97 protein-coding genes and 2 tRNA genes (2 of these 99 only partly in view) are annotated in these 115,343 nt (G+C 38.7%); 23 read left to right on the top strand and 76 right to left on the bottom strand.

All coding sequences use genetic code 11. From position 1 onward, the window contains the following. On the bottom strand, positions 1-904 hold the 5' portion of the coding sequence (locus tag FH971_RS05850) for an EAL domain-containing protein (protein WP_140233695.1). 2,168 nt of this gene lie to the left of the window's left edge; only the first 904 of its 3,072 coding nucleotides appear in the window; it begins with the start codon at positions 902-904; its stop codon lies beyond the left edge, outside the window. A 403-nt stretch (positions 905-1,307) separates the two neighbouring features. On the opposite strand from FH971_RS05850, the gene yiaY reads away from it, so the two are divergent. Next, positions 1,308-2,456 (top strand): L-threonine dehydrogenase, encoded by a 1,149-nt coding sequence (yiaY, locus tag FH971_RS05845; protein ID WP_140233694.1) that lies wholly within the window; start codon positions 1,308-1,310, stop codon positions 2,454-2,456. Positions 2,457-2,665: 209 nt separating this feature from the next. Further along, the gene (locus FH971_RS05840; RefSeq protein ID WP_140233693.1) at positions 2,666-3,031 is read left to right on the top strand and encodes a cytoplasmic protein; all 366 of its coding nucleotides are present in this window, start codon (positions 2,666-2,668) and stop codon (positions 3,029-3,031) included. A 159-nt stretch (positions 3,032-3,190) separates the two neighbouring features. Here FH971_RS05840 and FH971_RS05835 read toward each other — a convergent pair whose 3' ends face one another. The 5 genes from FH971_RS05835 to FH971_RS05815 all read right to left on the bottom strand — a co-directional run bounded on the left by FH971_RS05835 (position 3,191) and on the right by FH971_RS05815 (position 7,006). Further along, on the bottom strand, positions 3,191-3,559 hold the full coding sequence (locus FH971_RS05835; RefSeq protein ID WP_137221965.1) for an acyl-CoA thioesterase: 369 nt from the start codon (positions 3,557-3,559) through the stop codon (positions 3,191-3,193). 224 nt (positions 3,560-3,783) lie between these two features. Beyond that, on the bottom strand, positions 3,784-4,794 hold the full coding sequence (ltaE, locus tag FH971_RS05830; RefSeq protein WP_140233692.1) for a low-specificity L-threonine aldolase: 1,011 nt from the start codon (positions 4,792-4,794) through the stop codon (positions 3,784-3,786). Between the two features lie 46 nt (positions 4,795-4,840). Further along, positions 4,841-5,434 carry a thiol peroxidase gene (gene tpx / locus FH971_RS05825; RefSeq protein WP_140233691.1) on the bottom strand — a complete coding sequence of 198 codons (594 nt, stop codon included), beginning with the start codon at positions 5,432-5,434 and terminating at the stop codon, positions 4,841-4,843. Between the two features lie 66 nt (positions 5,435-5,500). Beyond that, complete coding sequence (locus FH971_RS05820; RefSeq protein WP_137221973.1) at positions 5,501-6,334, bottom strand: mechanosensitive ion channel family protein; 834 nt, start codon at positions 6,332-6,334, stop codon at positions 5,501-5,503. 24 nt (positions 6,335-6,358) lie between these two features. After that, positions 6,359-7,006, bottom strand: a complete 648-nt coding sequence (locus FH971_RS05815) for an OmpA family protein (RefSeq protein WP_140233690.1) — start codon at positions 7,004-7,006, stop codon at positions 6,359-6,361. Between the two features lie 530 nt (positions 7,007-7,536). Between FH971_RS05815 and FH971_RS05810 the strand changes: the two genes are divergently transcribed. Then, on the top strand, positions 7,537-9,045 hold the full coding sequence (locus FH971_RS05810) for a peptide MFS transporter (RefSeq protein ID WP_140233689.1): 1,509 nt from the start codon (positions 7,537-7,539) through the stop codon (positions 9,043-9,045). A gap of 119 nt (positions 9,046-9,164) precedes the next feature. Here the strand turns inward: FH971_RS05810 and FH971_RS05805 are convergent, their stop codons facing one another. Both FH971_RS05805 and FH971_RS05800 read right to left on the bottom strand, forming a co-directional pair. Then, the gene (locus tag FH971_RS05805) at positions 9,165-10,286 is read right to left on the bottom strand and encodes a response regulator (protein ID WP_140233688.1); all 1,122 of its coding nucleotides are present in this window, start codon (positions 10,284-10,286) and stop codon (positions 9,165-9,167) included. 47 nt (positions 10,287-10,333) lie between these two features. Then, positions 10,334-11,110, bottom strand: coding sequence for an MlaA family lipoprotein (locus FH971_RS05800; RefSeq protein WP_140233687.1), 777 nt, complete (start codon positions 11,108-11,110; stop codon positions 10,334-10,336). 331 nt (positions 11,111-11,441) lie between these two features. On the opposite strand from FH971_RS05800, the gene FH971_RS05795 reads away from it, so the two are divergent. The 3 genes from FH971_RS05795 to FH971_RS05780 all read left to right on the top strand — a co-directional run bounded on the left by FH971_RS05795 (position 11,442) and on the right by FH971_RS05780 (position 15,400). Beyond that, the gene (locus tag FH971_RS05795) at positions 11,442-13,520 is read left to right on the top strand and encodes a flagellar hook-length control protein FliK (protein WP_140233686.1); all 2,079 of its coding nucleotides are present in this window, start codon (positions 11,442-11,444) and stop codon (positions 13,518-13,520) included. 273 nt (positions 13,521-13,793) lie between these two features. Beyond that, entirely contained in the window at positions 13,794-14,108 is a 315-nt protein-coding gene (locus FH971_RS05785; RefSeq protein WP_206194447.1) for an EscU/YscU/HrcU family type III secretion system export apparatus switch protein, read from the top strand. A 323-nt stretch (positions 14,109-14,431) separates the two neighbouring features. After that, complete coding sequence (locus FH971_RS05780) at positions 14,432-15,400, top strand: DUF3187 family protein (protein WP_140233685.1); 969 nt, start codon at positions 14,432-14,434, stop codon at positions 15,398-15,400. Between the two features lie 220 nt (positions 15,401-15,620). On the opposite strand, the gene FH971_RS05775 is transcribed toward FH971_RS05780, so the two are convergent. Continuing rightward, positions 15,621-16,577 carry a GGDEF domain-containing response regulator gene (locus tag FH971_RS05775; RefSeq protein WP_140233684.1) on the bottom strand — a complete coding sequence of 319 codons (957 nt, stop codon included), beginning with the start codon at positions 16,575-16,577 and terminating at the stop codon, positions 15,621-15,623. 3 nt (positions 16,578-16,580) lie between these two features. Then, positions 16,581-21,476, bottom strand: coding sequence for a PAS domain S-box protein (locus tag FH971_RS05770; RefSeq protein ID WP_338055590.1), 4,896 nt, complete (start codon positions 21,474-21,476; stop codon positions 16,581-16,583). A 358-nt stretch (positions 21,477-21,834) separates the two neighbouring features. Between FH971_RS05770 and FH971_RS05765 the strand changes: the two genes are divergently transcribed. After that, positions 21,835-22,395, top strand: coding sequence for a TetR/AcrR family transcriptional regulator (locus tag FH971_RS05765; protein WP_137221991.1), 561 nt, complete (start codon positions 21,835-21,837; stop codon positions 22,393-22,395). 278 nt (positions 22,396-22,673) lie between these two features. On the opposite strand, the gene FH971_RS05760 is transcribed toward FH971_RS05765, so the two are convergent. The 7 genes from FH971_RS05760 to FH971_RS05725 form a co-directional block, all read right to left on the bottom strand. Continuing rightward, complete coding sequence (locus tag FH971_RS05760; RefSeq protein ID WP_140233682.1) at positions 22,674-24,056, bottom strand: NAD-dependent succinate-semialdehyde dehydrogenase; 1,383 nt, start codon at positions 24,054-24,056, stop codon at positions 22,674-22,676. 138 nt (positions 24,057-24,194) lie between these two features. Continuing rightward, positions 24,195-25,238 carry an NADP-dependent oxidoreductase gene (locus FH971_RS05755; RefSeq protein WP_140233681.1) on the bottom strand — a complete coding sequence of 348 codons (1,044 nt, stop codon included), beginning with the start codon at positions 25,236-25,238 and terminating at the stop codon, positions 24,195-24,197. A 12-nt stretch (positions 25,239-25,250) separates the two neighbouring features. Further along, positions 25,251-26,408 (bottom strand): iron-containing alcohol dehydrogenase, encoded by a 1,158-nt coding sequence (locus tag FH971_RS05750; protein ID WP_140233680.1) that lies wholly within the window; start codon positions 26,406-26,408, stop codon positions 25,251-25,253. 871 nt (positions 26,409-27,279) lie between these two features. Then, positions 27,280-27,885, bottom strand: a complete 606-nt coding sequence (locus tag FH971_RS05745; RefSeq protein ID WP_140233679.1) for a TetR/AcrR family transcriptional regulator — start codon at positions 27,883-27,885, stop codon at positions 27,280-27,282. A gap of 672 nt (positions 27,886-28,557) precedes the next feature. Next, positions 28,558-31,959 carry an EAL domain-containing protein gene (locus FH971_RS05735; protein ID WP_140233678.1) on the bottom strand — a complete coding sequence of 1,134 codons (3,402 nt, stop codon included), beginning with the start codon at positions 31,957-31,959 and terminating at the stop codon, positions 28,558-28,560. 622 nt (positions 31,960-32,581) lie between these two features. Continuing rightward, complete coding sequence (locus FH971_RS05730) at positions 32,582-35,053, bottom strand: alpha/beta hydrolase family protein (protein ID WP_140233677.1); 2,472 nt, start codon at positions 35,051-35,053, stop codon at positions 32,582-32,584. Positions 35,054-35,300: 247 nt separating this feature from the next. Further along, complete coding sequence (locus tag FH971_RS05725) at positions 35,301-37,370, bottom strand: TonB-dependent receptor plug domain-containing protein (RefSeq protein WP_140233676.1); 2,070 nt, start codon at positions 37,368-37,370, stop codon at positions 35,301-35,303. A 76-nt stretch (positions 37,371-37,446) separates the two neighbouring features. On the opposite strand from FH971_RS05725, the gene FH971_RS05720 reads away from it, so the two are divergent. Together FH971_RS05720 and FH971_RS05715 are read left to right on the top strand one after the other, a co-directional pair. Continuing rightward, positions 37,447-37,836 (top strand): MerR family transcriptional regulator, encoded by a 390-nt coding sequence (locus tag FH971_RS05720; RefSeq protein ID WP_140233675.1) that lies wholly within the window; start codon positions 37,447-37,449, stop codon positions 37,834-37,836. Between the two features lie 327 nt (positions 37,837-38,163). Then, positions 38,164-39,594, top strand: a complete 1,431-nt coding sequence (locus FH971_RS05715; RefSeq protein WP_140233674.1) for an MBL fold metallo-hydrolase RNA specificity domain-containing protein — start codon at positions 38,164-38,166, stop codon at positions 39,592-39,594. A 579-nt stretch (positions 39,595-40,173) separates the two neighbouring features. Here FH971_RS05715 and rfbC read toward each other — a convergent pair. The 41 genes from rfbC to FH971_RS05510 form a co-directional block, all read right to left on the bottom strand. Then, positions 40,174-40,722: a dTDP-4-dehydrorhamnose 3,5-epimerase gene (rfbC, locus tag FH971_RS05710; RefSeq protein ID WP_140233673.1), complete on the bottom strand. Its 549-nt coding sequence runs from the start codon at positions 40,720-40,722 to the stop codon at positions 40,174-40,176. After that, on the bottom strand, positions 40,719-41,597 hold the full coding sequence (gene rfbD, locus FH971_RS05705; RefSeq protein WP_140233672.1) for a dTDP-4-dehydrorhamnose reductase: 879 nt from the start codon (positions 41,595-41,597) through the stop codon (positions 40,719-40,721). The genes rfbC and rfbD overlap by 4 nt, the downstream gene beginning before the upstream one ends. 2 nt (positions 41,598-41,599) lie before the next feature. Beyond that, positions 41,600-42,469 (bottom strand): glucose-1-phosphate thymidylyltransferase RfbA, encoded by an 870-nt coding sequence (gene rfbA, locus FH971_RS05700; protein ID WP_140233671.1) that lies wholly within the window; start codon positions 42,467-42,469, stop codon positions 41,600-41,602. 62 nt (positions 42,470-42,531) lie between these two features. Beyond that, complete coding sequence (rfbB, locus tag FH971_RS05695) at positions 42,532-43,602, bottom strand: dTDP-glucose 4,6-dehydratase (protein ID WP_140233670.1); 1,071 nt, start codon at positions 43,600-43,602, stop codon at positions 42,532-42,534. A gap of 266 nt (positions 43,603-43,868) precedes the next feature. Next, positions 43,869-45,218 (bottom strand): phosphoglucosamine mutase, encoded by a 1,350-nt coding sequence (gene glmM / locus FH971_RS05690; protein WP_140233669.1) that lies wholly within the window; start codon positions 45,216-45,218, stop codon positions 43,869-43,871. Between the two features lie 280 nt (positions 45,219-45,498). After that, positions 45,499-46,386, bottom strand: a complete 888-nt coding sequence (gene galU, locus FH971_RS05685) for a UTP--glucose-1-phosphate uridylyltransferase GalU (RefSeq protein WP_140233668.1) — start codon at positions 46,384-46,386, stop codon at positions 45,499-45,501. Between the two features lie 12 nt (positions 46,387-46,398). Beyond that, positions 46,399-47,394: a sugar transferase gene (locus tag FH971_RS05680; protein WP_140233667.1), complete on the bottom strand. Its 996-nt coding sequence runs from the start codon at positions 47,392-47,394 to the stop codon at positions 46,399-46,401. A gap of 359 nt (positions 47,395-47,753) precedes the next feature. Further along, positions 47,754-48,920: a nucleotide sugar dehydrogenase gene (locus FH971_RS05675; RefSeq protein WP_140233666.1), complete on the bottom strand. Its 1,167-nt coding sequence runs from the start codon at positions 48,918-48,920 to the stop codon at positions 47,754-47,756. A 529-nt stretch (positions 48,921-49,449) separates the two neighbouring features. Beyond that, complete coding sequence (locus FH971_RS05670) at positions 49,450-50,184, bottom strand: glycosyltransferase family 2 protein (RefSeq protein ID WP_140233665.1); 735 nt, start codon at positions 50,182-50,184, stop codon at positions 49,450-49,452. Between the two features lie 10 nt (positions 50,185-50,194). Then, a complete protein-coding gene (locus FH971_RS05665) occupies positions 50,195-51,385 on the bottom strand; it encodes a glycosyltransferase (RefSeq protein ID WP_140233664.1) in 1,191 nt (396 codons plus the stop codon). Beyond that, entirely contained in the window at positions 51,382-52,647 is a 1,266-nt protein-coding gene (locus tag FH971_RS05660; RefSeq protein WP_140233663.1) for a hypothetical protein, read from the bottom strand. Before FH971_RS05660 ends, FH971_RS05665 begins: the two co-directional genes overlap by 4 nt. Positions 52,648-52,665: 18 nt before the next feature. Further along, positions 52,666-53,181: an acyltransferase gene (locus tag FH971_RS05655; RefSeq protein ID WP_140233662.1), complete on the bottom strand. Its 516-nt coding sequence runs from the start codon at positions 53,179-53,181 to the stop codon at positions 52,666-52,668. A 263-nt stretch (positions 53,182-53,444) separates the two neighbouring features. Continuing rightward, positions 53,445-54,863, bottom strand: a complete 1,419-nt coding sequence (locus FH971_RS05650; protein WP_140233661.1) for a hypothetical protein — start codon at positions 54,861-54,863, stop codon at positions 53,445-53,447. Between the two features lie 187 nt (positions 54,864-55,050). Further along, positions 55,051-55,728: a glycosyltransferase family 2 protein gene (locus FH971_RS05645; RefSeq protein WP_140233660.1), complete on the bottom strand. Its 678-nt coding sequence runs from the start codon at positions 55,726-55,728 to the stop codon at positions 55,051-55,053. Further along, the gene (locus FH971_RS05640; protein WP_140233659.1) at positions 55,710-56,798 is read right to left on the bottom strand and encodes an N-acetylneuraminate synthase family protein; all 1,089 of its coding nucleotides are present in this window, start codon (positions 56,796-56,798) and stop codon (positions 55,710-55,712) included. Before FH971_RS05640 ends, FH971_RS05645 begins: the two co-directional genes overlap by 19 nt. Next, positions 56,770-57,642, bottom strand: coding sequence for a dTDP-4-dehydrorhamnose reductase family protein (locus tag FH971_RS05635; protein ID WP_140233658.1), 873 nt, complete (start codon positions 57,640-57,642; stop codon positions 56,770-56,772). Before FH971_RS05635 ends, FH971_RS05640 begins: the two co-directional genes overlap by 29 nt. Next, positions 57,639-58,334 carry a pseudaminic acid cytidylyltransferase gene (gene pseF, locus FH971_RS05630; protein WP_140233657.1) on the bottom strand — a complete coding sequence of 232 codons (696 nt, stop codon included), beginning with the start codon at positions 58,332-58,334 and terminating at the stop codon, positions 57,639-57,641. Before pseF ends, FH971_RS05635 begins: the two co-directional genes overlap by 4 nt. Before the next feature lie 12 nt (positions 58,335-58,346). Continuing rightward, positions 58,347-59,360, bottom strand: coding sequence for a UDP-N-acetylglucosamine 4,6-dehydratase (inverting) (pseB, locus tag FH971_RS05625; RefSeq protein ID WP_140233656.1), 1,014 nt, complete (start codon positions 59,358-59,360; stop codon positions 58,347-58,349). A 536-nt stretch (positions 59,361-59,896) separates the two neighbouring features. Further along, entirely contained in the window at positions 59,897-60,841 is a 945-nt protein-coding gene (locus tag FH971_RS05620) for a glycosyltransferase family 2 protein (RefSeq protein ID WP_140233655.1), read from the bottom strand. Then, positions 60,838-62,286, bottom strand: a complete 1,449-nt coding sequence (locus tag FH971_RS05615) for an oligosaccharide flippase family protein (RefSeq protein WP_140233654.1) — start codon at positions 62,284-62,286, stop codon at positions 60,838-60,840. Before FH971_RS05615 ends, FH971_RS05620 begins: the two co-directional genes overlap by 4 nt. Further along, positions 62,279-63,103, bottom strand: a complete 825-nt coding sequence (locus FH971_RS05610) for an NAD-dependent epimerase/dehydratase family protein (RefSeq protein WP_140233653.1) — start codon at positions 63,101-63,103, stop codon at positions 62,279-62,281. The genes FH971_RS05615 and FH971_RS05610 overlap by 8 nt, the downstream gene beginning before the upstream one ends. Before the next feature lie 37 nt (positions 63,104-63,140). Further along, entirely contained in the window at positions 63,141-64,454 is a 1,314-nt protein-coding gene (rfbH, locus tag FH971_RS05605; RefSeq protein ID WP_140233652.1) for a lipopolysaccharide biosynthesis protein RfbH, read from the bottom strand. A 1-nt stretch (position 64,455) separates the two neighbouring features. Further along, on the bottom strand, positions 64,456-65,535 hold the full coding sequence (gene rfbG, locus FH971_RS05600) for a CDP-glucose 4,6-dehydratase (protein ID WP_140233651.1): 1,080 nt from the start codon (positions 65,533-65,535) through the stop codon (positions 64,456-64,458). A gap of 3 nt (positions 65,536-65,538) precedes the next feature. Beyond that, on the bottom strand, positions 65,539-66,312 hold the full coding sequence (gene rfbF / locus FH971_RS05595; RefSeq protein WP_140233650.1) for a glucose-1-phosphate cytidylyltransferase: 774 nt from the start codon (positions 66,310-66,312) through the stop codon (positions 65,539-65,541). Positions 66,313-66,331: 19 nt separating this feature from the next. Continuing rightward, complete coding sequence (locus FH971_RS05590) at positions 66,332-67,303, bottom strand: FAD-binding oxidoreductase (RefSeq protein ID WP_140233649.1); 972 nt, start codon at positions 67,301-67,303, stop codon at positions 66,332-66,334. Positions 67,304-67,518: 215 nt separating this feature from the next. After that, positions 67,519-68,484, bottom strand: coding sequence for a Wzz/FepE/Etk N-terminal domain-containing protein (locus FH971_RS05585; protein WP_140233648.1), 966 nt, complete (start codon positions 68,482-68,484; stop codon positions 67,519-67,521). 336 nt (positions 68,485-68,820) lie between these two features. Beyond that, complete coding sequence (locus FH971_RS05580) at positions 68,821-69,177, bottom strand: four helix bundle protein (protein ID WP_140233647.1); 357 nt, start codon at positions 69,175-69,177, stop codon at positions 68,821-68,823. Positions 69,178-69,307: 130 nt separating this feature from the next. Then, entirely contained in the window at positions 69,308-72,055 is a 2,748-nt protein-coding gene (locus FH971_RS05575) for an SLBB domain-containing protein (protein WP_140233646.1), read from the bottom strand. Positions 72,056-72,820: 765 nt separating this feature from the next. Beyond that, positions 72,821-73,333 carry a transcription/translation regulatory transformer protein RfaH gene (rfaH, locus tag FH971_RS05570; protein WP_140233645.1) on the bottom strand — a complete coding sequence of 171 codons (513 nt, stop codon included), beginning with the start codon at positions 73,331-73,333 and terminating at the stop codon, positions 72,821-72,823. Positions 73,334-73,731: 398 nt separating this feature from the next. Continuing rightward, entirely contained in the window at positions 73,732-74,289 is a 558-nt protein-coding gene (locus FH971_RS05565) for a DUF4136 domain-containing protein (RefSeq protein ID WP_140233644.1), read from the bottom strand. 286 nt (positions 74,290-74,575) lie between these two features. Then, positions 74,576-76,312, bottom strand: a complete 1,737-nt coding sequence (locus FH971_RS05560; RefSeq protein ID WP_140233643.1) for a sugar phosphorylase — start codon at positions 76,310-76,312, stop codon at positions 74,576-74,578. Between the two features lie 27 nt (positions 76,313-76,339). Continuing rightward, complete coding sequence (locus FH971_RS05555) at positions 76,340-77,560, bottom strand: glycosyltransferase family protein (protein ID WP_137222156.1); 1,221 nt, start codon at positions 77,558-77,560, stop codon at positions 76,340-76,342. 1 nt (position 77,561) lies between these two features. Further along, entirely contained in the window at positions 77,562-78,422 is an 861-nt protein-coding gene (locus FH971_RS05550; RefSeq protein ID WP_140233642.1) for an HAD-IIB family hydrolase, read from the bottom strand. A gap of 469 nt (positions 78,423-78,891) precedes the next feature. Beyond that, positions 78,892-79,311 (bottom strand): Holliday junction resolvase RuvX, encoded by a 420-nt coding sequence (ruvX, locus tag FH971_RS05545; RefSeq protein WP_137222160.1) that lies wholly within the window; start codon positions 79,309-79,311, stop codon positions 78,892-78,894. 138 nt (positions 79,312-79,449) lie between these two features. Continuing rightward, positions 79,450-80,010 carry a YqgE/AlgH family protein gene (locus FH971_RS05540; protein ID WP_137222162.1) on the bottom strand — a complete coding sequence of 187 codons (561 nt, stop codon included), beginning with the start codon at positions 80,008-80,010 and terminating at the stop codon, positions 79,450-79,452. A 33-nt stretch (positions 80,011-80,043) separates the two neighbouring features. Beyond that, positions 80,044-80,373: a stress response translation initiation inhibitor YciH gene (gene yciH, locus FH971_RS05535; RefSeq protein WP_137222164.1), complete on the bottom strand. Its 330-nt coding sequence runs from the start codon at positions 80,371-80,373 to the stop codon at positions 80,044-80,046. A 243-nt stretch (positions 80,374-80,616) separates the two neighbouring features. Continuing rightward, positions 80,617-81,630, bottom strand: coding sequence for a ferrochelatase (hemH, locus tag FH971_RS05530; protein WP_140233641.1), 1,014 nt, complete (start codon positions 81,628-81,630; stop codon positions 80,617-80,619). 220 nt (positions 81,631-81,850) lie between these two features. Next, positions 81,851-82,387 carry a glutathione peroxidase gene (locus FH971_RS05525; protein WP_140233640.1) on the bottom strand — a complete coding sequence of 179 codons (537 nt, stop codon included), beginning with the start codon at positions 82,385-82,387 and terminating at the stop codon, positions 81,851-81,853. Between the two features lie 109 nt (positions 82,388-82,496). Beyond that, the gene (locus tag FH971_RS05520) at positions 82,497-83,600 is read right to left on the bottom strand and encodes a hypothetical protein (protein ID WP_140233639.1); all 1,104 of its coding nucleotides are present in this window, start codon (positions 83,598-83,600) and stop codon (positions 82,497-82,499) included. A gap of 248 nt (positions 83,601-83,848) precedes the next feature. Beyond that, positions 83,849-84,961: a PilT/PilU family type 4a pilus ATPase gene (locus FH971_RS05515; RefSeq protein WP_140233638.1), complete on the bottom strand. Its 1,113-nt coding sequence runs from the start codon at positions 84,959-84,961 to the stop codon at positions 83,849-83,851. Between the two features lie 11 nt (positions 84,962-84,972). Then, entirely contained in the window at positions 84,973-86,010 is a 1,038-nt protein-coding gene (locus FH971_RS05510; protein ID WP_140233637.1) for a type IV pilus twitching motility protein PilT, read from the bottom strand. A 27-nt stretch (positions 86,011-86,037) separates the two neighbouring features. On the opposite strand from FH971_RS05510, the gene FH971_RS05505 reads away from it, so the two are divergent. The 8 genes from FH971_RS05505 to FH971_RS05470 all read left to right on the top strand — a co-directional run bounded on the left by FH971_RS05505 (position 86,038) and on the right by FH971_RS05470 (position 93,864). Beyond that, complete coding sequence (locus FH971_RS05505) at positions 86,038-86,724, top strand: YggS family pyridoxal phosphate-dependent enzyme (protein WP_140233636.1); 687 nt, start codon at positions 86,038-86,040, stop codon at positions 86,722-86,724. A 242-nt stretch (positions 86,725-86,966) separates the two neighbouring features. Then, on the top strand, positions 86,967-87,785 hold the full coding sequence (gene proC / locus FH971_RS05500; protein WP_140233635.1) for a pyrroline-5-carboxylate reductase: 819 nt from the start codon (positions 86,967-86,969) through the stop codon (positions 87,783-87,785). A gap of 194 nt (positions 87,786-87,979) precedes the next feature. Next, positions 87,980-88,528, top strand: a complete 549-nt coding sequence (locus tag FH971_RS05495; RefSeq protein ID WP_137222180.1) for a YggT family protein — start codon at positions 87,980-87,982, stop codon at positions 88,526-88,528. A gap of 20 nt (positions 88,529-88,548) precedes the next feature. After that, on the top strand, positions 88,549-88,848 hold the full coding sequence (yggU, locus tag FH971_RS05490; RefSeq protein ID WP_137222182.1) for a DUF167 family protein YggU: 300 nt from the start codon (positions 88,549-88,551) through the stop codon (positions 88,846-88,848). 85 nt (positions 88,849-88,933) lie between these two features. Then, on the top strand, positions 88,934-89,395 hold the full coding sequence (locus FH971_RS05485) for a DUF4426 domain-containing protein (RefSeq protein ID WP_140233634.1): 462 nt from the start codon (positions 88,934-88,936) through the stop codon (positions 89,393-89,395). A 226-nt stretch (positions 89,396-89,621) separates the two neighbouring features. After that, complete coding sequence (gene rdgB, locus FH971_RS05480; RefSeq protein ID WP_140233633.1) at positions 89,622-90,275, top strand: RdgB/HAM1 family non-canonical purine NTP pyrophosphatase; 654 nt, start codon at positions 89,622-89,624, stop codon at positions 90,273-90,275. Then, a complete protein-coding gene (gene hemW / locus FH971_RS05475) occupies positions 90,276-91,415 on the top strand; it encodes a radical SAM family heme chaperone HemW (protein ID WP_140233632.1) in 1,140 nt (379 codons plus the stop codon). It begins immediately after the preceding gene. Between the two features lie 592 nt (positions 91,416-92,007). Next, positions 92,008-93,864, top strand: coding sequence for a DUF885 domain-containing protein (locus FH971_RS05470; protein ID WP_140233631.1), 1,857 nt, complete (start codon positions 92,008-92,010; stop codon positions 93,862-93,864). Between the two features lie 444 nt (positions 93,865-94,308). On the opposite strand, the gene FH971_RS05465 is transcribed toward FH971_RS05470, so the two are convergent. The 5 genes from FH971_RS05465 to trmB all read right to left on the bottom strand — a co-directional run bounded on the left by FH971_RS05465 (position 94,309) and on the right by trmB (position 98,991). Next, the gene (locus tag FH971_RS05465; RefSeq protein WP_137222192.1) at positions 94,309-95,250 is read right to left on the bottom strand and encodes a LysR family transcriptional regulator; all 942 of its coding nucleotides are present in this window, start codon (positions 95,248-95,250) and stop codon (positions 94,309-94,311) included. Positions 95,251-95,668: 418 nt separating this feature from the next. After that, entirely contained in the window at positions 95,669-96,481 is an 813-nt protein-coding gene (locus FH971_RS05460; protein ID WP_137222194.1) for a YggN family protein, read from the bottom strand. A gap of 510 nt (positions 96,482-96,991) precedes the next feature. Further along, positions 96,992-97,906, bottom strand: a complete 915-nt coding sequence (glsB, locus tag FH971_RS05455) for a glutaminase B (RefSeq protein WP_137222196.1) — start codon at positions 97,904-97,906, stop codon at positions 96,992-96,994. 6 nt (positions 97,907-97,912) lie between these two features. Continuing rightward, positions 97,913-98,239 carry a YggL family protein gene (locus tag FH971_RS05450; RefSeq protein WP_140233630.1) on the bottom strand — a complete coding sequence of 109 codons (327 nt, stop codon included), beginning with the start codon at positions 98,237-98,239 and terminating at the stop codon, positions 97,913-97,915. A gap of 35 nt (positions 98,240-98,274) precedes the next feature. Further along, positions 98,275-98,991 carry a tRNA (guanosine(46)-N7)-methyltransferase TrmB gene (gene trmB / locus FH971_RS05445; RefSeq protein ID WP_140233629.1) on the bottom strand — a complete coding sequence of 239 codons (717 nt, stop codon included), beginning with the start codon at positions 98,989-98,991 and terminating at the stop codon, positions 98,275-98,277. 249 nt (positions 98,992-99,240) lie between these two features. On the opposite strand from trmB, the gene mutY reads away from it, so the two are divergent. From mutY to FH971_RS05425, 4 genes are all read left to right on the top strand, one after another. Next, positions 99,241-100,314: an A/G-specific adenine glycosylase gene (gene mutY / locus FH971_RS05440; protein WP_140233628.1), complete on the top strand. Its 1,074-nt coding sequence runs from the start codon at positions 99,241-99,243 to the stop codon at positions 100,312-100,314. A 25-nt stretch (positions 100,315-100,339) separates the two neighbouring features. Beyond that, on the top strand, positions 100,340-100,618 hold the full coding sequence (locus FH971_RS05435) for an oxidative damage protection protein (RefSeq protein WP_140233627.1): 279 nt from the start codon (positions 100,340-100,342) through the stop codon (positions 100,616-100,618). Positions 100,619-101,246: 628 nt separating this feature from the next. After that, positions 101,247-101,322, top strand: a tRNA-Phe gene (locus tag FH971_RS05430). A 7-nt stretch (positions 101,323-101,329) separates the two neighbouring features. After that, positions 101,330-101,405 (top strand) — tRNA-Thr (locus tag FH971_RS05425). A 128-nt stretch (positions 101,406-101,533) separates the two neighbouring features. Here FH971_RS05425 and FH971_RS05420 read toward each other — a convergent pair. The 3 genes from FH971_RS05420 to FH971_RS05410 all read right to left on the bottom strand — a co-directional run bounded on the left by FH971_RS05420 (position 101,534) and on the right by FH971_RS05410 (position 104,178). Next, entirely contained in the window at positions 101,534-102,235 is a 702-nt protein-coding gene (locus FH971_RS05420; protein ID WP_140233626.1) for a SapC family protein, read from the bottom strand. Positions 102,236-102,461: 226 nt separating this feature from the next. Then, a complete protein-coding gene (locus FH971_RS05415) occupies positions 102,462-103,748 on the bottom strand; it encodes an NAD(P)/FAD-dependent oxidoreductase (RefSeq protein ID WP_140233625.1) in 1,287 nt (428 codons plus the stop codon). Between the two features lie 91 nt (positions 103,749-103,839). Then, positions 103,840-104,178 (bottom strand): P-II family nitrogen regulator, encoded by a 339-nt coding sequence (locus FH971_RS05410; protein WP_137222209.1) that lies wholly within the window; start codon positions 104,176-104,178, stop codon positions 103,840-103,842. Between the two features lie 225 nt (positions 104,179-104,403). Between FH971_RS05410 and FH971_RS05405 the strand changes: the two genes are divergently transcribed. Then, the gene (locus tag FH971_RS05405) at positions 104,404-104,925 is read left to right on the top strand and encodes a GspH/FimT family pseudopilin (RefSeq protein ID WP_140233624.1); all 522 of its coding nucleotides are present in this window, start codon (positions 104,404-104,406) and stop codon (positions 104,923-104,925) included. A gap of 130 nt (positions 104,926-105,055) precedes the next feature. Beyond that, entirely contained in the window at positions 105,056-105,580 is a 525-nt protein-coding gene (locus tag FH971_RS05400; protein ID WP_140233623.1) for a GspH/FimT family pseudopilin, read from the top strand. 47 nt (positions 105,581-105,627) lie between these two features. Here the strand turns inward: FH971_RS05400 and FH971_RS05395 are convergent, their stop codons facing one another. The 10 genes from FH971_RS05395 to ileS form a co-directional block, all read right to left on the bottom strand. Further along, a complete protein-coding gene (locus tag FH971_RS05395; protein WP_140233622.1) occupies positions 105,628-105,933 on the bottom strand; it encodes a TapY2 family type IVa secretion system protein in 306 nt (101 codons plus the stop codon). Then, a complete protein-coding gene (locus tag FH971_RS05390; protein ID WP_140233621.1) occupies positions 105,930-106,322 on the bottom strand; it encodes a type IV pilin protein in 393 nt (130 codons plus the stop codon). The genes FH971_RS05395 and FH971_RS05390 overlap by 4 nt, the downstream gene beginning before the upstream one ends. A gap of 18 nt (positions 106,323-106,340) precedes the next feature. After that, complete coding sequence (locus FH971_RS05385) at positions 106,341-109,889, bottom strand: pilus assembly protein (protein ID WP_140233620.1); 3,549 nt, start codon at positions 109,887-109,889, stop codon at positions 106,341-106,343. Positions 109,890-109,891: 2 nt separating this feature from the next. Next, the gene (locus tag FH971_RS05380; RefSeq protein WP_240778447.1) at positions 109,892-110,329 is read right to left on the bottom strand and encodes a pilus assembly PilX family protein; all 438 of its coding nucleotides are present in this window, start codon (positions 110,327-110,329) and stop codon (positions 109,892-109,894) included. An 84-nt stretch (positions 110,330-110,413) separates the two neighbouring features. Beyond that, positions 110,414-111,376, bottom strand: a complete 963-nt coding sequence (locus FH971_RS05375) for a PilW family protein (protein WP_140233619.1) — start codon at positions 111,374-111,376, stop codon at positions 110,414-110,416. After that, entirely contained in the window at positions 111,373-111,927 is a 555-nt protein-coding gene (pilV, locus tag FH971_RS05370; RefSeq protein ID WP_140233618.1) for a type IV pilus modification protein PilV, read from the bottom strand. The genes FH971_RS05375 and pilV overlap by 4 nt, the downstream gene beginning before the upstream one ends. A gap of 275 nt (positions 111,928-112,202) precedes the next feature. Next, positions 112,203-113,132, bottom strand: coding sequence for a 4-hydroxy-3-methylbut-2-enyl diphosphate reductase (gene ispH, locus FH971_RS05365; protein WP_206194457.1), 930 nt, complete (start codon positions 113,130-113,132; stop codon positions 112,203-112,205). Between the two features lie 40 nt (positions 113,133-113,172). Beyond that, a complete protein-coding gene (gene fkpB / locus FH971_RS05360) occupies positions 113,173-113,616 on the bottom strand; it encodes an FKBP-type peptidyl-prolyl cis-trans isomerase (protein WP_140233616.1) in 444 nt (147 codons plus the stop codon). Positions 113,617-113,618: 2 nt separating this feature from the next. After that, entirely contained in the window at positions 113,619-114,131 is a 513-nt protein-coding gene (lspA, locus tag FH971_RS05355; protein WP_140233615.1) for a signal peptidase II, read from the bottom strand. Positions 114,132-114,144: 13 nt separating this feature from the next. Next, positions 114,145-115,343, bottom strand: partial view of an isoleucine--tRNA ligase gene (ileS, locus tag FH971_RS05350; RefSeq protein WP_140233614.1) — the 3' portion only. The gene runs 1,624 nt beyond the window's last position; 1,199 of the gene's 2,823 nt are visible here — the last part of the coding sequence; the start codon falls outside the window, past its right edge — the gene reads right to left on this strand; the stop codon is at positions 114,145-114,147.

Genomic DNA, 115,343 nt, shown 5'->3' with positions numbered 1-115,343 from the left:
GACGACGGCATGCAACGGTCATATGGGTGTAAACAATCGATCCATCTTTGGCAATAAAACGCTTATCCGTTTCATACTCATCAAGTTCGCCGTTGGCCATCTTATCGAACAATAATAAATCTTTATTGAGATCATCTGGGTGAGTTAATTCTGGCCAGGTTAATGATGTTAATTCTTTTTCTGTGTAACCGAACATCCGGCATAAGTAAGGATTTACTTTCAGCCAATATTTCGTTTTAGTCGTAATTGCAATCCCTATATTGCCAATATCAAATTGATTTTTAAAAAGAAAATCCTCTTGCAATTTGACTTGAATATTGCGGTCATAAAATTCTATTTTGACAAGTAAATGGCCAATAACCATGGTGAATAAGGGTAAAATAACTAATATAGGAAATAACACATTACTTATGGCTTGTAAGGCTTGTTCATAGGGCAATAAGAATAACCACAACAGCGAAATGACATGTACAACAATGCCAAAAATGAAGAATTCTCGATAACTAATTTGATCTAATTTGTTATGCCTAAATTGACGCCAAACCAACCCTATCAGCCCACTACTTACCAACATGAATATTCCAATCCACACAGCTACGCCGCCTAAATGGAAACGATAAAGTGCCATGATAATTGTTGCAAGCAGGGTTGGAATGGCACCAAAGAACAATCCACTTAAACAAAGCACCACAGAGCGAGCATCAAACAATGCTTCTTGTTGGTTTACCAAGGGATCTATCATGATCACGACACCAATGGTGCCAATCAGTCCACCCATTAAAAATTGCCATAGAAAAGACGCCACCTTGCGTTGATGGGTGGACGATAGCGAATACACATAAACCAGCGCCAGTAATAACGCTGCATTTTCTAAAATTGAGAAAAAAATATTTAGATTAAACACCTATACATTTCCCTTATCCATCCATAACAAACACAGTAGCATCCAAGCTATCTCTATTTAGTGTAGTAGAAGCAAACCAACTGAAAGGTATTTTTAACTTTATACCGTAACTCATCCCATATAAAGAACATAATATTTATGTATCATTTTTATACTACATTCTATCGTTACCGCATCACAAACAAACTTAATGCACGTGTTAAAGAGCTACTCAATATTCCGGTTATGCCAAAAACGCCATCATCTCAGATCACAGTTACGCGTAAAGTGTCGTACTTGTTATAAAATCACTTAATTATTGTTACTTATTGGATACAAACTGGCTCCATGTCACATAATAACCAGCCTAATATAGATATGTTTGCTGTAGAGAATATTTAATTTTATACAAAGGACAATCAATATGGCGACTAAATTTTTTATCCCCAGCGTCAACATTCTTGGTCAAGGCGGCGTAGATGAAGCAATTAAAGACATTAACGCATTTGGCTTTAGCAAAGCATTAATTGTCACCGACAAACCATTGGTAAAAATTGGTTTAGTTAAAAAAGTGGCTGATAAACTTAATGCCAATGGCATTGAAGTGGTTATATTTGATGGCGTACAGCCTAATCCAACAACAGGTAACGTGACAGCGGGACTTGAACTATTAAAAATCAATCAGTGTGATGTGATTATTTCTTTAGGTGGCGGTTCACCACATGATTGCGCCAAAGGCATTGCACTTGTTGCCACTAATGGCGGCAAGATTAAAGATTATGAAGGTGTGGATGTATCAACTAAACCACAAATGCCGCTAGTTGCCATAAACACCACTGCAGGAACTGCGAGTGAAATGACTCGTTTTTGTATTATTACCGATGAGGCAAGGCACATTAAAATGGCCATTGTCGATAAAAATACGACCCCAATTCTTTCTGTGAACGATCCTGAATTGATGCTTGAAAAGCCTGCATCACTTACAGCCGCTACAGGTATGGATGCATTAACACATGCTATTGAGGCTTATGTTTCTATTGCCGCTAACCCCATTACAGATGCCTGTGCAATCACAGCTATTGAGCTCATTCAGGCCAATTTAATTAACGCCGTTAAGCAGGGTGATAACATTCAAGCCAGAGAACAGATGGCTTATGCACAGTTTCTAGCTGGCATGGCTTTTAATAATGCCAGTCTAGGCTATGTACATGCGATGGCACATCAGCTTGGCGGTTTTTATGATTTACCACACGGTGTATGTAACGCATTATTGCTACCTCATGTACAAACCTACAATGCCCAAGTTGTACCTGCTCGTCTCGCGGACGTAGCAAAAGCAATGGGAGTAGACACTACAGCAATGTCTGATCAACAAGGAGCCAATGCGGCAATAGAAGCCATTAAGCAATTGTCGAAAGCCGTTAATATTCCTGAAAATTTAACTCTGCTCGGTGTAAAAGCAGAGGATATTCCAACATTAGCAGACAACGCACTCAAAGATGCATGCGGTTTTACTAACCCTAAGCAAGCAACACATCAAGAGATTTGCCAAATTTTCACTAACGCACTATAACCAGTTCGGCAAACTAATACTCAAGCTCACATTAAATTGTGAGCTTTTTTTAACCGATCATTTAATGTAAAAAACTAGCAATGACAACAACTTATTTTTAATTTAGTAAAAAGTGATGCTTAGATCTAAGTTCTTAAAATAAGGATTGACCAAAATAAAAAATAAGGTCTATAGTAAAACCACTTAGATAGCGAATAGGTAGGTAAGCAATGACAGCAATTACTCATGTATACAATTACACAGTTAGATGCCCGCATTATCAAGATAATGAACAACCTCCAACATGGCTAAACCACATCGAAGTAAACCAGTCTTGTGAAATTGCACTCGACCGTATCACTAAATGGCACAACATCTCCGGCACTAAATCATTCGAGCTTGAAGATTTTGTGGTTAGAAAAGCCGATAATGAAGAAGCTTTTTTTGCCATGCAAAGTAGCCGACTTAAGAACGATGGCCATGCCCTTGTCACCTTTAAAATCTTTTTAGACAATTGTTGCCAAGATGCTTCTCCAAATCAAATAATGGAGCATTTAATCGATGACTATCAACAACGTATTGCTAAAATTGAATAATAAACTCAACCTATTTCACATTCATATTAAGGAGCTATTATAGCTCCTTAATTTTTATTGTTTATTCTTTGCTTTAGTATTAATCCATCACCCACATCACAACTTATCTTTATGGCCAACGCTCATAATGCTCGCAAATAATACACATCATTAAAGCAATTAAGCCGCGTTAGCACGCATACCATGTGGAATAGGTAAGCCATTTTCATTCACATTTACAAATACCATTTTATCGATAAAGGCTATCGGCGCATGATTGACTTTATTGCGTATTTTACAACGTACCGTCACAGAGCTCTGGCCCAAGCTTACTAGCTCAAATCCAAATTCAATGATGTCGCTAGTTTGTGCTGGTGCCATAAAGTTAATTTCAGATATAACCTTGGCAATATGAAATTGGCTGCGCATTTGGCAACTGGCAAAAATACTAGCTTCTTCATTTACCCAACTTAATAGTTGGCCACAGCATAAACTTTTAGTGCTATTAAGATGAATTGGCATGACGATATGACGTGAGAAATATTTCATGATGACCCCATTATTTGCTTAATTAATTTTGCGCCAAGCGACGCATACCTCAAAATAAGTAGCAATGTTCAAGCCAATTATTTTAATCATTAAAAACAGACAGATAAAACCATCATACGTTTTTCATGAGGTCGTAATGCCCTCAAAAAATACATTACCGCACCAAAAAAGACAAAGGCCACACTCAGTGTGACCTTTAATGAAGCAATTTATTTACAAGAAGATTAACCCATAAGTTGTTTTAAGGTATTCACAAACACCTTGATGTCGTTCGCACTAATATCTTTATGAGTGACCAAGCGTAACTGCCTACTTGGGCTAATAATGATACCTTTATCTGCCAATGAAGCGGCAAGCATCTTGGGGTTGATATCATCTGCTAATGTCGCGAATACCATATTAGTTTGTACCAAATTAGCATCAACAGTAAATTCTGGCATTTCAGCCAGCAATAAAGCCAAAGCCTTAGCATTATGGTGATCATCCACTAAGCGGTCTACCTGATCTGTTAATGCTAACTTTGCCGCTGCAGCAATAATCCCCGCTTGTCGCATGCCACCACCCAACATTTTTCGCCATCGAGTGGCTTTACCAATTAGCCTCTCATCGCCTAACAGAATAGAACCTATCGGCGCACACAAGCCTTTTGATAAACAAATCGATACTGAGTCAAAATATTGAGTAATATCAGCTATGGCAATATCTTGAGCTACCGCAGCATTAGCGACACGAGCACCGTCTAAGTGAATTTTAAGGTCACGATTAAACGCAAGGCTTTGGGCTTGAGCTAAATAATCTTGGCGTAATACCTTACCGCCGATGGTATTTTCTAAACTCAATAACCGTGTTCGAGCAAAATGCACATCATCAGGCTTAATAGCCGCTTCAATATCACTCAGCAAAATGCTGCCATCAGTTTGATTATTCAGTGGTTGAGGTTGAATACTGCCTAATACTGCAGCCCCACCGCCTTCAAACTTATAGTTATGTGCTTGTTGGCCACAAAGGTATTCATCGCCCCGTTCACAATGCGACATGAGTGCCAGCAAGTTAGCTTGAGTCCCCGAACTGACAAACAAGGCGGCATCAAAACCAAACATATCTGCAGCCATATCTTGTAAATTGTTTACTGTGGGGTCGTCCCCATAAACATCATCTCCGACCTCAGCTCTAGACATAGCTAAACGCATTGCTTCAGTTGGTTGGGTAACCGTATCACTTCGAAAATCAATCATCCTGAACTCTATCCTCATTCACACAATAATTGCAGAAACAACACCATTACTTCGCAGCAGCTGATATTTCAGTTAATGCCGCTAATGCTGCATCATAATTGGGGTGTTCACTGACTTCAGTTACTAATTCTTGATATTTCAATAATCCTTGAGTATCAATAATAAAAATAGATCGTGCTAACAAACCGTGATCTTTAATCAACAAACCATATTTTTCACCAAAATCACGCCATACAGAGTCTGATAATACGATAATGTTATCTACGTCTTCAGTTTGGCAAAAACGTTTCTGGGCAAACGGTAAGTCTTCACTAATAGTCAGCATCACCACATCAGTATCAAATTGAGTAAATTCTTTATTAAACCGTTTAGTCTGTAACGCACATACTCCAGTATCTAAACTGGGAACGGCACTAATCAATACGGTTTTACCTTTGAAATCACTTAAACTGACAGGATTGAATTTTTCATCCACTACAGTAAACACTGGTGCAATTGTATTTAAACTCGGTATTTTACCTTCTAAAGCGACAGGGTTGCCGCCCATGGTAATCATGGTTTTTTCGCCAGCAAAACTCGGAGTACTAATAACCGATGTGGATAGTAATGTAATCGCTGCAAAGGTAGAAAATAGCTTCATGGAAAACTCCTGGTATAAAAAAACCAGCAAATGCTGGTTTTTATCAATATTAAGTTGGCAGCAATATTATTTTGCTGGAACTTCTTTAACATGTAAATCCATTTGTGGAAATGGAATTTCAATATTTGCTGCATCTAATGCATTCTTGATTTGCTCAAGTAATTCAAAGCGTGCAGGCCAATAATCACCTGTTTTAACCCATGGGCGAACCACGAAGTTAATTGAGCAATCAGCAAGTTCTGCTAAACCGATAGTGTAACCAGGATCTTTTAATACAGACTGGTTGTTATCAAGGATCTCAGCGATAACTTTCTTCGTTGTTGCAATGTCAGCAGAATAAGACACACCAATCACTAAATCGATACGACGCTTTTCTAACGCAGAATAGTTAGTAATAGTACCGTTCATAATCGCTGAGTTAGGCGCGATAATTATTTTATTGTCACCCGTACGAAGACGAGTTGAGAAAATAGTAATTTCATCCACTACGCCAGCAACACCTGCGGCTTCAATAAAGTCACCAACGCGGCATGGACGGAAAAGCACCATCAACACACCAGATGCAAAGTTAGAAAGCGAACCTTGTAACGCTAAACCAACAGCTAAACCTGCAGCACCTATCACAGCAACTAATGATGCTGTTTGCACACCAACTTGACCAAGTGTGGCGACAATAGTAAATACAAATACTAAGGCCCAAGCTAAGTTAGCCACAAATGAAACTACAGTTGCATCTACTTTTCGATTAGTAAGTAATTTGCTTGTTATGCGTTTTGCTACACCGGAAAAATATTTACCGATAAGAAAAATAACAATTGCAGCTAAGGCTTTAAGACCATAAGTCATAAAAAACTCAGGCGCCTGCTCGATTAAAGCGTCTAAACCTTCTAGGTGTTCCATTTTTTGTCTCCCTTTATAGCAGAATTACTCTGCCGAAATAATAAACTCTACGCGCCGATTACGCTGCCGCCCTTCTATTGTGGCGTTATCCGCCACCGGCATATTGCTACTCATTCCAACGACCTCAATAGAAGATGGTTGGAATTGGTATTCATTTACAAGTAAATCTTTAATTGTAACTGCTCGTCTTAACGACAACACCCTGTTAAAGGCATCACTACCAATACTATCGGTATGCCCTTCTAAACGAACAACCACTTGTGGGTTTTGCTCAATATATTGTTGTACTCTAATGAGAGTGGGTCTCTGAGTTAACAACACTTCTGATTTATCAAAATCAAAATACACAGGTTGAAGAATAGACCCAAAACAATCTACCGCTAGTAAAATATCTCGTTGTTGACGACATTGTTCAGCAATAAGTGCAGCATTATTGGTAATTGTTGCACCTAATTCTGCTTCATCAAACTCATCATCAACTTCGTCATCTTCATCGACAATGAGTATTTCAGTATCAATACAACCATTTGCCATAACAACACTATTTGCAGGAGTATCATTACAAGCGTCTTTCTTATCAGGCACTCCATCAAAGTCAGTATCAACCCAAGCATAAGCATTACAGATAAAAAAACCAAACAAGATCAATGTCACAGTTCGAATGATAGCCATACATACCCCTTCGACATGACATCGAAATTTGTTAACGAGTCGTATTTTAACTGTTTATGGCTTAAATTAAAAGACAACTCCTTATAATCAATATCTTGCGAAAAATATTTACAAAAGTGCCAGATAAGCCCAGCCATAGCTATCGGCCTCACTCCCAAAAACATTACCCAGTTCAGCCCTATTCAGTAACAAAAGACAAACAAGATATTAACCAATATAAACAGAACTTGTTGCTTTGACACAATTTATAACAAGCTTAATATCTCTGTTCCCCGCATTAACATTGACTTTGCCGCATTGAAAAGGGTATATAAGGTTAGCTTTTTGATGTTTGATTTATATTTAGCACCAAACTGATATTATTTATTATAAAAAATAAACAATAAAGTTGCTCAGAACTGCTTAATTGCCTTCAAATACCCGATATATCAGGTGTTAATTGCATAAGCAGTCATAGACAACTCTGCAAACAATTATTTCTGTGACAATATTTTATCACAGGCAATCACAAGCTTAAGGTGGAAGACTTAATGAGTGACGCAAAACCTCAAGGAACACTGTTTGGACACCCTAAGGGGCTGTTCTTACTTTTTACAACAGAACTATGGGAACGCTTTAGTTACTACGCTATGCGTGCCATTTTGGTACTTTATCTTGTTGATAAAGTTAAAAGTGGTGAAGGTGGTGGTGGTCTAGGCTGGAGCCAAGCAGATGCATTATCACTATATGGTACTTTTACTGGCTTAGTATATTTGACTCCACTTATTGGTGGTTGGTTAGCCGATAACGTATTGGGTCAACGTAAGTCCATTTATATTGGTGGCTTCTTAATGGCAGCAGGTCAATTTACCCTTGCTGCACCACATAGCTGGATGATAGGTTTCGAAACCACAATATTTTATATTGGCTTAGGAACCTTAATCATAGGTAATGGTCTATTTAAGCCAAATATTTCAACCATGGTTGGTGATTTATATCCTGCTGGAGATCACCGTCGCGACGGTGCATTTACTATTTTCTATATGGGTATCAACTTAGGCGCTGCACTGTCAGGCTTTATCGTTGCTTGGGCTTATACTTCATTTGGTCATGAAGCGGTTATCGATGGTAAAGACGTATTTATCAACAACTGGCAAGCAGGTTTCTTCTGTGCAGGTGTCGGTATGATCGTATCCTTGATTATTCAATTCTTCTTTGCGCAAAAATTACTTGGCGACATCGGTACCGAACCGGCCGCTAAAGTTGAACAAAGAAAAAATGAAGCTAAAGGTGAAACCAGAAGTGAGCCACTAACGAAGGTTGAACGAGATCGTATTAAAGTCATTATGGTAATGGGACTATTCACCATTATTTTCTGGGCTGGCTTCGAGCAAGCCGGTGGTTTAATGAACTTGTTCACGAACAATTTCACCGATCGCATGATTGGTTCATGGGAAGTGCCTACCACTTATTTCCAATCACTCAATGCTATTTTCATTGTTGTGTTTGCACCTGTGATAGCTTCTATTTGGATCCGCCTAGGTAAAAATGAACCCAACTCACCGATTAAATTTGCTTTAGGCTTATTCTTATTGGCTATTGGTTTCTTATTCATGATGGGTGCAGTGTTCGAGATGGGCGGCGATGCTTCTGTTAAATCAAGCATGTGGTGGTTAGTAGGAGCTTACTTCTTCCATACCATGGGTGAATTATGTTTATCTCCTATTGGCTTATCAATGGTGACTAAACTTGCTCCACTGCGTATAGCCTCATTAATGATGGGTGCATGGTTCCTCTTTATTGCTGCGGCAAACAAAATTGGTGGCCTAGTAGGTTCATTAATTGGTCACGGTGGAGATGTCGAAACACAACTTGAAAATGCAATGGCTATTTTTGCCGGTATTGGTATTACCGCTGTTGTTTCAGGGATCATTTTATATTTAATGTCTGATAAGTTAGTTGATTGGATGCATGGTGCAGAAAGCAAGCATGACACTGAAGAACAAGCTTTAGAAGATGAGTTATCAGTAACAGCAGACCACGAAGCAATTAAACGTTAATTTGGTTTAAATTCACGGTAATAACGTTACAATAAAAATCCCCTCCAAGTTAACTTGTGAGGGGATTTTTTATTTCGCCTTGGCATTGTTCATCTGCAACAATTAATAAGTGCCCTAATTTACCGACAAGCTAACTGCATAAAACCACCAGCCTTAATATCAGATTGATAAACCAAACCCGTAAAGCGATTTTCAAGCAATTGCTGCTTATGCTCATAAAAATGGGTGCCAATACAAATCTGTTCATCTCGCAATAAAATTCTAGTTTGTAAACTCGGTTTACTCCATTGAGTACAGCCAAGGGATGGAGACTCTGGTAACACCAAAGGAGTCAGGTCATTACCATGACGTAAATAGCACCTTAGGCCTTTTCCTGACTGTCCAATAGAGACGCGGTATTGGGGCAAATCGATGCATACATAAATAATATCGGTATTGATACGCAACCCAGATTTCACCATGCGTTCATTAAGATAAGCCAACAAATTATCTGGTTCGATTAAGGTGTTACTTAAGCCATTTCTAAACAGCTTTAGTTTCTGATTAATAAAACTGCGCAATAATATACAACCGAAAGCAGCGCTGTTGTCCTCTGGCGAAAAATGGGCCATATACATGACTAAATGGTCTTCACCCACCATAGTTGAATCAATAAAGTAAGCACTCACATCATTGTTTTTAAACAAACTATAATTGATATCCGCAGTGGGATAAGAAATATGGGAAGCTGGAAATAACTGTTGTTGAACACTTTTGGCGGCTTGGGAGTTTTGCTCGAGTAAAAATAAATTGTCCGTGAGTTCTTGATAAGACAACTCATTCATTTCTTGCAAATGTGACAGTCCAGAAACATTCATTGGCGTAGCAGCAGACATCATTGCCTGTATAATCGCCTGTTCAATCATGAATAAATCAGCAATAGGTTTAGTCAAATAGTCGCTGGCACCGAGACGCAATGCTTCCACAACATCAGCCATCACATCATTACCAGAAATGACAATCGCAGGTATCGCAGGATTAATATCTTGCATTTGCTTAAGCATCGACAGACCATCAAGGCCTGGCATAGTTAAGTCAGCAATAACAATATCGAAAATGGCATGTGAAAAAAACGAAATACCTTCATGGCCATTACAGGCTTGTTGAACTCGAGCACCTTGGCACTGCAAAAACTCAGTAACCACATGGCGAAATATTGGGTCATCTTCAACAAAGAGTATCTCAACATCAGTTAGTGCCATAAAACAACCTCATAGACCTACATTATCGAGGTTGTTTTATACCTCGACTAATCTAGTTCATCTAAATATTCGTCAAGTAAATCATCATCTACCTGAGTTGATGGTACATCACCATCAAAAACCTTGTAATCCATATGCTGCAAATAAGCATTTTTTACAAAAGCATAAGGGTCAAGAGCATTGTCTAGTAATCTTTCTTGATCAATGGCTTTAGTACGAGCGTCTAAGCCTTTTAAACCCCATTTGAGTACAGACTGCCACATCGTTAACTCAGATAAAGGAAAGTATAGACCATCCACCCAATCAGAGGCGATTTCTCTCGTCACAATTGGTCCATAGAATGGTGCCATAAAATAAGGACCATTTGGGGTTCCGTAATAACCTAAAACTTCGTTGAAATCGTCTTGTTTGCGGCGCATTCCCATCATGTCAGCAACATCTACCAAGCCCAGTAAACCTACGGTAGTATTGATGGTAAAACGGCCACCAGCATTGGCTGCCCACCCCCACTTTCCTTGAAGGGTATTATTTATCATCGAACTAGGCTCTTCTAAGTTATAAACAAAATTATTGACCCCCGTTCTTACTGGGTTAGGAACATAATCTTTATAACTATGTGCCACAGGACGGATAAAGTATCTGTCTAAAAACAGATAATTAAAATCCCACATGGTGCGGTTAATTGCTTCAAATGGATCACGATGATCATTGTATTTGATTTCAACTGCGGGTAATGATGCGACAACTTGAGGTGCTTCGCCTTTGGCATACACGGGCATGCTAACTGCAACAACCACCTGAAGTAATATCCATTTATACTTCATATAATTCTCTTTAAAATGACAAAAGGTACTACTCAACAAACTGCTCTTTCTGTCTTTTTATTAAAGCAATTTTTGTTCAAGTCGATATAATTTAGCTGGCAGTGTTAGGCTATACCTTACAATGTTTAACCATCAAGCCTTGATAGTATGTCTTTGTTTCCAGCATTATCCACTAAATCTATAGTGAGTTACCCTGTTCAAAGGTAACGGAGGGCTAAGGATACTGAGCCTGTTGACAATATCAATCAAAAATTTGTAAATGAGGTTAATATTCTTCATTGACATCCTGGTTGATTTCAATAAATAAGCATGTTTATTTGATAGGATTTCTATGGCTGTACCCACAACATTTCCCGCTAAAACGGTCAATACCGTCATATCAAAGCCTGCAGATGCAAGTCAACAAACCGTGCCAGAAAAAAAACAAACACAAGCTAATAACCCCCCCTTACCAACGCAAACTTCAAGCGATAAATCAGTGGTATCCACTTCAGCAGCCGCTAAATCTGATTTAGCAGCAGTATTACTGCCAGTCAAGGTCGTACAACCGCCAGCAAGTGCACAACTCGATGTCACCATTGAAAATAAACAGTATCAACTTAATAAGACCGCTGAACTGCAAAAATTATTACAACAAACAGCACAAGTTGTTATTGCAAGCGATCAAGCTAAACTGGTAGCCCGAGCAGAGGCTAATGCAAACCAAGCTCAGATCCAAGCACAAGTGCTTAATAACCAAGCCAGTGGCATATCCCCCCTTCAAACCACACCGACAAGCTCAACGACGCCACAACCAACCCAAACGCTTGCTACTCAAATAATTCTTCTAGCGCAGCCCATTCAGCTTGCGCTACCACCAGCACTTGAAGAACTGGCAAAACAAAATGGAGTATCAACACAACAGCTAGCTACATTAGCAGCAAGGGTACAAGGTTACCCACTGCCAACGGCCGTGCTCTCTCAGGGGCAATTGACATTTTCAAGCGGTACAAGCATACAATTACCTAGCAATATATCACTCAATGCAGGGCAGTATTTAGCAAAGGTGGTAGTGCAAAATCAACAATTACAGCTATCTCTTACACCAGTGATAGCAGAAGTGAATGTTGATTTAACTAAAGTAGTAAAAATGCCTCAAACAGCACAATCTTACTCAGCAGAAAGTATCGTTATAACCAAAAATGAACCAGCCCAAATTCTTAGCCAATTTCTAAAAAAACTCGAAGCGACCTCATTACCGCCAACCGATAATGCGGTAAAGGCAAATGACATTCCACAGAAAAATGCTCCTGCATCAACGACATCAATTACAACTCCGACTCAAGATAACAATGCCACTAAAGTGACCTCTGCCGCCATTAACCCGTCGGCAAAACTCGGTGGTTTAGATAGCAATCCTACAGTGTTAAATAACGTATCAACATCATCAACAAAGCAAACCGGTCAAGCCACACCGCCGTCAGAAGCCAATCTAAGTAAAACGACTACAACAACATTAGGCTTAGACAATAGCGCTACAAAAGATATGCTCGGCAAAGTGAATAAAGACCCTGCCCCCATTGAAGTATTGAATAAAGCCTTATCAAAAGCGGGAGCAATGCCAATAAAACAACAATTGACTCAGCAGACCCCGCATAATTTGGCGACAGAATTATTTAAACATTTACCCCAAATGAGCCCACACCCTTTAAGTGCATTGAGCGATCCAGCATTACTCAGCAGCGAACTATACAGTTTAGCGGCACTTAACCTTGCTCAAACACAACTTGGACATTCAACTAACTTACAGCCCTCACCACTATTTTCTGGGAGCGCAATAACCACCTTATTCCAGTTATTATTGGGTGTAAAAACAAAATCAACAGGTTCAGGGATCAGCGATAAACTTCAAGCACATCTAGCACAATTACAACAACGGACACTCAGTAAACTCAGTGCAAATTCGGGATTATTTGCAGCATTGGATAAACTAGGTGGAGCAGACTCTCTGGCACAATTGGCCAGCAGTATTTCGTTATACCAACACGCCAGTACCGATCCTAATCAAGCCATGACATGGTATTTTGCCCTACCCTACTCAATTAACCAACGCGATGAACAATTTGAAGGTAAATTTGAGCAAGAGCAGGATCAAGATAATAACAAAAAAGCAGGATGGAAACTCCAACTCAAATTTAACTTAGCGCAAGGTTCATTATTAATTTGCGCACATAAACACGCTGAAGTGCTTGATATTCAATTTAAAGGCAATAATCAAATGTTACTCAGTAAAGTCGATCGCTTTAATCAAGCATTAGCAGATAAAATAACTCAAATAGGGTTTACACCAGGCAAGCTTACAACACAGTTAGCCCAAATCCCGGCAACCTTATTACCTGGTGATCATTATTTAGTTAAAACTCGAGCCTAGGGTCTGTTGATCTTTGCAGGTTAAATTTTGTTCGAGATAAAAACGTTTTAATAGAGGCGAATAGATTGATGCCTAGTCATCTAAGCAAAATCCATTCAACAAAGAGTAAAACGTTTTTAGCAGAACCCTTCGGGCAGCGTTTGTTGGTCATTTTTACTGCGTTATCGACTTTTTATGTAGAATAACTACACCACAAAGTCTCTGCCTTGTACAAATGACCAACAATTCGCTGCAAAAACAACCTTGAAAGATCAACAGGCCCTAATAGAGAACATGATGACAGACGATCCTAAAAAAATATCACAGGCTGTTGCACTTAGTTTTGATGGTAAAAGTGCACCTAAAATTACCGCAACGGGTAAAGATTTAGTGGCCGAAGAAATCATATCAATCGCCAAAGAGGCCGGGATCCATATCCATCAAGACCCGCATTTAAGTGAATTTTTGCAACTGCTAGAATTAGGTGATGAAGTGCCTAAAGAACTGTATTTGTTGATTGCTGAACTCATTGCGTTTGTATACATGCTAGATGGTAAATTCCCGGAACAATGGAATAACCTCCACCAGAAAATTGTAGTTCAAGTGTAAACGATGACACAATGCTAGAGGCATCAGAACTCACACAAAGTAAAATGAGAAATATACGCTATAAGTCAATGAATTAAGATATCATTCAGTGCGTCCGTCATCATAGGGGCTAGTACACATCAATTCAAAATATAATAATGTAGTGATATAACTTAACCTCATAATGTGTTCCTTTTTAGGCATTTAAATAATGTTGCTATACCTTCATAATGTACGCTACCTCGTCACCTCACAATGTGGATTATAAAGATAAAATACAATCAACATTCGAAGTCGGCACACACTTAAATTAAGCAACTGAAGAGTTAAATCGACAAATGTTTATGAAAACCAGCCTTAAACTGATATCCGTACTGAGTCTTACCTCTATCTTGCCAGTCTATGCACAAGTGGTAAATTTTAATGATTACGGGCCGTTACAGGTCTATGCTCAATCACCAATGCAATCGATCAATCTTAGCCCACTGTTACGCTCAGGTTTTTCGTTGCCAGAAGGGCAAAAGGAATGGTATATCACAGCGAATGCGGCTAGTGTCTGGTCAGAGTCTGACGTGCTATTAGCTGATTATTATCAAAATGCAATTAGCAGTGGTCTAAAATGGCAAATCACCGAAGATTTACTGTTTGATGCCAATTACACTTGGCAATTTAGCGGTGATAACCATCTGGACTCATTAACAATGTGGTTTCATGATGCTTTTGGTTTTGATCAAAATGGCCGTAAACAACAAGCTAAACATCAAAACCAAATCCACTCAAAAAAATACGGTATCAATATTGATAGTTTTACAGAGGACTCCCTCAATAATTCTTTCAGTGCCTATTTAGGCTATCAATTATTGCATAATGAACATCACGGCTTATCAGTCGGTGGAACGTTATATTACAAGTATGTCGATTCCGGTCCATTTGCTGACGAAAGTTTCCAACAGAGCGTGCAAATTAACTACGGTTATCACAATGGTAACCACCATGTTAATTCAACTCTTGGAGTCAGCTTTTTAAACGATAAGGAACCTTTGTCACAAAGGGATTTTGAACCCTATTACTTAATGCTGGGGTTGGGTTATGAATACCGTACAGGCCGACATGGTTGGTTAGCTGAATATCATCGCTACGATGGCATGGTAGACTGGGATAAAAATTTCTCACAAGCATCTAACGAAGCCCTGTTGGGCTATCGCTATTACTTCAACACTAGTGCCATAGAGTTAACCATGATCGAGAATTTTTTGAATATGGATAACAGTGCAGATATTGCCTATACCTTAGGTTATCGCCATAAATTTTAATATGAACCCGGTATCGCCTATTAATTAATGTCATCAGTGATGGGTAATACATAAGTATCTGTATAAATGACGTATTAATAGATTGATAATCTACCTTATACTCGAAAGGGGTTGCAGCGTTAATACACTCAAGTTAGCGTTACGTCGCTTGGGTGTATTAGCATTGATAATACTAAATTTAAAAGTATTAGCGTACTAGACCGTTTAATTAAAAAATGAATTATACCGCTACGGTGTCGTCTGTAATATCACAACCTATCACTCTGTTCCTGCCTCGGTCCTTCGATAAATACAGCTGTTTATCCGCCGCCTTAACAAGGTCTTGGTAAGATGAATCACCACGAGGCGTAATCGTTGCTACTCCTGCGCTAATAGTCACAAAATCTGATACATCAGAATTTTCATGAGTGATTTTAAGTGACAAAATACTGTCGACGATTTGCTGTGCCACATAAGTGCCGCCAATAGCGTCAGTATTGGGTAAAATACAGATAAACTCTTCACCACCATAACGCGCCACTAAATCATAAGGTCGATTAACTGTATCTTGTATTTTCTGGGCCACTATACGTAAACATCGATCACCTTCGGCATGACCATAGTTATCATTGAAGTGCTTAAAAAAATCAATATCGAGCATAATAATGGTCAACGGATGCTTATCTCGCGCACATTGCAACCAACAAATAGGCAAAGTTTGTTCAAACTTACGTCGATTGGCTACCCCAGTTAATGCATCGAGTAGTGCAATAGTGCGTAATAAATCAGTCTGTGATTTTAACATGATCTGATTTTTAACTCGTGTTTTGGTGATCACCGGATTAATGGGTTTGTGAATAAAATCCACAGCCCCTAACTGAAAGCCCTTCACCTCTTTCTCTTCATCAAAATGACCTGACACAAAAATAATGGCAATATCTTCAGTATCAGGATCATTCTTTAAATGCGCGCACACATCAAATCCGTTCATCATCGGCATTTCAATGTCTAACAACACAATATCAGGATTGACTTTTTTACACATATCAATAGCCTGTTGGCCATCACGAGCCATAAAAATATCATAATCATCCTGCAATAGTTGATGTAATATTTTGATATTCACAACCTGATCATCAACTAATAGTATTTTCCCTTTAACTGGTGCTACGCCAGAAATATACTCATCTATGAACACGCATCACTCCTTTATTATCGATTTCAGGGTATCGATAGCATCCAAAAACTCAAGTTGATTCACTTGTTTCTTCAACTTTAACACTTGGTCATCAAGCTCTACATTACTTAATAAAAGCTCAAGATACTCTATGGCATCTAAATTTTGTTCCACTAACAACGCCATTAATTGATCCATTTTATTCAAATCTACGCTCTTTATCGGCAATAGTATTTTTTTCTCTAGAGAATTTACGGTTAATTCAACACTTTCGTCTGGAAATAACATCTCTAACATATGCAAACTATCATTAATTTGGCCTTGCATTTGGCTTAAATAAGCCGCGGGATCGACATCAACAGCATGCTTCATATTTTGCTCTAGTGTAGCGGCAAAAGCGGCAAGTCGCTTAGCACCAATATTACTCGCAGTGCCTTTAATCGTATGAGCAACTAGACTGATAGCATTGTCATCTTGTTGCTCAAAAGCCTGAGTAAGTAATGATAATTGCTCATGCATTTCAGTTGCAAAATGATGTATCACATCAATGATAAATGCGCGCTCGCCACCAAAACGACGTAAAATAGAATCTGAATTTTCTATAATGGTATCATCATCGTTATACGCATCAGCTAATGCTATCGGCACGTTATTAACTGCCGGAACAGAATAAGTATTATCTTCAAGGCCCAAGAGATTAAGCATACAAGGTAATAAACTCGTCATGTCTATTGGCTTAGCAATATGATCATCCATACCCGCCTCAAGACATAATGTTTTATCAGCAAGGGATGCGTTAGCCGTCATAGCCAAAATCGATAACTCATTAAATCTGCCATCAGCACGAATAAGGCGAGTTGCCTCAAGCCCATCCATAACCGGCATCTGCATATCCATGATCACAATATCAAATTGATTATTCGACTTAGTGACCCAATCGACCCCCTCAATACCATCTTTAGCCAAGGTCACTATCGCACCTTGTAAGCGTAGTAACTCATCAATTACTTGACGGTTAAGCTGATTATCTTCAACCACCAGCACCCTGACTCCTTTTAATGCTAAATGGGTTATTTTTTTAGCAGGTAACGGTTGTGCTACCCCATTAATGGCTTGAAAAACGGCTTCAAGCATTAAATTGGCTGTCACAGGTTTAGTGAGCATATTCACAAAAGGCGGTTGAAGGTATTGTTTGGTTTGTTCCATCACCTCGGCGCCATAAGCAGTTAACATAATAATCGCAGGTGCTTTGCCTACAGGAAACATCGTTTGGATATGATTAGCGGTTTCCAAACCATTCTTATCAGGCATACGCCAATCCATAACAATCACATCATAATGATTACTGGCTTGTAAACTTTGCTCAATAAGATCAATTGCCTGTTTACTATTATGTGCTTCACTAACAAGTGCGCCGTGGGTCGTTAAGGTTTTTGATAAAATTTTACGGCTCATCTCACTGTCATCAACAATCAGAATATTCTTATCTTGTAAATCAATATTACAATCGTTGTTGGTTACTTCGATAATCTTAAATATTAAATTAAACTCAAAACGGCTCCCCTCGCCAACCTGACTTGTTAAGGTTAATTCGCCCCCCATCAATTCAACCAGACGTTTGGTAATCGCTAAGCCCAATCCAGTACCGCCAAATCGTCTTGAGGTTGAAGATTCTGCTTGAACAAAACCTTGGAAAATTTTATCGCCCTGTTCTTGACTAATTCCGATGCCAGTATCTGTAATCGACATGGTTAAACTCACTTGGTTTGCAGTCAATTCATTACACACAACACTGACAATTACGTGACCTTCAGCGGTAAATTTAATCGCATTACCCGCAAGGTTTAACAATACTTGACGCAAACGAAGCTCATCACCTTCAATCAAGTAAGGAATAGCCGGATCTAAATCAAAAATAACTTCTACATTTTTACTGTGTCCATTAGTCGCCAACATCACCGCTAATTCGCGCATTAAGGTTTCGAGTTGAAGCGGATGCAAATCAAGTTCTAATTTACCCGCATCAATTTTAGAAAAGTCTAAAATATCATTTAACAGTCCTAGTAATGATTTCGCGGCACTCTCGGCTTTAGTCACATAATCAGCTTGTTGAAGGCTCATATCAGAATGTTGAATAAGTTGAAGCATACCTAGTACGGCATTCATTGGGGTACGAATTTCATGGCTCATATTGGCTAAAAATGCAGATTTAGCGGCACTAGCGGCATCAGCAGCTTGCTTAGCGAATCGCAATGTTTGTTCTAGTTCGTGTTGCTCAGTGATGTCACGGTTAACCCCAACAAAACGCACGGGTTTATCCGATTTGTCGTAATATATTTGGGCTCCTGCATGAATATAACGAATTTGATTTGAGCGGGTAATAATCCTAAATGTCGTCTCGTAAGTGGTTTTTAAAGAATCAACGGCTTGTTGTAAAGCCCGTTCAGCCATAGCGATGTCATCTGGGTGGATCCGTTGTTGCCAATGTTGATAACTTAACCCTGTTTCACCGAGCGTTAATGGATAATCGTACATGGCAAACATACGATCATTCCACTGCAAATTATCAGCGACTAAATCTAAATCATAAATGCCTAATTCTGCTACTTCAGCCGCTTTGATCAGTTGATTACTGGCCGACACTAACTCTTCTTGTTGTTTGAGCATTTGATCGATGTTTAAAGCTACACCCAGAAAACCAATAATGTCCCCATTGTGGTCACGCATAGCCGATAACGATAACGACACTTGACATTGTGAGCAATCTTTACGCACGTATGTCCAAGTACGCGTTTCGGGACCGACATTTTTCGGACCATATACAAAAACATCAGCGACACCAATATCTTCACCAAATTCTTCACTTAACTCTTTGCTGCGTTGACGAACTTCAGCGGGAAGGTGCCATATTGCAGGGCTTTTTATGCCCACAACCTCTTCAGCCTGGTAGCCAAGTAATAACTCTGCACCGCGGTTAAAAATATTAATAATACCGTCATCATCGGTCGAAATAATGGCGACTTCCGATGCTGCGGCAAGCACATTGGTAAGTAAAGCCGCGAGTTCATTATTTTCAAGTTGGGTATTTTTACGTTCAGTAATATCTATTCGGAGTGCAATACAACGTTCAAGATCACCGTTATCATTCATTACAGGAGCTATAACAGTATCAAACCATTTCACATTGCCTTGCTTATCAATGTTACAAATTTCACCTTGCCAAGTCTTACCAGAGGTAATCGTTTGCCACATGTTTGCCCAAAAAATATCATCATGTTCGTTAGACTTTAAAATAGAATGTTTTTGGCCGATCATTTGCTCGCGGGTAAAGCCTGATGCAATGCAGAAATAATCGTTAACAGCAAGGATAACCCCATCACTGTCGGTTTCTGAGTAAAGTAATTGCTGGTTAATATTATCCAGCAAGGTTTTATTTTCTAATAATGCTTGTTGTAAAGCATGAGTCCTTTCTGTCACTTTTCGTTCAAGTCGAGCATTATGGTTTAAAATTTGTTTTTCAGCTTTTTGCTGCAGCGTAATATCACGAATAGTCTGACTCACACCGGTGATCACGCCTAATTCATTATAAATAGCCATTGACGTCATCGAAGTAGAGAGTAACTCGCTATCTTTACGCTTGTGCTGGCACACATAATTTAATATCGGCTTCCCCTTCAGCACTTGAGCAAAGTGTAATATCTCTCGTTCACTATCACCTTCAGGAATAATAAAATCAGTACTTTTAGAGCCAAGCACTTCTTGTTCTTTATAGTCAAATAGGTTTTCAGCACCTTGATTCCATCCAGTAATAATGCCATCACAATCATAACTAATAATGGCATCAAGAGAATGTTCAAGAATATTAGCGCGTCTTGCTGTATCGGCTAACAGTATCCGTTTACGGCGCTGATTAAACGCATATAATCCAACTACCCCAGCAAGTAATAAGCTTAAAACCGAGCCATAAAGAAACACAACAGTAGGATTAGTTAAATGTAACTCACTAATAAAATTAGGATAAGCGCTTAACGACACTCGCCACTTGCGGCCAAAAATATCTCGTTCTAACGATGAATCATATCCAGAGAGTATATTTGTATCCTCAGCATGAGTTTGATAAAAAATAACGGTATTTTTATCATCAGTAATATCAATTAAGGTCAACTTTGCTGAATTTCTTGATAGGTCTATATTGGCAAACACTTCATTAGCGGCTAATGGCGCATAACTCCAACCAAATGCTTGTTTTTCTCTTTCTTCAAGGGTTACGGGTGTAAAACCTGTATGGTAAATCGGCATTAAAATGAGAAATGATTGTAACGGAAGACCTGTGGCTTGTATTAAGGTAATCGGCCCAGTTAAGCGAACTTCACCGCTCAAATATGAATTCTTTGCCGCAATCCTGCGGTTATCTTCCGAAGCAATATCTAACCCTACAGCCAAATAATTCGATTCAATGGGGTCAACATATTCAATATATTGAACGAGATAGCGTTCACCATCATGAGCATTTAGTTGCTTAATGGTAAAATTAGGCCAATCATTTAATTTCTGCTTTTCGACAAAACGGGCTTCATCAGCTACAGGTACTCGGCGAATATAGCCAAACCCTCGAGCCCCAGGAAACTCACTGCCAATATCTCGAGTTGAGCTATATTTTTTAAAAATTTCGCGGGTAATTTTATCTTCACCAATCGTAGAAACAGCACCTCTCGCACCGCGTAAACCATATTGATACAGTACGATACGATCAATAATATTATTGGTAACCTGCTCGGTTACAGATTCAAGTGATTGGTTAATAATGATGTTATTTTGATTCTTAACACTGACAGCAATAGCAAAACTGACCACTAAACCTAAGGTCAACACTCCTAAACCCCATTTTAGTGCATTTTTATAGCTAGATAGTTTGGTCATTTTAATCATTAATTAAGAGTCATTGCGATTAACTGTGGACGAGAACAACAAATTTTACAAGCTAGACATTGAAAAATATAGTTTTTTAAACCGTGCCAATGTCATATTATCAGGGTGGCAATTTAAAGAGATGCTGATAGATAAAAAGCGCTGGCAAGAAAAAGCTGACAAGTGGTCAAGATGATCTCAAAATAGTCTCCAGCACACTTTGTGTCGTTTTGAATCACTATAAATATTAAATTCAAACCATTTTTGAACAGTCATTCAAATAGTGTTATTATAGCTATTATTGCTTTATCGATAACAATTCGGTTTAATCAGCTAATCCATATATAAAGTACGATGAGGATGAGATGTCATGGCAAAAAAGAATTACCAAAGAGAAGACGTGTTAGATAACGTCATCAAGTTGTTTTGGCAGCAAGGCTATGCAGCATCAAGCATTCAACAAATCACTAAAGCCACTGGTTTAAAGCCTGGTAGCATTTACCATGAGTTTGAAAGTAAAGAAGGGCTTTTCCAAGCCGCGTTAGCACGCTACGCCGAATTTTCAATTAACGCGGTTCACCAGAAGATGGCCAATGCACCAAGTGTTAATGCGGCGATTAAACAAATTTTACAAGATTTGGTTGAGCAATCTAAAGCTTGCGATTACTGCGGTTGCTTTTTAATTAAAACGCAACTTGAATTGGCATCACAAGGCAATAAACTGTATCAGTTTGCCTCAGCCCAATTGGCCAACATTGAGCTAATTTATGTCGATTACTTACGTAAAAGCCACACCGAAGAACAAGCCAAAGCTTATGCGGCACAGTTAATGACCGTTATTTTTGGTATTCGTATATACGGCTACCAAGCTGACTCCGCAAACACAATCACTCAGACTATTAATGCACTACTACCTTGGTTAAGTGCTTAAATCACGCTTTACGAGAATAGTATTTTACTCATATTAGGGCTTGTAGATTTGGACGCGTAACATTGCTGATATTATTAATGACAGGTGAATGATATGAGCCAATTCGATGGCCTTTGTGACACCCATGATTAGCACCTAAACACCAACATTAAGTGTTGGTGTTTTTATATTTAGCGGTTTTTGGTTTAGCGGGATGAATGTATAACGATTAACAGTTTACCGTTATAAACTTATGTTGAATAAGCCAATCCGACCAATGATCGGATTGGCAATGAGTATTAGAACGGTGCGTCTATATCAACCACTGAGATCAACTTGTGATTGACGAACTCCTTGATGCCGATACCAACAAGTTCGCGGCCATACCCTGAACGTCTTATACCACCAAAGGGCAAGTCTGCTTTAGCCATTGTAGGGTGATTAACGAAAACCATACCTGTGGATATTCGCTTAGCGACTTCTGCTCCGTGCTTTGCATTGGCGGTAAAAACTGACCCACCCAAACCAAACGGTGAATCATTTGCAATATGCACAGCGTCATCTTCATCCTTTGCACGAAACAACATCGATACCGGACCAAAAAACTCCCAGTTGCGCGCTGGGTTATCTTGTGAAATATCAGTCAGAATGGTCGGTTGCACAAAATTGCCCGAATCAGGAACACTTGGCCCTACTTCAGTTGCCGTGGCACCATAAGAAACCGCTTGGCGTATCTTGTCTTTAATGTCATCTGCGGCAGCCCTAGAAGAAAGTGGCGCCAAGGTAGTGGATGGCTCAAATGGATCACCCGCTTTCAGTTTTGCAACACCGGCGATATAACCCTCAAGAAACCGATCATACACCTCATCAACAATGATCATGCGCTTTGAGGACACACATACTTGACCACCATTCCAGTGGCGGCCAAAGACCGCCCAGTTGATGGTTTTTTCCATCTCAGCATCGGCTAGAACAACAAATGCATCCGCACCGCCAAGTTCAAGCGTCGATTTCTTCAAAGCCTTACCTGCCTGAGCGGCAACAACTGCACCAGCCCTTTCCGACCCTGTTAATGCTACCCCATGAACTCGTGGATCATTAATGATGGTTTCGAGTTGCGACCGTGTTGCATAGAGATTTTTGAACACACCCTGAGGCAAACCAGCCTCCAACATTAATTTTTCAAATGCAGCAGCAGCCTGCGGAACATTAGACGCATGCTTAAGCAACAGGGTATTACCTGCAGATATTTGTGGTGCCGCAATTCGGACCACCTGATAAAACGGAAAATTCCATGGCTCAATCGCCAACAATACCCCTAGCGGCTCGGCGATAATCTCGGCCTCGTAATCGGTAACGGGCAGCTTTTGCGGTGCCAGCAGCGTTTGGGCATTAGTTGCATAGTAATCAAAAATATCTGCCGACAGAGCAACTTCGGCTTTAGCTTCGGATACAAGTTTCCCCATCTCGATAGTCAGCAGATTGGCGAAATAATCAACCTCACGGCGTAATATCTCTGCCGCGGCGTGCATCACGCGTGCGCGTTCTGTAAACCCTGTTTCTTTCCATGATAAAAATGCAACATGCGCATTTTCAATCGCTTGATTAACCTCGAAGTCGGTTGAATCCGGGAAAGTGACCAGAAGAGCACCCGTATAAGGATTACGTGTTTCATAAGTCATAATAGTTACCTTTGTTGGATAATGTACCAACGGGGGACTGATGTTTCAAAACCGTCCCCGGTCCAATGTTGCAAAAGCTTGTGCCAGTGCGGCGTTACTCGTCCTAGGGCCAAGTCAGTACATCATGATTGTTATGAGTTAGACTTTGATTTGTTGGCCCACGTGGATCACGCGCTTGCCGAAATTCTCACCGTTAAGCAGACCGATGAATGCATGAAGAGCATTTTCCAATCCCTCAATATTCTCTTCACGGTATTTGATCTTGCCACTTTCAACCCAGCCCCCCATCTCCTTGGCAAAGTCGGGGTAGAGATAGCCAAAATCATCAAAAATGATAAAGCCTTGCAGCTTGATCTTCTTGCGTAGGATCTGCCCCATCAGCCAATTCATCCGATCCGGCCCAGCTGGCAATCCGGTTGCGTTGTATTGCGACACAAGTCCACAGAGCGGGATCCGAGCTTTCGGATTCAATAGCGGGATGACCGCATCAAAAACCTTGCCACCGACACTCTCAAAATAGACATCTATGCCATCTGGGCTCGCCTTGGCAAGTTGATCAGCAAAGTCTCCGGCCTTGTGGTCAATACAGGCGTCAAAGCCCAGCTCGTCTACCGCATAAGCGCATTTTTCAGCGCCGCCTGCAATCCCGACAACACGACAGCCCATCAATTTTCCGATCTGGCCAACGGTAGCACCAACCGGACCTGTAGCTGCGGCCACTGCGATGGTTTCGCCGGCCTTTGGCTCACCAATCTGTTTCAGGCCAGCCCAAGCGGTAAAGCCCGGCATGCCCAAAATCCCAAGCGCCCAAGAAGGATGCAAAGGTGACTTACCGAGGTTGGTCAACCCTGCTCCATCTGACAGAGCATAATCTTGCCAACCATTAAAACTGAGCACGTAGTCGCCAGGGGTAAAACCATCGATATTCGAATCGACGACCTGCGCAACCGTACTCCCAACCATCACTTCACCGATCTCGACGGGGACAGCATAAGATGGCGCATCGCTCATCCGCCCGCGCATATAAGGGTCGAGCGAAAGAAACTCAGTCCGCAGTAGCATCTGATTGCCAGATGCTACTGGAATTGCTTCCTCAATTAAGTTCAACGTGTCTTTAGTGGGTTCACCTTTAGGTCGTTCGGCTAGAACCCATTGTCGATTTGTTTTGTTTGTCTGTGTCATGTTCAGTGTCCCCTATAGTGACGCTTCAAGAATACGACGAACATCAGTTGGGCTGATGTCATGGCGTTCACCGAGGGCAGTCATGCCATGGGCCTTCAAGTCGGTGATAATACGCTCAATCTCGGGCGCACCAATATCGTAGTCACTTAACCTTGTTTTAATACCTAATTTCTCGAAGAATGCCCGTGTCGCCATAATCGCAGCGTCAATTCTTACATCATCGGAGCCTTCGTTGATCCCCCAAACATTGCTGGCATATTGCAGCAGTTTGTCGTGTTTATGCTCGCGTTGATCGTTCATCAAAGATGGCAATACAACCGCAAGTGTACGTGCATGATCAGTATTATTAAGCGCGGTGATCTCATGTCCGATCATATGAGAAGCCCAATCTTGTGGCACACCCGCACCAATTAATCCGTTCAAGGCCAATGTTGCAATCCACATCAGATTAGCGCGAATATCATAATCTTCAGGTGTTTCAAGTGCTTTTGGACCAAGCTTGATCAGAGTTCGCAACATAGATTCGGCAAAACCATCCTGAACATATGCAGCACTAGGGTAAGTCAGATACTGTTCGACAATGTGGACAAAAGAATCTACCACCCCGTTGGCAACCTGACGAGCAGGCAGTGTATAAGTAATCTCGGGATCGAGTACGGAAAATAGCGGGTAACAATATGGGCTTCTGAAAGCAAGTTTCGCTACTTTATCTGGATCAGTTATTACTGCACCAGAGTTCATTTCAGATCCTGTAGCGGGCAACGTCAACACGGTACCAAATGGCATCGCCGCCTTAATATTCGAACCGCCGGAAGTAAGGATCTCCCACGGATCACCATCATACAAAGCTGCTGCTGCAATAAATTTGGTGGCATCGATGACAGACCCACCGCCAACGGCAAGTAAGAAAGTGATGTCATTATCGTTGATGACTTGGATGGCATTTAACGTAGTAGCATAATGCGGGTTCGGTTCTATGCCGCCAAACTCAACCAATGTACGGCCTGTAAGTGCAGCGCGAACTTGACCTAGAACGCCGGTTCTTTCCGCACTACCACCACCATAGATAATCAATACTTTTGCATCAACTGGAACATGCTCATTCAGATCCGCGATACGGCCTTTACCAAAGAGAATGTGTGTTGGGTTGTGAAAATCAAAGTTTTTCATGATCTAAATTTCCTTCTGTTTCAATGTGAAGGTGTACGTCTATGTGGGCGTACATCGATTTTTCTGCGCGTAGCATTTGAATGTGGGTAGATGTGATGAGTGGCTTTAGCTAGCTGCCGCGCGCTCTCTTCAATCATTTCCTAATGGCAGGCGGTGATAACGAGTTTAAGCAGATTGGCCATCTAGTCTGTCTACTGTCTGAGTAGTCAGTTATTGCCAAGCGTAAACCGCTATTGGAGAGGGGTGGTATGTTTGCTGCGACAGATTCTTGCCTAACAACGAACAATGGCTCATTCATGAGGTCATTGGCGGGTCGTTTGTAACTATCACAGCGTCCATTGGCGATAGCCTTAATGCCATACAACTTATTGTTCGTACTCGCTTGCTTCATACCTGCTCACATATAGTTTACTATATAGTCAACTATTAAAATGAATTGATGTTAGCTAAATAACGGCAATAAACTAGCCTGAATAAGACTTAAACTGCCATGGGTAAATTAATGGTTAACACGCAAAAGACACCATATATTACTAACCCATCAACATAATATGCATCCCCCAGAACACAAAATCAATGATAACCAACAAAGGTTAATACAACGCTAAGTGAATGACTCCAACAGTGAATACCAACGTAAAAAATCTGCCATTTAAAGAAGCAACAACATTCATAGTCGCATCATAGCAGAGCCTATTTTCAGTATCGCAACGACGATTAAGGTGAACATATAAGTCGGTGGCATAATCTCTGCCAGTTCAGAATTAAACCAGTCATTGTCGAGAGTAGAAAATAATCAGAAACCATCAATATGGTGGTGATATAGCTAGCTTGTTTAAAAATAATTAATCACAGTTCACGTTTTTACCTGCTAAGTCCCATCCCATGTAACACCTAGCATTTGTAACGTCCCCGGCCAAATATCATCTAATAAAGTAGGATCGTTGCAGACCTGAGCATGGGTCAAAACCCCTTCAAAAAAGCCAAGCACACAGCGGGCACTCATAGCAGGATCGGCGACATTAATTATCCCTTCCAACTGGGCATCTCGGATTGCTGATTCAATATATTTGAGCAAATCACTAAACGTACGCTGTAACTTTTTATCCAGTTCGGGCGCGAGACCACTGATCTCGGCACCCACATTGAAATTGGGACAACCGAGGATCCGGCCATGCTTCTCGAGCGCCTCATACTGTGTTTGTCGTATATCGTCAAAATAGGATCTCAGTCGCTCTAAAGGGGGTCGAGTAGCAGAAAAGAACGTATTCATTTTCGGTTTCTTTGCTTCCCATCCCTCGCGGATCGACTCAGCAGCAAGCTCGGACTTGGAGTTGAAAAAATAGTAGAAACTGCCCTTCTTCACACCCGCGCGTTCACAAATAACATCAATAGTGAGAGTGCCATAACTGCTCTCCCACATCAGGTCTGATATTGCCCGTAGCAGACGTTCTCTACCATCACTTTTTCGACCCATTTGCTGATACCTATCATCGGTTTTAATTTATTTTAGTTGACTGTTTATCTATGTCAATACTTCGAATTATTCTGGCCTCAACGTTATTTCCTTAAATCAATAGTGTTGATTACAAAATGAAATCAACATGGGAATTTGAGGTAAAAAATCCATCTCATACAATATTTATAAAATTTGTTTTTTTAAGCTATAACGATCCACTGCTCAGTAACCGCTTACACTTATTGTGACTTAACAAAAAGCCCCGCAATGCGAGGCCTCTAGAAATATAAAGCAGCTTATTGCTCTGTAGTCTCAGGGTAAAGACTATTCCACTGATTAAAGCGCACTTTACGGAAGTTGGTGTAATGGTCTTGACCGTTAGACCCGACAAGGACAAGTTATGGTGTTATGCCTTGGAATACCAGCTTCAAAAGTAGCGTGTTTATTAACCAATCAAGTTTAAGGTGGTAAAAATAATAAATATCCTCCCAACATTCAGCTCAAGACAAAACAGCGTTGAAGACAAGTAAAAGGATATCAATGAGTTAATGCTTTTTACACTGTTCAATACGGAGATCTGTAATCGAATTAAAATGTGTCAGAAAAGCAGTGCTCATAGTCATTTATCAAAGAAATTATTATCCCTTGATCTGATCACTCCTTTCACAATTCGTAGTGCGAAATACCAACCTACAAAAAATTCTGTTCAGCTAACAACTGTTCGAATTCCTTTTGGGGCAACGGCTTACTAAATAAGTAGCCTTGACCATAATCACAGTTAAGCTCATTAAGCAGATGATATTGCTCTTCTGTTTCTATGCCTTCAGCAACTACCGTTAAATTCAATGCATGTCCCATGGCGACAGCTGCACCAACAAGTTCTAAATCGGCTGGGTCAACGGTGATATCATTAACAAAGCTTTTATCCACTTTTAAGGTGTCAAAAGGGTAACTACGTAGATAACTGAGTGATGAGTATCCGGTACCAAAATCATCCATTGCGATATTGACACCGATATCGTGAATACTCCTTAAGTTCGTTTCAATGATGTCATCACCACTGAGTAATACCCCTTCGGTAATTTCTAGTTCAACTGAGGTTGGATGAATTTGGTATTGCTCTAATTTGATGTTCAGCACCTCAACAAAATTGTTTTCCCTAAATTGTTTGGGCGACACATTGATAGCAATTTTAAACTGAAGATTATATGTTTGTTGCCATTTTTGTGCCGCAGAAAATGCATTCTCTATAACATATTCACCGATAGAAACAATGAGACTGGTTTGCTCTGCAATAGGAATAAACTCATCAGGGGATACTTGACCGAGTATACTGTTTTTCCAACGTAGAAGTGCTTCCGCGCCAACAATCTTACGGGTTCGAATCTCGATTACAGGTTGAAAATAAACTTCTAGCTCTCCGAGTTTCAGAGCGTTACGTAATTGCTCTTCAATTTTCAACCGTCGATTCATATCGTGGTTCATTTGTTCTGTATAAAAATGATAAATATTTCTACCACGATCTTTTGAATGATACATTGCAGAATCCGCTTGCCTTAGCAGCTCTTTAGGATCTTCACTGTCAAACGGATATAAAGCGATCCCTATACTGATAGTAGACACGACCTCACGGGATTTAAGTATAAAGGGTGTATAGAATTGTTTAAGCAGTTTATTGGCAATAATTTCAGCTTCTTCAGGCTCATGTATATTAAGCATAATGATAAACTCATCCCCGCCCAGTCTGCCGACGACATCATTGTCCCTAATAGTGCTTTTTAGCCGTGTAGCCGCTTGAATCAACAAATCATCACCGACTGAATGACCCATCGTATCGTTAACTTTTTTAAAGTCGTCTAAATCTAAAAATAATACTGCGATTTTATTTTTTACTCTATGCGCATCTTTAAGCATTTGTGACAATCGATCAAGAGAGAGTAATCTGTTCGGTAAGCCCGTTAAGCTGTCGTAATGAGCTTGTTGGAGAATTTTTTCTTCTTGTTGTTTAAAAAGGGTCACATCTTGCTTGAGAGCCAAATAATGTTTTGTGATGCCAGCTTTGTCAAAAATAGGGGCTATGTGGGTTTGTTCCCAAAACAGTTCACCATTTTTCTTTCTATTTTGCAGATCGCCCTGCCATGTGCGGCCTTGAGTGATTGCCCCCCATAGCTCTCTATAAGTCGATTTAGCGGTTAAACCTGACTGTAACATGCTCGTTGGTCGGCCAATAACCTCATTAGAGGTATAACCGGTGATTTTTTCAAATGCACTATTTACATATTCAATGCTGCTATCGACACCAGTTAATATTATTGAAATTGGACTTTGTTCTATGGCTTGTGACAAGGTAGAGGCATGTTCTTCGGCTTTTTTCTGAGCACTTAAATCAATATCGATACAGTATATCTCGGCTTCGTTATCGCTGTTGTAAATTAAGGTATGAGATGAATAAACGGGTACATGAGTGCCATCTGCACGCTTAAGAGACTGTTCCTCTGCTTGCATAGGCACACCATCATTAATCCATGCATTTACGTTGTTAACGACTTTGTTTTTGTATGACAATGGAATAATAAGGTCTTCCATTCTTTTGCCTACAGCCTGTTCTTTTGAATACCCATAAAGGTTTTCACTGGCTTGATTCCAAAAAATCACGTTACGATTTTTGTCATAACCTTGAACAGAAACTGAAGGGATTTTTTCAAAAATCTGCCTAAATTTTGATTCACTGAAGAGTAATCTCTGTTCTACTTTAATACGCTCTGAAATGTCTTTAACAAAACAGAAAAACATCCCCCCATTATCATCATCCCAAAAACTAACATTTACCTCAACGTGCAATAGCTGTCCCTGTTTATGTTTGTACATAGAGGTATAGTGAATCGCTTTGGCTTGCTTGGCTTTAATAATATTTTCTGTTGATAATTGATATCGTTCATTAACTTCGATATGGTCAATATGCTTATTTAACAACTCATCGAGATGATAACCAGTAATCTTAGCAAAACTTTGATTCGACTCAATAATAAAACCATCAACAGAGACAATAACAAAACCATCTTGTGCTGTACTAATAATATTACGGTATGTTGTTTCACTACGTTGTAATTGTGCTTTGATGTGTTTCTCATCGATCAGATCACGACTGACACCAACAACGCCTTGCACTTCTCCTGATGAATTCAGAATTGGCGTTTTATGGGTTCTCAAAATATAGGCCGCGCCATCCGATGTATTGAGCCATTCTTCATCCATCCAGGGCTGGTTTTGCTCCATGACTAATTTATCTGCTTTGATAAACATTTCCGCTTGTTGGCGATCAAATAAGTCATAGTCATCGCGATGCTTAATATCTTCTGGATTGAGTTTTAGTGCATCCGAAAATGCTTTATTACACCCTAAATAGATCCCTTCCTTCGATTTATAAAAGATCAGATCAGGAATACCATCAATAATACTTTGTAAGAGATTTCTTTCCGTTTCGAGGAGATTTTTATGTTGTTGTAATTCTTGCGCAAGTTGTTGTCTTTTTTGATGATGCTTAAGCAGTAATCCGAGCAGTACGGAGCCACAGATGTAGACTGTGAGTAAGGTAGAACTAATATTAAGGATAATGTCATACTTATCTGCCACAGGCATGAGTAATAAACTCAATAAAACAACCAATTCAACAACAATACTCAAAGCCAATAAATGTTGCCAATTTAGTGATTGATTTGAACGCTGTATCCAATACCGCCAACCAAGGCCAATGGCTGAACTAACAAAAATAACCAAGACCCCTACGTATATACCAACCCCACCGAGAAAAATGCGAAAGCAAGCGGCAAATACTGCAGCTATCAGTGTAGGAATAAATCCAAAAAATAGACCGCTTAAACTGAGTAATACCCAACGAGTATCGAAGTGGATCCCCAAACGCAGTACCCAGGGGGCGTTCATCACACTGATAGCAATCATGCCGATAAAGATGCCACTTAACACCTTTTCATATTTCTTAGGTGCAATTTTTTGTATCGTAATGGCATCATAAATAACAACAAGTGCCAGTAACAATACGGCATTACTCATCAAACTGAAAAAACTATCCATTTCTTCTCCGTGCAAATAATATCGTCAAACATAACCTCAAAACGGATGACAACAACAACTTATTACCACAACAACATAAATTATATCAATTATATCAATTATTAAGGTAAAGCTTTCACTATATTTTACTCAATATAAAAGTATCCTTAAACAAACTCAGTAAAACGCCAGTCAATAAACTGCAATGAATATATTAATAGCGATAAAATATAAAAATTAGAGAATAACGGTAGACAGTCCCTGTAAAAAATAGCATTCCAACACAAGCAAAGGCATATGAGAATACATATTTATACGTTTGATTTTTAATACAATATCTTTAAAACTTAGCATTAATGGCAGATAATAATTAACAAAAAATGAACTTAAGGGCCGTCTTTTGCCATAAATGATATGGAGATCAAACTTCTCATAAATATTCTAAATATGGTTTCAAAGAAAAATGAATGCACTGGCATGCATAATATTCCACTACTCCTCATCAATCTCCTCTTTAAATCGATTAATACTGAGTGAATTTTAATCATAATAGTAACGACAAATCCCTCTTCAATTAACCATATACTCTTAATGCAGAACAGCCCCGTTTTACGGGGCTGTTTAACGTAGTTATTTACTATTGCTATTTTGTCTCAGGGTAAAGGCTATTCCACCATTCAGGCTGATCTTTTAACTTCAAGTCAAACCAGGCCATAGTGGTATTCCACCAATCAAAGCGCGCTTGACGGCTGTTGATGTGATGGTTTTGGCCATTAAACTCAACCAATTCTACCTCTTTGCCTAACAGCTTTAGTGCGGTGTACATGTAATGGCTTTCACCCACTGGCACATTCGTATCAGCATTACCGTGTATCAGCAATAACGGCGTAGTGATTTTATCTGCATGATATAACGGACTTTGCTCAACGTAGAGCTCAGGGTTATTCCACGGAAAACTGCCACGACTCGCCACACCAGAATAACCATAACCCCACCAGCCATGGCCCCAATAAGATGATAAATTACTGATCCCAGCATGAGACATTGACGCAGCAAAAATATCGGTTTTGGTGGCTAAATACATGGTCATAAAGCCGCCGTATGACGCGCCCATGTTGCCCACTCGTTTAGGGTCTACAAAACTATGCGCGTTTAAGAAGGCTTTAGTCCCTTCAATAATGTCATCTGCACTGTATTTACCCCATGCATTCACATGGCGGCCACTGAATGCTTGGCCATAACCTGTTGCTCCATTGGGTTGCAGCACATACACCACATAACCTTCGGCAGCCCATAAGTTAAACGGCCAGCGACCAGTAAAGTGACGCCCAACAGGAGAAGTACCGCCATAGTAATACACTAATGCCGGATACTTTTTATTGGCATCAAAGTCAGCCGGTAAATACACCCTACCATCGATATTTTGGCCAAGCTTATTGGTAAAATCGAAATCTTGAATCTCACCCAAACGGGTATTGGCATAACTGAGTTTTTGGCTGTCGAACAACAACTCTTTACGACTAGCATTCAATGCCATTTTATACGCTTTTTGTGGCACGGTGGCCGACGTACCCGCAAACACTATAGTTGGGGTAGATTGTTCAACGGCGACACTAAAGTTAGTCACCATATCAATGCCGGTGTCGATTTTACTAAAACGACTTTTACTTTTATCAAATAAATACAGCGGTGAGCGGTCGCCTTCGGTTACCGTTAATACCACATCATCATTTTCAAGCTTAGTCATGCTGCCGATAGCAGGGTCAAAGTCTTTGCTTAATGCACTCACATTGCCCTTGTCATCACGCCAATATAATTGACCATCATAATCATTCACTTCAATGGATTTGTCTTGGATACCGACACCGTCCATAAAGCGAGGACCTGCGGTGATGTACATACCATCATCAGCGTATAACGCACCGCTAAAGCTACGATATTCACCAATCATGGTTTCAGTTAAATCTTTTAGATTCAATTCAATTAACTGAGTTAATCCATGGGCAGGCTCAGCATAATCAACCGGCGAGCGAGTCAATAACAGCGTATTTTTATCGAGATTGCTGTCGACAAAATCGGTGCTAATCTTGTTATCAGTTAACTGACGAATAAAGCCTGAAGCCACATCTAGTTGGTAAAGTTGGGTATTGTCACGCCAATAACTCCAGCGATCTTCTAATGCCCTAAAACGCTTTGAGGTCGCTTTTTCATCAGCTTTAAAGGGGTTTTGCCAATTAAATAACAGGCTGTCACCATACCAATGCAACCCCGATACATTCTCAATATCGGTTGCGACGACTTCAATAACTAAGTCCGCCATATTGAGTAACTGAATTTGTTTATTGACCACAAACGCCAATTGTTGACTATCACTTGACCATACTGCGCTACTTGGGCGGTTATCTTGCCAACGATACACCACACTGTTATCCGACACCTTGTGTAACTCAGTCACTTGAATGGGGGTATCGCCTTGGCTTGGCTGGTATTCAATAGTCGATTGCAATAAGTATTTACCATTAGGTGATAAGGTTAAGTCGCTAATCACTTGGGCATCAAATAGCTGCTCTGCAGAGACTCGTTGCGTTTTTTGCTCAGAAAAATCGAGCTCGTCAATATCGCTTTTGCCCTGCCAATCAAGACTAAATGGCGTGTCTTGTTGCTGACCATCGGCCAATATTACAATGTTGTAGTCACCATTGAGCAAATCTAACGAGACTTCATTCGCTGACTTCACTAATTGGCCATTTAAATACACCTGCGGATTATCAAGCCCTTTTACCGTTAACGTACCTTGGGTAAAACGCTGGGTAGAAACTGGCAATTGATAGGCTAACCAGCCCTCACCTTGTGCTTTTGATGATGCCGTCTGCCAAGTCAGTTGTTGATTAAACACTTGAACAGTTTCAGGTTTTTTATCACTTGATTGATCAATCAAGTTGGCAACCAAATTGGCTCGCAGCGCATCTGCATGAGCACTTTTTGATAAAGGTACTACTGCCAGTTGATTAACAGGGCCTAAGCGCTGAATGTGGTTGAGATCAATTTCAGCCCCGTGAGCGATGCCAGAAATAACTATTGTTAAGCTGGTCAATACCAGAGAAAAAGCTTTCATTACATGTCCTTATTGCTGCTATTTTTATTTATTCTTCATGCGCCTTAGTGTGACAAAATTGACTGATAAATGCATATTTTTTGTGTATCAATAATTGTCGCCCTTTATATATGCGAATAATTGATTAACGAGGATAAGTGAATTAGAGAAAAGATAGAGTGAAAATGGAAATGAAATAGGAACCGCCAGCATTAGACTGCCGGTTCACCTGTTTTGTGACGGGTCAACTTACACTAGCAGAACACGATTAATGACCAAATTTGATTCTGACACCTGCGTTAGCAATAAAGCCATCGTTACGTGACCAAATATCTGTGGTCCATTGGCCGCTAGGCGCTCTGTTAGGCAGTAACATTGGATGTTCATCGGTTTGTTTTACATCGAGTAAGTTTTCTAAATTAATAAACCAACTGACTCTGCCCACTGTAATTTCGCCCATTAAACCGAGATGCCAATATGGATTGGTTTCTTCAATATAAGGGTTATCATTAACACGTTGAGTGCCAGTATAATAGGCTTCAAAACCAGCTCTAAAGTTACCATGTTGCTCCCACATGGCAACAAAACCACCAGAATGACGCGGCGTCAATGCAATATCCCTTCGGCCTTGTCCATCAGGAGATTCCTCACTGGCATCTAAATATAAGTAGCTTGCCGTGAGCTTTACATCGCCTAAATAATAACGCAATAACACTTCAGAGCCACGGATCTGACTTTCACCTGGTGCATTTATTAATCTAACAGCGTCTAAGGTGCCGTCGTTATTTACAGAGAAAGCCTCTAACGCTGTCACGTTATCCACATTAGAGCCAAACAAAGTCAAACTCGTTTCTGCATCTTCAAAGGTATAAGTAAAATCAAGCGATGCTGTTTTAGCATGCTCTTCTTGTAAGCTGTCAATTGGTGCTAGCCTTGATAACCCTGCAGCCTCAATCTCTTCAACAAACGGTGTGGAGGCAAAGTACCCCTGCCCATAAGATCCTCTTATAGTTAAGTCACTTGGATTATATAGCACTGATACTCTTGGGCTAAATTGAGTACCATATTCACTGTGTTCATCTATACGAGCACTGTAAGAGGTTGTAATTTGGTCAGTCAACTCATAATCAAGTTGTGCAAACGCTCCGGGTACGTCATATGAATAATCAAACTCAGGGTAAGTGTCAGAGGCAAAGATTTCAGACTGATACGCTAAACCAACAACCCAATCACTGTTATCGGTATAACCCGCAATGCTATTTTCAAGCAAATAACTCTGGTGTTGATCGTCTTCTACATCGGCACCATAAACATGTACATGATCTTGCACCATCGCCGATGCTCGAGCATTAAACGTCAGTGTCTCCAATAGCGACATACTAAACACAAGGCCACCGTCAAGCCTATCGGAATCTTGTGATTGTTCAAACGAAGTGCCATCTGCCACCGTGTTATCACCTAAAGTACCGCCAGTGCGTTGCTCAGTCATAAACCCGCTAGTCACATACAGTGTTTGTCCTTCTTGCCCTTCCCAAAATAATCGAGGACGCACCGTGTATCGCTCATAACCGGCCAGATCGATCCAGCCGTCACCATCAATATCTTGTTCGTCCTGATAGTGAGCTCCCGCCGTCATCGAACCTTTTATATTCTCACTCAGTGGCGACTCAAAGTACGTAGTCACATCCTGACCATCTCGCGTGGTTGAATTTAGTAACACTTCACCACTAAGCTCATCACCAGGAGTACGAGAAACAAGGTTAATCACCCCACCGAGTGCAGACCCACCATAAAGTGATGACGCTGAACCTTTAATAATTTCAACTCGACTCAAATCGGTCGGCGGAACTTGCAACAAACCAATCGACCCTGCTTGGTTACCGTAGAGCGGCAAACCATCGGCCAGTAATTGGGTATAGCGACCATACAGACCTTGCAGGCGAATATTGGCACTGCCTAACGCCGGCGAAGTTGTTTGTAATCTTACCCCACCCGTTTCAGCCACCAACATAGAAATATTACCCGGCCTCATCGCCGCTTTTTCTTCAATCTCTTCGCGATTTATCACCTCTACACGAATAGGTTGTTCATCGGCAATCCGCCCAGAACGTGTGGCTTGTATGACAATGGTTTCCATTTCTTCTTCGTGCTCATGCTCGTGTTCATCAACATCCGCTTTTGGGTCATCATGCTCAGAATGTTCATGATTTTCACTGTGACTTTCACTGTAATTTGCACTCTGCCCAGACGTATTTGTCGAGTCGCCCACCGCACTGGCTTCACTCCCCCCAACAACACTCAATGACAAAATTAATGACACCGCGGAATAACTCAACATATAACTTCCTTTTAACAACACATTATCGAAAAATGATATGCTTAAGCTTAAAGGTTACAGTCACTGGAAGGTCAATATGAAAATAAGTGAATTTGCATTAATTGCTCAAGTATCGGTTAAAACCATCCGATATTATGAGCAAATTGATTTACTCTCCCAGCCTATCCGGACCAGTAATGGTTATCGTCATTATCAAGAAAAAGACATAGAGACATTAGTGTTCATAAGAAGATGCAGAGAATTAAACATCGGACTCGATGACATTAAGCGCTTGGTTGAAACACAAAAAGACCCAAAATCATCGTGTTTATTAGTAGACAACATCATTGCAGAGCAACTCGCACACATTCAACAAACCCAACGAGAACTGGCATTACTAGAACAATCATTAGCTGCATTAGCTTCTTGCTGTAAAAGCCATCAAATTAAGGATTGCAGTATTTTACAGACACTGAAATCAGCTTAGGTAAAGCGGTGAAAAGCGATAAAGATGGTAACAAGCGATAGCAGGCGATAACAAGCCTTACTGCTAGAATCTAGTTCGCTTGATATCGCTTTTAATCTCTTTTAATCTCTTTTAATCGCTTGATACCGCTTGTTATCTATTTCCTCGCTTGTTACCGCTTGTTATCTATTTTCTTAGCAGGACGCAGTCCGCCCTAGAAGCGCAGCGCACTATCCGCGTAGCGGCCTAGAGCTTAGAACCTAGAACCTCGCAAAATCTCACAACCACTGCTAAGTTAACTAATCGTACTAGATACAATTAACACTTGATTCAATTAAAGGACTAATCATGCAGATCATTCACCATGGAGCGGTAAACGGAGTAACAGGTTCATGTCATCAACTGGATGTGAATAATCACACCAATAATATCAGCAGTTATCTTATCGATTGTGGCCTGTTTCAAGGCGCTGAAACAGCCGGAAAAAGCTCAGCAGAACAGCTGCAAATAGACTTTTCTATCGACAACATCAAAGCACTCATTGTTACCCATTGTCATATCGATCATGTGGGGCGAATACCTTATCTGCTCGCAGCAGGTTTTAATCAACCCATTTATGCCACCACGGCAACCGCAGCACTATTACCTTTGGTGATTGAAGATGCATTAAAGGTTGGGGTCACCCGCGATCAAACATTAATTCAAGCCTGTCTGAGTCGACTTAAAAAACTACTTGTGCCAATTGACTATAATCAATGGTTTTTGTTACCGATAAACCCTGTTCCCAAAAACAGTGTAATTAACGGAGACACATTTACAAAAGCCAAACTCAAATTTAAACCTGCTGGGCATATACTCGGCTCTGCCTATGTAGAAATAGACTTAACAGGCCCTAAAAACCACCATCGAGTGGTATTCTCCGGTGATTTAGGGGCAACCTATGCGCCGTTACTGGCTAGCCCCAAAAGCCCATATAGAGCAGATACCTTGGTGATTGAATCAACCTATGGTGATAAAAATCATCAAGGACGAAAAGATCGCAGCAAACAGCTCAAAAATATCATCGAAAGTGCCGTAAAGGATAATGGTGTGGTACTGATCCCAGCATTTAGCATCGGCAGAACTCAAGAACTACTCTACGAATTTGAACACATCATTTACCGCAATAAAAATAACCCCATGTGGCAGAACATCGATATTATTGTCGACTCCCCCATGGCAGCAAATTTCACTCAACAATATCGTCAATTCAAAACACTGTGGGACAACGAAGCCAAAAACAAACTCGCTCAAGGACGTCATCCACTGGACTTTAACCAGCTCACCACCATCGACAGCCATCAAGACCATCTTGCCGTTATCAACTATTTAGACTCAGTCAATAAACCCGCCATTATCATCGCCGCATCCGGCATGTGTACCGGTGGACGGATCAGCAATTACCTCGCCCGATTTTTACCTAAATCCACCACAGACGTATTATTTGTCGGTTATCAAGCTCAGGGCACCACAGGCCGAGACATACAAAATTATGGCCCCCAAGGCGGATACGTTTATATCAACGATCAAAAAATTGACATCAAAGCCGTCATCCACACTATCAGCGGCTACTCCGCCCATGCTGATCAACACAACCTCATCAATTTCGTCAAACGCATGCACCACAAACCCAGCCATATCAGAATTGTCCACGGCGACGACGAAGCAAAACAAGCACTGGCAAAAGAATATAGGAAACTAATACCTACGGCAGAAATCGTTATCGGTAAGGAATGTTAGAGCCTAGATCGCTACGCTGCTAGGACGCTACGCTGCTAGAGGCTATAAAAGCAAATCGCACAGCGAAGCTGTCCCTATAAGGACGGTTAGTCCGTCCTAGAAAATAGAAAGATGGAGAACACATGAGATTTGAACAGTTAGATGTATGGAAAAGAGCATCCAGATTATCTTGTGAAATTTATAAACTCGCTGAGAAATTTATAATTTTTTGAGGGGAAAAAGAGCAGATGACCTATTCAGGCTTACCTGTTTGATCAAATATTGAAGTTAGGGAAATGAGTGAAGAGAGGGATGACACTAAAGGGAGGCATTATATTGTTAATATTATTTAAAAAAACAATTAACTATTCATTTGATATATAACAATTAAATATAATTTTAGAAGGTAAAGCCACACTAATAATAATCATTAAGGCATCAGTTTATAAGGTAGTAAGAATAACAAATATCGACAGAATGTAATGCTCAAAAGAAACGATTAAAACATGAAGATGCTAGGCGGAAAAAGCACTTCCTTACGAAGGGAACCTTATTAGCATGATGTATTGTCAATCTAACCAAAGTGATTAATTATAAATGTTATAAATATTGCGCGTGCTTGAGCAATACACTTTGTTGAGCATCTCTATTTGATAATAAAGGCGAGTTATCTAACGGCCATTTAATCCCTATATCAGGGTCATTCCAAAAAATGCTCACTTCAGATTGAGGGTTATAATAATCAGTACATTTGTAAACAATCTCGGCTTCTTCACTTGTCACATAAAAACCATGAGCAAAACCTTCCGGTACCCATGATTGACGTTTATTTTCTGCAGATAAATAAATACCAACCCATTGACCAAAAGTAGGTGAATTTTTACGAATATCAACAGCAACATCAAACACTTCACCACTAATAACGCGTACAAGCTTTCCTTGCACATGCTCAGATTGATAATGTAAACCTCGTAAAACACCCTTCTTTGACTTTGAGTGATTATCTTGAACAAAAGCAGTTGGTTTGCCTGTGACAAGTTGCTCAAATTGTTGTTGGTTCCAGGTTTCCATGAAAAAACCACGATCATCACCAAACACGGTTGGCTCAATTATTTTAACCTCGGGGATATTAGTATCGATTATTTTCATGATAAATAGTCTTTAACTCTTGTTAACGCTGCTTGCCAATCACTTTGTTGAATACCAAAAGCACGCTCAATTTTATGGCAATTTAATCGTGAGTTTGCAGGGCGTTTAGCTGCTGTAGGATAGTCTTGAGTCGTTATGGGATTAACTTGAATTGAGTGTGTCAGTACACCTTGCTCTAATGCAACGTCAACTATCTGCAGCGCAAAAGCATGCCAGCTAATATAAGGGAAACCAGAAAAATGATATAGCCCATAGGCCTGATTACCGTTAACGATCTGTTTCGAGATTGTCACTATCGCTGTTGCAATATCACCCGCATAGGTTGGGCCACCAAATTGATCAGCAACCACATCTAAAGCATCTCTAGTTTTAGCAAGGCGTAGCATGGTTTTAACAAAATTATTGCCATGTTCACCAAATACCCAAGCCGTTCTTAATATAATATGCCGTGAACACGCGCTAATAACGGCTTGTTCACCAGCCAGTTTACTACGGCCATACCCAGTTTGAGGTTCGGTATTATCCGTTTCGACATAACACTCTGCACTATCCCCAGCAAAAACATAATCGGTTGATATATGGATAATGGCTGCATTGATTTGGTTAGCGGCAATGGCAAGGTTATAAGGGCCATCACGATTAACTGCATAAGCCAATTCAGGTTGTTGCTCAGCCTTATCAACCCCAGTATAAGCAGCGGCATTAATAATAATATTCGGGTTGAACTCTGCGACAATTTTATTGACGTTAATAGAGTCGGTAATATCAAGTTGGTCACGATCTAATGCTAACAGAGTGACATCAGGCATAGTGTTGAGTTGCGCAACCAAGCTACTGCCAATTTGGCCATTTTTACCGGTAACCAATATTTTCATATTTAAGCCTGGCTAATTAAACGATCTAAATATTGACCATAATGATTATTCATTATCGGTATCGCTATTTCAGCAAGCTGCGCTGAATTTAACCAACCATTTCGCCAAGCTATTTCTTCTAAACAAGCAACTTTAAGCCCTTGCACATTCTCAATAGTCTGCACAAAAGAAGATGCCTCGAGTAAACTTTCATGGGTACCTGTATCTAACCAAGCAAAGCCACGGCCGAGTATCTCAACATTCAAATTACCTTGTTTTAAATACATTTCGTTTAGCGTTGTTATTTCTAACTCCCCACGGAGTGATGGCTTAACTTGCTTTGCCATTTCAACGACCTTGTTGTCATAGAAATATAAGCCTGTAACGGCATAATTTGATTTAGGCTTAGTAGGTTTTTCCTCTATAGATATGGCTTTCATGTCATCATCAAATTCAACCACACCAAATCGTTCGGGATCTTTGACTTGATAGCCAAAAATGGTTGCACCGTGTGTCTTATTTGCCGCATCTTTGAGTGTTTTACTAAAAGATTGACCATAGAAAATATTGTCACCCAGCACTAAACAGACACTATCATTATCAATAAACGCTTCACCTATTAGAAAAGCTTGAGCTAAACCATCTGGTGATGCTTGTACTGCATAACCTAGATTAATACCAAAGTCAGAACCATCACCGAGCAAACGTTTAAAATTTTCGCTGTCTTCTGGCGTGGTAATAATCAATATGTCTCTTATTCCTGCCAGCATTAACGTTGACAGTGGATAATAGATCATAGGTTTATCGTAAACTGGCAATAACTGTTTTGATACACCTCGCGTAAGTGGGTATAAACGACTCCCAGAACCGCCAGCTAAAATAATTCCTTTCATAACCCCTCAAATACTAACGTTACACACATATCAAAATATTCAACACACTAAGAAGAATGATATTACCCCTCACGTTGATAGCTACCATCCTGTACATGTTGGCACCAAGATTGGTTAACTAAATACCACTCAATGGTTTTACGTAAGCCTGTCTCAAAGGTTTCTTGTGGTTCCCAGTTCAATTCCTTGCTCATTTTGCTAGCATCAATGGCATAACGACGGTCATGACCGGGTCTGTCTGCGACAAAAGTAATCTGCTCCGCATAAAGCACTTCTTTTGGCACTAATACGTCTAAAATACTGCAAATGGTCTTTACCACGTCAATATTTCGTTTCTCATTGTGACCGCCTATATTATAGGTTTCACCTACTTTTCCTGCAGTGAGCACTTTGTAGAGTGCCCGAGCATGGTCTTCGACAAACAGCCAATCACGAATTTGATCACCTCTACCATAAATGGGCAATAATTTACCTTCTAACGCATTCAGAATAACTAATGGGATCAACTTTTCTGGAAAGTGGTATGGGCCGTAGTTATTTGAGCAGTTAGTCACTAACGTAGGCAATCCAAAAGTCCGTAACCAAGCTCTAACCAAATGATCACTTGCGGCTTTTGATGCAGAATAAGGGCTACTTGGCGCATAACATGTGGTTTCAGTAAATAAGGGTAAGGCTTCATTTGAGCTGTGCTCATCTTGCTCATCTGGATGAGGTAAATCACCATAGACTTCGTCAGTAGAAATATGCTGGAAACGAAATGCTTGCTTAGCATCTACTGGCAATGTGTTCCAATACGCTAAAGTGGCCTCAAGAAGCGTATAAGTGCCAACAATATTGGTTTGAATAAAGTCTGATGGAGCAGCAATAGAGCGATCAACGTGAGATTCTGCCGCTAAGTGCATCACTACATCAGGCTTATGTTGTTTAAACACTCGGTTTAATTCAACACGATCGCAAATATCAACTTGCTCGAAAACATATCGATCACTTGACGCTATACTCGCTAGCGATTCAAGATTACCCGCATAGGTCAACTTATCAACATTGATAACACTATCTTGAGTATTATTGATGATATGACGCACCACTGCAGAACCGATAAAGCCTGCACCACCGGTGACTAAAATGTTCATTTTTATACTGGTGCTTCCAAATATCTGAAATTGTTTAAAAGTAAGTTCTACAGACTTAATGATGAATAACGGCAATTATTGCTTTCCGTCTTATGAAAGCATTTAGAGTAATGGTGATCTATTTTTAGGCAGTTTTATCTTCGCTGTACCAAGTAAGTATTAGATTTACTGCTTTAATACAGTTCAACATATCCATTATATAAATCAACGTTCGCCACTTTTTTGAGAGTGGCGAACGAGTCAGACTTCAAACCATAATTTACATGTTATGCACGAACCGCTTTTGCTATGTGCTCTGCTTGTGCTTGTGACATTTCAGGGTCAATAGATTCAACCATCACGCGAATCAGAGGCTCTGTACCCGACTTTCGAAGTAACACGCGGCCTTTATCGGCAAGTACCGCTTCAGCTTCAATCACGGCTTGTTTTACTGCTTCTGATGCTAATATCTCATTAGCATTGTTAGCGGTTAGGCGAACATTGAGCAGCACCTGCGGTAATTTGTTCATACCAGACACGATATCAGCCAATGATTGCCCAGATTGTAATATCGCTTGTAGTACTAATAACGATGCAACCACACCATCACCAGTTGATGCATGGTCTAGGTGTAAAATGTGCCCAGAACCTTCGCCACCAATGCGCCATCCGGTCGCTTTTAATTGCTCAACAACATAACGGTCACCCACTTTGGCGCGTTTAAATGGAATATCCATTTCTTTTAATGCCATCTCAAGGCCAAGGTTTGACATCAATGTACCAACAACACCGCCACTTAATGTACCTTGTTGCTTAGCCGTTTTAGCCAAAATATATAAAATTTGGTCGCCATCTACAACATGACCATTATGGTCAACAAACATCACTCGATCTGCATCACCGTCTAGTGCAATGCCTAAATCAGCTTCATGTACCATTACCGCTGTTTGCAAGCTGTCTAAATGTGTTGCACCACAATGGTCGTTAATATTGGTGCCATTAGGTTTGTCATTAATGCTAATCACCTCAGCACCTAATTCACGATACACATTCGGCGCAATATGGTAAGCAGCACCATTAGCGCTATCGATCACAATTTTAAGCCCAGCTAAGGTTAAGTCTTTAGCAAATACGCCTTTACAAAACTCAATATAACGACCCGCGGCATCATTAATTCGGCGTACCTTGCCCAAATCTTCAGAGGCGACACATTCCATCGCATTATGATTCAAGGCTTGATCTAACAAGGCTTCAATATCTAGCTCTTGTTCGTCATTAAGCTTAGTGCCGGAATTAGAGAAAAACTTAATGCCATTATCATAAAAAGGATTATGTGAAGCACTGATCACTACACCGGCATCCGCTCTAAAAGTCGATGCTAAATACGCCACCGCAGGTGTTGGCATTGGGCCAACTAACGCTACGTTCACTCCTGCAGCCGAAAGTCCAGCCTGCATAGCCGATTCCAACATATAGCCACTGCTACGTGTATCTTTGCCAACTAACACCTCTTGAGTACCAGATGACGCTAAGACTTTGCCTGCAGCCCACCCCAGTTTCATTGCAAAATCAGGCGTAATAGGAAAGGTCCCCACCTTTCCACGCACACCATCGGTGCCAAAATACTTACGAGACATAAAAACTCCAAAAATAAAAAAATGCGCATGCGCAGGTTCTAGGAACTCGCAGGCGCGCCTTAGGGCGGACTGCGTCCTTCTAGATTCTATCAGCGAAGCGTCCTAGCAGTGACGAAGTCACGTCCTAGCAGCCGCAGGCGCCCTATTCTTAACATCTAGCAGCAAAGCGTCCTCGAAGACCGAAGGTCGTCCTAGCAGCCGCTGGTGCTCTAGGCTCTTGCTAAAGCAAAAAAACCAACTACAAAAGAGTTGGTTTTAGTGTTAACGAATAAATCAATGTTTACTGTTCAAGCATAATTTTTTCAATGCTTTTTTTGAAATCTTCACCCAGTTTAGCATCACGTAAGCCGTATTCAACAAAAGCATTCATATAGCCTAACTTATCACCACAATCGTGTGACTTTCCTGTCATATTAAAAGCTTCAACAGTATCTTGTTCAATCAGCATATCAATAGCGTCAGTTAACTGAATTTCATCACCTGCGCCAGCAGGCGTTTTTGCGAGCAATCGCCAAATTTTTTCAGATAACACATAACGACCGACAACCGCTAAATTAGACGGTGCTTCACCAACAGCAGGTTTTTCAACCATGGCTTTAATCTTAGCGGAATCACCAGGTGCTATTTCTACACCATTACAATCGGCAATTCCGTATTTATTAACTTCATTTTCAGGTACTGGAGCAACCATAATTTGGCTAGCAAATGAGGTTTGATAACGGGCAATCATCGCAGCTAAGTTTTCAGTTTTTTGATTTGCAGTGTATTCATCTAAAATAACATCGGGTAGCACTACTGCAAAGGGGCTATTACCAATACAAGGATAAGCACACAATACCGCATGCCCCAAGCCTTTTGCTTCACCTTGACGCACATGCATAATCGTTACGTCTTTAGGACAAATAGCCTGTACTTCATCAAGTAATTGACGTTTTACTCGCTTTTCTAAAGTAGATTCGAGCTCGTACGATTTATCAAAGTGGTTTTCAATGGCATTTTTACTGGCATGAGTCACTAATACAATTTCTTTTACTCCTGCAGCCACACACTCATTAACAATGTATTGAATTAATGGTTTATCAACTAACGGCAACATCTCTTTGGGAATGGCTTTTGTCGCCGGCAACATGCGAGTACCGAGACCTGCAACGGGAATAACAACTTTCATAATAATACCTGCTTATCTACCCATACCAAATAAAACAACTTTAATAGTTTTAATAAGAATTTTGAAGTCTAAAAGTGCACTATGATGTTTAATATAATAAATATCATATTTGTGTTTCCAAATGGCATCTTCTACTGATGCACCATATGGATAACTAACTTGGGCGAGACCAGTAACGCCAGGCTTAACAGCATGTCTAAACCTATAATATGGAATTTGTTTTTCTAAATCCTCGATAAAAAACTCTCGTTCTGGACGAGGTCCAACAATTGACATTTCGCCCTTAATAATATTTATAATTTGAGGCAACTCATCTATACGAGTTTTTCTTATGATATTCCCAACGCGGGTTACTCGAGCATCATTTTTACTAGCCCATTGTGCACCATCTTTTTCTGCATCAGATCTCATCGAACGAAATTTATAAACGTCAAACTCAATATTATATTGACCAGTTCTTTTTTGTTTGAAAAAAATAGGGCCAGGACTTTCTAACTTTATAACAATCGCCGTCAATAAAAAAATAGGTGATGTAATTAATCCTAATATTATTGACGAAAAAACATCAATGATCCTCTTTGCAAGTTGAGTTCTTTTTGTTGACAAAATAGAAAAAGCTTTTTGATGAAGAAAATAACCATTTTGTAGTAACTTAACCTCAGTGTAGCCAAATCTTGAATCAAGATAACTAACTAGTGGTTCAACCCAAGCGCCTAATTCAGTCGCTTCAACAAGAAATTGTTGTTTTTCTAAACTAAGTCTAGAACTTTCAAAGTGACAAATAACTTTGCTATCTAAATTTTCAATGTCATAATTATTAACAATTATATCAAATGAATAATCATCAATAATTGCTCCAATTTCAAGTTCACGTTCATCAGGACAATAAACATAAATAAGTTTTTGTTTTAACACTTGAGATTTAGATTTAAAACGGCTGATACGAACTTCGCCAGATCTTTTATTTGTAATGTTTTTTTGAGAAAAAGCTTTTTTTTGAGTAACCATAACAGACTCATAAATGTTAATTTAATTATAGTTTGAACAAATAACGCAACTAAAATATGTTTATATTATATGCACAAAATGTATTTACCAACAAGGTATTATATCAATCGATTTTAGGGATATTATGAGCATATGTTCCATTTGTACAAGTAAAAGAGATAAGACTAAGTGGAAATAAAAGCCTAACAATTACTATCAATCAAGATATAGACATCATCAATTCAGAAGAACTGATGAAACTAAATTGACTAAAAACCACATGTATTCGATGATGAAAAAAGTAAGAAGAATCTCTAAAGAAAAACACTTAAACATTTATTATTTGAGAATGAAAACAATTAATAATGGATAATAGGCTTCTAATCACTACCAAATAAATCCCGAGTGTATACTTTCTCTTCAACATCGGCCAATTCACTAGACATACGATTTGAGACAATTACATCCGAAATTGATTTGAAATATTCTAAATCAGTGATCACTTCAGAATGGAAAAACTCACGCTCTTTAAGCACTGGTTCGAAAATCACCACTTCAATACCTTTTGATTTCAAACGCTTCATTATGCCTTGGATGCTAGATGCCCGAAAGTTATCAGAACCTGATTTCATAATTAACCGATAAATACCAACCCGTTTAGGGTTACGCTTTAAAATACTTTCAGCGATAAAGTCTTTCCTTGTGGTGTTTGCATCAACGATCGCACCGATGATACTGTTTGGTACATCTGCATAATTAGCTCTAAGTTGCTTAGTATCTTTTGGTAAACAATAACCACCATAACCAAAAGACGGATTATTGTAATGTTTACCAATTCGGGGATCTAAACCAACACCTTCAATAATTTGCCTCGAATCTAGACAATGTGTTTCTGCATATGTATCTAACTCATTAAAATATGCTACACGCATTGCTAAGTATGTATTAGAAAAAAGTTTAACAGCTTCTGCTTCAGTAGAATCTGTGAACAAAACTTCTATGTCATCTTTAACTGCACCTTGAACGAGTAAATTAGCAAATATATTCGCACGTTCTGTTTTTTCACCAACAATGATCCTAGAAGGATATAAATTGTCGTACAGGGCTTTCCCTTCACGCAGAAACTCTGGTGAAAAAATTATATTTTCATAGCCTAATTCTTGTCTAATACGTTTTGTGTAACCAACTGGTACAGTAGACTTTATGACAATAACAGCGTTAGGATTAATAGCCATCACATCATGGATTACAGCTTCAACTGAAGATGTATTAAAATAATTAGTCTCTACATCGTAATCGGTCGGTGTTGCTATGATGACATATACTGCATTTTTGTACGCCTGATTTTTATCCAATGTAGCAGTAAAATTTAGTGTTTTATTAGTTAAAAAATCTGATATTTCGAAGTCTACAATCGGTGATTGTTTATTGTTCAATAAAGAGACTTTCTCTTCGATAATATCGACAGCAACAACTTCATGATGCTGGGCTAGCAACATCGCATTGGATAGACCAACATAGCCTGTACCGGCAATAGCAATTTTCATAGTGAGTAATACAACTTTATTTAGGAAATATATATTTCCATAGGCAATTATGACGAGAGTTGAGCAATCAGCAAAACTAACAAGACTCATTTTCAATTAATTTATGTATCAATAATTCGATTTAAACTAGACACCCCCAAAGAAAAAGCTTCGACAATTTATTAAATTAGTATTGGCTTGTGAGCCCTAGCCATTATAAATAGCGACTCTAGAAAGATTAGCAGCATTCAAGCCAATAACTTTATCAGTAATTATTAAAAAAGATAAAACAAAGAGAAATACTACAAATAAATTTTGGAAAATCTAGTTTATAGCACCTAACTAGGAAAATAGAATAAAGTACCTTGATGTTTTATGACACTTACATTCGTCACTAATATTATAATTTAAATATGCTGAGATGAAAATGCTGCATTTATAATCTAAGTAATTTGGACGTTCTAAAACATTATGATTAAGTTTATTCAGAAATAACAAATAAACATTGCCGATTGTGATTAAAACATTACGACCATTACTTAATAGATTATTATAGCCTTTTAAAAATAGCATTGCATACATAACAAAAAAAACTAAAATACAATTTATAAAATGGTAGTTTAAGCTCCTTACTTAAAATATTAAAATGCCACTTTATAGCTTCATATTTATTTGAAGATAAACTAGAATCACTTATAGAATATGACGCAAGTACATCTTTAACACAAACACAATCGGTTTTACCAAGGATATCTAACCACATCAAATAATCTTCATGACCTATATCTTTTTGATAAAACTTACCTAAAACTTCACAATTATATATACCAGTCAGATTAGCGATGTGATTACTATTTAAAAGTTTATTATAAGATATAATAAAGGGAGGTTTAACAACACTAATTACCTTATCATTTTTGACTCTACGATAAGCACTGCATGCTGCATGACAACGATTTTGTATCATAGCATTAAGTTGTAATTCCAATTTATTAGGCTCCCACGAGTCATCCGAATCTAAGAAAGCTATATACTTTCCTTTTGCTAAGTCTATTGCACGATTTCGGGGAGCTACTGCGCTTCCTGAGTTCACATCAGATCTAAAAACCTTAATTCGATAATCGAGTATGCTTTGAACTATTTCAATGGTATTATCCGTCGAAGCGTCATCGACAAAAAGCAACTCCCAATTTTTATGAGTCTGATTAACTACAGATAAAAAAGCACGGGCTACAGTTTTACTACAATTAAATCCAGGCATTATTATTGAAACTAAAGGTAACATTATGACACTCTTAATTAATAAGTTGAATAGCTAATTTATCCCAAGTAAAATCATTAGCTAAAGTTAACGAAGATGTAACTTTTTCCTTATAAGACTCTGAATCCAAAACATCTAAAGAAGATAAAGAATTAGCCAAAGTTAAAGGTTCAACATTATCAACATAAGTACATGCAGTATCCCCTAAAATTTCGTGTGTTGCAGTTATGACTTCTTTATCTTTAAAAGCAATAACAGGAACTCCACATGCAATAGACTCCAAAATAGTTTGACCTAAAGGTTCATAAATAGATGACATTAAAAAATAATCCGATGCCTTATAGTAATCAGACACGGAATTAGTAGGACCTACAAGTAATATCTTTTTAGTTAGGTTTAAATCTTGGATAAGCTGACGATAATTATCAAATAGTAATCCATCACCAACTATAACAAGAAATAACCGCTTATCTTTAACTAAAGCCATTGACTTAATAGCAATATCAAAACCTTTTGCGGCAACAAATCGACCAACACATAATATTATTAAATCATGTTCAGATAAACCTAACTTCTGCCGTATGATATTTTTCTCAGATGTTTTGATCGGATGGAAAATTTTTCTATCCACACCGGGCTTAGAAATTTCGATTTGAACAATGTTAGTTGGTAAGGTTGAAGTAGCTATTACTTGTTTAGCTTGCTTTAACATATTATCAGAAAAAACGATAATTCTATTTGACATTGCTATTGCTTGAAAATCGAAATAATTATGGAGCTTATTCTTGATTTTACGAAAAAAACCAGATGAACCCAAAAAATTTTTTGAAGATTGAAACTGGCTAAATCCTGGTGCAATATAAGTATTCCGCCCATTAAAAAACTTATTTGCAAAATAACAGACAAATTGATTCCGGCTAATAGAATGAGTTACATTATTATCTACTTTAATTAAATAAAAAGTGTATATAAGCTCAAGTATAGCAACAGGTAGATAAAACTTATTGAGAAAATTAGAGTTGAAAGGTTGATATTTAAAACTATAGTACTTAATTCCATCAGAAAAAAACGTCCTTTGGAATCTATCATCATTTTTTATATATCCATATAATATAATAACATCATAATTCATCTTCAAAAGTGAATTAGATATAAATCTTATAGAATTTTCAACTCCACCATATTTTCCAAAATAAGATAGGTTAGATAATAAAACAGACTTCACATTTTCTCCTTATGCCTATTTTTTTGCATAACAACTGAAAAGATAACTCCCAAAAAAGAAAAATACAAAAAAGGTATTCTTGATTGGTCCAAAACATTATTCCCGAAACCTGACGGAATAGCAGAAAAAACAAAAAGTAAAACAATCAGCTTTTGAAGGCCTGTAATTTTTTTTGAAAAGAAAAAAATTACTAGTGGTAATAAAATAAAACAAAATAATAAAAAAACCCCATAAACCCCATATCTAAATAAATATAAAGAGTACTGAGACTCGAACATTAAACCACTACTTTTAAAAGAACCAAAACCTACTAAGAATTTAAACATGTCTTCATTTATCATATTTAGCAGTAGAAAAAACTGATCCAATCTAATTTTAGATGACCTATCGCCACCTGACGACATTGAAATTAATCCATTTATTAAATATTGGAACTGGTCTGCGAAAATGATGTACAAGAAAATGCAAGAAGTAAAGAAAGCTATAGGAAACAAAGCAAGCCTTAAATTAACAGCTTTTGATTTTTGAGAATTGCTTTCGTAAAATTTATATAAAATTAAATTAAGAATTATTACAGATAACAGAGTTATGAAACCAGATTTACTCTGACCAAATGCCATAGTAATTAAGATAATCGATATATATATTAAACAAACTTTAGAACCAGAAAGAATAAATCTTGTTAAAAAATAACTTAAAGGTAAAGCACTAATAAAAGCAAAATCATAAGGATTTTGAAATGTCCCTGTAAACCTTAAGTTGGGAATAAGAGAATATTTTGCGTATAAAGAAATGACACTTAATCCAAAAGAATTAATAAAAACTATACATAGCAAACTGAATAAAGCTGTAAAAAAAATACCGAAAGACATATATTTAACAAAATCGCCAACCGACATGGTATTTAATCTTATCAAATTAAATCCATACAAAAAACAAAACAAATAATAAACTGGTCTAAAAAGTTCATATACATCGGAAAAAATCAATTCATGATTATTAATACCAGTAACAAGGATGTTTACTAAGAAAGAAAGGGAAATAAAAAAAGCTATCAACTCAGTTTGTGTAAAATATAACCTTTTGTAAAAATATGAATAAATTGAATGTAGAAATAAAAATGAAAACATTACAAAGTTGATTATTAAGACACCTGTTCCTCCATTTTCGTCGAAAATATTATTAAAAGTAGGAAAAAACAAATTAAAAGATAACAAGAAAACTAAAAAATAAATTCCTTTTATGCGTAAATTAACCTTCATTTATGAAATCCCAAGATACTAATTAAAATTTTTATTTTTTTTATGATACTCATAATGTAAGGAGTCACGGCAAGAGAATACTTTAGCTGGATGCCCACCAGCTATAGCCAAGGCAGGTATATCAGAAACCACAACACTTCCTGCTTGAATAACGGCACCCTCACCAATCTTAACTCCTCCGAGGATTATAACACGATTACCTACCCAAACATTATCACCAATTTCAACGTCTTTGATTATATATGTATTATCGTAGGGTATCGAGCCACCATTAATATTATGATTTTGAGTTATTATTTGACACTCGCTACCAGAGTGGAAATTGTTACCAATAGTGACTTTTCCTCCTCCACTTATTGCCATCCCATTAAAGTTACAATTGAGACCTAATGCTGTATTATTATTAAAATAGGACTTATTATTTACATTAGGTAATTCACGGTATTCCGAAATACCTCTAAGTGACCTATAAGTATAATAAAACCTCTTCATTTTTATTTTTATTTTACGCATGTAATCTAATAAAAAAAACATTTTTACCTCTATAAAATCAAAATAATATAAATCAGTAAATTCGATTTATTTAACTATTTAATTATATCTGCTAAACTTTTAAATGGTATTAACAAAATATTTATCACTGTACTATAGCATTATAGTTAACACTTTAACTCAGTCATTAAAATGTACGATGTTATTTCTACGACTCACCTATAAAAGATAATGCAACAAAAAATATTGAGAAAAGATAATACTTTATAAATTTAATAAAAATACATTTTAATGAATCAAATGCATTAACTTTTTATTTTATAAACAGAAAAAATATTATTTGAAAAATGACGATAAAACAAATCGTTTGTATGTTGCTGATACAATAATTTTTTTATCAACAATGCAGCTAACACACCTTCCCTATGTTCCCATTTAGTAGCGTAGCTTTCACTATAACTTTTCAATGCTTGATTCCGGGAAGGTGAATTACAGTAATTAATACCTTCCTGAAGCGAACGAATCAAATCACCGCGATTTAACTCAAATGACACTCCATTCTTAACATATCCATAATAATCTGGTTTAGTTGCATCTTTTGAAAACTCATAGTATATCGTTGCTAAATTTGCCAAAGCAGCTTCCAAATGAATGCTAGTATTCGCAGCTATAACACAGCTTACCGAGGAGAAAAAATTTATCAAACTATCTTCTTTTGAGTTAGACCAAGTCACTAAAACATTTTTAACAATGTAGTGTCTAAGGATATTAACAAAAGATTTTTTTTGGCCAGGGTGTGTTCTAACGACAACATCAAATTTATTATTAACAAGAATATTTACTAAGTGCAAAACATCATCTATATCATCTAAAATATTTACAGCGATCCCTATACTTTTACCTTTATTTTTACAGCCAAAATTTATTGCTTTTTTCTGTCCAGAAAGAAAGACATCTGTTTGATGATTATTTATTGACAAATACTTAGATGAACAATTTAAATATGTATTAAATGCCATTTGACCATCAAGTAGTGCATAATCATACTTTAATGGTGGGAATAACTCTGAGACAGATGCATGCTGCATGTATAGCGTTTTAATGTTTAATACTTCACCAATTAATCTTAAGCATCTATTATCTACATTATGATCATTTGACATTACAATTAACTTGACGATATTGCATTTACTTTTTTTCTCTAGCATAGATAAAAAAACAGGAATATATAGATATGCTTCACAAAAGAAATTAAATGCAAATTCAATTTCAACTTCTTTATTTTTACTTTTTAATTTTAAATAAAGAGGAACTACATTAAATAAAAACAATAACAACGCGACAAATAAAACTTTAAGACTGACTGACAAGTTAACGAAGTCATTATTTCCTTTTACAGCCTTATTACCCAGAACTAGAGCATGTTGAATATCTAATTTGATTAAAGCTTCCACTGTTGGTATGAGACTATTTAATTGATTCTGTGTGCCAGCATAAATAAAAACATCTTCCTTGATATTATTTACACCAAAGCTTAACTTGCTTTTTCTAGCTATAATGTAAAAAAATGCTAAGACTCTTAAAATAACACCTTTAATTCTAGTTTTATTATTTATAATGTGGGGTACATCATTTAGCTTTTGCCCGTAAAGATACGCTAGATTAAGTTCATCTTCACGTTTTAAAGCATCGTTAGATAATCTAAACAATTTAATAATATTCATTTAAATAACTTCATTCCCCCACTGTAGCTTAATTATAAGTAAACAATTTAACATGTAATATGCTATAAAACTTCATTACTCAGATTAATCTAGTTGACTAACCCTTGAAGTAAACTGATGTAAACCTCAAACACTTTATTTTATATTAATACCATAAGTATCTTCGTCTAGCTCAGCCCTTATTTAATCAAGGTTTATTTATTTGTATATACTTTATAGTTTTTACAAGGCTAATAAATATACGCTTGTTGGCTAACCATAATGAACCAAAGCGAGGTTCATCCTGTCGACTTCTTATATTAACTGGCAACTGCTTTATTTTAAATCCTTTCAGTAGAGCCCATGTAAGTAATTCAGTACCAATTGAATCATAGGTTTCAAAAGCGCCATACTCATCATAAAGGTGTTTTTTATAGACTTTCAGGCCACATAAAGGATCTGTTATATTGAATTTTTTTGAAAAATATTGACCATATAACCATTCGGAAAAACGCGCAGATTCTGCACGTTGACCAACAATTAGATCGACGTCATCAGTCAACATCGATTGAATTATTTTTTTCACAGAATAAGGGTCATGTTGTCCATCTGCATCCATAGTTAGTAGATAATTAACATCCAAATCTGAACTTGCGTATGCAAGTCCTTGGTTAATAGCCTCTGCGTAACCATGGTTCATTTTTAAATCAACCACCAATGCACCAGCCTTTCTAGCAGTTGCACCTGTATTATCAGAAGAAGAATCATTAACAACAACAATAGTGATCTCTGGTCCCACGATGTCAAGAAGTTCAGTTATCACCCCCCCAATACTCGCGGCCTCATTGAAAGCAGGTATAATGATAGCTACTTGACTTGATGCCATTTGATATAGTCTCCAGCTGCAACAGTTTCGGTAATTTTTTTACCAAGGAGCTTTTCTAGGTGATAAGGTTCAATAGCATCATCAGGACATGGACGTAGACATTCTAGATGTTCTTTAGTTAAAACCTCACCAACTTTTACATCTTGAGTCAAACGAATTGAGCGACGCTGTACAATCACTGTTTCTTTCTCATTGTCTTCCACTCTTTTGATGCCTGAACCCAAGGATAAATAGAGCTCATTGGAACGATCAACCATTTCTCGCCATGAATTTGGATTCATAGCAAACTTATGATCTGGCCCTTCATTATTATTAGAATCGGTAAAATGTTTTTCAATTATATTAGCACCCAGTGCTATCGCCCCTAAAGTAGTAGCATGACCAGGTGTATGATCACTTAATCCAAGTATGGCGTGTGGATACATAGATCTTAATGTTTTTAATACGTTAAGGTTGATATATTTAAAATTTTCTAATGATGCCGTATAATTTGTATTACATTGCATTATAACAACTTCACCGGTATGACATAAAGTTTGTTGCACAGCTCTATCTATTTCATCTAAAGTCGAGGCACCACAAGCGAGGAGCATTGGCTTGCCCTTTGAAGCCATTTTATTGATTATTTCCGGCCATGTAATATCACCTGAACCTACTTTAAATGCAGGTACGTACTCATCAACATAATCGACTAAACTTGTAGAGTATGGACTTGTAAAAAACTCTACGCCAGCATGTTTACAAGTTTCAACAAGAGTCTTAGTCCAATCTAAATCAATCGAAGCATCTTGATAAACTTCAAAAACTGATTTTTTCCAATTTTTTTGATGAGACTGCTCACCCTTTAGCACTTCAAAACCATGTTTACTGACAATGGAATCAGCTTTAAAATGTTGAAATTTTGCAGCATGAGCTCCTGATTCTGCTGCTAAATAAATTAATTCTATTGCTTTATTTAAGTCACCATTATGATTAGCACCAATGTCAGCAATGAAATAAGGTTCACCAGCAGCTGTAACCGAAGTATTACCTATGTTAAATTTACTTGACAGAATCTTTTTTGAATTCATTTGCTACACTCTCAATTTCATTAATTAATATTGGTAAGTTATAATTATATTTTTTTTCAAACAAACTTACATCCATCCTCATATCTTTAGGTCTAGCGGTTTTTAACGCTATATCATTTACAGAAATTGACCGATATTTAAAATCCTTAAAACCAGATAACTGAAGGAATGCCTTCAAAAAATTTTCTTTAGACATACCACCTTTTGAACCTACATTAAATACACCTGGTATTTTTTTTTGTAGACAAATGAGAATCACATCACATAATGTGTGAATTGATAAAGGTGAAAAGAAAACATCATTAAATAGATTCAGTTCCTGATTAGATAAAACTAATTTATAAATAGAATTACATAAACCTTCTGAACTTTCACTTAAGCTTTTACCAAAAAAATTTGTTCGTAAAATCACAACGTTTTCAGATTTAAAACTTTTTTCACCACAATATTTTGTCATTGCATAATTATTAGTAATGACAACATCTTCTTCAGTAGAGTTATCAGCGTCATAGATATGATCTGTGGATATATGAACTACAAAAACATCTTTGTGGTGATTGCTATAAGCTGAAATATTTTCAGCAATTCTTGTATTAACTTGATATGCAAAATTCAAATCATATTCACAAGCATCAACATTAGTCAGTGCTGCCAGGTTAACTATTAAATCGGGTTTAACTTCGGCTAATAAATGACTGCATTTAATTTTGGAGGTCATATCTAGATTATAATCACTATTAGGTGACGTTCTGGTTAATGTGACCAACTCATAATGAGGTTGTAATAACTTAACCAGGGAAGTTCCAAGTAGCCCATTAGAGCCTATTAATAAAAGCTTTTTCACTTATTGACCTTATGGGTTTTAAATTTATATTTAAGTTCAGCTAATTTCCAATCATCAATTGTGTCAATATCGTGAGCATCATTTGGATTGATGACGAATGGTATACAGGCATCAGTAATTAATCGTTTCTCTGTCATGACAACATCAGGTTTAAAGATGTAAAATTGTCCCGCATCATGATAATTAACAGCAAGATCTTGGCTTCTCATGTTATAGCACTCAGGGTGATTAGATACTAAAAAACCATCCTTTCTAATTAAAGACCGTTGAATCGGGTGGCTATATTCGAGAACTGATGCAATACTACTTGCAGTAGCATTTGATTGTAGTACTTGAATAGCTTCTGATAACATATTACTAGTAACAAAGACTGATGTTGGATATACACAGCAAACGAGATCAAAGTTTCGATCACAATTACTTAGCACTTCTTCAATAACATCAAAAGTAGTAGCGAAGTCATCTGAATTTTTCTTACTCCTAATAAATGGTACCGAAGCTCCATAATTCAAAGCAATAGACTTAATCTTTTCTGAATCTGTAGACACAATAACGGTATCGATATCATTAACTGCTAATAAAGCCTTAATCGGATAACTAATAATCTCTTTACCTAAAAAATTTTTCAGATTTTTACCTGGTATTCGCTTACTACCAGCTCTGGCAGGTATAATAGCTAGTATTCTAGTCATCTATTAAATCTCCTATACAGTAAAGCTTGGATCTACATGAATTTTAATTAAATCACGTAACCCTTCAACTGTTTCCCATTCGGTATTTGTGCCGGAATTATACTTAAAACCAAAAGGAACCTTTTGTGCTTTATGATGCATCATGTACTGATTCTCTGTATAAGTATAAGAAACTGAAGGAAGTATTGCATAATAAAGGCCTAAATCGATAGTATTTAAGGAATCCGTATCCGTTATCATCTCTTCATGTAATTTTTCACCAGGACGGATACCGACATTACGAATTTCACACTCTGGAGCAATGGCTTTTGCTATATCTAAAATTTTATAAGATGGAATCTTAGGGATAAAAATCTCACCGCCTAAATGGTTCCCTAAAGCAAACATAACTAAATTTACACCATCTTGTAAGGATATGTTAAAACGAGTCATCTCTTCATGAGTAATAGGTAAAACACCATCTTTACGTTTTTCTAAGAAAAAAGGAATAACTGAACCACGAGACCCCATGACATTCCCATAACGAACAACGCTAAATTTAATATCTTTTGAACCACGGATATTATTAGCAGCAGCAAACAGTTTGTCAGAAACTAATTTAGTAGCTCCGTATAAGTTTATGGGTGCACAAGCTTTGTCAGTTGATAGTGCAACAACATCGTGGACACCACACGCTAGTGCAGCATGAATAACATTCTCGGCTCCATCAACATTAGTACGAATACACTCAGTAGGGTTATATTCAGCCGTATCAACTTGTTTAATCGCTGCTGCATGAATAATTACATCTACGCCCTCGCAAGCCTGTGTTAATCTACTTTTGTCCCGCACATCACCAATAAAAAAACGTAACTGAGGATAATCATGAGCAGGGTACTTCTGCTTAATTATTGATTGTTTTAACTCATCTCGAGAATAAATGATAATTTTTTTTACTTCTGGGTAACGCTCTAAAATTGTATTGATAAATTGCTTACCAAATGAGCCAGTACCACCGGTGATTAAAACAGTTTTGTTATTCAACATATTAATTTCCATTGTTAATGATTTAATTATTTTAACTCGAATTTGCAATTAACTTTTGTGTCAATAGACTGAACAAACCGAGTTCATCACTTCATTATGGGTTGCCCTGCACATCCAAAATCAACCGACAAATATAATAAAGAGATGAATAGTGTAGCAATATATTTTTTAAATGAGTTCTATCTATTCCTATATAAATATTAGCAAAGAAACCAATTATATATTGTATTGGTTACCTTTATGTCAAAAAAACTCAAAACGTTTGATATAAACTTAAAATTTAGCATCTAATAAACATTAATAATATAGACTAAAAAAAATACCATTAAATGTTATAACTAAGAATTAATCCATTGATGCAGATGCCATTATTGGATTAATAATGTTCAAAATGACTTTTACCTAAACCATCATAAAAATATTTTACATTAATCTAGGAAACTGGTCTATTCACAAAAACCATTTTACAAACAACATCTATAATAGTGGTTGGGGTTTACAATTCAGTTTAATTAAGACATTAAAATATTAAAATATTAAAATCGCAAGTTTAACACTTTCAGAATAAGTACTCTTATTATATTTAAATTAAATTTAAAAGACATTTTACGAATAGAATTAATAGCAATATAGTATTTTAACCTATGAATAATCTTTTTATGTCCTTTGCCCCAAATCAATGGTGACGAATTTAATAAAATAACAGTTGCTAAATGTGCTATATTTTTTTTGATTGTATCCCTTTCAACTCCTTCCTCATATATATAATTTGTTATTCTAATATATTGCTTTATTAAATAGACTCTTTCAGTATAATAATAATATACTGTTTCATCTATAATATGAGAAAACCCAGGGACACCCTGATAGCAACATATGTCTGATATCGTGATAATGTCCTTATTTTGTTGTAAAATTGAAAGCACCATAACTTCATGAGGATACATTAGTTTATCTTCACACTGATACAGTTGATATAATAATTTCATATCTATATATTTTTTATTTAAGATCATACCAGACATGTATGAATGTTTAACTGCAACCTCGGAAATACCACTTAGACGGTTATAAAGTGAATTTGAATACTCAGAATAAAATTTATTCTTATGGGTATTAAAAATACTGCCATATATTATACCTGTAGCACAAGAATCTAGCAGGCCCTCTTCAATAATTTTTTCAACATACTTAGGGTTAATTAAATCGTCATCACTGAGTAAAAAAACAAAATCAGTTTCAGCTTTTGATACCACATCTAATAAGTTCCCACAAAAACCTATATTTTTTCCCTGTCTAAAAACCTTTAAGCGACTATCATCTAATTTATTTATCTCAGACCAAGTATTATCAGGGGAGTAATTATCCATAACAATGATGTCTATTAATTCACTTTTTACACTTAAAGCAGATTCAATTGCAAGTTTTACTTTAGCGCAGCGATTATATGTTGGAATACATATAGAAATTAATTTTTTCATTTTATTTTTTTTCTTATATTAAAGTAAAACTTTTTTGAGAATATATAGATATAGCTATTAGTCAACAACAGTATAACGGTGCAAAACAATATAATTAAAACCTTAGCGGATATACTTATATATAAAGCCTGTTGATTTAATAAAGGCGATAGGGTAAACACAATAACAAAAGATAAAACGGGCAACAAAATTAAATATCGAAAATTAAATTCTAATTTATCTGTTGATTTGTACCCTAAATAACTATATAAAATAACAGCAATAATTTTCTGTATTAATGTCGCTACCGCCGCACCATAGATACCATAGATAGGTATGAGAATATAATTTAAAAATATATTTAATAATGCAGCGAATATACTTATAGCAGCATATCTAGTTGTCGAATTTATCAATAAAGGCCCAGCAGTAAATATATATACAGATTGAAATACAAAAACAAATATTAATATCATTGCGTAATTATATGCTTCAAGATATGCATCTGTAGCCATTAGCATTACAATCTCTTTCGAAAAAAGGCTAAAACCAATGCCAAATAAACAAAAAATAGGTACTACAGTATGTGCGATTTTTATTATTTCCGTTTTATCGGTTGCTGACCCTTTCATCTTTTCAAAAAAAAAGGGGCCATATGCCATAGTAAATGATCCTATTAATACACTAAAAATCATACTAATTTGGCTTGCTACTGAATACAATCCTACAGCTGTTAAGGTAAGAAAATAACCTACAAATATCCTATCACACATAGTCGTTACAATATTCGATACGCTATGTGGAAATAACGGTAGTGAGTATTTTAATACTGTTTTTAATATTTCAAAATTATAATAAAAACCATTACTCTTATAAAAATTAAAAATTGAATAACTAAAAAAAACTATATTTGTAAATAGTAACCCAAACAACAAACCCTCTGACTTTAAATTTAAAAGTATAATACATACAAGATTCATCATTATAAGCAACAATGTATACAGAAAACTAAGAAAACCAAACTTTTTTGATTCTTGTTTTACTTGATACATGCGTTTTAATATTGAATAAGCTGGATAAAATGCAATACAAGCAAGTCCAATTTTTAAGTTGTGATGCAAATCATCATTATTAGAAAAGACATTAAACAAATCGTTATAAAAAAAATAGAATAACAGAGTGAATATAAATGATATTAATAATACTGTTGTAAATATTGTGCCAAATAGCTCTCTAACTTTTTCCTCATCAGCTTTGAAATCATAATAAAATTTCCCAAGTCCATTTTCTAAAGAAAAAGTATACAACAAAATAAGAAATGCATTTATAGCGAGTACTAAGCTATATGAACCAAAATCAGCTGGTGACAGGTAAGCGGTATAAATAGGCATCATAAAAAATACGAGGCCCTTCTCAAAAATAGCTAAAACCGTATATATAAACGAGTTTGTTAATAATTTAGACATTTGTTAACTTAGCTTTGATGTAACTTTCAATATTATCTTCCGTATAAATCTGCGTATAATTTGAATTCATCCACAATGTCATCAGTTCTACGGACCTATAATCTAATTCACCAAAACTAACTTCAATTGGTTGGTACTTACGGATAATCTCAACTAACTCCCTTGGAGTATAAGATGAATCTGATAGAATCTGAAATTTATTTTTTTTTGTAATTTGCATTATTTTTTCGATATTAACGCAAATATCATCAACATTAACAAGGTTTAACTCTTGCAAGCCTTCCGTTAAAGCGACTTTTTGACATTTATTTGACATTGTTATTAAGTAATCTAAAAGTTTTCCTCGGCCATCACTTTCGCCATAAGTTCCATATAATACAATCTCTTTACACAATACTTTCGTGTAAGTATTGTAAAAATCCAAAAATGGTACAATTGCTTTTTTTGATGCGGAATATAAATCTATTGCTATATTTTTATTATCAATATTTCCGAATTGCCAATAACTACCAATATAAATAAATTCAATATCACTATTAATTTCAAGTACTTTTAATATCTCCAGTGGTTTTTTAACATTTATATCAATAATACTTGCTATGTTATTATTATCAAAGCAAGCAGACATGTAAATAATTTTATGAGGCTTAAATTTAGATAGTATAATTTCAACATCATCATCGAATAAATAATTATTTACACCAGCAATAGGTGATATACGCCTACTGACATTACCTATACAGTAACCTTGTGCCATCAAATATTCGACAAGCTTATTTCCAATATAACCTGTTGCACCATAAATTAATATGTTCATAACCGAGTCTTAAAAGGGCTAACGCCCCTTTTTTTTATTAAAAACTTAAACCAAAAAATTCTTCAAATTTCTGAATAATGAAATCCAAGTGTTGCTTAGATAAGCCTGGGTAAACACCGATCCAGAAGGTATGGTTCATAATAATATCTGTATTTGTTAATTCACCTACAACACGATACTCAACATTTTCAAAATATGGTTGACGTGTTAAATTACCAGCAAATAATAAACGTGTACCTATTTTGAATTGATCCATAAACTTCAATAAGTCAACACGGGCGATGCCACTATCTGGTTTAATCGTTATAGGAAAGCCAAACCATGATGGGTCAGATTTTTCAGTAGCCTCTGGAAGAATAATAAACTCTTCGCAACTAGCTAACCCATCTTTAAGGTAAACAAAGTTCGCTTTGCGTTGTTCAACAAATTTTTCAACACTGTCCATCTGTGCAAGTCCACAAGCTGCCTGCATATCAGTGATTTTCAGATTGTAACCAAGATGAGAATAGGTATATTTATGATCATATCCCTGCGGCAAAGTGCCTAACTGCTGGTCAAAACGTTTACCACAAGTGTCATCACATCCTGGAGCACAATAACAATCACGGCCCCAATCACGGAATGATTCAATTAACTTTCGAAGTTCTTTGTTTTTGGTAAATACCGCACCACCTTCACCCATGGTGATATGATGAGCCGGGTAAAAACTGACGGTGGCTATATCACCAAATTGGCCAACCATCTTACCGTCATAAGTTGAACCGAGGGCATCACAACAATCTTCAATTAACCAAAGGTTATATTTATCAGCAACGCGGCGTGCTTCAGTTAAATCAAATACATTACCTAATGTATGCGCCACCATGATAGCTTTTGTTTTGTCAGTTACAGCTGCTTCAATCATATCTGGCTTGATTTGGTAGGTTGGAATGTCAACATCAACAAAAACCGGCACTAAACCATTCTGGATTGTAGGATTAACGGTTGTAGGGAAACCAGCAGCAACAGTAATAACCTCATCACCTGGCTTTAATTGGCGCTCGCCCAACGTTGGTGAAGTTAACGCCGTCAATGCCAACAAATTAGCCGATGAACCCGACGTAGTGGTTAATACATATGGTACACCAAGGTATTCACCTAGTCGCTTTTCAAATGCATCATTGAAACGGCCAGTAGTTAACCATCCATCCAACGAGGCTTCGACCATCATTTTAAGCTCATTTGCACCTAACACTTTACCTGATGGTGGTACGACGGTTTCACCCGCTATGAATATTTTTGGTGCATATTCTATTGCAGCATATTGGTCTACTAAGTCTGCTATTTGTTTTCTAATTAATTCTTTTGACATTTTATTTTCCCACTCTTGCTGCAATGTATTCTCTAATTTCAAAAATTGTATGTTGTTTTATATTTTCGCCGGCAAGCCAGGCTTTCTGCCACTTAACAATACGATCTAAAGTTTCTTCAAGTCCCCATATTGGTTGCCAATTCAATTTCATTTTGGCTTTGGAACAATCCAATTTTAGGTAATGCGCTTCATGAGGATGTTCACCATCAGATAAATACCAACTGGCATTTCCACCCCATTGTTGAGCTAACTTTTCAACAAGCCACTGAACAGGTTGGGCATCTTCATCTCTTGGGCCAAAATTCCATCCCTGAGCAAATTCAGGGCCGTGCTCAAATAAATGTTCAGCCACAGTGATATATCCAGATAACGGTTCTAGTACATGCTGCCAAGGGCGAATAGCATGTGGACTACGTATTTCTACCGTTTTTTTTGCGGAAAAAGCTTGTAACATATCAGGAATAAGTCGGTCTGCCGCCCAATCACCACCACCGATTACATTACCTGCTCGAACGGATGCAAGGGCACAACCATGAAGATGATATTTGTCTGCATTAAAAAATGATTGTCTATATGATGATGCGACTAATTCGGCACAGCCTTTGCTGTTACTGTATGGATCATATCCGCCCATAGCTTCGTCTTCACGGTAACCCCAAACCCACTCTCTGTTTTCGTAGCATTTATCGCTGGTTATATTAACAACAGCCTTAACACAACCAACTTGTCTAATCGCTTCTAGTAAGTAAACGGTACCCATTACGTTAGTAGAATACGTTTCTATTGGGTCATCATAGGATTGGCGCACCAATGGCTGGGCTGCCATATGGAAAACGATTTCAGGTTTAAAGTTTTGAATGCTTTCTCTAAGGTGTAAAAAATCACGAATATCACCTTCTTCAGATACCATTTCCTCTGCAACATTAGCTTCTTCAAATAAGCTTGGTGTTGTCGGCGCTGCTAATGCGTATCCTTTAACTACTGCGCCCATTTCCTGTAACCACAACGAAAGCCAACTACCTTTAAAGCCAGTATGACCAGTCATAAAGACCTTTTTACCTTTCCAAAAATTTGGATTCATCGTTTACTCCCAAATTTTCCAAGGTGCTTTGCCGGAATCCCAAAGATTTTCTAGATGAACTTTATCACGCAATGTATCCATTGGTTGCCAAAAACCATGATGCTCAAAGGCCATTAATTCGTTATCTTCAGCTAATGCCTTCAAAGGTTCTTGTTCCCAAGTGCAACTATCACCATCAATAAGTTTCAGCACTTCAGGAGATAAGACGAAGAAACCACCATTTATCATAGCTCCGTCACCACGGGGCTTCTCTTGAAAACTATTAACTTTCCCAGCTGTAATGTCTAATGCACCAAAACGTCCTGGTGGGAATGTTGCTGTTAAAGTTGCTTTTTTTCCATGACTTCGATGAAAAGCAATACTTTTAGTAATGTTTACATCTGAAACACCATCACCATATGTAAAACAGAATTCTTTTTCATCTTTTAGATAATCACCAACACGACCTAAACGCCCACCTGTCATGGAGTCATCACCAGTATCAACTAAAGTCACAGTCCATGGTTCAGCTCGTTTATGATGAACTTTCATTTCGTTTTCGTTCATATCAAAGGTGACATCTGACATATGCAAAAAGTAATTGGCAAAGTACTCTTTGATAACGTACCCCTTATAACCACAGCAGATAATGAAATCATTAATACCATGTGCTGAATACATTTTCATGATGTGCCACAGAATGGGTTTGCCACCAATATCAACCATTGGTTTGGGCTTTAATGAGGTTTCTTCACTTAAGCGTGTCCCTAAGCCTCCGGCTAAAATAACTGCTTTCATTTTTATTTTATCTCCTAGATTAAATCTGTTTTGCGGGAGTAAATGCATCAGAATGGAAAGAATCCGATGGTAACTGCCTTTCTTTGAATTTTTTAGCTGCATCATTAATCATGCTAAGAGAACCGCATGCATATACTTCGTATTTAATTAACGAATCGAAGGTGTCACAGACTATGTCTTGCACATAGCCTTTACAACCTATATAGGTTTCTTCACGTGATAGCACTGGGGTGACATTTATATGTTTATAGGCTTTTGCTAACGCAAAAAGCTCTGTGCAATAAAGTTCGCCTTTATATTGCATCCCCCAATAAATATTAATTTCTCTTTCATCCCCAGAATGAACTAAATTTTCAACTATCGCTTTGATAGGTGCAATACCAGTACCTGTAGCAAGTAATATAAGCGGTTTAATATTATCCCGTACAAAGAATGTTCCTTTAGGCCCTTCCATACGCATTAACTGATTTACTTTCACTTGACCAAAAATCTGTGTTGACATTTTTCCATTTGGTACTTTACGTATATGTAATTCGATTCCCTTCCCTGTAACATTAGCATTTGCGATAGAATAACTACGCTTAATCCCATTAAAACTTAAATCTATATATTGACCAGGAAGATATTCAAACAGAAGCGAAGGCGGGAATCTAAAAGTTAAAATAACAATATCATCTGTTGTATAAGTAACACTCGAAACCTTGCATGGAATTGTTTGTTGCTTAATATTTGACAGCTCAGGAAAGTAATTCGCCTTTAGTGTTATATTTGTTTCTGCTCTCGATTTGCATGTTAGAACTTTACCCGATGACACAGCTTTACCATTTTCATTAATAACAACACCAGATAAAACATCAGCAGAACAAACACCACAGTCACCACTTTTACAGCTATACTCTAGGTAAATATTCTGAGCTATTGCATCATCTAAAATATTAGATTCACTTTCAAATGATATACCTGATGGCATGATTTCAATTTTATAAGTCATATTTTTAACTAATGTTGAATATTTTCAACATCTACACTCACTAATAATTAGGATGATGAGACACATTTAATCCATTTTGAGACACGTCAATCTTCGCTAACCCGCATACAACTCAGGTTTCGCTGTTTTCTTGAAAACAGTCCCAATAGGTAAATAAAGAGTTGAGCCTAGATTGCTAGAGCGCTTCGCTGCTAATAACTATAAAGCAAAGAGTCTTAATTCTCTTTTCTAACAAAATACCTAATTAATACAAACATGACACCTAACATGCCACCTAGCATGGTGCCTAACACACAGATTAACGCTCGTTTAGGCTTTGATTTCTCTTCTGGTATTAACGCTGGATCAATTGTTTTAAATACGTACTCATCGCGTACTTCGGCAAACATAATTGTTTTCGCTTGCTCTTCGATAAGTTTGTATAAAATTGAGCGAATGTCTGCAATCTTTGTTTGTTGAATTTGAGATTTCAAAAATATTGTACTGCGAGTTGCTTCAGCAACATCGCGGTCTTTCATTTCTTTATTAATATCTTGCACTAACCAATTAACCCATTGATGAGCTACAGTTGGTGAAAGATGTTCGACAGAAACGGTTACCATACCAGTGTCTTTTGCTGCGTTAATGGCAATGATTTTACTGAATACTTTATAGGCTTCTTGCATTGACGGTTCAGATTTGTATGGCAGTTTTACTTCGCGCAACCATTTGCTTTCAACCGAATTATATATTTCGTCATCGTAGCTAATTGAGTTATCAGCCATATTCCATTTTTTAGCAGCCATTAAGTCAGGTAAAATATTATGTTTTTGGATAAAGTTACTGGTAAATTGGCGTGACTTCATCACTTCTATTGCCATTTGTGTTTTATCTACACCACCAGCACCCAAGTTGATACCTGCCATGCTTGCTAAACCACCAAACTGCCCAGCAAGTGCCGCTAAACCGCCACCACCTTGCTCTGAATCAGCCGGTGCTAACAAGGCTTCTGACTTATAGATATTTGGCTGATTAATCGCAAATACAACTGAGGCTACAGCGAAAATAAACGTGATTGCAATAATTAACCACTTGCCTTGCCAGATCACCGAAAATAACTCACGAAGGTCAATTTCGTCGTCACTAGCCGAAACCTGTGGAAATTGGTGATCTTGTTTATATTGGTTTATTTCATTGGACATTTAACGTTTGTCTCTTTGTTTTAAGTTTCGAGTACGGTTTACGGAACGGTCGCAAGCTTCCTTACTGAACGCTTCGCTTACGGGTTACAGAAAATCGATTACAGATTTCGGAACGCTTTGCTGACGGTGAACAGTATACGGTGTTCGGAACGGTCGCAAGCTTCCTTACGGAACGTTTTACTGACGGTGAACAGTGTACGGTGTTCGGAACGGTCGCAAGCTTCCTTACGGAACGCTTTGCTGACGGTGAACAGTGTACGGTGTTCGGAACGGTCGCAAGCTTCCTACTGAACGCTTCGCTTACGGGTAATGACCACAGACTACTGCACGCTTTATTTAACGCTCCAGGTTGCGCTTTTTAATCGATTTGATTAATCCAGCAATCATTGCCGCTATTTTTTCTGATTTAACGAGTAAATCGTCAACAAAATTTGAATCAAGGTAGCCTATATCTTTCCCTATCATTGCCTGTGTCATGGACTCTGCTAGTGATGCTTTAGCAATATACAGAAACTGTATTTGTTCTTTTGTGCCCTGACGTTCTATTCCTTCAGCAATATTTGAAGGAACGGAGAGGCCAGAACGAGTAATTTGATCTTTAAACCCAAAATCTCGTAACTCTTTAGTCTCTATATATATTGATCGTGAAAGTTGATAGCTCAACTGCCACACTTCAAGTTTTTGAAATTTCATAACCATCCTTGGTTGATATAGAAACAATCTGAGTTTAACTAATTCGGTTTACGCTGGACGATTAACCCAAAAGCCGTAAGGACGTAGTCCGCCCTTTGGCGAGCCTGCGAGTTTCTAGAACCTCCAGTTATTAGATCCCTGATACAGCAGCAAATGCTACAGCAGTATTATAAATAATCTGAGTAACTTGCGACCAAAGCGTTAAGTTATCTTTGTACTCTGTATCGAGAGGCACAATAACAGTGTCGCCAGCCGAAATTTGTGAATCGGTATTGAACCAAATGTTTGTGGTTGGCATCATTACCGAACCATCAGCCTTAATGACATACACTCTATCTTCATCACCGCGCTCTCTCGGACCACCTGACATTAATAAATAATCGTCTAGTGTTAATCCTTGTTTATATCGTTGCGTTGAAGGATGCTGAACTTCGCCCATTACCGCTACGGTTTGTTTAATGGTAGGTACATAGAGCACATCATTGTCTTCAAGCTGAAGGTCTGCCTCTGCAATGCCTAACTTAATGGCATTAAGATCGACTACTAATCGGCCGACTGCTTTGATATTTTCTAAATCTGCAAGCATCAACTGTGTTTCGCTATAATTAGTTGCTTTACTATCTGTTGACACTCCGCGGGTAGCAAGATCACGGCGTAGTTGGTCTGCTAGTTTTTTAATCTCTAACTCTTCTTGCATTCGCACTGATTCACGCACAAAAACGGCTGCTTGAGGATAAGCGTATTCAGTATATCCACCCGCTCTGGCGATTACATCGGATAATTGTTCACCGCGTCTGATGTTATAGGTACCAGGGAATTTAACTTCGCCTTTAATTTCGATGACTTTTCTTTCCTGCCATTCTGGCGTAGTCAGAATCGTCACCATATCGCGACCTTCCAATTCAATATTATCTTGTTGATTGCCATTAATAACAGCATGGAGGTTAATTTGCTTATGGATGATATCGGATATTGCAGATGTAGTATGTGTGCGAGTGAGTTCAGCGCGCTCTGTGTAGGCACCTTCTAAAAGCCCACCAGCGGCTTTGAGTAAATCTGTTACTTTTGCAAAATTCGTTAATGGGTAAATACCTGGGTGACGAACTTTACCTGCAATGGCGACAATTTTAATGCCTTGTTGTGCACTACCTTGTTGAGTTAATTTTGAAACAATTGGGTACAGTAATTCTTTTCGCGACATAACATAACTGAGTTTGATTAAGTCGCGGTCTTCAAACAAATTAGACAACATCTTAGCAACTTCATCACCGACTAAGGTTTCTTCTGCTAATTGGTCTTTATTCAATGCAGCACCCGCTAAAGCTACGCCAGCAATTTGATTGGTATATTTTTTAGTGACGGTATTATCTAAGGTTTCGAATCCCGCTTTAAATAAGTCTGCATCTAGTAGTGAGTCACCTTTAAGTGATTCAACTTTACTAACACGTTTTCTAACTAATGCATTCAACTCAAAACGATTTTGTGTATCGTCATTATAATTAAATATCACTACCTTATCACGAGGTTGCAATGCTAAATTCTGGATTGACCTTGGTGACGTAATGGCTTCACCTGGCGCAAACTGTAACGTTTCAATGTCACCGTGATTATTTATTTCACGAATAATCAAACCATAGTCTAAATCCGCAGAAAGTAATAAATCACCCCAAATAGACGGTAATAAATCGCTAATTCGTTGTTGCTTCCATTGATATTTCCCTGGGCGTACAACTGCACCAAGGACAGTAATTGCATCTTCATATTGATTTGATGCACTTTTAACCCGAATATAATCCCCAGCTTTTGCTAACGTGTTGTTGCCTTTATTAGACGTTAAATCGACATTAACAATGGTTTTTAAACCGTTATCATTATAGCGTTCGATACTGCTATTTTTTGGATAAGCACCTTGTTTAAGGCCTGCTGCCATGTTGATGACGTTGGCAATTGTTTCATTCTTTTTCAATTCATAAATAGCTGGGCGTCTAACTTCACCCGCCACACTGACTAACCCACCGATTGACGGAATAAAGACTACGTCACCTGAACGAAGGTTAATGTCGCCAGAGGCGTCACCTCGAAGTAATAAGTCGTATAGATCAAATGAGCCAACTAACTTACCCTTACGCTTAACTTGCACATTTCGTAAGCTACCGATTTCATTGACCCCACCAGCCACGAAGAGTGCTTGAGTGATGGTAGATAAACTTGAAACAGTATATGACCCTGGCTTATAAGCATCTCCAGCGATAAAAATGCGTATAGAACGCAATTCGCCCATACTGATATTTGATTCAATACCAATCATTTGTTGCTTTATACGCTTAGTCAATTCTTGACGTAAGTCAGAAAAATTTAATCCTACAACCGAAACAGGACCTAAATCGGGTATTTGAATAGTGCCATCACGATTAATGGTTAAACTGTATTCGTTGCTTTCTTTGCCATATAACTGAACTTTAATCACGTCTCCAGGGCCAACCATATAATCACTTGGTACAGGAACGTCTGTTACTGGAGCAAACGTAGTAGGTTCGCCTTCGAACATTTCATAACCAAAACGTTTTAGCTCTTCTGTATCACTGTCTTGTTTGAAATCAAACTCGTTCTTTTTAACTGTTTCTGGTTGTTCATTTAATTGATTTTGACGAGGTTCAACAACATTCGGGTTTGTTACGTTAACAGAGCTATTGGCACTGCCTGATAACATTGAAGGGTCTATACCATACTGACGCGCAAGTCTTTCCTGTTCTGCTTGAGGCAATTGTTTAAACTGCTCGATCATTTGCGGGGTTGGAGTAACGGCGTGCACTTGTGTGGTTAAAATAATAAAGGCAGATAAGCCCGCTATTAATGTATTTTTGGTTTTATGTAGCACCAGGTATCTCCAATATTATTTTTTTATAAGAAGGTTATAGATTCTAGGAACTCGCAGGCTCGCCAGAGGGCGGACTACGTCCTTCTAGGTTTTAGGGTTCTAGAAGCGAAGCGCCCTAGCAGACCGAAGGTCGTCCTAGCACCGAAGCGCCCTATTTCAGGCACGCTACCGACCCGCGTGGCGTCGCCCTGATTCAGTACATCCTGTACTTCTCTCTTCGAGCCAGCTAAAGCTGTTAGTGATTGTTCCTGACAATCACTTTCGGCGTTCACTTTACGAATGAAACTTTTCATTCGAAGCCTTTACAAAATACGTCCTGTATTTTCCCCTATGGGCCAGCTAAAGCTGTTAATAATTGTTCCTGACAATTATTAACAGGCACGCTACCGACCCGCGTGGCGGGCGAGACGCCCTTCGGCGTTCACTAAAAGACAGAAACTGTTCTGTCTTTTGCCTTTCAGGCACGCTACCGCCCATAGATTACGGCTTCCAAAATGCCCTTCGCAGTGCGAAATTGTTGTTTTTAATGGTCACAAATACATAACCACCATCAAGTAAGCGCGAAATTATACTTAAAAATCCACGTTAATGCTTGAGTAAAAAAGCATAAACGTTTCATGCATGTGACAAAACAATAAAAATACAACTTAAGTGATGAAAATCTCACCAATTCGGTTTGAAATAGTGCTTTAAACGATCAACAGATATTTTACGGATGGTCGATCTCCTACAAAGAATATCGTTATTCTCTGCTTTATTGGCCATTTACGTTACTTGGTCACTTTTAGATATCGCTTGTAAATTAGTCAAATCGACTAAAATGCGCTTCTGTTGCCCCATGATGTTAAATAACACATGGCAGCGTTTGTCTGGGTTATTCTCATCGAATATGGCCTCTAGGTCTTTAAAAGGGCCATCGACAAATTTAACTTTGTCACCTTTTGTTAACGATTTTTCTTCTTGTGGCACATATTCTTGGATGCGAATTTTAAGTGCTGAAATAATTCTGTCGTCGATGGGAGTCATATCTTCTCTACAACCCACTATACGGTTCGCTCCACGGGTATTGTGGATTTTGCTTACGCTAATAATTTGAGGATCAAAATAGATAAACAGGTAACTAGGAAACAAAGGTGAAGTCACCATTTGCTTTTTATTACGTACGGTTTTTAGCTGGGTGATCATCGGTAAATAACTCTCGACGTCTTGCAAAGCCAAGTTTTGCTGAGCACGAACTTCATGACGTGGTTTGCAATACAGTAAATACCAAGATTTCATTATGACTCGCTTGTTTATATTTGCTCATCAGCCTGAGCAAGTGACATCCCATTCACGGCTAGGGATATTAACAAAAATACCAACCAATTTGAATGGTTTTTTAGCTCTGAATGCCCATAAATACAGCGTTCAACCTGTTTCCAGCTACTATATAAAGTCGATAAACGAGTACTTATTTAGTCGCTTCAGGTGAGTAGTCATCTTACCGACATCAACACCTTTATGTGCTCAGCTCGGTTTGAACCTTACTGATACCAGATTGTATTGAGTTATGCTCTTTAGACTAAAGAAATAGATCACTCAGTTAATCATGAAAACTGAAAAGTTTACTTTGACACGTAAGTCACCTAGAAGGCAGCAAAAAGCCTCGATAATCGAGGCTTGATTTGTATTAAAGGCTACTTAGTTGGCTTTGGTGGGTAATCCATCATGACGGTGCTAATTGCATTATTGATTTTTTGAATGCGTTCTTCTGGAGTATTTTGTTCACGCACTGTGTCTGCAACAGTACCACGCCAGACTAACTTACTGGTTTTGTTGTCAACGAGATCAACCATTAATGTGCCTACATCGTATTCACGCACAGTCGTTTCGGTTTGAAGACTGCCACCCCATCCCCAACGAGGACCATAATATGGGTTATAGCCGTAGTGAGTGTTAAAGGTATCTATATTGATTTTTTTGTCAACTTTAGTGATGTAATTAACCAATAAATCTGCGTCTTTCTTATCTGTTTTAGTGAACCCTTTTTGACTCAATTGACTTTCAATAGCAGCGCGAACACGTTGGTCCATCAGTCCGTCTAAATGATAACCTGCAACGTCATTTTTGTTCACTACCCATGAATAGGTTTTATATTGGTCAAATGATACCGATGGATCGAAGTCTGAAGATGATTTTAAGGTACTGCATGCGCTCAGCATTAAGACTGTCGCGATAATAAGTAATTTTTTCATATTGGTCCCAAAAGCAATATATTAATATTTATTAGCTTATAGAGAGCAAAGACATTGTCAAGTTAACAAGATTTTATAAAAGCGATAACAAACGGAAATATCGATAACGCGCGGTGATAAGCGAACAGCCTAGAACGCTTCGCTGCTAGGACGCTGCGCGGCTAGATGCTATAAAATCAACAGCCTAGCCATACGCGAGTCTATCTTAGCTGCGAAGCTGTCCTAGCCGGACGTAGTCAGCTCTCTAGTGAGCCTGCGAGCTCCTAGAACCTAGCAGCGTAGCGCACTAGTTGCTAATCCAAACAGTTTGATAGGGTTGTAGTTGCATGGTTTGGGTGGTGTCTTCGATGGGTTCTCCAGTTAATAGATCGACCCAGTTTTCTGCAATAATAAGGTTAAGCTCGTTAATGGGTAAGTCGGTAACTTGATCTGATATGTTGCTAATACAAAAGATACTTTGTTTTCGATTACGACTTTGACGCCAAAAGCCAAATAATTGTAGACCCAAATGCAAAGTGAACTGGGTTGCATTGGGATGAAATGCAATTTGCTGAGTTCGAATATTAATTAAACCAGTGAGTGCTGTTAACACTTGGTTATGGTCACTGCTGGTATCATTAAGTTGCAGGGCTAATTCTTCTAACTCCCAACGATGGCGGTTAATCGCACGGTTATGTGATGTGTTTGCCAACTTTTCATAGTCGTTGCGAGTGCCCAGCAAGCTATGAATATAAATACCTGGAATACCCTCAAGCGCTAACATAATGGTATGAGCGCACACAAAACGTTGCATACCCCATTGGTCTTTGCCTTTAGTGGTGCCTTGAAGCGCATCAAATAAAGCGATGTTCATTTCGTAAGGTTTTTGTTCACCCTCTTCTGTGGTTCTTGATGATATTTGACCGCCAAATTGTTTCATCGTGTCGACTAGGGTGGTGATTTCCTCTTCGTCTAATAAACCTTCGACTGGTCTTAAGCCAACGCCATCGTGAGACGCGATAAAATTAAAGTAGGTGGTGCCATCTTGTGCAGGCGGCATACTCATAAGCCAACGCTTTAAGTACAAACAACTGCCGGTAATGAGGCTGTTAATCAACAATGGTGGCAGCGAAAAGTTATAGATACAGTGTGCTTCGTTAGCATTACCAAAATAAGTTAAATTTTGGGTATTGGGTATATTGGTTTCGGTAATGATAATGGCATCTTGCTGGCTATGTTCGATGAGTGTTCGTAACAAGCGAATGACACTATGGGTTTGTGGTAAATTAATTGACTTAGTGCCCACTATTTTCCATAAAAAAGCCACTGCATCGAGGCGAAAAATACTCACGCCAGCATCTAAATATTGACGAATAATGCGGACAATTTCGATTAATACCTGCGGATTACGAAAATCAAAATCTACCTGGTCATGACTAAAGGTGCACCATACATATTGAGTTCCGGTAGGTGTTTCTGTTGGCCGCAGAAGTGATGAGGTTCTGGGGCGTACAACCGCACTTAAGTCATCATTAGGATCCGCCGTAAAGAAGTAGTCATGTCCGAGCCCTTCACCTTTACAGAAATTCTGAAACCATAAACTCCGACTGGAACAATGATTAATCACTAAATCAGACATTAATCGTTTTTTACTCGCTATTGCACTGATGTCTGCCCACGAACCAAGCCCTTCGTTAACGCTTGAGTAGTCGATCACGGCAAATCCGTCATCTGAACTATAAGGGAAGAAGGGCAAAATATGCACTGCATTGATGCAACTTAAATAGCTGTCGATAAATTGTGCTAGCGTGGTAAGTGGTCGTTCACCTTGTTGGATCACGCTATCACCATAAGTGATCATAACAATGTCTTTCTCAGACCAATGATTTGCAAAAGGTTCTGGTACTTGGCAATATTCAGTGATCCGCATGATTTCGATGAGTTGATCAGCTAATGCTGTGGTGCTTATGTCAGGATCGACATCATTGTAAATACTGCTAAGTTGTTGCTGCAGCTTTTGCTGCAAGCCGTCCATTACTGACATAAGGTGTCCTTTAGATCGATTTTGAGGCTAACTAAACTCGGCATTATCAGCTTCAACTGCAGCTTTTAGTTGTTCAAGTACGTCAGGCATAGCGCTTACCACACGGCTCCAAGTTGGCATAAATGGGGTTTCCATTGGATTATCTAAAAAGCGTTGCCCTGCTGTGACTATATTTTGCGCAAACATTTCGACCGCTTTTTCTTCTAAATGAATGTCAGTGGTTAATCCGTTCATTAATGCATCGTTATGATAGGTTTCAACATAATCTAAGGCAATACGGTAATAAGTCGCCTTGAGGGTTCGGAACGATTCGGTGCTAAAGGTATTACCTTGAGTCGCTAATTTACGAAAGAATGCTTTAGTAATATCAATCGACATTTTAGATAAACCAGCATCTTCGTTATCTAAAGATAAGTCTTGATGTTTATGGTCGTAATTGTCGGCAATATCCACCTGACAGATACGATTATGGGCATAGTTACGCTGCATTTCTGACAATACACCGATTTCTAATCCCCAGTCACTTGGGATACGTAAGTCGTTAAGAACATCTCGTCTGAATGAAAACTCACCTGCTAATGGATAACGAAAACTGTCCATATACTCTAAGTATTCGTTATAACCAACGACTTTTTTAAGTGCTTTAATCAAGGGGGTCACTAACAGGCGTGACACTCGACCATTAATTTTGCCATTAGAAATACGTGCGTAAAAGCCTTTACTGAATTCATAATTAAACTGTGGATTAGCTACCGGATACAGTAAACGGGCGAGTAATGATTTTTCATAGGTTACGATATCGCAATCATGCAGTGCTACTGATTCAGTTTTACCAGAAGCCAATATATAGCCCATGCAATACCAAACGTTTCGTCCCTTACCCAGTTCTTTGGGGGCTAAGCCTAACGCTTGGAGTTTTGCATCCAACGCTTGTAAACGTGGGCCATCGTTCCACAAAATTCGATGATGTTGCGGTAATTCGCCAAAGAAACTGAGCGCATGTTTGTACTGTTCAAGATCTGCTCTATCTAGTCCGATGACAATTTCGTCTAAATAAGGCACTTCTTTCAATTTGCTGACGATATCTTTAAGTGCGTCGCCTTCTAACTCTGAATATAACGACGGCAAAATTAACCCTAAAGGTCGTGTTTTTGAAAACTTAACTAAATCTTGCTCAAGCTCTTCGTGGGTACGTCTGGTTAAATTATGCATTGTAGTGACAATGCCATTTTGATAAAAATCGGCCATGTTACGCCCCTTCTGATGATAGTGGGTTGTTCTGTGATTCTACGGATGACGACAGTAACGTTTTATTAATACATTCTGCCCAGCCTTTAGGGCCATATTCAGTACTTTTGATGGTTTTTTTGTTGGTCGTTAATGTAGGAAATTCATGAGTCGGTGATTTAATTTGTATGGCAATGTCAGCGGCTTCGAGCATGGCATTATCATTACCACTGTCTCCAAGAGCAACAGTGGTTACGGGAGTGCCATATTGTTTGGTATACACATCGGCTAGCCATTTCATCGCTTTGCCTTTATCTGTATCACCGCCGACATGTAAAAAACGTCCGCCCTGCAAAGTATGTGCACCAACACTGGTCATCAACTTTATAAACGCTTGTTTACTGGTTTCATCTCCTTTCCAGAGCAATGGTTCTGCATAATGTCTAACAAGTGCAAGCTTGGCATTGTCGGGGGATAAATCGGTGAGTTCACATAGCTCTTCAACCGACAAAGATGAGAAACCAACAAAATCATTCTTGAATGCTTGGGCTTGTTCATTTAACAGTTTAAGCCAATATTCTCGTGGTTGGCTAAATTCTTTGACCCAATAATATCCCTGGGTAAATGTATCTTCTGGCTGTTGCGCAAAGTAGCCAATCGGAATATAAATCACGGCACCATTTTCTGAAATAAACGGTGAGTTAAAGCCAACGGTCTGTTGTAACTTTGTCATTTCTGCAAAGGTTTTACTGGTATTGGCAATAATCGGTATCTGGCGCTCATTAAGAGCTTCAATCACTTCAATTGCATGACTAAAGCTATAGTCAAAATGATCAAGTAAGGTTCCATCTATGTCAGTGAAGATAAGTGGTCGTGTTGTCATATCATGGCCCTTTTAATCAACCCGGAGTAAAAGCGTACAATGCGAAAGAACAAACGCTTCGCTTACAGTTAGTGCGTCAAATCAACACTTCTCACTTATTATGCGCTTTAAATTTGTAATTATAGATTCAGGATATGTGCCAAGCATAAAATCTTTGCACCTTAATGGTACAAATAGTCTTTAGACACTGATATGTATAAAGTATTTTAATGGCGTTGAGTCGTCAAGTAAAAAGTACTTTAGTGCGAAAGGTGGAGGATTGTGCAACGATAACAAATGATCGCACCATATTGGTGCGATAAATAAACAAAAACAGTAAAGAGTGGTGAAGTAGCAAAAACTTGATACTAGAAAGCGACTTGACGAGATTCTATAAAAGCTTATGACAATGCAGTTCCTAGAAACGCAGCCTTCTACCTGTTAAACAAGTGAGCAGCGAAACGGAACCTAGTAACGACAGAGAAGAGTCTTAAAATTGATTTTCAAAATAACTTTCGATAATTAATACCGCAGACACTGCATCAATTTGACCTTTAGTTAAGGCTTTAAAACCTCCCAATTCAAATAAGCGAGCTTTGGCATCGGCTGTTGTTAATCGTTCGTCTTGAGTGGCAATTTTGATACCAAAACGACCATTAATTCGATTAGCAAATTTACGAGCTCGTTGAGTCATTTCTTGTTCGGTTCCGTCCATATTTAACGGTAAGCCCACCACCACAAGATCTGGCTGCCATTCTTTTAATAATTTATCGATATCATCCCAATTAGGGATCCCATCAACCGCTTTAATTGATAATAATGGTGTCGCACTAGCAGTAATGGCTTGACCTATCGCGACGCCAATACTTTTGGTGCCGTAGTCGAATCCTAAAACGGTTTGGTGTTGCATGTTTATCTCTTTGTTTAATCTTTAGAGGACGCTTTAAAAGCAACGGCCTAGAGCGCTGCGCTGCTAGGACGCTTCGCGGCTAGATACTATAAAATCTTAGCAGGACGCAGTCCGCCCTAGAAGCGAAACAACCTATTTTTAAGCATGACCGACTTGGCTGGACATTTGCCATATATCAAAACCGAGTTGTTGGGTTGCCACTTGCCACATTTGTTCGTGATCAGCGCTGAAAAGTAACTCTGGTGTGGCTTTAATAGTTAACCAAGTATTGTCTGCAATTTCTTGTTCAAGTTGATCTTTACCCCATCCTGCGTAACCAAGCGCTACAATAAAATGTTCAGGGGATTTTTTCGAACCGATAGCCGCCAATATATCTCGTGAAGACGTTAGCATAGTGTGTTCACTAATTTCGGTGCTATTGAGCCAATGCGGTTGTGGAGTGTGCAACACAAAGCCTCGTTCGGGTGCCACTGGGCCACCGATGAGTACTTGGCTATCTAAGGAGAACAAAAATTCTGGCGATAAATATAACTCCATTTGTTCAAGCAGATCTTCAACCTCTACGCCGATTGGACGGTTAACCATTAATCCCATGGCACCTTTTTTATCATGCTCACAAATATATATCACTGCACGTTCAAAAAATGTGTCATCTAATGATGGCATCGCAATTAAAAAGTGGTCTTTGAAATTATCCATATGCTCTCCTCAAGAGTGCTTTAGCGTTTTGTATTATCCACCCGCTAATTTCACTGTGAAATTCAACTTTTCTAATATGGATTTTATTTGTTCGCGATTGTCGGTTTGCACTTCAATACAGAAGTCTTTCACTGTACCACCACAACCACATTGTTTCTTTAATTTCTGCGCGAGCTCTTTTAAGGCTTTTTCATCTAATGCTAGGCCTTTAATGACACTCACGCCCTTGCCTTTTCGACCTTTACTATCTTTGTGGATCCGCACGATTCCGTCACCAGTGGGTATTTCGGTTTGTGGTTTAGGTTGATCAATACGGCCTTTATCAGTGCTGTAAACTAATGCGATATTGGGATCTATTCTCATATTATTTCTTTAGCAATAAAACATTGTTTGAGTTTAACAAATCATAAAAGCAGAGGCGAGGATAAAGCTAAAAGCCTAGTGACTAGAACGGCCTGCGGCCTCGAGGACGCTACGCGGCTAGACTCTATAAGATCAACAGCCCAGCCGCGTAGCAGCCTAGGATCTTATCAGCGAAGCTGTCCCTAACAGGACAAAGTCCGCTCTAGAAGCGTAGCGGCCTAGCAGCGAAGCGGCCTAGATTACTTAAAGAAAAGGTTTTACCAGATTTGCCATCATGTTGATGTGGTCGTCATTGTCGTTTAAACATTCGATATATCTAAAGTTTTTGCCACCAGCTTGTTCAAACACTAGGCGGTTCTCACCTTTAATTTCTTCTAAGGTTTCGAGACAATCTGCACTAAATGCTGGGCAGATAACGGCAATGTCGGTAATGCCCTTTTCTGGCAAGCTGCCTATTGTGACGTCAGTATAAGGTTGTAACCATTTTGCCTTACCAAAGCGAGACTGGAATGTTGCTACGTAGTCGTCTTCACTAAAGCCTAATTTCTCTACCACCAAGCGAGTCGTTTTCATGCAGAAGCAGTAATAAGGATCGCCTAAATGTAAATTACGTTCTGGCATACCATGAAAAGAGATCACTAATTTTTGTGGCTTACCGTGCTGGTCAAAATCTTTTTGAATTGACGCGGCAAGCGCATCAATATAGTCAATGTTGTCATGATAAGTATTGATAAAATGCAGAGCCGGAATATAACGCCATTTCATTAGTTCTTTGGCCAACGCATCAAATGCAGACGCGGTTGTCGGCGCGGCATACTGCGGATACAAAGGTAAAACAACTAAGTTGTCTATGCCTTGTTTATGCATATCTTGCAACGTGCTAGACACTGATGGTGAACCATAGCGCATCGCTAAATGTACACTGGCATCTTGCCCTTGTGCTTGCAGCAGCATAGCGAGGTTTGTTTGTTGACGTTTGCTGATAGCCAGTAAAGGAGAACCTTCGTCGGTCCATACTTCTTTATACAGCGCTGCTGATTTAGCAGGGCGAGTACGTAAAATAATGCCGTGAAGAATAATCATCCACACTAATTTTGGAATTTCTACCACTCGCGGGTCTGCCAAAAACTCAGCTAAATAGGTGCGAACAGCCGATTTGGTTGGCGCATCTGGTGTCCCTAGATTCAATAATAATATGCCAGTTTTGCCACGAGCTTTGTGGCCGGTTTCTTTATCTAGCCCTGAAAATCTAGCCAAAGTATCTTCTCCGTCATTGGTATGGATTCATAAATTAAACTCACTATGAGTTACTCGTGAGATTAAGTGAAAATTGTATCGCATTCATTTAAAACAAAAAGAGTGCTAGGTATCGATTTTATCATCAAATTAACTTAACCCGCACTGGTAAATGCTCATTTAAACTAGAGTCGTTATTTTTCAGTTAAGTCATTGAGGAAATAACCGCACTATTAAACAATTATAAAATGGATTCAATCGCTTTTTTCAGCTCATCACTTTCAGGTTTAACCCGCGAATTAAATTGCTGGACACTTTGACCATCACCAGAGACAAGATACTTATAAAAGTTCCATTTTGGTGCAGCACTTTTGTCCGCTAAGTATTTAAAGACTGAGTTAGCCTCACTGCCTTTAACGGGTGATGTTGCAACCATGGTAAACGTGACACCATAATTAATAAAACACACATCAGCCGTTTTAGCTTCGTCTTTTTCTTCTTGGAAAAAATCATCTGACGGAAACCCAATCACCACTAAACCTTTGTCGGCATATTGTTTATGCAATGCTTCGAGCGCTTCAAATTGAGGTGTAAAACCACAATGTGATGCGGTATTAACGATTAATACGGCTTTGCCTTGGGTGAGTTCACATAAATTAATGTTTTCTTTGGAGTGTAATTTGCGCGCTTCAACATTGAGATAGTCAGGACAATTTGCCGCTAAAGCCCCCACACTACTACATGCGAATAAACCAATTGCCGTTAAGTATTTAATCATTTGTATGTATCCTTTTATCAACATTTATAGGCATCGATAAAAAATAGGCATCGATAAATTAATTCATCGATGCCTATACGCAAGTAGCTTTAGTTCAGATCAAAAATGGTTAGAAATAGAAACCAATATTGATATTTAAGCGAGAATGCCATGCAGTATCACCATTATTGATACCAACGCCTGGGCCATCAACAAACCACATATTTTTACCGGCAATCCAATCTACATAAGAATAAAATTTACCAGCAGTGATGGCAACACCAGTCACATTCTGGATAGAGTCATCAAGCCCTTGACCAGACGCCATTACTTGGCTGTAATCGTTGTAAAAATTGACATTAGTGATTGGTCCCCAATCAACGTCAAACGCTTTAGCAATGTTAACGGTAGCAACATCGGCTTCAGCAGCAATTTCAAATGGATATTGGAATGCACTTAGCGCAACACGTTCACTGTTATCTATATCATAGTCATAATGAATATATTGTAATTGTAATTGCCATTGTTTCCAGTCAAGTTGCCAATGCGCTGCAGCGGCAAGACCATTGGTGTCTTCACCCACTACGGTAGCTGCATCAGCCATAAAATCTAATTGGCTGTATTGTAATGAACCACCTAACTTATGAGTGACTTCACCAGAAGTAAATTCTCGCTCAACTCGAGCGTTGATTTGACCCGCTTCTTCATATGGCGATGTCGCTGTAGTCGCTACGTCAAATGAGTAACGATCATAATTAGAACCGTCGCCAATTTCGTCATTGACAAAATAAGCTAAGTCATAGCGCCAACCATCTTGTTCATTTTTGTAATGGATACCTGCATCATAATCATCTTCAAAACCAAGATAATAGGTTGCGCCGAACCAAAATGAATGAGCAGCATAAGGCAATAAACCAAATGGGACTTGGGTTACACCCACTTGCACTGATTGAGCTTCATCAAATTGATATCCCATGTAGGCATGGTGTACTACGTCCATGTTTTCATACCAACGATACTGAGCTGAGGCAAATAAGCCATCTTTGCTCTTATAGTTGACGTCGGCGCGGAATAATTCAAACTCAAGCTTTGAGTTGTCGTCGTAGTCTTTCCAGCCGTAGTTCACCCGAACTGCACCGCCAATATCAACTTCATCGGTGACTGGTACAGCCGATGCCGAAAGCGGAAGTAAGATTAACGAAGAAAAGACGGTGATTTTTTGCCATAACTGCATGAAACATCCTTGAAAGAACAATGTTATAAAGCGTGATAAAAATGAGTAACGTATAATGAAATTATACGTATAGAGTTACTAACTAAAGATTTTAATGTATTCCCGTCAGCGTAACATCCACAACAACGGCAAGACTATTAACAATAATATTAGTCATTCTAACAAAAAAAGGCCACAAGATGTGACTTGCGGCCGTTAATAAAACGCTGTTCGATTAACAAAGTGATTTTTTCTTGATTTAAATCACATTAATCCTTATCGAAAGTAATGCCTTCCATTATCCCCGAAGAGGTTGTTTCGTTACTCAGTAATTTAATCATTAAACGTAAATCATTAGGTGAGTCGGCATGATGTAATGCATCTGCATAACTAATTTCACCCTCTACATATAAATCTAACAAAGCTTGGTCGAACGTTTGCATGCCTTGTTCACGTGACTTACCCATGGTTTCTTTGAGTAAATGCAACTCATTTTTTGCAATCAAACTGGCCACGCGAGGGGTATTAATTAACACTTCAATGGCGGCTCGACGGCCGGTTCCGTCTGATTTAGGAATAAGCTGTTGCGCGACAATGCCGCGTAAGTTCAATGACAAATCGAATAAGAGTTGATTATGCTTACTTTCTGGCACTAAATGCATAATACGATCAAGTGCTTGGTTAGCATTGTTAGCATGCAAGGTCGCCATACATAAATGACCCGTTTCAGCAAATGACAGCGCAAATTCCATGGTTTCTTGCGTGCGGATTTCACCAATCAGAATCACATCTGGCGCTTGGCGTAACGAGCTTTTCAGTGCGGCATCAAATGACTCAGTATCAATACCCACTTCGCGTTGAGTAATAATACTTTTACGATGGTTATGAACAAATTCGACGGGATCTTCGATGGTAAGGATATGTCCACGGGCATGCGCGTTTCGGTAACCCACTAGTGCAGCCAACGATGTTGACTTACCAGTACCCGTTCCGCCAACCATAATAATAAGGCCACGTTTACTCATGACCAGGTCTTTTAGAATAGCAGGCAGTTTTAAGTCATCGACTTCTGGAATTTGAGTTTCAATACGACGCATTACGCAGCCAGCTGATTCACGTTGCCAAAATGCACTGACACGAAAGCGCCCTAAATCTTTTGCCGCAAAAGCAAAGTTACATTCACTGGTGTCGTGAAACTCTTTCTTTTGCGCATCACTCATCAACGATTCAACAAACACCAACGATTGCTCTGGTGTTAATCGATTTTCAGAAAGTTGACGTAATTCACCATCAATTTTTGCACTGGGCGGAAAACCTGCGGTGACAAATAAATCAGACGCCTTTTTCTCAACCATGATATTTAAAAATGGACGAACATCCATGACCCAGTTCCTTAGAAATTAGTTTGTTTATTCGAACTTTTTTGCATTGCATCTTCGCGTGTAATTAAACCACGATTGACTAAGTTTTGCAGACATTGGTCAAGGGTTTGCATACCGTGAGACATACCCGTTTGAATGGCAGAATACATTTGCGCGACTTTATCTTCACGAATAAGATTTCGAATCGCTGGAGTACCCATCATAATTTCGTGAGCGGCAACTCGACCACCACCAATTTTTTTGATCAGTGTTTGCGAAATAACCGCTTGAAGTGATTCAGACAGCATGGTGCGAACCATACTCTTTTCACCTTCGGGAAATACATCGACCACACGGTCAATGGTTTTTGCGGCTGATGTAGTATGCAAGGTACCAAATACTAAATGGCCCGTTTCAGCGGCTGTCATGGCTAAACGAATGGTTTCAAGGTCGCGCATTTCACCCACAAGAATAACATCCGGGTCTTCACGTAATGCACTTCTCAGTGCAGCGTTAAAGCTATGGGTATGCTTATGAACTTCACGCTGGTTGATTAAGCATTGTTTGTTCTGATGAACGAATTCGATTGGGTCTTCAATGGTTAAAATATGATCGTGTCGATTTTCATTAACGTAATCTACCATTGCTGCCAAGGTGGTTGATTTACCTGAGCCTGTAGGCCCAGTAACTAAGACTAACCCACGAGGAAAGCTGGCAATTTTCTTAAAAATGTCTGGTGCGCCAAGTTGCTCAAGTGACAAAATGTCTGACGGAATAGTACGAAATACGGCGCCAGCACCACGAGACTGATTGAATGCGTTAACACGAAAACGTGCTAGGTTAGGCACTTCAAATGAAAAATCGATTTCAAGATGTTCTTCATAGTCTTTACGTTGTTTATCATTCATGATGTCATATACAAGACTATGAACGCCTTGATGATCTAATGCAGGTAAGTTAATTTTTCTCACCTCACCATCAACACGGATCATCGGGGACACGCCCGCTGAAAGATGTAGATCTGATGCTTTGTGTTTTACACTAAAGGCGAGTAATTCAGTGATTTCCATTGTAGAGACATCCATTTAGCCAACATTATGACAACAATAGCAGACAGAATATCAATCGCCCAGAGTAGAATTAATCAAGCGGCGCAAAATTGTTCACGTTCACCGAACGAGATAATCTTACTCGCTGTGAGTAAAACCAAACCCATCAGTGACATCATTGCCGCTTATCAAGCTGGACAACGTCAATTTGGTGAAAACTATGTCCAAGAAGGTGAAACTAAGATTAATGCCTTGCAGGCAGATTATCCCGATATTGAATGGCATTTCATCGGCCCATTACAATCCAATAAAACCAAAATTATCGCTGAACATTTTGATTGGATCCATACCCTAAGCCGCGACAAAATTGCTCAACGCTTGAATGAACAACGTCCGAGTAATAAGCCACCATTAAACGTGTGTATTCAGGTTAATATCAGCCAAGAAGAGTCTAAGTCGGGGGTCAATGCTGCTGATGTTGCTACGTTAGCACTTACTATTACTTCCTTGCCTCATCTTACGTTGCGCGGATTAATGGCCATTCCAACAGCCACTGATGACGTTCATATTCAGCAACAAGAATTTAGCCAATTAAAGCAACTGTTTGACCAGCTCAAACAGCAATATCCAAGTGTCGATACTCTCTCTATGGGGATGAGCGGCGACATGGACATCGCTATTGCCAACGGTTCAACCATGGTACGCATCGGCAGTGCTATTTTTGGCCAAAGATAAAATCCATGGCAAGAGCCTAGAGCGCTACGCTGCTAGGACGCTTCGCGAATAGATGCTATAAAATCAACAGCCTAGTCGACCAGCGGTTCAACCTTAGCAGCGTAGCGGCCTAGCAGGACCTAGTCCGCCATCTGGCGAGCATGCGAGTTCCTTGAACCTAGAAGCATGGCGTCCTAGGGTTGAATTAGGTAACATACACATTAATTGAACATAAATTCACTTATTTATTGGATACAGACTTAATGACTCAAGCAAAAGTATGTTTTATCGGTGCGGGTAATATGACTCGTAGCATTATTAGTGGCTTAGTTAAACATGGCTATCCTAGTGAGCTTATTCATGCAACTAATCCAAGCCAAGGTAAATTGGATGCGTTGCAGCAAGATTTTGCTATTCAGGTGTCTCATGATAACCACGCGGCAGCGCAAGCTGCTGATGTGATCGTATTAAGCGTAAAACCTCAATTAATGGCATCCGTTTGTGAAGACTTAAGCTCACTGGACCTCACCAATAAGTTAATCATCACTATCGCTGCAGGTATTCCGGCGTCTCGTTATCAAGTTTATTTTAAACAGCCTATTAAACTTATTCGCACTATGCCTAATACCCCGACCCAAATTGGTTATGGTATGACAGGCATTTATGCCGATGACAGTATTTCTGCCGAACATAAAGCCATTTGCGAAACATTAATGCAAAGTGGTGGCAAGGTGGTTTGGGTTGATAAAGAATCTGAATTAGATCAAGTTATTGCACTTGCTGGTAGTTCTCCTGCATATTTCTTCTTATTTATCGAGTCAATGATCGCTTCTGGGGTCAAAATGGGTATGCCAGAAGACAAAGCAAGACTGCTGGCAGAACAAGCCGCTTTGGGCGCCTCACAGATGGTGATCCAAAACCAGCAATTATCGGTAACAGAATTACGTCAGAATGTAATGTCAAAAGGCGGTACCACCGCTAGAGCGGTTGAAACATTCCAACAAGGCGGTTTAGTTGAATTGGTGGATAAAGCGATGACAAACTGTGTTGCTAGAGCCCAAGAAATGGCTAAAACTTTTTAACATTATCTGATGAATGATTATTTAACTTAAGATTAACGTCTTTGGTGTAAAATAGCTTAGCTAAAGCTTGAACAAACAAAATATGAGTTATCGTTGTAATACTGACTGCTCGTTGAGCGGCTCTGTTAAATATGAACTCAGCTAATTTGAGCACTGATTTTAGGCCCTAAATTACCTACAGTAAGGCAATATACATGAATGCAATGAGTTTTTTAGTTAGCACCCTGTTTGACTTATATCTAATGATCGTCATTATTCGTTTTTGGTTACAACTTGCAAGAGCGGATTTTTACAATCCATTTAGTCAATTTGTTGTTAAAGCGACACAACCGATTATCGCACCAATGCGTCGAATATTACCCTCTGTAGGACGTATTGATACTTCATCAATATTACTGGCATTACTGGTAGTATTAGTCAAAATGTTAGTGCTTACTTTCATGGCAGGTGCCGCAGTTGATATTGTTACCTTGTTATTATTCTCGCTTGTCTCGGTGGTAAAACAAGCTGGTGTATTACTTTTTTGGATGCTACTTATTCGCGCGGTATTAAGTTGGTTCAACCAAGGTTATAACCCAATAGTCATGGTAATGACCCAATTAACTGAACCTATTTTAGCCCCTGTACGCAGAATAATACCTGCAATAGGTGGGTTAGATTTATCGGTGTTAGTGGTATTTATTGCGATGAACTTCATTAATATGCTGTGCGCACAATACATTCCATTCTGGTCATTTATTTAGTTAACGGACGTCATTAAATAATGAGTGCGGTAAGCTATATCAACGATGAGCAGCAAGGTGACTTGCTGCTTTTTGTCTATGTGCAACCTAAAGCAAGCCGCGATCAAATTATCGGCTTGCACGGTGACGAATTAAAAATAGCCATCACAGCACCACCTATTGACGGCAAGGCAAATGCTTATTTATCTAAGTACCTTGCAAAAGCCTGTAAAGTCCCTAAAAGTCAGGTACATATTCTCAAGGGTGAACAAGGTCGGCATAAGCAAATTAAAATATGCCATCCAAAAATAATTCCCGCGGAAATAGCCGCACTTTTATAACTGACTCACTACAACTATAGCCGACTCAACTACAAGCGATTAATTTACACCAGCATTTTTGCTAATGCCCGCTAAGGACTAGATTATGTTTCAATCATTGCGATTATCTCGCTCAGTTCTACAAATACTGTTGTTATGCCTTATCACAGTAACCCATATTGGTTTCGCTAATGCAGAGCAAAAGCACCAAGTCGGTAATTTTGATATTCATTATATGGCACTTAATAGCACTTTTATTACCCCCGAAATAGCCAAAAAATATGGGATAGTGCGAAGCCGTTACAAGGGATTAGTTAATATCACTGTGTTAAATACCAATCTAGAAGGACACCCTGCTGTTCCGGTTGAAATTTCGGGTATCGCCAATAACTTACTTGATGCCCGTATAAACCTAGATTTTAAAGAGATCCGTGAAGGGAAATCGATCTATTACATTGCAGAAATACCTTATCGTGATGATCAAGACGTTAACTTTACGATTGCGATTAAAAACGGTAATCAATTAAATACATCTTTGAAATTCAAGCATAAGTTTTATGTAGATTAAGGCCTAACATCTCGATGACAAGCGATATCGAGCAATGGCAAGCCAACAGCCTAGTCGCCGTCGCCCAGCGACTCAATCTTAGCAGCGAAGCTGTCCCTAGCAGGACGTAGTCCGTCCTAGAAGCAAAGCGCACTATCCGCGTAGCGGCCTAGCTCCCCCCCCGTAGCCTATCGCGGGGTAGTTAGGGTATAATGACGGCAAATTTATCCTCATTTCAAAAAGACTTATGCAGACTCTCGTCAAACAACAAATTGTTCTTGCCAGTGGCAACAAAGGCAAACTTGCCGAATTTGATCAAATGCTGACAGCATTTAATATTGAAGTATTACCACAGAATCAATTTAATGTGACAGAAGTTGCAGAGACAGGCACGACGTTTGTTGAAAATGCCATCATTAAGGCTCGTCACGCAGCTGAAATAACCGGTAAAGCGGCTATTGCAGATGACTCTGGTATTGAAGTTGATGCACTACAAGGTCAACCAGGGATATATTCTGCCCGTTACTCTGGTGAAAATGCGACTGAAACCAGCAATTACCTCAAGTTACTCGAGGCATTACAAGGTGAAACGCTGCGCACTGCCCGTTTCCAATGTGTACTTGTGTACATGCGTCATGCAAAAGATCCTACGCCAATCATTTGCCAAGCCTCGTGGGAAGGAACAATAAATCATGCTCCACAAGGTGAGCAAGGCCATGGCTATGATCCAGTATTTATCCCGCAAGGTTTTGATTGCTCTGCAGCAGAATTAACGCGTGATCAAAAAAATGCCCATAGTCATAGAGGTAAAGCACTTGAACTGCTAGTGAGTGCAATGAAAGCACAAGGGATTATCTCATCGACTAATACACTAAATAACACAACGGATGATCATCAATAAATGACATTGCAATTACCACCGCTTAGTTTGTATATCCATATTCCTTGGTGCGTACAAAAATGTCCTTATTGTGATTTTAACTCCCACGGTCAAAATGGTGAGTTACCTCAGCAACAATATGTTGATGCGCTATTGGACGATTTAAAACAAGACTTGGCTTATGTTCAAGGCAGAAAGGTGCATACCATCTTTATCGGCGGTGGTACGCCATCGTTATTTGATGCCAGCCAAATTCAGCGCCTGCTTGAAGGCGCGCAAGCCTTAATCCCTTTTGAAGATAATATTGAAATCACCATGGAAGCCAATCCTGGTACATTAGAACATGACGACTTTAGCTCTTACCGTGGTGCGGGTGTCACTCGGTTATCGATTGGAGTGCAAAGCTTTTCCAAAGAAAAACTTAATCTGCTTGGGCGTATCCACAACGAGGATGAAGCTAAAATAGCCGCTCAAAAAGCCAAGCAAGCTGATTATTTAAGTTTTAATCTCGACTTAATGCACGGTTTACCCAACCAAAGTTTTGACGAAGCAATGCATGATATCGATACAGCAACAGCCTTAGCTCCGCCGCACCTTTCTTGGTATCAACTCACCATTGAACCCAATACCTTGTTCCATTCAAAGCCGCCACAATTACCAGACGATGAAAATCTGTGGCAAATTTACGAGCAAGGTCAGCAGCGCTTAGCAGCATTAGGTTACGAGCAATACGAAATATCGGCCTATGCCAAACCAGGGTACCAATGTCGTCATAATTTAAATTATTGGCAATTTGGCGATTACCTCGGCATAGGTTGCGGTGCGCACGGAAAAATCACCCTGCCCGACTCAAATAGAATTGTCCGTACCGTAAAAATAAAGCACCCTAAGGGATATCTCGCTGCAGATAAATACACTTTTGAAACAACTGATGTCATTGAAGAAGATCGCCCATTAGAATATTTAATGAACCGTCTTAGATTAATGACGCCAATCCCTAAAACAGAATTTGAGCAACGTACAGGCCAATCTGCAGAGGTCGTAAAATTGGGAATGCAAAAATCAATTGAACGGGGGTTATTAACAGAAACCACGACACATTGGCAATTAACACCTAAAGGCCACATGTTTGTAAATGATCTCTTGTCTCAATTTATTTAAGTCTTCGCTGTTGCGTAGAACTGGGGATAAGGGATAAGTAGCTCAAACATTCAGATTTGGCTTATACCAATCCGCATTAGAATTTGCTCTTTTAGCGAAAATTATCAGTGAGGTATTCGAGGCAGCCTTTTGAAGACATAGTCGTTCTACGTTAAGAAAGGCTAACAAAGAAGACCACGCTGATAAATTCGCCCTTCGGGGTTGTGTCACAACCCCCATTACTGTTTCAAATTACTTTGATGTAGAAGAACACCTGCAGTCATTTTCATTGTACTGGGCCTAGTGACGCAGCCTAAAATAGATCATATTCTAATAAGGATTGGTATTATATCCCTCATCATGCCCAAATTGAGATTAACTGATTGAATAGCACAATATGATCCGCAGGTATTTTGATAAACAGATATCTGCGAATTAACTTCATAAAAAATCTCAAAAAAACCACATCCAAGTAACTTTTAAAACACACTTTCTAACATTTATATTCACACTTTTAGGCAAAGCTTGATTAGGATATAACCATATAATCAGCTGAGGGTTTATCTTTCACAATCGAAAGGTCAGCAGACCCTAAGTACTTTGGGAAAAATTAATGTCTATAAACACAAAAACAACTCTCGTTGCTTTGGCGTTATCAAGCTTATTAAGCACGTCAGCCACTGCAAATTTGAATAATTTACCGCAGTTGAACCCACAAGAAAGTACAACAGCTGTCAGCCAACAAACTGAGTCAGAAAAAGCCAATGCATTGTTTGAAGCCATTTTTATGGAAAATGTGATGGCTAATCCAGTTAACCAAACTTATCTTGGTATCAAACAAGACTATGGCAAATGGAATGATTTATCCGATGCCGCTGCCGATGCCGATTTAGCCCGCAGTAAAGATCAACTAACAAGACTCACTCTCCTTGATGTCACCAAGTTGAATGAACAAGCCGCCCTCAGTTTTGAATTATTAAAGGCTGGATTGGAGCACAGTATTAGCGATGATAAATGGCGTTATCATACTTATCCGATTAACCAAATGTACGGTGTCCATTCAAGAGTAGCCTCATTTCTGATTAATCAACATCAAGTTACCGATGAAAGTGATGCAAAAGCCTATATCAGCCGCTTAAATGCAATACCGGCACTAATGTCGCAATTAGAAACTTCGTTAGAAATTCGTGCTAAAAAACATATCATCGCGCCCAAATTTGTATTTGCCTATGTGATTTCTGACAGTCAAAACATTATCTCCGGGGCGCCATTTTCAGATACGGGTAAAGACAGCGCGTTATGGGCTGATGCCACACGTAAAATAACAAAACTTGATATAAGTGATGACAACAAACAAGCCTTATTAGCTGAAGTGAAACAAGCTCTGCTTACTAAGGTAAAGCCAGCTTATGAGCAATTAATCACCTATGCAAAATCACTTGAAGCGCGTGCAGATACGAAAGATGGTGCATGGAAACTACCTGACGGGGAAGCGTTTTACAATAATGCCCTCGCCCGCACCACCACCACAGACATGACCGCAGAGACTATCCATAAACTGGGTCTATCTGAAGTTAACCGTATTCATGATGAAATGCGGGTCATTATGAAAAAGGTACATTTTACTGGCACCTTACAAGAGTTTTTTGTCTTCATGCGTGATGACAAACAGTTTTACTATCCTGACACCATTGAAGGTAAAACGGCATATCTCGCCCAAGCAAAATTGCTGATTGATACCATGGAGTCGCGTTTAGACGAAGTGTTTACTATTAAGCCTAAAGCAGCATTAGTGGTACGAAAAGTAGAAGCTTTTAGAGAAAAGTCAGCAGGTAAAGCATTTTACGACCAACCAGCACCAGATGGCTCTCGTCCGGGAACCTATTATGCTAATTTGTATAAAATGGACGCAATGCCAAAGTATCAAATGGAAGCGCTGGCTTACCATGAGGGGATCCCTGGGCATCACATGCAAATTGCCATTGCGCAAGAGCTACAAGGCATCCCTAAATTCCGTAAATTTGGCGGTTATACTGCGTATATTGAAGGTTGGGGACTTTACTCAGAATATTTCCCTAAAGAAATGGGCATGTATGCCGATCCTTACTCTGACTTTGGCCGTTTATCAATGGAACTATGGCGCGCATGCCGTTTAGTGGTTGATACCGGAATACATGCTAAAAAGTGGACACGAGAACAAGCAATCGCTTATTACGTTGAGAATACTCCTAACGCTGAGTCTGATGCGATAAAAATGGTCGAACGTCATATTGTTATGCCATCACAAGCAACAGCGTATAAAGTAGGAATGATTAAAATACTTCAGCTACGTGAACAGGCTAAGGAGACGTTAGGAGCCAAGTTTGATATTCGCGAGTTTCACACCATAATCCTTAAAAATGGTCCATTGCCATTAGATGTTCTTGAAGAACAAGTAAACAAGTGGATTAAACAAGTCCAGTCGATGTAAGCTAGCATCTGCATTAACGTAAAACGGCAACCTTAGGTTGCCGTTTTATTTTATCAATTCCCACAAAAAAATTACCCCAGAACAAAGTCTGGGGTAAACCAAATAAACTAGGGTGATGGTTTTAAGGTTGGCATTATTTTAGTTCGAAAACCATAGCCAACTCGGATCCAAAAATTGCTACCTTGCAGATTTGTACGCTTGTCTAAAAAGGGGTCATTTCTCAAACAAACGTATGGTCAAATCATTTTGAATCAACTCCTAACTATTGTATTGATATCAGAACAAACTTCAACTATTTAACAAATATAAATCACTAACTGCTGATTAATACCGTTACACCTAACCGATACCTAAGCAGGGTAAGACTTTGATTTAAATTAATTAAAAATAAAGCCACAACCTAGGCCGTGGCTTTATCTCAAAATAAGAACAATGTTTTCACTTTTACTTACGAAGCTTATACAAATGCTCGAACTTTGCATCCCAATATGGGGGGCTACCAATATGCGTTTTAATGAAATCAATAAACGCACTGACTTTGGGAGCCAAATGTTTGCGGCGAGGATACACGGCTTGTAATGGAAGATTATGAGTCAACTGCCAATCGGGCAACATTGGCACCAATGTCCCTTGGGCAATTTCATCTTCCAGTAAATAACTGGCTAAATATACAATGCCTAAACCGCTCACAGCAGCCGATTTTAACGCTGGTGCATTATCGACACGGAAATTACCTGAAACACCAATTTCGCAATAGTCTTCACCCTTCTTAAATTGCCACATACTGTGCTCATGCCACTCGCCTTGATACACCAAACAATTGTGTTCAACTAATTGCTCTGGGCGGCTAATGTTACCATGTTGGGCAATATAACCCGGCGATGCCACTAGTAAGAAATTGCATTTCATTAACGGTCTTGCCACCATACCAAGCGGCAATTGCTCTGACATGGTTAACAACAAATCTAAGCCTTCGCTAACAACATCGACTTTGTGATCAAGCAAACTGACTTGTAGTTCAAGATCTGGATGTCTTGCCATAAACGCCGGTAAAGCGGGAATGATATGCATAGTGCCAAAGGATTGCGAGATCCCGACTTTTAACACACCACGGGTAGCATCATTTAAGTTGTGAACACTCGATACTGCTTGTTCTGCATCTCGAAGTAATTCTTCACCTTGCAAGTACAATAAATTACCGGCTTCAGTAAGACTTAAACTCCGAGTAGTACGTTGAATAAGTTGAACACCAAGTTTATGTTCAAGATCTGCAACTTGAGTACTCACTTTAGATTTAGAAATGCCAAGACGTCTGGCTGCAGCACTAAAACTTCCGGCACGAGCAACATGGGTAAAAATTGCGATAGGTTCTAACAGTTCTAACATGAAAGTCGCCTTAAGCTGGTTACGACATTAATAAAAATTTCAGATATCTGTTTGTCACTGCTAATAACTATACCTTGCTAAACATCAGTATCAATATCAGCATTCAGTGATTGTGATGATTGAAGCGAAATAAACACCAAAACCAACCAATCTTACAAACTAGTGCAAACAAATGACTATTCCGAAATATAACCACATCTAAAGTAGGGAGTAATATTGTTATAGTTTTTATGAGTATAACAAATAAAGCCTATATGGTTCTATATTTATGATAGACAATTTTTTTATCAGAACAAAGCTACACTAGCTATAGCGGCAAAATGGCTAAATTAAGTCTAAAAAAAAGCCCCAGTGTCTTTAAAAAAGCACTGGGGAAAGGTGGGTGTCCAGGAAGGACGGTTTTACACAACAAATACACTTACTCTTTTAAATCGCCTAGCTTAGCTAAGGTGTAAGGAGCAAGTTCAGGGATGGCTTGACGCACTTGGTTCTCTAACACTAGTAATCCTTCAAAATTATCACAAATCTTATTAGCACGTAGCTCCAGCCCTTGTGATTGTGACTCTAGTTGTTGCTCGATATCTTTACCGACATTGTCCATTTTTACTGAAAACGCATTCATTTTCTCTTCAAATGAACCTCCTTCAGAAGACATGATCTGACTGCCTAATGTCATCATTAATGAACCCATTGAGCTCGTCACCATTTGTTCTATTTCTTGCTCAAACTCTTCATTAAATGCATGTTCAATTGAAGAATCTGTTGAACCTAAATAAAATTTATCACCTTGCTGATAAGCCATAGTATCGATGCGTTTTTGAATGCCGCTGGTTAACTTATCAATTTGGCTACCTGTAGCATCACCAAATATGGGTGTTAACGCCATATTAACGGCTTGAGATGCCATAGAAACCACATCTGCCACCAAATCAATTACGTCAGGTAATTGGCGAGACAGTTCGTCAGAATACTGAGTTAATAACAACTGTTGTTTATCATTTAATGTGACCTTTTTACCATCGACATACAACTGACCCAATTCAACGCGATATTTCTCAGTTCCGTTATCGCTAATCTGTAAGTTTGTTGGTTCAACGGTAACGTCATAGTTCAATGTAACATTGCACTTTTCATCATTAATTGACATTTTTGCCATGGCTGGGGTCAGCGTTCCCGCGGTAAACAGCATGCTGGTTAATGCTAAACCACAAATCAATTTTTGCTTGGTCATGATAAAAATCCTTTTGCTATACGAATATCAATAATTAAGTAATATGAGTGTTACAAAGCACAAGTTATGCCAATAACTATAACCAAATGAATTAAAACGAATTAATAGTGAGGCAAGGCAATATATAAGCTGATGAATAAATAATAGCGGAAGTGTATTCGTAAAATAAACCAATAAGTAGTCTATTTTACCAATCTCAATAATAATTAATCTATCTAGACAAATTGAGCTTCAAGGTGAATCTTGCTGCTGTTTGTATTTTTGTTAGACAAGTTGGAGTTTACGGCGTGTAGTTGTTCTAAATAAGTAACCAAAAACCCAGTAAAAAACAACCATTGGCTCGAAGGGGCCAGTCCAATGGCTGCTAATTATATTAATAAGGGCATGACTACAAGCATGGTCATAGAATGAAGACCCATCACATCTTGCGCTACGAGATTAATACACAAAAAGTATCTTTTATGCTATCGAACAAGCTAAATCGCGAAAGATTAGCAAGCCTTATATAAACTAAAAAATTGAACGGCCTAACTGTTGGCTTAAGTGTTCTAGCATTGCTGTGCCCGCCAATGAATTACCATTAATATCGAGTTCAGGAGACCAGACGCAAATAGACATATCGCCAGGGATAACGGCAATAATACCGCCTCCAACACCACTTTTACCCGGCATACCGACTCGATATGCAAACTCGCCGGCGCCATCATATAAACCGGATGTCGCTAGTAATGCATTGAGTTGCCTAGTTTGTACCGGAGAAACTAAGCTGTCGCCATCCAGCGTTTTACCCCTATTGGCCAAATAGAACATCGCACGGGACAAATCAGCGCAATTCATTCTTAAGGCACAATAATGAAAGTAACTTTTAAGCACGGTATTAACGTCGCCGTCAAAATTACCAAATGACTTCATTAAATAGGCAATAGATGCATTGCGTGCGCTGAACTGGAACTCAGAATCAGCCACCACTTTATCGTAGGATAATGTCGCGTTCTGGCTCAATTGACGTACCACCTCAAGCATACGATGCTTAGGAGCCCCTAAACGGGCTTGCAACAAGTCGGCAATGACCAGCGCGCCAGCATTAATAAAAGGGTTACGAGGTTTACCACGTTCTAATTCAACCTGTACAAGCGAGTTAAATGAATGCCCTGAGGGTTCTTTACCCACACGACTCCAAATTTCATCTTCTGTATATAAATTAAGTGCCTGAGTCAGGCTAAAAACTTTAGAGATACTTTGAATAGAAAAGGGTTCTAGGTAATCGCCAGCACCAATTGTGTTTCCGTCGATGGTGGTAACTGCAATGCCAATTTTATTGGGGTCAACACAGGCAAGAGCAGGAATATATCCTGCAACCTTGCCTTTACCCAATAACGATCTTACTTTATCGACCGCTTGTTGAAGTAATAATTGCTCAGGCAATTTGGCTTAACCCCACCAAATATCGAACAACTCGCTGACTTCTAGGTCGGATACTGGCTTGTCTTTCCAGAATGCATTAACTGCAGCTGTATCTTCTTCAGTACATTTACCAATAGTTTGGGTCGCAATAATGCCTTCCCATTGCTTATGTCCACCACCGTGGAAACCTAAGTCACGAGGTTCGATGACTTCAATAAGGAACTGATCAACCAAATTATCAATATCTTGCTCAGAAACAGACTCATCAAAAGTCCAGTTTATTTCAAAACCGAGTTCTTGAAACTCATCTACTCGTAATTTTTTACGTAAACGACGGCTGCGTTTTTGCGCCATGGTGTATTCTCCAATTGTTGAAAGTGTAGTTGTGATTAAGCGATACGCTCAAACATGATATCCCATACGCCATGACCGAGTCGGTGGCCTCTAGCTTCAAACTTTGTTAGCGGACGATGCTCTGGACGTTCGACAACTGTACCAGTTGTAGATTGATTTTTATAACCTTCTGCAGCATTCATTATGTCTAACATATGCTCACTGTAATTTTCCCAATCAGTCGCCATGTGAAACACGCCACCGATCTTAAGCTTACGACGGATGAGCTGTACAAACTCAGCTTGTACAATCCGGCGTTTATGATGACGTTTTTTGTGCCATGGATCAGGGAAAAATAATTGCACTCGCGCAAGAGAGCCATCAGCAATACTGTGTTCTAATACTTCCATTGCATCATGATGATATATTCGTAGATTAGTAACGTTAGCTTCACCAGCATCCGCAAGACACGAACCAATACCAGGCTTATGAACTTCGATGCCAATAAAGTTTTGCTCTGGTGCTGCTTGGGCCATTTGTACTAATGATGCGCCCATACCAAAACCAATTTCCAAAACGGTATCAGCATCGCGACCAAACACTTGGACTAAATCCAACGGTTGTGGAGTGTAATCAAGGCCCATTGTTGGCCAATAAGCTTCAATAGCCTGAGATTGGCCTTTAGTTAATCGACCTTCGCGTAGAACAAAACTTCTGATTTTACGAATGTACTTACCGTCTTCGTTAAATTCAGCTGTGGTAACGTCGCTCATTATTGCCTCATTGTCTGCGTATTTGCTTGTGCTGTGGTACTAAATCTAAATATTTATGTATTTAAGCGCTAGGATACCTAGCTTTATCAGCACAATACGCAATTGCTATCTGTAATAGATCATTTATTAAAGTTCAGTGGCGCATTATACCTAAACTCATTGCACATGTTTACGCTAATTTAGCCAAAACATAAATTTAAAGTAGTGCGGTTACTTGTGTAATAAAATGGCTATGGATACACTGCGACCATGAAAAATATGACTCCATTTTCTGAGCGCATTATCGCTTGGTATGACCTACATGGTCGTAAATCCCTGCCTTGGCAGATCAATAAAACACCATATCGTGTTTGGGTATCGGAGATCATGCTCCAACAAACTCAAGTTGCGACGGTTATTCCATACTATGAAAAATTTATGGCTCGTTTCCCTAGCGTTGTCGATCTTGCTAATGCTCATCAAGATGAGGTGCTGCATTTGTGGACAGGCTTAGGTTATTACGCCAGAGCACGCAACTTACACAAAGCAGCCCAACATATTCGCGATACCTTTAACGGCGAGTTTCCTACTCATTTTGATGATGTCGTCGCATTATCTGGAATAGGTAAATCTACTGCTGGCGCAGTATTATCGTTATCACTGGGGCAACACCACCCTATTTTAGACGGTAATGTTAAACGAGTATTAGCCCGACATGGTGCTATTGAAGGTTGGCCAGGACAAAAAAACGTTGAACAACAATTGTGGCAATTAACCGATTCGTTAACACCAAGCAAAAACATTGAAAAGTTTAACCAAGCGATGATGGATATTGGCTCAAGTGTTTGCACCCGCAGTAAACCCAACTGTTCAGATTGCCCTGTAGCGATTGATTGCGAGGCTCAGAGAACAGGGAATCAAAGCCTGTATCCCGGCAAAAAACCTAAAAAAGTCACGCCAGAAAAATCGGCTTTTATGTTAGTTTTAGTCGATAACAGCGAAGAGTCAGTAAAAGTTCAACTTATTCAACGTCCACCAGCAGGTATATGGGGAGGATTATGGTGTTTTCCTCAATTTGAACAACAAGTAGAATTAGATGATTATTTAACACTGCATAATTTAACAGAGTCTGAGCAAGGGCTTGCAGGGTTTAGACATACATTTAGTCACTTTCATCTTGATATTAAACCTGTGTTAGTTGAACTATCTCCAGATCTCGCTAGCGGCATCATGGAACAAACCTCAGCTCTCTGGTATAACATAGAACAACCAGCGAAAGTCGGGTTGGCAGCCGCCACAGAACGTATTTTGGCTAATTTAGCCGTACTTTTCGTCACACATTAGTTATTAACGTTAGTAAGGAATCATCATGGCTCGCACAGTTCAGTGTCTACATCTTAACAAATCAGCTGACGGCTTAGATTTTCAGCTATACCCAGGAGAATTGGGTAAGCGTATTTTTGATAATATTAGTAAAGAAGCTTGGGGCTTATGGCAAAAGAAACAAACCATGCTCATTAATGAAAAAAAACTCAATATGATGAATGTTGATGATCGCAAGTTTCTTGAAGAGCAAATGACTCACTTTTTATTTGAAGGTAAAGATGTTGAAATCGAAGGCTATGTACCCCCAGCTGAAGATGAATAATGCATTGATATAATTAATGACTAAACTTATAAACCAAGCCGCTTAACTAAGCGGCTTGGTGTTATCTAGGGTTTGTTCGTTCATTGTTATAATGACTTAACACCCATCTTTACTTATTTGAATTAAACGTTAACAAAAGCCAAACCAAAATCAATTTAGACAGTAAATATTTTAAGGCTAACGTGGTTTACCAGTCATTTTTGTACGCTAATTTCTGCATAATCCTTTACCCTCACCATTAATCAGCACAACAACTCTAACTGATTATCAAAAATAGAACTTCTAGACCACAAGCAATAATGAAAGCCACTGATGCTACGAGCAAAAAACAAACAATATTATCAACTACCTAGTGACTATTCTGCTATTTTATTCAATCGGTTACCTAACTCCGATGATTTCACTAAATTACAATTAGTGACTAAAAGTTGCTTTTGGTGTTAAAAACACCATAAACCGATAAAAAAGTACCTATTTGTGCATTAACTAAGCGAATGAGTAAAAACATTTGAAAAACCACTTGCACGATAAAAACCATCACTATATTATGTGCGCACTCCAGACGAGACAGGCATTGATTACCAAGTTAATACCTAGTCTGAAGTAGATAACTAACGCTTAGTTAGTTGCCCGAATAGCTCAGTCGGTAGAGCAGAGGATTGAAAATCCTCGTGTCCCTGGTTCGATTCCGGGTTCGGGCACCATAATTTAGCCGGCATAGCTCAGTTGGTAGAGCAACTGACTTGTAATCAGTAGGTCCCGAGTTCGACTCTTGGTGCCGGCACCATAAAAACAAAAAAGCCACTCAATGAGTGGTTTTTTTGTATCCAAAATTTATTAGACTCATATTTAATTTAATAAGCTAAAAATAAAACGGGCACTCCATGAGTGCCCGTTTTATTTAAAATTTGGTGGTTATCTACCAAGAACTTCGATACGTGCTAATCGATTAACTTGGTTTAACGATCCTAAATGACCATAAATAGGGCCGAGTAAACCACGCTTTTTAAGTTCAATGAATTCTTCATCGCTTAGCTCATTTAATTTAGCTTCATCTATTAGATATAAGCCATTAATATTGCGCTTCTCACCCGCCACATCGACAGTTAATATTTGATTTATTAATAATCCTTTTTCAGCTAAATACCCTAAAATGCCACGTGTAGCTTGATCTTGTTCATAGTGACTAATTAAGGCTTTCTTACGCGCTTCTAAAAATGGCGTTTCTTTACCATCTTCAAACATTGCCTGCCCTTCTGTTTTAGTCACTTCTTTAGCATTCTCACGAATACCAATCCATACTTTGTCTTTAACATCGGGGTTAACGATTAAACCAAGAGGATAATCACGGACAACTGCAGGAATATACAAACCTAGCCATTTACCGTCTTTTACACTTAAATTCTGACCTGGCTTTAAGCCTAACATAGCCACTGATTGGAACTCATTAGTGTCACTGTTTTTTACAAATACGATAGGATACTCAGTAGCAGCACGATTAATTTCATGTAATGTTACTGGCACAATGTGTTGTTCTGCTATGTGTGAGTAATCACTTGGGATCAGTTTTAAATCACCATGTTTGGTTTGTTCTAATAATGTAATTTGGTTAGGCATCTTGGCTCCTTGAAGCACTGATTATCTTCTATTATATAAGTACAACATCATTGTCATACGCTACGTTAACAAATAATTAATAACTGAAACTACCAAGTTAAATCTTAAATTCAAGTACATTTAAGTTAAATTGCATCAATTAGCCCCAAATGGCGATTTCTTGCTCAAAAAGGACTTTATATTAACGGTACGGATTATTAATTAACGAGCTAAAAAAATTTATAATTTAATGTAATTTAAGCTTAGGACGTTGCCAGCGTAGTAATTTTTGCGCAATACGATATACAGAGGCGGAAAACCAGCCATATAAACTGGCTAAATGACGCTGATAGAGCGAAATATACATCAAACGAGCAACATGCCCTTCAACAAAAAAATCTCCCGAGCGGAGGTTACCCATTAGATTACCAACGGCAGAAAAACGACTCAATGATACTAATGAACCATAGTCTTTATAAACAAAAGGCTTTTCAGATTGTTGCTTCATTTTTAAACAGATATTCGCATAAAGGCGATCGGCCATTTGAGCTGCTGCTTGAGCTCGTGGCGGTACTGGTTTCCCTGAGGGTAATATTAATTGTGCACAGTCACCTAAGGCATAAATATCATTTATACCTTTAACATGCATACATTCATCAACATCGATTTGATTACGTGGCGTAATCGGAAGTTGAGTGAAGCTCTCAAAGACTTTTGGACCTTTAACACCTGCTGCCCAGACTTTGATGTTGGCTTTAATCGTGTCACCCGTGGCAGTAACAAAGCCTTCTTTGGTCACTTCTTTAACCTGCACACCCAAATGTAATTTTACGCCTAACTTTGACAATACAGTTTGCGCTCTGGAGCTAACTTGATCGGGTAATTGTGGCAAGATTTTGGTTGATGCTTCAATCAAGTTTATGTCTAAATGATCTTTAGAAATATTTTGATAGCCATACTCTCTCACTGACTCAATAACGTGATGGAGCTCAGCGGAAAGCTCTACGCCTGTTGCACCAGCACCGACAATACCGATACTTAACTGGTCTTGAGTTTCATTAAGCTGTAACAGAGCATCCATAAGCTTATGATGAAAAAGATTGGCACTGTCTAGGCTGTCTAAGAAAATACAATGTTTTTCTGCACCGGGTGTATTAAAGCTATTTGATACTCCTCCTAATGCGAGAACCAAAGTATCGTATTCAATATTACGCGCAGCAATGATCATCTCACCTTCATCGTTATACACTGGAGCAAGTTGAATTTGTTTAGTACTCGGATCGCACTGTTCAATTGCACCGCGAATATAGCGATAACCATTCTTTAATCCGTGGTCTCGATATTGCAAACCTTCAATTGATTGGTCAATTACACCAACGGCAACCTCATGCAATTTAGGTTTCCAAATGTGAACGGTATTCTTATCAATCAAACTAATATCGATTAATGGATTTTTACCAAACTTTCGTCCCAATTTAGAAGCCAACGCTAACCCAGCTGCCCCACCACCCACGATAACAATTCGTTGCACCATATATTCCTCGAAGTAAACTAACATCCACAACTAAGTCAATAAAACAGAACGTACAAATATAAAAAAAGGCCCTTATGGGCCCTTATGAATCTTATACTGCTTCTTCGTTTTCTTCGCCGGTACGAATACGAATGACACGTTCAATATTGGTAACAAAAATCTTACCGTCACCTATCTTTCCTGTTCTGGCAATGTCCACTATCACATCTATCGCACGTTCAAGAAGTTCATCTTGAATAACCAACTCAATTTTTACCTTAGGTAAAAAATCAACCATGTATTCAGCACCACGGTACAGTTCAGTATGGCCTTTTTGACGTCCAAAACCTTTTACTTCAGATACAGTCATACCCGTAATACCAATTTCAGCAAGTGATTCACGCACATCATCAAGTTTAAACGGTTTAATAATGGCTTCGACTTTTTTCATTATATACTCCTGTCATCGGCTAAATTGTTGGTTAAACATATGTCGGCGTTGACGTTTATTGCTATCAAATTTTGTACAAATATCTTACTTGAAAGCGAAGACAATTGTCGCTGCTATTTTACTTATTTATGAAAAGATATTTCTCAACTAAGCTTTTGGTGTTTTTTTGTACTATCTTTAATGTTACTGCAGGACGCAGCCCACCACGTTTAAGGATGAACATGTATGCCTCATTATACTCATATCAAAGGCTTCAATCTTATCGAAGTCATTATCACCACAATGATTGCCGCATTGCTTTCTCTTATCGCTATACCGTCGTTTAAGGACTTTAACGAACAAATCAGAGCCAATAGCAATATTCAAGTTATCCAACAAACCATCCTTTTGGGTAGAAATATGGCAATAAGTTACGGCTCAAGGGTGACCGTTTGCCCATTAGCCAACAATTTGTGTTCATCAGACTGGAGTATTGGATTAAGTGTATTTATTGACCATGGACAGAAAAATCAATTAGATGGTAATGATCATTTGCTTCAACAGACAGATTCTTTTCATGAAGATGACCACATTGATTACAATCGGCCCGCGATTAGGTTTCAACCTGACGGGTTAGCATCCGGTACTAATGGAACATTAACTTATTGTCCTGGAAAAGTGGATAGCAAATATTCAAAAGCCGTTATTGTTAATCAAGCAGGGCGAGCAAGAATGTCAAAAAAGAAAAATATAAAATGTAAGCTTTAATTAGACACGAATAAAATCACTGTATCTGAAATAGAGTAAGTCAGAAGACCTATTAAGAAATGGCTAATAAAACACTGTAATTTATGCTGCGCTTAGTGCTACTCTGCTTTATATAGCAGAGGATTTGCGCATGAAAAAAATACAATTGGGTTTTACCTTAGTAGAGATGATGGTAACAGTTGTAGTAGCAGGGATACTCATTGCTGTTGCGGCACCATCTATGAATTCTCTTTATGAGGGAATGAGAGCAAAAAGTACAATTAGCACCATCGAATCATCATTTATATTTGCTAGGAGCCAAGCCGTAAGTTACGGTGGTAGAGTATCGGTCTGTCCTCTAAGTACTACATCTTGTGGAACAGATTGGACACAGGGATTTAGTGTCTTTATCGATAATGGTACACTTGGAACAATGGATACTACCGATGGAATTGCTGATATAATTTTACGTAAAGTGGATGCATTTAATAGTAACGACTTCATCAAATCGGACTTGGCAATATACAGTTTCACCCCCGATGGTATGGTTATTAATGGCAATAGTGGCACGTTTAGATATTGCCCTGGCGACACCGATAGCAGTTCATCTGAGGCCATAAGCATAAGTGCTTCTGGTAGAATATCTAACGTTACCACTGCGATAAATTGCAATTAAAAAAGGCTCACATTAGTAAGCCTTTTTTCGTCGATAAATGGGTAGCATTAATAAGTTCTTTGCTCATCCATCTCACGTATAAAAATATCTTTAAACTGTTTATCTTCTGCAATGCATTCAATAACACGTTTAACCAACAGACGTTCATTAGATATAGTAGGTACATAATCTGCCAATAAAGCACTTTGCTCTTTAATGAGCAACTTAGGATCCCATACAAACAAAGCAATATTTGCCCCGTTAGGTGTTTCTATGTGACATTTATAAGCAATTGGCTCTCTATCTTCTTTTGCCAATACAACAAAACTAACCCAAACAGATAACATCGCTATTAAAATTGTCGCTATTCTCATTTCCAACACTCCGAAGGTGATTTAGTACCCGTTGAGGTTAATGATATCGTTGCACAAGTTGCATCGCGAGTAGCTTGGACACCGATAGCTGTCGAGGTCACGGTATAATCATCCCCGCTCAACGTTGTGTCTACCTTATAATAAGTATTCTCAACAATCCAAGGATCCGCCGTCAAACCAAGCTTTGTCATATCAGCAGTAAAGCTTCGATGATCCAAATAATATTGCTCTTGCAAATTTGCAACACGCATAACCCCTGCTAAACCATCACCACGTGCTCCTTTAGCAACAAATTGAATATAACTAGGGTATGCAATTGAAGCTAAAATGCCAACTATCACAACGGTGATCATCACTTCAATTAAGGTGAATCCTTTCTGATTTTTCATTACGAGTTATACTCACTTTTACTCATCTATATGATAGTAAATCCTGTTAACACCAAGTCCTGCACGAATGCACTTATTGTCACCTTCCGCACAGCCATCATCATCACCATCAACTTTTTCCATTTTATCACCAGCTGAACCAATGCCTATTAAGTACATGTAACTCTCATCATTTTGGTTTGTGGAATCATCAGGATCACTAGGTTCATCATTAGGGGGAATAACTAATTGAGGCGTATCAGGGACTCTAGACCCCATTTCTAAATACTCTTGTGTGTAAGAGCGGGTACCTTTATGTAAATCAAATCCATATAAGCGGCCTTGACCAGATACTAAACATTGATTAGTCGAAGTATTGTCACCTGGAACATAAGAGGTAAAATAAACTCGCCCTTCAATAATGGTTGAAGCCGATACACTTTTCTCTCCTGATGCGGAAAAGTTATAAAACCAACCCCGTTGTTTACCAAATTCAATATTCTGCTCTTCAGTAACCGGAGGAGTAGATGATACATTATAAAGATTTGATAACTCTAATGTTGCTGGTACCTCCTTACCCGTAGCCCCAGTGAATGACTTACTAATAACATTACGGTCTTGTAGCACAAAAAATTTATCTGAACGCGTTGTATCTAATGGATGCGGACGATTACCACTTCCAACAGTTACCGCATCATAAGGAACGTTCTGATAAGTGACACTTGTAGTTGTTGTTTCTGACACCGTGACAGAAACCTCGGAAATATTAGTAAACACGGTTTGCGCAACGGCTGGTTCAGCAAAAAAACGTCTGTCTGTTGCTTGCGTCGCTCCCCCTAAACTAGCAAATTTAAATGCTGTCCAAGGATTAGTTGAATCATTAGACGAAGCACTAGGCATATCCATACGCCAAATATTAGCACCGGTATCAGTAGCATATATTCTGTCAGTTAGACCATCGTTATTACCGTCTAAAATTGCAACACTATTAGGGATACTATCAACAATACTAGGTAGTGTGGTTTTGTTGGTTCCAGTGGATGTTCCAAATTGATGTACTAAAGCGCCTGTTTCAGCATTTAACACATAAACACTTCGACCAGTAGTGTCATCGGTACCAATACCAGAACCATCTTTAGTGGAAGGATTATAGCCCCCTCCAAGAATGACGACTGGAGTCGCACTCGCCGCCGACATATTGCCTGAAGGTACACCTGGAATTAACGTAACTACAGGCTCAGCCCAAGACTGCCCCATTTCACTCATTCCAGATGAACTAGGATCGACCTTCCACATAAATGATGGTAAATCTGGGTTAGTGATATTGAGGGCATAATAGGACTTACCACCACGTCGCATACCAACGAATAACCAAGCTTTTTCAATAGCCCCTGATGTATTACGTTTAACATAAGCAACCGGAGGGCTGTCCATACCATAAACTGAGTGAACACCAGTTGGCACGTTAGCTCTTAGCTCACGTAAATTAGGCAATAACTCTTGTGGCATAAATGCCCAAGATTCTTCAACGCTATCCCCTTTATCTTTAAACATATGCAAAAAACCAGCATTCGTGCCAAGCAATATGCGCACATCTGGTGAGCCTTCTGTACCATAGTTTATCGCTAATGGTTTTGAATGCAGTGGATCACCCATAATATCTAAACGTGTATCAGATGTTGAATTATCTTCATCTTCGTCGTCAACATCGATACCGATGGCCCAATCAAATAATTTAGTTAATTCGGTTTTATCAACCCCCATAAAGGTTGCTAATGATGCTTCACTACTAATACCTGGACTACTTGCAGCATTTGATTTAGTAAATGCTTTTAAGGAACCATCACTACCAAAGTTGCCGTATAGCGTCCTATTAGAAGTATTTTGAAGCTTGGTTAACGTACCACCGATTTCAACATTATTACCGTCCCCGCCGCCACTAGTTGCACTACAGACTGAATCATCTGTCCAATATGAACATGCAGATGATTTTAAATTTCCATCATCACCTATTGCATTATCACCATTTTTATCTACAACATCACCAGAACCTGTAACAGTAAACTTTTTAAGGTTTCCGACCCAGCGAGGGCCTTCATTAGGTAAAAACATTGCATAGTAAACAGAGTTTAATGTTTGTGTTCTATCAAAGTTATTACTGGCAATAGATGGAGACGTAAAGCTTGAGTTAACTTCTAGGATATTAGAAAAAATATCTTGTAACGCTTCTTGTAATTTTTGTGCATTTTTGGCTGAATAATACTCTCCCCCACCACGAGTGGCTGTTTCTGTAAGGATGTCTTTAGCATCATCAGCTCCTTCACTAAAACCAATAGTGTAGGTTGATACGGTTTGGATACCATCAAGGTTGGTATTTACGTCATTTTTGTTTAACCAACCAGCAAGGGCAGGTAAATAGCTACTTGAGTGTCGATCAGATGTTGTCACACCAGAAAGATTTAAGATTGCATTATCGGCAGCCGTATCTTGGGTTGGCTCTCCATCTGTAACATAAATAACGTAGGCTTTATCTTGGCATTGTTTATCGACAAAAGGTGATATGTATGATCCATTGTGCTCAACAGACTGATCTCGACTTGGAGTCCTACTTGGATCATCATCACCAAAATACACCCCTAAACCAGCAAAGTAACGATAGGCTTCATATAAGTTTTCACACAAAGGTGTATTACCATCAGCATTAAAGTCACCAATGGTATTGAGTAAATTAGTTCTGTTAGTCTCATTATTTGTAGTTATACCGTATACTATACGCCCACCATCACAACATCTATAATTATAGTTAAATATACTCAAGCCAAAATCAACACTCGGAGTGGTGACAATAGTATCTTCAATAACTCGTTTAGCAATTGCCATACGAGAATAACGATGTTGAGATTTCGTGCTGTAATACCAATTAATATATTTTTCTGTGTACAAGGTTATGGGTTGGCCAATACCTAAATTAGTTAACTTGGCCTTTTCAATAGCAGCATCAATTTCAGCCGTTGTTGATGAGCTATTTGCAGTAGTATAACGAACAGGACTAGCGCTAGAGCCTAAACCATCAACAGGAAAACCATAAAAGTTTGTGCCATTATTGTAATAATTGCGATCCGCAATATCTTCATAACAATCAACTTGTTGGATTGAACTACCGTCAGTTAACGGCAATTCAGACCACACACCATTTTCACCAATATATTTATGTTCACGTAGGTAACCAGTAAACATACCGTAATCTTCGAGATATTTCTCGCCGACATCACAACCGTTTACACTGTGTAAGAAGTATTGGTTACTGCTTGCCTCAGGGATATTGCTACTACTACGGGTAAAATAAAGCTTTGTATTACCTAGTAAAGTACCATTATTGGTATTTTCCTCCCCTCTTTCATAAGGATCATCAGTACTAAAACTAGTACTCATACTGCCCGATGTATCGAAAATAATTAACACCTGGGGCTTAGAGCCAGATCGAGCTGTCGACTCAAATACATATAATTCTGTGTCATCTGCGAAGCTAATCGATGAATGAGCCAAGATTGCAAATAATAATACTGACAGTAATTGTTTTAAAAACATGACTAACTCCCTGTTAATACTTCTTGTTCTATTCCTGATACAACGGTGACGAGGCCCATATCACTCCGTCCAAATGTTGCAGAGCTGGATATTTCAACTCGACGGCAATAGATGTCTGAATTAGCTTTAGGACTTCGACATTTAACATCAACAATGGTTAATGGCGTTAACGTATTTGAAACACCTAAATCATTATCTACCGTGGTAAAAGCGACCGTCATATCCGTTAGCCTATTATTAGTATAAGTCAAAATGGTTTTATCTTGTTCACCTTGAGCTAATGCCATAGCCTCTAGGCGCTCAGAACCAGCACCAGCCATTCTTAATGACTGTGTAGAATTGACGGCTAAAGCCACACCAATCAATGTCATTAACACTAATACTATTAATGAAAAAAATAATACTATGCCTTGCTGATTTTTTGTTGATTTGATCATCATCTCACCTTCAGAGCAAACTTAATCATGCATTTAATACAAGTACAACAAATAACTTTTTAACAGATAACCTACGCTACCTATAAATTAATTAATTAATATTTGATTGTCTAACATGATGGTGGTTGAAACGACTTTACGTCGATAATTATCATTTAATGGACCGATAGTCTTATCCCCTAGCGTATAAGTCGTATCATTTTTATAACTACCATCTTCTTCATTTGAACGAACTAGCAAGAATAACCTTAAAGAAACTAAACGCTGAGACAGTGCATTATCCCACATTAATGTGGTCACATTTTCTACTGGCATATAGCTATTTGCAGTTCCATCGCCGTTACTGTCAAAACCATATAAAATACGCATATTTTCTATGCCCTCAACGAGTTGTTCTTCGTTATTCATACCATTATTTATCGAAAGAGTACGACGCCTTAATACAGGTATATCACCATCATCGCGGATAAAATATACATGATGTTGATATTCCCATAATCGGCTATTAATAACCCCAGGAATTGCATCGCTGCCATTGAAAAAAACAACCTCAACTGACGAAGCCGCGGCATAATAGCGAGTGGCAGTTAATGCCGTCACAGGCGGCCCAATAAAACGTTTAATTTGAATTACATCAGTATTACTATTCGGCGTAATACAAGTCATGGTTTCTGCACTTACGCCTTGTTCATATCCCCATAAATGCCGAAAGTTAGGTGTCTGAGTCGTATCTGGGAAGCTGGCGTTATTCAACCCAGCACCAACGCAATCGACAGTAACAGCGGTTGCAGAAAATGTACTATTGATATCATTAAAATTTGTACCAGTAAAATCTCCCAAAAAACCTAATTGACTAAGGTCTCTCTCCATTATAGCTAAAGCAATACGACCATTTTCTTGGAGTTGATTAAATTGACTTGTGGTTGTCACATTACTGGAAGACATGTTAAACATAGTAAAAAGCCCTGCTGTTAAAAAAAGGCTGATTAACATAGCGACCATTAGCTCTACCAACGACATTCCTCGTTGACTTTTAAATATTCTCATCATCTTATTATCGCCGTATTAACAACAAGTGTACGTCGCCTATCACTACTGGAACCACACCCTTTAATAAAATCACTTTTATCTGCAGTTCCGTCTGATGAAGCTCGTACACCTTTCCAAGTTATAACAACTGTTACATTTGTAGTATTAATATCAATACACGCGGTTGGTGAATCTAATCCTCCCACATTTTTATTATCAGAAGATTTTTCGTTTTCACCTAAAAATGCTCGTTCCCACTGGTATAAATCCCAGTTCCTGGTTTCAATATTGGTGCAAATAACCGTCACACCAACAGCAACGTCACAAGCTTTAGCGGATGTAATGGTTGTGCCAGTATAGGTGCCTGCATAAGTCGCTAGTTGACCACTATTTATGCGCATACGATTAATAATATCATTAGCATAATATGATGCTTGAGTTTGCTGAAAAGATTCAAAACTGCCTTTTTTGGAAACTAAATGAAGATTAAAAATACCAATAAGGCCTATCACCAGAATAACCAGTGATACCATTACTTCAATTAAGGAAAATCCATTCCTTTTTGGTGACATGAGCGTCAACCCTCCAGAAAAATAAACATAAAATAATCTCTACCTTTGAGATATGTATTGTAAGACGAAAGTACTCAAAAACTCTATATTGGTTACAAGGCAAAACTTATCATAGCTGACTTAAATGTAATCAGATAGTATCAATATTGTATACTGACCATTAATTATTGATGCATTGATTGATTAGTATAATACTCGGTTTACCTTTCAGTACAAAAAACCCGCGCCCTAAAATAGGTTGCGGGTTATAATTTAGCGCTTTTTAGTTTAATTACTTAGCGTAATTCTGCAGGTACGGCAAAAACAGTATCTTCTTTACGCCCTTCTATTTCAGTAATCACACTTGGTGCAAGCGTCGCTATAGCATTAACAACTTGCTGTACTAACACTTCTGGAGCCGACGCACCTGCTGTTACTGCCACTTTTTTTACATTATTAAACCATATAGCTTCAACATCGGCGGCGGTATCAACTAAATAAGATTGAGTACCGGTTTTTTCAGCTAACTCACGTAAACGATTTGAATTAGAACTATTTTTAGAGCCGACAACAATCAATAAATCGACTTCAGCAGACATACTTCTCACGGCATCTTGACGATTTTGTGTCGCGTAGCAAATATCATCTTTACGCGGTCCTTCAATTGAAGGAAAACGTTGTTGTAGTGCACTAATGATATCTAAGGTGTCATCAACAGAAAGCGTGGTTTGGGTAACAAAACATAAGTTATCTGGGTTATTGACCTGAAGATTATTTACGTCTTCAGGTGATTCAATAAGATAAACACCACCGTTAGGGTTATCATATTGTCCCATGGTGCCTTCCACTTCTGGATGACCTTCATGACCAATCAAAATACATTCGATACCTTTACGACTTGCACGAGTCACTTGTAAATGCACTTTTGTCACCAGTGGACACGTCGCATCAAACACTTTTAGACCACGCACTTTAGCTTCTTTTCTTACCGCTTGTGAGACACCATGAGCGCTAAAGATAACGATGCTGTTGTCTGGTACCTGATCAAGTTCATCAATAAAAAGAGCACCACGCTGTTTTAGATTTTCAACCACATACCGATTATGTACTACTTCATGACGTACATAAATTGGCGGTTCAAATAACTCTAAAGCACGCTCAACAATACTGATAGCACGATCAACTCCAGCGCAAAATCCGCGAGGGTTAGCCAGTAAAATACTCAGTTCAGGAGACGTCGGATCTACTTTTAGCATGTGATACCTTTTACTCAGTTATGACACTGATCACTTCAAGTTCAAACGTAATCACGCGACCTGCTAGTGGGTGGTTTAAGTCGACGGTAATGGAATCGCCAGCAGTATCGCGAACAATACCCGGTATTTCGCTGCCACCTGGGCCTGCAAAACTCACAATAACGCCTTCTTCAAGCTTCATATCAGCAGGAAAACGGCTTCTGTCCATATAATGAATCGCATCAGGGTTTGATTCACCAAAAGCATCTTGTGCCGCTAGGGTAAATGTGTGCTTATCACCTTCATTCAAATTGTTAAGCTGCTCTTCAAAGGCTGGGCTTAGGCTACCGTCACCAATATTCAAACGAGCTGGTTTTCCAGATGCTTTAGTGCTGTCTGCTGTTGAACCATCTTCCAGTACAATGTTCATATGACATAATAATGAACGACTGTCTTGTTGAGTTAAATCTGTCACTGTTACTCTTGCTCCTTCGATGGTTTTGCATCGGGTTTAAATGATTCCCAAATGATCAACACCGCACCAATAAAGATGCCTGCATCGGCAATATTAAACGCAGGGTAATGGCTGGTATTCCAATAAAAGTCGATAAAATCGACCACAAAGCCATGCATTAAACGATCAACTAAGTTCCCTAGAGCCCCGCCAATAACGAAGGTAAACGCTAGATTGCTGCGCACCATGGTATGTGATTGTTTACGAAGCCAAATGGTCAATAACGTACTAAAACCAATGGCAATGACAGCAAAAAACCAGCGCTGCCAACCGCCTGCATCATCTAAAAAGCTAAAGGCTGCCCCATAATTTCTCACGTAGGTGAAATTAAAAAATGGCAGTAACTTTACCGATTCATACAGTTCAAAATTTGCCAGGACCCATTGTTTAGATAGCTGATCGGCTAAAAACACCAATGCAGCTACCCAATACCAACGCAAGCCACTGTCTTTCCATGTTAATGGCGCAGTACTCATTATCAATGCTTCCTTAAGCGAATTCGCGTTGTTCGCCTTCACCTTCAATATTGGTCACACAGCGTTGACACAATGTTGGGTGAGCTTCGATAGTGCCGACTTCTTCGCGGTAGTGCCAGCAACGTTCACATTTTTCTGCTGCACTTTTGGTAACCACTAATTTGAGTGAACTCAACTCAGTTTCAATGGCATCATCACCAGCTTCAGATATATCCGCAACAGCCGCTTTAGAGGTTATAAGAATAAAACGTAACTCATCACCTACTTTTGCTAACTCGGCAGCTAAATCAGCATCAGCGTACAATGTCACTTCGGCTTCTAATGAACCACCAATACGTTTATCACGACGCGCTTGTTCGAGTACTTTGTTGACTTCATTACGGACAGTTAACAGTTTCTCCCAATATTCATCGCTCAAGTCACTTTCAAGTGTGATTGATTCTAAGCCTTGATACCATTCTTGAGTAAAGACGTACTTTTCACGCTTACCTGGCAATAATTGCCATACTTCATCGGCTGTGAAGCTTAATATTGGCGCCATCCAGCGCACCATAGCCTCAGCAATAAGATAAAGCGCAGATTGACAGCTACGACGAGCATGACCTTCCTGCTTAGCGGTATATTGGCGATCTTTAATAATATCAAGATAGAAACTGCCTAACTCTACAGAACAGAACTGCATCAGTTTTTGAGTGACTAAATGAAAGTTGTATTGGTCATACGCTTCGATAATTTCTTGTTGTAATGCAGCAGCACGACGCACCACCCAACGATCTAACGCAACCATGTCTTCAGTTGCAATCATATCGGTTTCTGGGTTAAAGCCATTCAAGTTTGCCAACAAGAAACGGGCCGTGTTACGGATACGACGATACGCATCTGCACTACGATTTAAAATCTCATCAGAAACGGTCATTTCACCGCTGTAATCAGTTGCAGCAACCCATAAGCGTAAAATATCGGCACCGAGTTTATTGATCACTTGTAAAGGTGCAATAACGTTACCAACAGATTTTGACATTTTGCGGCCTTTACCATCAACGGTAAAACCATGGGTCAAGACTTGTTTGTAAGGTGCTTTACCATTCATCGCGGTTGAAATCATCAATGATGACATAAACCAACCACGATGCTGATCGCTACCTTCTAAATACAAATCAATTTCATGTCCATGAAACTCTGGACGAGCAGCAACAACTGATGAGAATGATG

The organism is Shewanella polaris, from assembly GCF_006385555.1.
GTDB classification, from domain to species: Bacteria; Pseudomonadota; Gammaproteobacteria; order Enterobacterales; family Shewanellaceae; genus Shewanella; species Shewanella polaris.
The sequence above is the reverse complement of the archived record's forward strand: the minus strand, read 5'-3'. Positions and strand labels throughout refer to the sequence as shown.

Coding starts and splice junctions, on each gene's coding strand:
- yiaY (WP_140233694.1), top strand. CDS start 1,308: ATGGCGACTAAATTTTTTATCCCCAGCGTCAACATTCTTGGTCAAGGC.
- FH971_RS05840 (WP_140233693.1), top strand. CDS start 2,666: ATGACAGCAATTACTCATGTATACAATTACACAGTTAGATGCCCGCAT.
- FH971_RS05835 (WP_137221965.1), bottom strand. CDS start 3,559: ATGAAATATTTCTCACGTCATATCGTCATGCCAATTCATCTTAATAGC.
- ltaE (WP_140233692.1), bottom strand. CDS start 4,794: ATGATTGATTTTCGAAGTGATACGGTTACCCAACCAACTGAAGCAATG.
- tpx (WP_140233691.1), bottom strand. CDS start 5,434: ATGAAGCTATTTTCTACCTTTGCAGCGATTACATTACTATCCACATCG.
- FH971_RS05820 (WP_137221973.1), bottom strand. CDS start 6,334: ATGGAACACCTAGAAGGTTTAGACGCTTTAATCGAGCAGGCGCCTGAG.
- FH971_RS05815 (WP_140233690.1), bottom strand. CDS start 7,006: ATGGCTATCATTCGAACTGTGACATTGATCTTGTTTGGTTTTTTTATC.
- FH971_RS05810 (WP_140233689.1), top strand. CDS start 7,537: ATGAGTGACGCAAAACCTCAAGGAACACTGTTTGGACACCCTAAGGGG.
- FH971_RS05805 (WP_140233688.1), bottom strand. CDS start 10,286: ATGGCACTAACTGATGTTGAGATACTCTTTGTTGAAGATGACCCAATA.
- FH971_RS05800 (WP_140233687.1), bottom strand. CDS start 11,110: ATGAAGTATAAATGGATATTACTTCAGGTGGTTGTTGCAGTTAGCATG.
- FH971_RS05795 (WP_140233686.1), top strand. CDS start 11,442: ATGGCTGTACCCACAACATTTCCCGCTAAAACGGTCAATACCGTCATA.
- FH971_RS05785 (WP_206194447.1), top strand. CDS start 13,794: ATGATGACAGACGATCCTAAAAAAATATCACAGGCTGTTGCACTTAGT.
- FH971_RS05780 (WP_140233685.1), top strand. CDS start 14,432: ATGAAAACCAGCCTTAAACTGATATCCGTACTGAGTCTTACCTCTATC.
- FH971_RS05770 (WP_338055590.1), bottom strand. CDS start 21,476: ATGACCAAACTATCTAGCTATAAAAATGCACTAAAATGGGGTTTAGGA.
- FH971_RS05765 (WP_137221991.1), top strand. CDS start 21,835: ATGGCAAAAAAGAATTACCAAAGAGAAGACGTGTTAGATAACGTCATC.
- FH971_RS05760 (WP_140233682.1), bottom strand. CDS start 24,056: ATGACTTATGAAACACGTAATCCTTATACGGGTGCTCTTCTGGTCACT.
- FH971_RS05755 (WP_140233681.1), bottom strand. CDS start 25,238: ATGACACAGACAAACAAAACAAATCGACAATGGGTTCTAGCCGAACGA.
- FH971_RS05750 (WP_140233680.1), bottom strand. CDS start 26,408: ATGAAAAACTTTGATTTTCACAACCCAACACACATTCTCTTTGGTAAA.
- FH971_RS05745 (WP_140233679.1), bottom strand. CDS start 27,885: ATGGGTCGAAAAAGTGATGGTAGAGAACGTCTGCTACGGGCAATATCA.
- FH971_RS05735 (WP_140233678.1), bottom strand. CDS start 31,959: ATGGATAGTTTTTTCAGTTTGATGAGTAATGCCGTATTGTTACTGGCA.
- FH971_RS05730 (WP_140233677.1), bottom strand. CDS start 35,053: ATGAAAGCTTTTTCTCTGGTATTGACCAGCTTAACAATAGTTATTTCT.
- FH971_RS05725 (WP_140233676.1), bottom strand. CDS start 37,370: ATGTTGAGTTATTCCGCGGTGTCATTAATTTTGTCATTGAGTGTTGTT.
- FH971_RS05720 (WP_140233675.1), top strand. CDS start 37,447: ATGAAAATAAGTGAATTTGCATTAATTGCTCAAGTATCGGTTAAAACC.
- FH971_RS05715 (WP_140233674.1), top strand. CDS start 38,164: ATGCAGATCATTCACCATGGAGCGGTAAACGGAGTAACAGGTTCATGT.
- rfbC (WP_140233673.1), bottom strand. CDS start 40,722: ATGAAAATAATCGATACTAATATCCCCGAGGTTAAAATAATTGAGCCA.
- rfbD (WP_140233672.1), bottom strand. CDS start 41,597: ATGAAAATATTGGTTACCGGTAAAAATGGCCAAATTGGCAGTAGCTTG.
- rfbA (WP_140233671.1), bottom strand. CDS start 42,469: ATGAAAGGAATTATTTTAGCTGGCGGTTCTGGGAGTCGTTTATACCCA.
- rfbB (WP_140233670.1), bottom strand. CDS start 43,602: ATGAACATTTTAGTCACCGGTGGTGCAGGCTTTATCGGTTCTGCAGTG.
- glmM (WP_140233669.1), bottom strand. CDS start 45,218: ATGTCTCGTAAGTATTTTGGCACCGATGGTGTGCGTGGAAAGGTGGGG.
- galU (WP_140233668.1), bottom strand. CDS start 46,386: ATGAAAGTTGTTATTCCCGTTGCAGGTCTCGGTACTCGCATGTTGCCG.
- FH971_RS05680 (WP_140233667.1), bottom strand. CDS start 47,394: ATGGTTACTCAAAAAAAAGCTTTTTCTCAAAAAAACATTACAAATAAA.
- FH971_RS05675 (WP_140233666.1), bottom strand. CDS start 48,920: ATGAAAATTGCTATTGCCGGTACAGGCTATGTTGGTCTATCCAATGCG.
- FH971_RS05670 (WP_140233665.1), bottom strand. CDS start 50,184: ATGTTACCTTTAGTTTCAATAATAATGCCTGGATTTAATTGTAGTAAA.
- FH971_RS05660 (WP_140233663.1), bottom strand. CDS start 52,647: ATGAAGGTTAATTTACGCATAAAAGGAATTTATTTTTTAGTTTTCTTG.
- FH971_RS05655 (WP_140233662.1), bottom strand. CDS start 53,181: ATGTTTTTTTTATTAGATTACATGCGTAAAATAAAAATAAAAATGAAG.
- FH971_RS05650 (WP_140233661.1), bottom strand. CDS start 54,863: ATGAATATTATTAAATTGTTTAGATTATCTAACGATGCTTTAAAACGT.
- FH971_RS05645 (WP_140233660.1), bottom strand. CDS start 55,728: ATGGCATCAAGTCAAGTAGCTATCATTATACCTGCTTTCAATGAGGCC.
- FH971_RS05640 (WP_140233659.1), bottom strand. CDS start 56,798: ATGAATTCAAAAAAGATTCTGTCAAGTAAATTTAACATAGGTAATACT.
- pseF (WP_140233657.1), bottom strand. CDS start 58,334: ATGACTAGAATACTAGCTATTATACCTGCCAGAGCTGGTAGTAAGCGA.
- pseB (WP_140233656.1), bottom strand. CDS start 59,360: ATGTTGAATAACAAAACTGTTTTAATCACCGGTGGTACTGGCTCATTT.
- FH971_RS05620 (WP_140233655.1), bottom strand. CDS start 60,841: ATGAAAAAATTAATTTCTATATGTATTCCAACATATAATCGCTGCGCT.
- FH971_RS05615 (WP_140233654.1), bottom strand. CDS start 62,286: ATGTCTAAATTATTAACAAACTCGTTTATATATACGGTTTTAGCTATT.
- FH971_RS05610 (WP_140233653.1), bottom strand. CDS start 63,103: ATGAACATATTAATTTATGGTGCAACAGGTTATATTGGAAATAAGCTT.
- rfbH (WP_140233652.1), bottom strand. CDS start 64,454: ATGTCAAAAGAATTAATTAGAAAACAAATAGCAGACTTAGTAGACCAA.
- rfbG (WP_140233651.1), bottom strand. CDS start 65,535: ATGAATCCAAATTTTTGGAAAGGTAAAAAGGTCTTTATGACTGGTCAT.
- rfbF (WP_140233650.1), bottom strand. CDS start 66,312: ATGAAAGCAGTTATTTTAGCCGGAGGCTTAGGGACACGCTTAAGTGAA.
- FH971_RS05590 (WP_140233649.1), bottom strand. CDS start 67,303: ATGACTTATAAAATTGAAATCATGCCATCAGGTATATCATTTGAAAGT.
- FH971_RS05585 (WP_140233648.1), bottom strand. CDS start 68,484: ATGTCCAATGAAATAAACCAATATAAACAAGATCACCAATTTCCACAG.
- FH971_RS05580 (WP_140233647.1), bottom strand. CDS start 69,177: ATGAAATTTCAAAAACTTGAAGTGTGGCAGTTGAGCTATCAACTTTCA.
- rfaH (WP_140233645.1), bottom strand. CDS start 73,333: ATGAAATCTTGGTATTTACTGTATTGCAAACCACGTCATGAAGTTCGT.
- FH971_RS05565 (WP_140233644.1), bottom strand. CDS start 74,289: ATGAAAAAATTACTTATTATCGCGACAGTCTTAATGCTGAGCGCATGC.
- FH971_RS05560 (WP_140233643.1), bottom strand. CDS start 76,312: ATGTCAGTAATGGACGGCTTGCAGCAAAAGCTGCAGCAACAACTTAGC.
- FH971_RS05555 (WP_137222156.1), bottom strand. CDS start 77,560: ATGGCCGATTTTTATCAAAATGGCATTGTCACTACAATGCATAATTTA.
- FH971_RS05550 (WP_140233642.1), bottom strand. CDS start 78,422: ATGACAACACGACCACTTATCTTCACTGACATAGATGGAACCTTACTT.
- ruvX (WP_137222160.1), bottom strand. CDS start 79,311: ATGCAACACCAAACCGTTTTAGGATTCGACTACGGCACCAAAAGTATT.
- FH971_RS05540 (WP_137222162.1), bottom strand. CDS start 80,010: ATGGATAATTTCAAAGACCACTTTTTAATTGCGATGCCATCATTAGAT.
- yciH (WP_137222164.1), bottom strand. CDS start 80,373: ATGAGAATAGATCCCAATATCGCATTAGTTTACAGCACTGATAAAGGC.
- FH971_RS05525 (WP_140233640.1), bottom strand. CDS start 82,387: ATGATTAAATACTTAACGGCAATTGGTTTATTCGCATGTAGTAGTGTG.
- FH971_RS05520 (WP_140233639.1), bottom strand. CDS start 83,600: ATGCAGTTATGGCAAAAAATCACCGTCTTTTCTTCGTTAATCTTACTT.
- FH971_RS05515 (WP_140233638.1), bottom strand. CDS start 84,961: ATGGATGTTCGTCCATTTTTAAATATCATGGTTGAGAAAAAGGCGTCT.
- FH971_RS05510 (WP_140233637.1), bottom strand. CDS start 86,010: ATGGAAATCACTGAATTACTCGCCTTTAGTGTAAAACACAAAGCATCA.
- FH971_RS05505 (WP_140233636.1), top strand. CDS start 86,038: ATGACAACAATAGCAGACAGAATATCAATCGCCCAGAGTAGAATTAAT.
- proC (WP_140233635.1), top strand. CDS start 86,967: ATGACTCAAGCAAAAGTATGTTTTATCGGTGCGGGTAATATGACTCGT.
- FH971_RS05495 (WP_137222180.1), top strand. CDS start 87,980: ATGAATGCAATGAGTTTTTTAGTTAGCACCCTGTTTGACTTATATCTA.
- yggU (WP_137222182.1), top strand. CDS start 88,549: ATGAGTGCGGTAAGCTATATCAACGATGAGCAGCAAGGTGACTTGCTG.
- FH971_RS05485 (WP_140233634.1), top strand. CDS start 88,934: ATGTTTCAATCATTGCGATTATCTCGCTCAGTTCTACAAATACTGTTG.
- rdgB (WP_140233633.1), top strand. CDS start 89,622: ATGCAGACTCTCGTCAAACAACAAATTGTTCTTGCCAGTGGCAACAAA.
- hemW (WP_140233632.1), top strand. CDS start 90,276: ATGACATTGCAATTACCACCGCTTAGTTTGTATATCCATATTCCTTGG.
- FH971_RS05470 (WP_140233631.1), top strand. CDS start 92,008: ATGTCTATAAACACAAAAACAACTCTCGTTGCTTTGGCGTTATCAAGC.
- FH971_RS05465 (WP_137222192.1), bottom strand. CDS start 95,250: ATGTTAGAACTGTTAGAACCTATCGCAATTTTTACCCATGTTGCTCGT.
- FH971_RS05460 (WP_137222194.1), bottom strand. CDS start 96,481: ATGACCAAGCAAAAATTGATTTGTGGTTTAGCATTAACCAGCATGCTG.
- FH971_RS05450 (WP_140233630.1), bottom strand. CDS start 98,239: ATGGCGCAAAAACGCAGCCGTCGTTTACGTAAAAAATTACGAGTAGAT.
- trmB (WP_140233629.1), bottom strand. CDS start 98,991: ATGAGCGACGTTACCACAGCTGAATTTAACGAAGACGGTAAGTACATT.
- mutY (WP_140233628.1), top strand. CDS start 99,241: ATGAAAAATATGACTCCATTTTCTGAGCGCATTATCGCTTGGTATGAC.
- FH971_RS05435 (WP_140233627.1), top strand. CDS start 100,340: ATGGCTCGCACAGTTCAGTGTCTACATCTTAACAAATCAGCTGACGGC.
- FH971_RS05420 (WP_140233626.1), bottom strand. CDS start 102,235: ATGCCTAACCAAATTACATTATTAGAACAAACCAAACATGGTGATTTA.
- FH971_RS05415 (WP_140233625.1), bottom strand. CDS start 103,748: ATGGTGCAACGAATTGTTATCGTGGGTGGTGGGGCAGCTGGGTTAGCG.
- FH971_RS05410 (WP_137222209.1), bottom strand. CDS start 104,178: ATGAAAAAAGTCGAAGCCATTATTAAACCGTTTAAACTTGATGATGTG.
- FH971_RS05405 (WP_140233624.1), top strand. CDS start 104,404: ATGCCTCATTATACTCATATCAAAGGCTTCAATCTTATCGAAGTCATT.
- FH971_RS05400 (WP_140233623.1), top strand. CDS start 105,056: ATGAAAAAAATACAATTGGGTTTTACCTTAGTAGAGATGATGGTAACA.
- FH971_RS05395 (WP_140233622.1), bottom strand. CDS start 105,933: ATGAGAATAGCGACAATTTTAATAGCGATGTTATCTGTTTGGGTTAGT.
- FH971_RS05390 (WP_140233621.1), bottom strand. CDS start 106,322: ATGAAAAATCAGAAAGGATTCACCTTAATTGAAGTGATGATCACCGTT.
- FH971_RS05385 (WP_140233620.1), bottom strand. CDS start 109,889: ATGTTTTTAAAACAATTACTGTCAGTATTATTATTTGCAATCTTGGCT.
- FH971_RS05380 (WP_240778447.1), bottom strand. CDS start 110,329: ATGATGATCAAATCAACAAAAAATCAGCAAGGCATAGTATTATTTTTT.
- FH971_RS05375 (WP_140233619.1), bottom strand. CDS start 111,376: ATGATGAGAATATTTAAAAGTCAACGAGGAATGTCGTTGGTAGAGCTA.
- pilV (WP_140233618.1), bottom strand. CDS start 111,927: ATGTCACCAAAAAGGAATGGATTTTCCTTAATTGAAGTAATGGTATCA.
- lspA (WP_140233615.1), bottom strand. CDS start 114,131: ATGAGTACTGCGCCATTAACATGGAAAGACAGTGGCTTGCGTTGGTAT.